The organism is Sphingomonas leidyi (assembly GCF_011761945.1).
GTDB classification, from domain to species: domain Bacteria; phylum Pseudomonadota; class Alphaproteobacteria; order Sphingomonadales; family Sphingomonadaceae; genus Sphingomonas; species Sphingomonas leidyi.
This window is the reverse complement of the sequence record NZ_JAASQV010000002.1, coordinates 776,794-887,625: the sequence shown is the minus strand read 5'-3', so window position 1 is coordinate 887,625 and position 110,832 is coordinate 776,794. Positions and strand designations below refer to the sequence as shown.

Below are 110,832 nucleotides of genomic sequence, written 5' to 3'. Positions count from 1 at the left end.
ACGTCGCCCTTCTGCGTGATGTTGGGCCAGGACTCCGAATAGCTGCGATTGAGCTCCAGCCACTTTTCGAGGCCGTTCTCGGTATCGGGGAGGATCGCCTCGGCCGGGCATTCGGGCTCGCAGACGCCGCAGTCGATGCACTCGTTCGGATTGATGACGAGCATGTTCTCGCCTTCATAGAAACAATCGACCGGACAGACCTCGACACAATCCATGTACTTGCACCGGATGCAGGCGTCGGTGACGACATAGGTCATGGAAACTGGCCCCTTGGATCGAAGACGTGGGGGTCCTGCTATGCCTGTGGATTCGCTGCGTCAATCAGTTGGCGCTTCCTGCGAGACGTTCGCAGTGACCACCAGGTCCTGATAACAGGCGCGCCCTTCCGCCGGCGGGCCACGCCGTGCGGGCAGCAGCTCAACCCGGATCACCCGCACCTTGCCATAGAGCGGAAAGGCCACGACGCACCCCACGCGCACCGTGGCCGAGCTGCGTTCGACTCGGCGGCCGTCGATGCGCAACAGGCCCTTCTCGGCGATCGCCTGTGCTGCCGAACGCGTCTTGGCGAGGCGCGACCACCAGAGGAACCGGTCGATCCGCATCGCCGCGCCGTCAGCCATGCTTCAGCGCCCCGAGCGCCGCAAAGGCATTGTCGCGCGGCGGCGCCTTGGGCGCGGCCGGCGCGACCAGCCCCTGCCAGATCCAGCGTTGCGGCTCGCCCGCGATGGAGCGCGCGGTGCGGAAGCCGAGCTGGGCCATCAGCCGGGCCAGCGTCTCGGCGGTGAGCCCCATCGAAGTGGCCAGGGCGGGATCGGGCGCGAAGGGCTTTCGGCCCTGGCGCGCGTCGTGCGCGGCGCGGGCAATGCGCTCGACCAGGTCGACGCGCACCGCCTGGGCGCCCAGCGGGCGATAGCCATGGACGAGATCGGCGCCCGCTGCGGCGCGCGGCAATACGGTGGCGCCGTCGCGGGGTGCGTCGGGCAGCCCCATCAGCTCGCGCCGCCAGCGCGCCGCGCCGGGCTTGAGCAGCGCCGGCGCGAAGATGTCGAGCGTCCCGATGGTGACGCCGATCCTGCGCAGCCGCTGACGCGCCTGCGGGTCGAGCGCTTCCACCAGCGTGGCGGCAGCACGGCGCGGAAGCAGCCCGCCGGCTTCGAGCAGCGCATTGGCGAGCGCGCGCAACGGCGCGCCGGCCGCCGGATCGCGCGTCGCGGCATCGAGCTTGCCGAGCACGGTCAGGCGCTTGCCGACCTGATCGGCGAACCAGCGTTCGAGCCGGGCCTGCACCGCGTTCCTGGCCGCCGGGTCGAGCACGTCGAGCGTGCGATCCAGCCGGATGCGCGGCCGGGCGATGTTAGGCCCGGGCTCCAGCGTCGCCACCGCCACGCCGTTCCAGGCGAGCACCGATCCCGCCAGCGCGATGGCCTCGTCCCCGGCCTCGGCCAGCGCGGCCCCGCGCTTGCGATACTCGCCACCCAGCCGCTTCTCCGCCGCCGCCAGCAGCATGCGCTTGTCCGCGGCGCGCGCCTCGGGCGCGACGGTGAAGCGAAAGCCGGTGAGCGTGCCCAGGGCATGTTCCTCGACGGTCACTTCGCCTTCGGGCCCGATCGTCACCGGCAGGCTCGAGGCGTCGGCACCGATCTGGCGGAGCAGCACGGTGGTGCGCTTGTCGACGAAGCGCTGGGTCAGGCTGGCGTGCAGCGCGTCGGAGAGCTTCTCCTCCACCGCGCGCGTGCGCTCGGCCCAGTGGACCGGGTCCTCGAGCCAGTCGGCCCGGTGCGCGATATAGGCCCAGCTGCGCGCCGCGGCGATGCGCCCGGCGAGCGTCTCGACATCGCCGCCCATATTGTCGAGCCGCTGGATCTCGTCGGCGAACCATTGGTGCGGCACATGGCCGAACCCTTCGGAAAGATGCCCGAAGAGCCGGCCGACGAAGCGGCTGTGCGGCTCGGGCCCGAGCTTGCGGAAATCGGGCAGGCCGCACGCCGCCCAGAGCCGCCTGACCATCGCCGGCGCGCGCACGCGCTGGCGCACCCAATCCTCTTCCGAAAGCCGCTTGAGCACCGCAAGGTCCACTGCCTCGGGCGCCGCGCGCAGCACGGCGTTCTGCGGCCTGGCCTCGAGGCTGGCGATCAGCGCATCGATGCTGGCGAAATCGGGCTCGCCTTCGCGCCAGTAGAGCTTCTCCAGCGGCGGCACCCGGTGCGCCTCGATCGCCAGCACTTCCTCCGGCGTGAAGGCATTGGGGCCTTCCTCGTGCAGCGCGCCGAAGGTCCCGTCCCGTTGATGCCGCCCCGCGCGCCCGGCGATCTGCGCCATCTCGGCCACGGTCAGCCGGCGCTGGCGGCGCCCGTCGAACTTGGAAAGCGAAGCGAAGGCGACATGGTGCACGTCCATATTCAGCCCCATGCCGATCGCATCGGTGGCGACGAGATAGTCGACCTCGCCCGCCTGGAACATCGCCACCTGGGCATTGCGGGTGCGGGGACTGAGCGCGCCCATCACCACCGCCGCGCCGCCGCGCAGGCGCCGCAGCGCCTCGGCGACGGCATAGACTTCCTCGGCGCTGAACGCCACGATCGCCGAACGGCGCGGCAAGCGGGACAGCTTCTTGGCCCCGGCATAGCTGAGCGTCGAGAAGCGCGGCCGGCCGATCACCTCGGCCTCGGGCACCAACGCCTTCAGCATGGGCTTCAGGCTGTCCGAGCCGAGGATCATCGTCTCCTCGCGGCCGCGGGCGCGCAGCAGGCGATCGGTGAAGACATGGCCGCGCTCGGGATCCGCGCCCAGCTGCGCCTCGTCCAGGCCGACGAATGCGACTTCGCGTTCCAGCGGCATCGACTCGGCGGTGCACAGGAACCAGCGCGCCTTGGGCGGCAGGATCTTCTCCTCGCCGGTGATCAGCGCGACTTCGGCGTCGCTGCCCTTCATCCTGACGACGCGATCATAGACCTCGCGCGCCAGCAGGCGCAGCGGGAAGCCGATCATGCCGCTGGCATGGCCGGCCATCCGCTCCACTGCGAGATGCGTCTTGCCGGTGTTGGTGGGGCCCAGCACGGCAGTGATCGGAGAACGCGCGAAACGACTCATTGCGACTCCCAAGATCGTTCCGAGTCGCCCCTTAAGCAACTCCCCCGGATTGGCGATCCGCCTTAACCATGTTGGAAATACTGGCGAATATGCCGAACGCTTCGCTTCATCCGCGAGGCGGCACAACTCGCCGCACGAGGCGGTCCCGAACAGGGTGCTTAATTTGACTTTAAGTCCTGCCTTCCACAGTGATCTTGTCGGTAGCCGGGGGTTTACGGCACGACATCGACGACCTTTTGGGGGGCGTTGCGCCTTGTATCTGCGTAGTGACCATGGAGAGGGGCTGACAGGCGGCGGCGCTTCGGCGCGGGCCACTGCCCCGGCGCGCGGTCTCGCCGCACGCCTGAACGAGCGCTTCGCCGACTTCGAATTCGCGCCGGACCTGGGCTCGCGCATCGGCTCGCTGACCTGGTATCGCGGCGCCGCCACCTGCGTCGCCCTGATCACCGCCACGCTGCTGCTCGCTCCTGGCTTCGAGAATCCGATCTACGGCACCGTCCCCGCGCCGCTTTCGGGCGCCGAGTTCGACGCGACCCAGGCCCAGGCGATCAAGCCGCTCGGCATGGGTTCGGGCACCGGCGCCCGCGTTGCCGCGACCGGGCTGGTCGCGCCGCTTTCGGACACGCCGGAGCGGCCGATGCTCGAAGGCACCACCAAGCTGGCCTCGGGCGGCGCGTTGTTCGCGACGCTGCTGCGCTCCGGCATCGGCAAGACCGATGCCACGACGGTCAGCAGCATGATCACCAAGGCCGTGGCCCTGGACGAGATCCAGTCCAACACCATGGCCGACTACACGCTGGGCCGCCGCGTCGACAAGTCGCAGCCACGCCCGCTCGAGAAGCTCGACATCCGCACCCGGTTCGACCAGCGCGTCGAGTTCGTCCGCGCCGGCAACGTGCTTTCGATGCGCGCGATCCCGATCGCGATCGACCGGACGCCGCTGCGCATCCAGGGCACCATCGGCAGGTCGCTCTATCGCTCGGCCCGCGCCGCAGGCGCCCCGGCCAAGGCAGTGGAGAGCTACATCAAGACGCTCGCCACCCGCACGCCGGTCTCGCGGCTCGGCTCGGACTGCAAGTTCGACATCATCGTGGGCCAGGCGCGTGCCGAGACCGGCGAGGTGCAGCTCGGCAGCCTGATGTATGCCGGCGTCAGCGGCTGCCCGAACAAGGTGCAGCTCGCGCCGTTCGAACAGGGCGGCAAGACCAGCTGGTTCGACGGTTCGGGCAAGGGCAACAGCACCGGCGCGATGGCGATGCCGGCGAACGGCCGCTTCTCCTCGGGCTTCGGCATGCGCCGCCACCCGATCCTGGGCTATACCCGCATGCACCGGGGCGTCGACATCGCCGCGCCCTGGGGCTCGCCGGTCTTCGCCGCGAGCGACGGCGTCGTCCAGTTCGCCGGCCGCAGCAGCGGCTATGGCAACTTCATCAAGGTGACCCATGGCGGCGGCTATGGCACCGGCTATGGCCATCTGAGCCGCATCTATGTGCGGGGCGGCGAGCATGTGCGCCGCGGGCAACGGATCGGCGCGGTGGGCAATACCGGCCTCTCGACCGGCCCGCACCTCCATTACGAACTGTATCGCAACGGCATGGCGGTGAACCCGCGTTCGGTTTCGTTCACCAGCACGCAACAGCTTACCGGCGGCGACCTCGGTGAGTTCAGGTCCCAGTTGAACCGCCTGCTCTCGGTGCCGATCGGGCACGGCGCGGTGAAGGACGCCGAGGACTAGGCTCCCGCGCAAGGCCCCGGCCTTCCCTTCCGGCAAAGGGAGCCACGGCTCGTCGCAACCCGTTCCACGAACGCCGGCCATTTGTGCTATGGGCACGGGATATCCGAGTCCGACTCCGGAGCGTATCATGCGTCTCGTCTTCACTGCCGCCCTGTTCTGCACCGTCGCGATGCCGGCGCTCGCCCAGCAGTCGCAGCCCGCATCCACCCGCGACAAGGCCGAGGCGCTCGCCCGCGCCCTGAACAACCCGATGGTGCAGGAAGGCGCGGCAGCCATGCTCGCCAACCTTGCCGGCATCGTGCTCGATACCCGGGTTGGCCCCATCGCGCGCTATGCCGATCCCCGGATCGGCGAGCAGGATACGCTGCGCGACATCCAGCGCCGCAACGACCCCGATTTCGAGAAGCACTTCCACCAGGACGCGCGCGCAGCCGTCGCCGTCGCGGGCAAGCTCACCGACGGCGCGCTGCAGATGCAGGATTCGCTCGACCAGACCGCCACCCGGCTCCGCGCGGCGCTCGCTCCCCTGCGCGCCGCGCTCAAGAACTGATCCGCCCGCGCAACGATCGTACCTCTTCCCGCGGGCGAAGGGGCGGCCGGCAACCATATGGCGCGCTGCAGCGCGTCTCGGACGCAAGCCGCGTCCGCAAGCGCTTTACGCAGGCGCGTCCCGAGTCCTAAAGCGAGCCGATGTGGCAGCTTTACCAATTCCCGCTCTGTCCCTTCTCGCGCAAGGTCCGGCTATTGCTGGGCGAAAAGGGCGTGGGCTACGAGCCGGTACGCGAATCGCCCTGGCTGCGGCGCGACGAGTTCCTCGACCTGAATCCCACCGGCCAGGTGCCGGTGATGGTCGATGACGAGCGCGGCGTCACGCTGATCGATTCGCAGGTGATCTGCGAGTTCTTCGAGGAGACGGTGAACAAGGCGCCGATGCTCAACGGCACCGCCACCGATCGCGCCGAGATCCGGCGCCTCGCGATCTGGTTCGACACCAATTTCTATGCCGAGATCACGGCGCCTCTCCTCCATGAGCGGATGCTGAAGCGCATCGTCTACAAGCAGTCGCCCGACGGCCAGGCCCTGCGCAATGCAATGAAGGCGGCGGTCAATCATCTCGACTATATCGATTATCTGCTCGATCACCGTACCTGGCTCGCCGGCCCGACGATGAGCCTCGCCGACCTTGCCGCCGCGGCGCAGATCTCGATCGCCGATTATCTGGGCGGGATCGACTGGAAGAGCCACGAACAGGCCAAGGGCTGGTACATCCGAATGAAGAGCCGCCCGAGCTTCCGCCCGCTGCTGAGCGAGCGGATGGAAGGGATCCCGCCGCCCGCCGACTACGAGAAGCTCGACCTCTAGCCCGTTCGACCTCCCCCTCGTCCTCCCGTCTGCACGGGAATGACGAAGCATGGGAGCCTCGCGCCTTCTCGTCGGTTCAAGGCGGACAGGAGAACGCGATGTTCGAACATCTTCCCCGCTGGCTCGGCAAGGCGCTGAGCCCGTTTCGCGCCGGAGCCGACAAGCTGGCGATCGTCCGGCCCGAACTGGCCGGCGAAGGCGTGATCCACCTCGCCAGCCCGGCCTTCGCGAACGGCGCGCGGCTGCCCGATCGCTTCACCGCCGACGGCGAGGGCAGCTCGCCGCCGCTTTTCTGGACCGGCGTGCCCGAAGGCACCGCGCGGCTGGTGCTGATCGTCGAGGATCCCGACGCGCCGACGCCGCAGCCGGTGGTGCACGCGATCGTCTGGGGCCTGCCGATCGATGGCGACCTCAAGCAAGGCGAGATCGCGCCCGATGGCGAGGGCAATCCGGCAGGAGAGGATGTCGGCCGCAACAGCCGCTTCGTCGAGGGCTGGCTGCCGCCCGATCCGCCCAACGGGCATGGCAAGCATAGCTATGCCTTCCAGCTCTTCGCGCTGAGCGAAGGGGAGGATCCCGGCGAGAATCCGGGCCGGGGCGCCATCCTGCGCGCGATGGAGGGCCGGGTGATCGCCGCCGGGCTGCTGACCGGCACCTATTCGCGCGGCGAGCAGGCCCCGATCGGGCCGGTGGGGGCCGGTGCCGCCGCCTGATCCGCGATCGGCAAGGCGAGATCGCCCGGCGAGAAGGATGGCCAGGCCATCGCCCCATGCATGGGGCGCGCGGCGCCGATGCGGCGGCCATTCGGGATTGGGCCTGGACTATAGCGCTCATGTCCGGAGCGCGTCACGGATCTCTCGGCGGTTTCGGACATCGCGGCATCCCGATGGAATGCCCGGCGAAGCCGATAGGGGCGGGCCGAGGTTCCGCCATGGGGGCCGCCGCCGGGCGGTCCGGCAGGGTTCAGCCGATGTGGCTGAAACCCTGCAGGCCGACCGTGGCGATCGTCATTGCGGTGATGGCGAAGGAAGCCAAACCGATCATCAGGCTACGCGTCATGCTTATCCTCTCCGTTCCGTCCGGTTCGCTGCGGGTCACGCGATCGGAACCACGGGCGAGGAGAAGAGCACGATGGCATAGGTGAGAACGACGGCGCCGATGACGGCAACGCTGTGCTGGAACGAGCTGATACGAACGGCCATGGTAGTTACTCCCTGTATTCTCGGCTGCCGGACCATCCGGCGTTGCCGATGCCAGATGAATTGCAGGGAGCGTGCCAGTTTTCTAAGTGATTGATTTCATTGAGTGTGCGTAAGAAAGTTACGCGTGGTTGGGAAATTTCACGCCAAGCTATGGTGCAATTTCCCAATCAAAGGCGGACAGCTCCTGTCCGATTCCGGTCAATCGACGCGGATGCAGTTCCGGCCGCCATTCTTGGCGGCGTAGCAGAGCTGGTCGGCGCGGTGGAACACGGTGCCGAACACTTCGCCCGGGGCCGCCGGGCTAAGACCGGCGGAGAAGGTGATCTCGCCCAGGGGAGCATCGGTCTCACGCAGGCGGTAGCGCTTGGCGGAAACGGCGATGCGGGCGCGATCGAGCACCGCGCGCGCGACCCTGAGGTCGAGGCCGGTGAACAGGACCACGAACTCCTCGCCGCCATAGCGCGCGACGAGGTGGCCCTTGCAGGTGTCGGACAGCGCTTCGCCGAGCGCCTTCAGCACCCGGTCGCCCACGACATGGCCGAACCGGTCGTTGACCGACTTGAAATGATCGACGTCGCACACGGCCACGCAGATCCGCGCGCCGGTCGAGGCCTGGACGGCATATGCTTCCTCGAAGGCCCGGCGATTGGGCAAGCCGGTCAGCGGGTCGCGACGGGCGTTGTCGCGCGCTTCCTCGAGCTTGGTGCGCAGCTCGCTGGCTTCGCGATTGGCGGTCTCGAGCCGCTCCTCGGCATTGCGGACCCGCTCGAGCATCGTCGCGGTGATGCGGGCGACCTCGATATCGTCGCCACCCGAGCTGCGCATCGCCTGCGCGCTGGCGGCGAGGTCGCGGCCGAAATCCTTGGTCTCGGCGCGCATCGCGGTGACCATGTCCTGGAAGCCCTCGACCTGCATCTGGGTCTGGGCGACCAGGCCCTGGGCCTTCTCGATCGTGGCGGTGGGCGTGCCGGCGACCGGGTGCACGTCGCAGCCCAGCGTCTCGATGTCGCGCCGGGTGAGGCGGACGCCGCCATCGGTCAGCGCGTGCACCGCCCGGGCGAGCGGGCCATCGGGATTGGCGAGGAGCTGATAGGCGAAGGCATAGTTGGCCGGATCGGGATCCAGCCGCTGGTCCACCAGAAACTCTCCGATGCGGTCGTACAGGCTACGTGCGGCCTGGGAACCGCTTGCCATCCGAACGGCCTTGGCCGCGACCATCTGCCTCAATTCCTCACCAGAAAATTGGTCCCGACGGTGCCGCCCCGCAACACCGCCACGCCGTGCAGATTAGGGCCCAACTGCTAATATCCGGTGAGCAAAGCTTGCGGACTCGTGAAAATATCGCCGCCGCAAATCAATGCTTGTGCGCTGCCCGGTATTTCTGGACCGCTTCGAGCGAGAGCCGGATATGCCCCGCCGGGCTCATGTCCGAATGGACGAAGAGCACCTTGCCATCCGGCGCGATCACATAGGAAGTGCGGCTGGTGATCTTGGTGGCGGTGCCGTCGGGCCGGGTCAGCGCCACATCGTAATTCTTGACGATTTCGGGGCTGGCCGCGGCGACGGCGAACTTGCCGGCACATTTCTCCGCCGAAAAGGCCTCGAGCTTGTCGATATTGCCCGCGGTCATCCCGATCACGCTGGCGCCGGCCTTCTGGAAATCGGGCAGCGCCTCGGCAAAGGCGTGCGCCTCGGCATTGCAGCCCTCGGTGAAGGCGGCAGGGAAGAAATAGAGGACGACCGGCCCCTTCTTCAGCGCCGCCTTGAGGTTCACCGTGAAAGGCTTGCCCGCCATCGCGCCGGGCGCAGTGAAATCGGGGGCGCGTTGCCCGGCCTTGAGCGCGGCGGCGGCCGGCACGGCGAGCGACAGGGCGGCGGCGGCGATCAGCAATTTGCGCATGGCGATCCTCCTGAAGGTGCTTGCCGGCGGCTAGCGCGTCAGCGCGATGCCGATCCGGGCATGGGTGTCGTTCCGGCGATAGTCGTCCAGTGCCTCGCCATAGCCGGTAAAGGCCTGGCCGAAGATATAGAAGCCGACCCCCTTGGCAATCCGCGCCAGGGGATAGGAGACGAACAATTCGGCCGCGCCCTTGCCCGTCTCGAAATTGCCGCGGCCGGTGAGCGAAAGCTTCAACCCGTCCTGCTGGCTGATCGCGGCGGTGAGGCTGGTATAGCCGAAATAATCCTTCACGTCCGGCGCAGTTCCGAGCCGGCCGACATAGAACCAGGCCTGGGGCGCGACATCGAGATGCCAGTCGCCGCCCAGGTCGAAGCGCTTCTCGGCGCGCAGGAACACCCGGTTGAGGTCGACCGAGTCGGTCACGCCGCGCCCGTTAGAATCATGGCGATAGCCGAGCGCCACCTTGGTGGTCTCGCCAAAGGGAATGTCGGCATAGACTTCGGGGCTGTAATTGGTCGAGCGGAACGGGCCCGAGGGCCGGTTCAGCGCCCAGAACATCGTCTGGGTATAGGCGAAGCGCAGATTGCCGAGCTTGAGCGGCGCCTTCTCGCCGAAGGGGCGGAAAGCGAAGCTCACTTGCAGCTTGCCGCCGGCATCCTTCAATCCGAACGCGCCATAGATCGGCTCGTGCGGCTCGAACCGGTCGACGAACGCCGCCGAGCTGCCGGTCGCGCTCTGCACCGCCGTCTCGCCCTCGGGTATCTCGGCGGCGGCATGCTGCTCGGTGGGCGGCACCGCACGGCCCGCCAGGCCCACCGGCACATAGCGCGCCTTCGCAAAGCCGTGCGGCGCCACCGTCGGCAACGGCCCCGGCGCACGCTCGAGGACGAGGCGGGTGCCGTCCACCGCGGTGATCTCGATCTGGCGCGGGCCGGCATCGGAGACGGGCAGATCGCCTTCGTTGATCAGGAACACTTCGACGCCGCGCAGCGCCTCGGCCTCCGAGGCGGGCTGGGCGGGCACGGCGCGCAGGCCCTGCGCCGCGGCGGGCGTGGCGGCGAGAAACGCGATCGGAATCAGCAGGCGGCGGCGCATCGGCGGGTTGAGTGGCAGGGCTTTGTGACCTTGGCGAGTCAAAATCTCGGGGCTAGGGCGTGTCGAATGCCCGTGACCGCAGCCGATATCGCCCTTGCCGAACGCCTTGCCGATGCGGCGGGCGCGGCGATCCTACCCTATTTCCGTGGCGCGCACGGCCTCGAGGCGAAGGACGACCAGTCTCCGGTCACGCTCGCCGACCGCGCCGCCGAGGAAGCGATGCGCAAGCTGATCATCGCGGAGCGCCCGATGGACGGCATCCAGGGCGAGGAGTTCGGCATGCGCGAAGGGACGAGCGGGCGCCTGTGGGTGCTCGACCCGATCGACGGCACGCGCGCCTTCATCGCCGGCCGCCCGATCTTCGGCACGCTGATCGCCCTGATCGAGGAGGGCTGGCCGCTGCTCGGCATCATCGACCAGCCGGTGACGAGGGAGCGCTGGCTGGGCGTCATGGGGCGGCCGACCCTGTTCAACGGCAAGCCGGCCGCCACGCGCCGCTGCCGCGACCTCGACCAGGCGATCCTCGCCACCACTTCGCCGGCGCTGTTCGGCGACGACCAGCTCCATGCGTTCGAGCATCTCGACGGCGCGGTGATGAGCACGGTGCTGGGCGGCGACTGCTATAATTATGGTTGCGTCGCGAGCGGCTGGATGGACATCGTCGTCGAGGCGGGGCTCAAGCTGCACGACTTCGCCGCGCTGGTGCCGATCGTCGAGGGCGCGGGCGGGCGGATGTGCGACTGGCAGGGCGACCCCCTGCATGCCGGGAGCGACGGCGAAGTGATCGCTGCCGGCGACCCGGCGCGGATCGACGACATCCTCGAGGCGCTGGCCTGCCGGGGGCATGATCACGGCCATTGATGGAAGGGCCGCGGCGGCTTGCTCGCCCCGGCCCCGGGGCGCCATCCTCGCCCCTTCGCCGATAGCCCTCCGACTCGGCTTGCGCCGGCCCGGGCTTTGCGCTAGGGGGCCCGCTTTCCGCGATCGTAGGGATGCGCCGGCTGTATGGGCTGCCGCGCGTGTCCGCAATCGTCGAACTCAAGGAGACGAAAATGCCCAAGCTCAAGACGAAGAGCGGCGTGAAGAAGCGCTTCAAGCTCACCGCCACCGGCAAGGTGAAGCACGGTGTGGCCGGCAAGCGCCACCGGCTGATCAGCCACAACGCCAAGTATATCCGCCAGAACCGCGGCACCTCCGTGCTCGCCGATGCCGATGTCGCGCACATCAAGGCATGGGCGCCCTACGGTCTGAAGTAAGGAGGGCCTGACAAATGGCACGAGTTAAGCGTGGTGTTACCACCAAGGCCAAGCACAAGAACATCCTGGAACAGGCGAAGGGCTATCGCGGCCGTCGCAAGAACACGATCCGCATCGCGCGCCAGGCCGTCGAGAAGGCCGGCCAGTACGCGTATCGCGACCGCAAGGTTAAGAAGCGGACCTTCCGCGGCCTGTGGATCCAGCGCATCAACGCCGGCGTCCGCGCCGAGGGCCTGACCTATTCGCAGTTCATGCACGGGCTGAAGCTCGCCGGCATCGAGCTGGACCGCAAGGTCCTGGCCGATATCGCGATGCATGAAGGCGAAGCCTTTACCGCCATCGTCGCGCAGGCGAAGGCGGCTCTGCCCCAGGCCGCCTGAGCGACCTGACGCGAGACGGGAAAATGGGGCGCCGGTGGCAACACCGGCGCCCTTTTTCTTTGGCCGCGCCCCCGCTAGAGGCTCCCTCGACCAAATGAGGATTTGATGACGACCGATCTGGACCAGCTCCGCACCGACCTGCTCGGCGCGATCGACGCCGCGGCGGGGCTCGAGCCGCTCGAAGCGGTGCGCGTGCACGCGCTCGGCAAGCAGGGCGCGATCACCGGCCTGCTCAAGACGCTGGGCGGGATGAGCCCCGAGGCCCGCCAGGAACAGGGCCCGCGCATCCATGGCCTGCGCGAAGCGGTGACCGAGGCGCTGGCGGCGCGGAAGGCGGCGCTGGAGAAGGCGGCGCTCGACGCGCGGCTCGCCAGCGAGACCCTCGACATGACGCTGCCGGTGGACGGCGTCGCCGCCGGGTCGGTGCACCCGGTGAGCCAGGTGATGGACGAGCTGGCCGAGATCTTCGCCGATCTGGGCTTCACGGTCGCCACCGGGCCGGAGATCGAGGACGACTGGCACAATTTCACCGCGCTCAACATTCCCGAGACGCATCCCGCGCGGGCGATGCACGATACCTTCTATTTCCCGCGCGAGGCGGACGGCAGCCAGAAATACCTGCTGCGCACCCATACTTCGCCGGTGCAGATCCGCACCATGATGGCCGACAAGCCGCCGATCCGGATCATCGCGCCGGGCCGCGTCTATCGCTCGGACAGCGACGCGACGCACACGCCGATGTTCCACCAGATCGAGGGCCTGGTCATCGACAAGGGGATCACGCTCGGCCACCTCAAATGGACGCTGGAGACCTTCCTCAAGGCATTCTTCGAGCGCGACGACATCGTGCTGCGGCTGCGCCCGTCCTATTTCCCGTTCACCGAGCCGAGCGCCGAAGTCGATGTCGGCTTCACCTGGCAGAACGGCAAGCGCGTGATCGGCGGCGATCCGCGCGCGAGCGAGAATGGCGGCTGGATGGAAGTGCTCGGCTCCGGAATGGTCCACCGCAAGGTGATCGAGGCCGCCGGGCTCGACCCGGAGGAATGGCAGGGCTTCGCCTTCGGCACCGGCGTCGATCGCCTCGCGATGCTCAAATATGGGATGGACGATTTGCGCGCCTTCTTCGACGGCGATCTGCGCTGGCTCAGGCATTACGGCTTCTCGGCGCTCGACGTGCCCACGCTGAGCGGAGGAGTGGGCGCATGAAGTTCACCCTGAGCTGGCTCAAGGAGCATCTGGATACCGACGCCTCGCTGACCGACATCGAGGAGGCGCTGACCCGCGTCGGCCTCGAAGTGGAGGGCGTGGAGAATCCGGGCGAGAAGCTGAACGGCTTCCGCGTCGCCAAGGTGCTCACCGCCGAGCGCCACCCCCAGGCGGACAAGCTGCAGGTGCTGACCGTCGACACCGGCGCGCAGGTGCTGCAGGTCGTCTGCGGCGCGCCCAATGCCCGAGCGGGGCTGGTCGGCGTGCTCGGCACGCCGGGCGCGGTCGTGCCGGCGAACGGCATGGCGCTCAAGATCGCCGCGGTGCGCGGCGTCGAATCGAACGGCATGATGTGCTCGACGCGCGAGCTGGAGCTGGGCGACGACCATGACGGCATCATCGAGCTGCCGGCCGATGCGCCGGTCGGCGCGGCGTTCGCCGACTATGCCGATCTGAACGACCCGGTTTTCGACATCTCGATCACGCCGAACCGCCAGGACTGCATGGGCGTGCGCGGCATTGCGCGCGATCTCGCCGCGGCGGGGCTCGGCACGCTCAAGCCGCTCGATGCCGAGCCGGTGGCAGGCGAGGGCGCGGGCCCCGAGGTGAAGATCGAGGCACCCGAAGGCTGCCCGGCCTATTATGGCCAGACCGTCAGCGGCGTGACCAACGGCGCATCGCCCGACTGGATGCAGCGCCGGCTGAAGGCGATCGGCCAGCGCCCGATCTCGGCGCTGGTCGACATCACCAACTATGTGATGATCGACCTGGGGCGCCCGCTGCACGTCTATGACAAGGCGAAGCTCTCGGGCGCGCTGACGGTGCGCAAGGCCAGGGCCGGCGAGCAGGTGCTGGCGCTCAACGAGAAGACCTACACGCTCGACGAGACCATCACCGTGATCGCCGACGCGAACGGCGTGCACGATATCGGCGGCATCATGGGCGGCGAGGACACCGGCGTGTCCGAGACCACCACCGACGTCGTGATCGAATGCGCGTTCTTCGACCCGGACCATATCGCTCGCGCCGGCCAGAAGCTGAACCTGACCAGCGATGCACGCTCGCGCTTCGAGCGCGGCGTCGATCCGGCGTTCCTCGAGGACGGCATCGCGATCGCGACGCGGCTGGTGCTCGCGCTGTGCGGCGGCACGGCGAGCGCGGTGACGCGCGCCGGCAAGCTCCCGCATGTGGGCATCACCACCGGTTACGATCCCAGGCTCGCCGAGACCCTGGGCGGCCTCGCGGTGCCGGCGGCGCGGCAGGTCGAGATCCTCGAGAGCCTGGGCTTCACCGTCCAGCCGCTCGACGGCAATGGCGACCCTGTCGACCTCGATCGCGGCTTCGACATGCTGCGCGTCACCGCGCCGAGCTGGCGCCGCGACGTGGACGGCCCGGCCGACCTTGTCGAGGAAGTGATCCGCATCGCGGGCATCGACAATGTCCCCTCGACGCCGCTTTCGCGCCTGCCGGGCGTGGCCCGGCCGACCGCGACCCCCGAGCAGAAGCTCGAGCGCAAGCTGCGGCGCACCGCGGCGGCGCGCGGACTCAACGAGGCAGTGACCTGGAGCTTCGTCTCCGAAGCCGAGGCGGCGCCGTTCGGCGACGGCGCCTGGACGCTGGCCAATCCGATCAGCGAAGACATGAAGGTGATGCGCCCGTCACTGCTGCCCGGCCTGCTCGGCGCGGTGGAACGCAATCTCAAGCGCGGCGCGCCTTCGGTGCGGTTGTTCGAGCTTGGCCGGCGCTATCTGGCAGAGGCCGAGCGCCCGACGCTCGGCGTCCTGCTCGCCGGCGCGAAGCGTCCGCGCGGCTGGCAGGGCGTCAAGGCGCAATCCTTCACCGCCTTCGACGCCAAGGCCGAGGCGCTGGCGCTGCTCGAGGCCGCCGGCGCGCCGGTGGCGAACCTGCAGGTGATGGGCGAGGCGGGCGATGTCTGGCATCCGGGCCAGTCGGCGACGCTGCGCCTGGGGCCGAAGACGGTGCTCGCGGCGTTCGGCATGGTCCATCCGAGCGTGCTCAAGGCCTTCGATCTCGACGGCGATGTCGCCGCGGTCGAGCTCTATCTCGATGCGCTGCCCGGCAAGCGCGGCGGCACGGGCTTCATGCGCACGGCCTACACGCCGCCCGCGCTCCAGGCCGTGACGCGCGACTTCGCCTTCCTGGTGCCGGACAGCCTGGCGGCGGGCGATCTCGTCCGCGCCGTGAAGGGCGCGGACAAGGCGGCGATCGTCGATGCCCGGCTGTTCGACGTCTTCACCGGCACCGGCGTGCCGGAGGGGCAGAAGAGCCTGGCCATCGAAATCACGCTCCAGCCGGGCGAGAAGAGCTTCACCGACGAGGCGTTGAAGGCGATCGCCGACAAGGTCGTCGCTGCCGCGGCGAAGCTGGGCGCGGCGCTGCGGGGCTGAGCCGCATCCTCCTCCTCCCCCGGATGGGAGAAGGAGGGGCCTCTCGGCGCGCGGCAATCCTGGCCCCGGGCGTGATCCGGGGTTCGGCACCCAGGGCGCCGCGGGGGATATCCTTCGTGGCGCGCAGGCGTCCGAAACGGCAAGCTCAGGGCGACGGATGGTTCGATCGCACGGCGTGGCGCCGCCGCCACGTCCAGACCATCAGCCCCAACCCGCCCAGCACTCCGCCTGCATAGCTCGTGCTGTGTGCCCACAGGTCGGCAAGGAAGGCGACGTGCTTCTCGGAGGGAACGACTTCGACGAGCCAACCGACGAGCCGGACCCAGCCCAGCGCGGCCCCGACCGCGCCGGCGATCCCGGCCAACAGCGCGAGCGCACCGCAGCCGAGCATCAGCAACAGGATCGGCCGGCGCAGCTGTGCGAGCGAGAGCCTGGGCGCACGCCCCGCCCGTGCCGCCACGGCGAGCCCGACGCCAAGCGGCAGCCCGATCCACCAGGTCGCGACCACGCCCCAGCCCAGCGCAAGCAGGAAGGGCGAACTGGTCGGGAAGATCGGCGGATGCCCGATCGTGAAATATTCGACACAGAGATGCGCGGTCACCTGATCGTGGAGCACGCCATAGGCAATCGCGGCGAATATCGCGAATCCGATGATTTTCAGCGCTTCCATGCCCGCCCCCTCCCGCACGGACAATTGCAGCCGTCGCACGGATTGACCATAGGCGCGGCAGGATATCGACAAGGAGCAGCCCAATGCCCACCGCACTCATCACCGGCGCCACCGCGGGGATCGGCGAGGCATGCGTCCATGCCTTTGCCGATGCGGGGTGGAACGTCGTCGCCACCGGGCGGCGCGAGGATCGGCTGGCGGCGCTCGCCCGCGACAATGTCCATGTCCTCGCCTTCGACATCCGCGACGAGGCGGCGCGCGATGCAGCGCTGGACGGGCTGCCCGAGGGCTTTCGCGACATCGACCTGCTGGTGAACAATGCCGGGCTGGCACTGGGCCTGGAGCCCGCGCAGCGGGCGTCGCTCGCCAGTTGGAAGACGATGATCGACACCAACATCGTCGCGCTCGTCTCGATCACGCACAAGCTGCTGCCCGGGCTGATCGCGCGCAAGGGAGCGATCATCAACCTTTCCTCGGTGGCGGCGACCTATCCCTATCCCGGCGGCAATGTCTATGCGGCAACCAAGGCGTTCGTCCGCCAGCTGAGCCTGGACCTGCGGGCGGACCTGCACGGCACCGGGGTGCGCGTCACTTCGATCGAACCGGGCATGGTCGAGACCGAGTTCACGCTGGTGCGCACCGGCAGCCAGGACGTGTCGGACAAGCTCTATGCCGGGGTGAACCCGATGACGGGCGAGGACATCGCCGACACGATCCTGTGGGTGGCGACGCTGCCGCCGCACCTCAACATCAACGCGCTCGAGCTGATGCCGGTCAACCAGAGCTGGCAGGGCTTCGCCGTGCACCGCGAGGCATGATCGAGATCGGCTCGGAGGCGCTCGCCGCCGTCATCAACCCGCTGGGCGCGGAGCTCTGGTCGCTGCGCGATGCCGGCGGCCGCGCGCTGATGACCGATGCCGACCCCGCCTTCTGGGCCGGGCGGGCGCCGCTGCTCTTCCCGATCGTCGGGCGGCTGATGGACGACAGATACCGGCTGGACGGCAAGGAATATGCGCTGCCCCAGCATGGCTTCGCGCGGCGCCAGAATTTCGCGCTGATCGACCAGGCGCCGGATCGGGCGGTGCTGCGGCTGATCGACAATGCGGAGACCCGGGCAGCCTATCCCTTCGCCTTCGCGCTCGACGCGGCCTTCTCGCTGAAGGGCGCGACGCTCGCGATGGACGTCACCGTCACCAATACCGGCGATGTCGACATGCCGGCGAGCTTCGGCTTCCACCCCGCCTTTGCCTGGCCGCTCCCCTATGGCGCGGCGAAGGCGGCACACCGGATCACCTTCGCCGATGAGGAGCGGGGCCAGCTGGCGGCGATCGTCAAGGGCGGCTGGATGGATGCCGGCGGCTGGGAAAGCCCGGTCGAGGGGCAAGTGCTCGCGCTGCACGACGCATTGTTCGAGCGCGATGCGCTGGTGTGGAATCCGGTACGCAGCCAGTCGCTCGCCTATGGCGCCGAGGGCGGGCTGCAGCTGGTCTGCGATTTCCCCGACACGCCGGCGCTGGGGCTGTGGATGAAGCCGGGCGCCCGCTATCTGTGCATCGAGCCCTGGCACGGCATCGCCGACCCGCACGGGTTCACCGGCGAGATCTGGGACAAGCCGCTGATGCAGCGCTATGCGCCGGGCGAAGCGAGGACCTTCACGATGAGAGTGACGCTGGCCGGTTGACCCGCTAAAGGGCCCGCCACCATGCCAGTTTCCGACCGCCGCACCTTCGCCATCATCTCGCACCCCGACGCGGGCAAGACCACGCTGACCGAAAAGCTGCTGCTGTTCGGCGGCGCGATCCACCTTGCCGGCGAAGTGAAGGCGCGCGGCGCCGCCCGGCGCGCGCGATCGGACTGGATGAAGATCGAGCAGCAGCGCGGCATCTCGGTCACCAGCTCGGTGATGACCTTCGAGCGGGGCGGCATCACCTTCAACCTGCTCGACACGCCGGGCCACGAGGATTTCTCGGAAGATACCTATCGCACGCTCACCGCAGTCGATTCGGCGGTGATGGTGATCGACGTCGCCAAGGGCATCGAGAGCCAGACCCGCAAGCTGTTCGAGGTCTGCCGCCTGCGCAACGTGCCGATCATCACCTTCGTCAACAAGGTGGACCGCGAAGGCCGCCATGTCTTCGAGACGCTCGACGAGATCGCCGACCTGCTCGCGCTCGACGTGTGCCCGATGACCTGGCCGGTGGGCATGGGCGGTACCTTCGAGGGGATCTTCGACCTCGCCACCAACCGCCTGTTGCTGCCCGAGGGCGACAGCCGCGAATTCCATGGCAAGGTGGTCCAGACCAGCGGCCTCGACGATCCGCAGCTCGACGCGATCCTCTCGGCCGAGAACCTCGCCAGGCTGCGCGAGGATGTCGAGCTGGCCCGGGCCGGCTATCCGGCATTCGATGCCGAGGCCTATCGGCATGGCGACCTGACTCCGGTCTATTTCGGCTCGGCGCTGAAGGAATTCGGCGTCGATTCGCTGATCGACGCGATCGCCACCCATGCGCCGCCGCCGCACGCGCTGCCGGCCGAGCCGGCGCCGGTCTCGCCCGATGCGGGACAGGTCACCGGCTTCGTGTTCAAGGTCCAGGCCAATATGGACCCCAATCACCGCGACCGCATCGCGTTCATGCGGCTGGTCTCGGGCACCTTCAAGCGCGGCATGAAGCTGACGCCGACCGGGCATGGCAAGGCGATCGCGATCCACTCGCCGATCCTGTTCTTCGCCCGCGAGCGCGAGCTGGCCGACGAGGCGTTCCCCGGCGACATCATCGGCATCCCCAATCACGGCGTGCTGCGCGTGGGCGACACGCTGAGCGAGAAGGCGGACGTCCGCTTCACCGGCCTGCCCAATTTCGCGCCGGAGATCCTGCGCCGGGTAGTGCTCAAGGATCCGACCAAGACCAAGCAGCTGCGCAAGGCGCTGGACGACATGGCCGAGGAAGGGGTGACTCAGGTCTTCTATCCCGAGATCGGCTCGAACTGGGTGATCGGCGTGGTGGGGCAGCTGCAGCTGGACGTGCTGATCAGCCGGCTCGAGGCCGAATACAAGGTGGCGGCCGGTCTGGAAGTCGCGCCGTTCGAGACCGCGCGCTGGATCTCGGCCGAGGATCCCAAGGACCTGGCCGACTTCGTCGCGCTCAACCGCGGCGCCATGGCCAAGGATCGCGACGACAACCCGGTGTTCATGGCCAAGTCGAACTGGGAAGTCGGCTATGTCGCCGATCGCTATTCCAGGGTGAAGTTCGCGGCGACGCGCGAGCGCTGATCGCCGGCGTCCCGGGTGGCCGGGCGGTCCCATCCCCGCCCGGCCGTCCCGGAAAGGCATCCTTTCGGAACGCCTTTGCAGAATCGTGCAAATTCGTAATTTGCGCGATTCCGGAATCCGCCGAGTCGGGAAACTACCTAGGCGGCGGCGCTTCTAGTCGACCCAGCCCTTGCGCACGTGCCGGGCCGCGAGCAGCGCGAGGATGCCGGCGAGCACATAGAATCCAAGGCAGAACACCGCGCCATAGCGCAGCGCATCGGCGCCATAGCTCGCCTTCAGCTCCTCGGACAGGAAGCCCATCAATAGCGGGCCAAGGCCCATGCCGATCAGGTTGTTGATCAGCAGGAAGCTGCCCGAGGCAGTGGCGCGCATGTGCTGCGGCACCATATGCTGCACGGCGGTGGTCACCGGGCCCAGCCACAGGATGTTGAGCCCGTTGGGGATGATCAGCAGCGGCCAGGCGATCCAGGGGTTGGACGTGAGGAAGCCGATCGCGAAGAGCGGCGCGGTGAGCAGCCAGGCGATGGCGGGCAGCCAGGCGTACCAGGCGCGGTCGCCCTTGCCGAGCCGGTCGGCGAACCAGCCGCCGGCGAACACGCCCGCGGTGCCGCCGATCAGCAGCAGCGAAGCCATGAACTGGCCGGTCGCCACCAGGTCGAAGCCGAAATTGCCCATCAGCACGAGCGGCGTCCACAGCGCCAGGCCATAGCCGCACAGCGAGCTGCACGAGGCGCCGAAGGCGAGCAGCCAGAAGGCGGGCTTGCCGGCCAGGATGCCGAACACGGCGCTCACCGGCGCGCCGGCGGTGCCCTCGCGGGCGGGTGGGCGCGGAACGTCGCGGACCACCCAGCGGAAGATCGGCGCGATCACCAGGCCGATCACGCCCATGGTGATGAACGCCGCGCGCCAGTTCACCAGCGCGGCGATATAGGCGCCGAGCAGCGTGCCGAGCGCCAGCCCGATCGGAATGCCGAGCGAATAGATGCCGAGCGCCCGGGCACGCCGCTCGGGCGGGAAATAGTCGGCGATCACCGCATAGGATGGCGCCACGCCCCCCGCTTCGCCGACGCCGACGCCCAGGCGGAACAGGAACAGCTGCCAATAGCCGGTGGCGATGCCGCACAGCCCGGTGAACGCGCTCCACACCGCCAGCGCCCCGGCGATCACGCCCGACCGGCTGGTCCGGTCGGCGAGATAGGCGAGCGGCACGCCGAGCACCGAGTAGAGGATCGCGAAGGCCAGCCCCCCGATCGCCCCGAACTCGGTCTTGGTGAGGTGCAGATCCTCCATGATCGGCTTGGCGAGGATGCCCAGTATCTGCCGATCGAGGAAATTGAAGGTGTAGACGAGCAGGAGCATCGCCAGCACGACGCCGCGATAGCCGGGGCGGCTCGCGGGGTTTGAAGCGGGAGCGTTCATGGCAGCATCTCGGCAAGAAAAGAGCCGGACGTCAATGGGACGTCCGGCTCATTGGGTTCACGGATCGTGCGCGGCTCAGAACTTGACGCTGAACGAGCCGAAGATCTGCCGCGGATTGCCGTAGAAAGCGGTCGCCACGCCTTCCTTGCCCAGCGTCGGCACATAGCCGGTGCCGTTGGTGATGACGTTGCCCGGTATGGTCGCGTCGAGCGGCTGCCCGGCGAGGTTGGCCTTGATATATTGATAGCCGGCGGTCTTGTAGCGCACGTCGGTCAGGTTCTTGCCGTGGATGCCGATCGAGTAGCGGCCCCCGCCGAAATTATAGACCAGGTGCGCGTCGAGCAGCGTGTAGCCCGGCTGGTCGAGGAACGGGCTGGCCGTCTCGAACTGATGGGTCAGGCTGCGATAGGACACGGTGGTGGTGGCGTTGAGGTCGCCGCCGCCGATCGGCAGCGCCGCGCCGAGCGTGCCCGCCAGCGTCCAGTCCGGCGTGTTCTGGAACACGCGGACATTGGCGACATCGGTGCCGGTCGGCCCGATGAAGCGCTTGTACTTGGCGTCGATATAGCCGAGCGCGCCATTGATGAAGACGCTCGAGCCCGGGCCGGCAAAGCCGCGCGCCAGCACGGCGTTGGTCTCGAGTTCCACGCCCTTGATGTCGGCCTTGGCGGCGTTGGTGGTGATGCCGCAGAAGCTCTGGACATTGTTGATCAGGCAGCCGACCGAGCCCGGGATCTGGACGTTCGAATAGTTCGAATAGAAGCCGGCGAGCGACCAGTTCAGGCGGCGATCGAACGCGGCGCCCTTCCAGCCGATCTCATAGCTCTTCACCGTCTCCGGATCGAAGGAGAGGTAATTGTAGATATCCTGATAGGTGCGGCCCGCCGACGGGTTGCTGATCGGCGCCGACGTGCCCGAACCGCGCGGATCGAAGCCGCCGCCCTTGAAGCCTTCCGAATAGGACGCATAGACCATGTGGTCGGCGCTCGGCTTGAAGCTCAAGGTGGCGCGCGGCGTGAAGCGCTTGAAATTGGCGGTGCCGCGGAAATCGGTGGACGGCGCGCCGACCGGGATCGGGGTGCCGCCAAAGTCCGGCGTCAGGCCGAAATAGCTCGCCTTGAAGACATAGCTCCGGCGCTGGTCCCAGGTGTAGCGGCCGCCGAGCGTCAGGCTGAGCTGCGGCGTGAAATCGAAGGTGAAGTCGCCATAGATCGAGCTGGTCTCGGTGCGCACGTCGCCGGCGGTATAGGCGTTGAACCCGGGCAGGGTGGTCGACAGCAGCACGCCGAAGCCGGTCGTCGCCTTGGCGCCCAGATAGTAGAAGCCCAGGATGCCGTTGATCTTGCCGCCATGGATCAGCGCCTGGAATTCCTGGCTGGTCTGGTTGTTCTTGTAATAGGCCGGCACGTCGACATCGACCGAGGGCGTCGAATCGAAGTCGATCGGCGTGTACGACGTGTCCTCGCGATAGGCGCTGATGCTGCGCAGCGTGATCAGGTCGCTGACCTCGGCATTGACCGTCATCGAGATGCCGCCCGCCTGGACGTCGTTCTTCGGGCTGTTGAGCCCGGCATTGGTGTCGAAGACATTGCTCAGCACCGGCGAGCCGGTGAGCAGGCCCGGGATCAGGCGGTGGCCGTTGCGGGGGTTCGACTTGTCATGGGTATAGTCGCCGGTGATCCGCACCGACATCTTCTCGTCGGGCGTCTCGAACTCCAGCGTGGCCCGGCCGGCCCAGACATTCTTGTTGTAATTGTCGATCCCGAGATAGCGGTTCCGGCCGAAGCCGTCGCGGGTGAGGCGGGCGCCCGAGATGCCGAGCTTGAACATCGATCCGATCGGCGTGGAGGCGCTGACGATCACATCGGCCTGGTTGTACGAGCCGTAATTGCCCTTGACCGTCATCGTCGGACGATCCGCGAGCTTCTTGGTGACGTATTTCACCGCGCCGCCGATCGTGTTGCGGCCATAGAGCGTACCCTGGGGGCCGCGCAGCACTTCGATTCGCTCGACGTCGTAGATGTCGAGCACCGCCGCCTGCGGGCGGTTCAGATAGACGTCGTCGAGATAGATGCCGATGCCCGCCTCGAAGCCCGGCACCGGATCCTGCTGGCCGACGCCGCGGATGAAGGCGGCAAGCGTCGAGTTGGTGCCGCGCGCATCCTTCAGCGTCGTGTTGGGCGAGGCGACCTGCAGGTCGGTAAGGTCGATCGCGCCGGCCTGTTCGAGCTGGGCCGAAGTGAGCGCGGTGACCGCGGTCGGCACGTCGAGCAGCTTCTCCTCGCGGCGGCGGGCAGTGACGACGATTTCGCCCGTGTTGTCGAGTGCGCTATCCTGCGCTTCGGGCGCGGCCGGCGCAGCGGCTTCCTGCGCGAATGCAGGCGTGGTGGCGATTGCCGCGAGGGCAGCGCCCGCGAACAGAATCGAACGGGCACTATTCAGGCGTGACATCCAGATTTCCTCCCCATCGGTCGAACCCGTTCTTGAACGCGGGTTGTAAGTGTTCGCTCGACGCTATACTGAAACCTGAACCGGGTTTCAACTTGGATAAACGGGAAGAGGGACCAGAATGGCAAGGGGGCGTGGCATGAGCGCCACAGCACCGGATCTGGGCGGCGGCGAGGCAAGTGCGGGCAAGGAGCCGCGCACGGCACGCGGGCGGCGAACGCTGCGCCTGATCCTGGACGCGGCGGCGGAGGAATTCGGCGCCAAGGGATTCCACGAAGGATCGATCAGCGGCATCACCCGCCGCGCCGGCGTCGCGCTGGGCAGCTTCTACACCTATTTCGATTCGAAGGACGACGTGTTCCGCGCGCTGGTACGCGACATGAGCGAGCAGGTGCGCGAGCATGTGGCCCCGGCGATCAAGGGCGCGACCGGCGGCCAGATCGCGGCCGAGCAGGCGGCGCTGCTCGCCTTCATCCGCTTCGCGCGCGCGCACAAGGAGATCTACCGGATCATCGACGAAGCCGAGTTCGTCGACCCCGAGAGCTTCCGCATGCATTATGCGACCACCGCCGAGCGCATCGCCAGGCGCCTTCAGGCGGCGGCGGCGCGCGGCGAGGTGCGCGAGGACGTGAACGAGATCCACGCCTGGGCGATCATGGGCATGAACGTGTTCCTGGGCCTGCGCTACAGCGTGTGGCAGGAGGACGTCGATCCCGAGGCGATCGCGCAGACCGTCGCGGCGATGCTGACGCGCGGAATCGGGACGGAGCGATAGCCCGCGCCATTGCGGCCCGCGCCGCGCTGCCGCATCTTGGGGCCATGGATTTCAGCGACTGGCATGTGGCGCGGGCAAGGGCGCTGTTCTCGGTGCTGGCCGAGCGGCACGGCCTGCGCATGCGCGGCGCCGATGCCGGCCCCGACTATCTCGAGCTCGAGCTGCCGGTGCAATATGGGCTGCGCATCGCGCTGAAGCTGGTCTGGGCGCGCGACATGCTGATGATCCGCAGCGACCTGTTCACCGCCCAGTTCCACCTCGATGCCGATCCCGAGGCGGAAACCAGCTTCATCGAGACGCTGGACGGGCTGGTGACCGGTGCCGTCCGCCTCCACCTCTTCTACTGGCCGCGCGCCGCCCGGCCGTACAAGACGCTGCTCCAGCGCGCCGAGGGCCAGGGCGAGGATGCCGCATGGCGAACCGTCTATACCTGGTTCCGCTGGCTGCCCTGGTCTCCTATCGCGCGCGAGGAAGTGTTCGTGAACAGCCGCGCACCGCACCTGCACGTGGTCGGGCACGCCTAGGGCCCTAGCCCTCCAGCCGCGCGAGCACGAAATCGGCGCGCGCCTCGACATCGATCTTCGGCAGCCGCTCGACCGCATAGCCGAAGCCGGGCCAGGCGGCCTCGAGCCGCGCATATTCCGCCAGCGCTTCGTCCATGCCGTGGCGGCGGGCATCGTCGACGACATGGATTTCGGGCCAGGGCGGGGCGAGGAAGACCCGGTCGTAGCGATTCGCGGGATCGACGGGAGCCGCCTCGCCCGTCGCATGTTCGAAGGCGACCACCGCGTCGATCAGCCCGCGATCGAAGAAGACCGGCCCGGGCAGCCGCGCGGCCGCGTCCAGATCGGCGAGCGCGAGTGCGATCGCACGGCGGGCGAAACCCGCCGGATCGTCCCACGGCATCGGGCCGCCCGCCGCGACGATCCGCCGCCCGGGCTCGGCCATGGTGGCGAAGCCGCGCCGGGCGAGCGCATCGAGCAGAGTCGACTTGCCGCCGCCCGAACAGCCCGAGATCGCGATGCGGGGGTCGGGCACCCTCAGCCCTTGCCGAGCTTGTCCCTGAGGCCGGCGAGCCCGCCGAACGGGCCGCTCTCCTCCGCGAGGCGCTTCGCCTCCTCCTCGCTGATCACGCCGGCATCGCGCAGCGCCGCTTCCGCGGCCGGGCTGCGCGGATAGGGATCGAGGGCCAGCGCCAGCGTCTCCGCGGCGGCCTCGCCCAGGTCGATGGCGCCTCCCGAATAGAAGACGATGTCGCACGCGTCCTCGCTCAACTCGATCTCCTCGTCGCCGCCCTCGCCTTCGGTCTCGGGCAGGAAGCGGATCGCGAAATCCTCCTCGATCGCCGCGGGCACCGGCTCGTCGGTGATCACACAGGCCTGGACGACGCGCGCGGAGAGATGGCCGGTGGCGACGATCCCCTGCGCATCGCGGCGGATATGATAGTCGGCGGCCAGGCTGTCGATCGCCTTGAGGCCGAAGCGCTCGGCCAGGGCGGCGCGCTCGCCCGGCTCGGCAGCGACATGGACCTGGCTCTCGCCGGCGCCGATCGTGTCGAGCCGCTGCGGCCGGTTGAATTCGTTCTGGATCATGCCAGCTCTCCTGCAAGCAGCGCAGCCACCGGTTCTCCGGCCAGCCTGGCATGGAAGGCCCGGAGCGCGGTCTCGACCTGGGCGAGCGCTTCCGGCGCCGGCGCCTCGCCGCGATAGAGGTTGCGCACCAGCGCCTCGCCGAGCGTGCCCGACGCCAGCGCATCGCGATAGGCGCCGAGCCGGCCGCCCAGCATCCCCATCATCTTGCCGACATGCTTGCCGACGACGATGTCGCCGATGCCGATCTGGCGCAGCTGCCCGTCCATATCGTCGATGAACACTTCGGTGAGCTGGGTGCTGAACGGAATCGCCTGCGGATCCTGCTCGAGCCGGAGCAGGACGAGGCTCATCACCGCGGCGATCATGTCGAAGCGGCCGTCGATCGTGTCGGGCACGCCCCCCGCTTCGTACCAATGGGCTTCGCGGCCGCGCGCGACGATCGCGGCGTAGAGAATCGGGGCGGCGCCGCGATCGGGAGCCTGGAAGAGCCGCTTGAGCAAGCGCATGTGCCGGTTCGGTTCCTGCAATATGGGGGCGCGACCTTGTTTGGCCGCATTTTGCCGCATATTGAGGCGAACGGCCCGCGATGCAATGCAACCGAATGCATCGGGACGCCGGTATGCGTTTGCCTGGAGACCATAATGCCGATTCCCGCCCGCGCGCTTGGCGCCGCCCTGCTGGCAGCCGCGCTTGGCACCACCGCCTGCGTGCCGGTCCGCACGCACCAGGGCTATATCATCGACAAGGAACTGGTCGATTCGGTGCAGCCCGGCATCGACACGCGCGAATCGGTGCTCCAGACGCTGGGCCGTCCCACCTTCACCAGCCAGTTCAACGAAGGCGAGTGGTATTACATCTCCCGCCAGAGCGCGAACCTCGGCTATCAGAGCCTCAAGGCCAAGGACCAGACGACGCTGCGCGTCAGCTTCGATGCGAAGGGCAATGTCGTCGCGGTCGACCGGATGGGCAAGGACCTGATCGCGTCGGTCGATCCCTATGGCAAGACGACGCCGACGCTGGGCCACAAGCGCGGCTTCTTCGAGGATCTGTTCGGCAATATCGGCACGGTCGGCGCACCGGGCACCGGCGGCCCGGGCAGCGGCGGCGGCGGCAACGGCCCCTAGTCGCGGCCCGGCTTCGGCCCGGCTGGGCTGAATCGCATCCAAACCATTGATCGGAAAGCGGCTTCGGCCGCGCCGCCTTTCGGGCCGCGCGGCCGGTGCCGGTGGGCACGGTCCCGAAAGGGGGAGGGACCGTGCGCTGAAACGCGCGAGATAGCGTTTCGCTCCCTCAACATTCAGCCATTTCCGCACTATCGGATGGTGAACAGCACCTGGTCGATGACCTTGCCGTCGAGATCGACAAGGGCGAGCCGATGCTTGCCCGGCGGGGCCAGGATCAGCGGGCGCGAATCGGCGGTGCCGAGGTCGCGCCGGTCAAGGATCAGCCGGTGGCCGAGCGCCTGGCCCGACACCGAGATGGCGAGGCGCTGATTGTCCCGCGGAATGTCCGGATCGAGCGCATAGACGCTGCCGGCAACCGGATTGACGATGCGCGGCCGGCGCGATTCGGCCGGCGCGAAGGCGACGCGATCGAAGCCGGTGCCCTTGAGGAAATATTCCCGCCGCGGCTGCTCCATGCCGGCGGCGAAGCGGACCTGGCGTTCCTCGATCCCGTCCGGGCGCGGCGGGGCCCTGCCGGGGCTGCCCTGGTGGAGCGCGAGCATCACGTCGCGCCACACCGGCGCCGCGCCGCTGGTGCCCGAGACCGCGCGCATCGGATCGCCTTCGAGATTGCCGACCCACACGCCCACGGTGAAGCGATCGGTGAAGCCGATGCACCAATTGTCGCGCATCGCCTTGGAGGTGCCGGTCTTCACCGCTGCCCAGAAGGGCAGGCGCAGCGCCGAATCGACGCCGAAGGTGCCGGCGCGGGCATTGGGATCGGCCAGCATGTCGGCGACGATCCAGGCGGCCTGGGGCGTGGTGGTGCGGCGCGGGGCGTCGGTCCCGGCGCCCATCCTCAGCCGCAGCGGCGACCAGCGACCCTCGAGCGCAAGGCTGCGATAGGCGGCGACCTGCTCCATCAGCGTCACTTCGGCCGAGCCGAGCGCGAGCGAATAGCCATAATATTGCCCGTCCTCGACCAGGCCGCGATAGCCGGTATCCCACAGGCGGTCCCGGAACGCATCGACGCCGGTGAGCAGCAGGGTGCGCACCGCCGGCACGTTGAGCGAACCGGCCAGCGCGATGCGGGCGGAGACGGGACCCTTGAACGCCTTGTCGTAATTCTGGGGAACGTAGAGCCCCGAGGCGGTATCGAGCTGGACGGGCGAATCGTCGAGGATCGAAGCGGCGGTGAGATAGCCCTTCTCGATGCCCATGGCGTAGAGGAAGGGCTTCAGCGTCGACCCCGCCTGGCGATAGGCCGAGGCGCCGTCCACCGCCGGTGCCGTGCTCTCGCCGCCGATCCCGCCGACATAGGCGAGCACGTCGCCCGAGGCATTGTCCACCACCACCACCGCGCCGTCACGGGCGCGGCTGCCGCCCAGCCCCTGAAGCTGGCGCCTGAGCGCAGTGATCGCGGCGCGCTGGATGCCCGCATCCAGCGTGGTGGTGATCTTCGCGCCCGGCCGGGTCAGCAGGGCGGCGGAAAGATGTGGCGCCAGGCCCGGATCGAGCGCCAGGCTGCGCGCGGGCCCCAGCATCGAGGCGGCGGCGCCGGGGAAACGGGTGCAGTCCTTTTCCCGGCTCAGCGCACAGGCGCGGCGCGCGACTTCGAAGGCATTGGCCCGGGGGCTGGGCAGCAGGGCGGCGAGCAGCAGCGCGTCGTCGCGGGTGAGCGTGGCCGGGGTCTTGCCGAACAGGCCCAGCGCCGCCGCACCGATGCCCTGGGCCTCGCCGCGAAAGCCGGCCAGGTTGAGATAGGCCTCGAGGATCTGGTCCTTGGACCAGCGCGCCTCCAGCGACCAGGCCGCGCGCATCTGGCGCAGCTTTTCGCGCATGCCCCGGCTGCCGGGCACGGAGAGATCGGGCGCGAGATAGGCGGCAACCTGCATCGACAGCGTCGAGGCGCCGCGCCCGCGCTTGCCCTCGATGCGGTCCCGTAGGGCGCCGGTCAGCGCCATCCAGTCGATACCGCCATGGTCGCGGAAGCGGCGATCCTCGGCGGCCACCAGTATCTCGCGCGCGGCCGGCGATACGTCCTCGAGCCTGGTCCAGGCGAGGCGCCGGGCCTGATAGTCGACGCGGCTCGAATCGATCAGCACGCCGTGCCGATCGTAGAGCCAGGCCTCGGACGGATGCCAGCCGGCACGGACCACGGCATAGTCGGGCAAGGCCGGCGGGCGCGTCGCCCACCAGAAGGCGGCCGAGAAGACGAAGAGGAGCGTCAGGACCGTGCCGACCATGCGCGGCGGCGTGACGACGCCGCGCCAGCCCCTTTCCCGCCATGCCGTCCGCTCGCGCCCGAGCCATGCATGCAGCGCCTCGGGCGCATCGTCGATGCGCTTCGTCCAGCGGCGGGCGAAGGCGAGGAAGTGGTCGAAAGCCTCCTTCGCCGTCACCGCTGCGCCACGGTCATCACGGCATTGGGCAGCTGCGCGCGGATCTCGGGCGCGTACATCGCCTCGACTCGCGTCGCGGGCAGGTTGAACTTGCCCGCCGCATCGAGCCGCATCACATACGACACCGTGAAGCTGCCGCGCGGCACCCAGCCGTAAAAGGCGCGCCAGCTGTCATTGCCGCGCTCGACATAGTTGGGCGAGACGCCCTCGCTGGTCCCGCTGTCCTTGGCGAGCAGTTCGGACTGGCCGCCGAGATTGCCGACGATCGTCGCGCCCGCGGGCACCGGATCGTTGACCACCACCCAGTTGCGCTCGGCCGACGCCTCGACGCTGATCGTCACCTTGACCACGTCGCCGCGCGACCAGCTGCCGGCGACGGCCTGCTTCACCGCCTCGACCTTCTTGGTCATCTTGTACCCGGCCATCAGCGGCTGGGTGAGCGGCACGGCCGCCTTCACCCGCACGAACGCCCAGGGGCCCGCGCCGCCCGACTGGCTCATCACCAGCGGCGTGGTCTGCGCCGGCAGCGGGAAGCCGAAGCTGCGCTGCGGCTCGGCGAGCGGCCAGTTGAGGCTCAGCGGGCTGTTGCCGCCGAAGCTGGCAGTGGTGACGCCCGCGATCGCCTCGGCCGGATAGAGGCCCATGAAGCGCCGCGCGAGGATCGTGCCCCAGGCATTGGCAGTCGTGGTGTCCCAATGGCCGCGCTGCTGGCGCGAGGCGATGCCGACCATCAACTTGGCCGCATCATTCTCCCAGCCCGGGCGGCCGAGCGTGGCGAGCAGCGCCTTGATCGCCGCCTCGTCGTCCGACGACATCAGCCACCAGGCCATGCGGCCCTTGTCCGACAGGTCGACGCGAGTGCCCTCATAGACGAGCCGGGTGCGCAACACCTTCTCGGCGTCGAGGCGCAGCTGCGCGCCATTGGCCAGCCCCTGCACCTTGCCGAGCGCCATCGCATAGTCGGAAAGCGTGGCCGTGGGCATCTCCGCCGGCGCCATGCCGATCTGGCCGAGCATCGCCGCCGTCGCCGCCCCCTGCCGCGCCAGCGCCGTGAAGGCGGCGACGCGCTGCAGGCGGACATCGCCATAATCCTCGTGGCGCAGGCGGCCGTCGAGCACCGCCTTCATCGCATCGAGCATCTTGGCCCTGGGGCCATCCGGCAGCGGCAGCCCGGCCTCGGCGCTGGCCGAGAGGATATAGGCGGTCAACGCTTCCGAACCGGGCCAGTCGCCCGGCCAGTAGCGCAGCAGCCCGTCGCCGTCCTGATAGGCGGGCATGTCGCTCGCGATCAGGTTCCACATGCCCGTGTCGCCCAGCGCGATCGCGCGCGACGTGCGCTGCTCGAGGCAATTATAGGGATAGGCGCGCATATAGTCGCGCACCCCCGAGAGCGGCGGCGCGAGGCTGTCGGTAAGGCTCACCTCGACTGCGCCGAAGCCGGGCAGTGCGCCCGCGGGCGGCGCGATGGCGAACTGGGTGCCGGGGCCGACCCGGCCGAGCGTCGCCGCCCAGGTCTCCACGGGCACCGCCGGCGCCACTGCCTGGGCGATCGTCACCCTGTCGCTCGACTTGCCGTCGGCGGTCTTGGCGGTGACCGTCCAGCTGAGCTTGCCGTCGCGCGGCGGCGCGGTGAGGTTCCACACCACCGGGGCGGCGCCGCCCGCCGGGATTTCCACGGTCAGCGGCTTGCCGGTGGCATAGGCCGGGTTGAGCGCCACCGTGGCGGTCACCTTCATCGGCTTGTTCGAGCCGTTGCGCAGCGTGAACATCGCCCCGAACTGGTCGCCCGTGCGCACCAGCTGCGGCAGGCCCGGATAGATGGTCAGGTCCTGCGAGGCGCGGATGCTCGCCATGCCCGTGCCGAAGAGCTGCGGACCGGCGGTCGCCACCGCGACGAGCTTGAACGAAGTCAGTGCGTCGTTGAGCGGCACCGCGACCCTGGCATGGCCATCGGCATCGAGCGCGACCTTGCCCTTCCAGAGCAGCACCGGCTGGAAATTCTCGCGGTTGAGGCCCGAGAGATCCCCGCCGCCGCCACCGCCGCCGGCTTCCACCGCCTTCTTGCCGTAATGCCGCTTGCCGACCACCTGGGTCTGCGCGGTCGACGTGAGCACCGAGATCGGGCGATCGCCCATCATCGCATCGAGCAGGTTCCAGCTGTCGTTCGGAGCCAGCTGGAGCAGCGCTTCGTCCACCGCGACGAAGGCCACGTCCGCCGAGGCGGCGGGCTTGCCGTCGGGGCTCTTCACCGTCACGTCGACATTGGCCGTGTCGCGCGCGGCATAGCTCGCCTTGTCGGCCTTCACCGCGACATCGAGCTTATGGCCTTCCCAGCCGACCTTCACCTTGGCGATGCCCAGGCGATAGGCGGGCTTGGCAAGGTCGACGGTCGCGGTCGCCTCGCCGCCGTCCTTCGACCAGGGCGCCCCCCAGTCGCGGGCCATGCTGGAGCGCCAGTTCTGCCAGCCGGACACGCGCCCGCGCACCGCCATGACCGAGACGAACACGTCCGGTGCATAGTCGCCCGGCATCGGCACCTCGATCACCGGATCCTTGCCGGCGAGGCCGACGACGAAGCTGGAGAGCACGCCTTCCCGCTCGACCGTGACCAGCGCGGTCGCGTCGCGGAAGGGCATCCGGACCTGGAACTTGGCCGTCTCGCCCGCCTTGTACTCCAGCTTCTCGGGGATGACGTCCATGCGGTCGCCATTGTCGCCGCCGAACCACCAGTCGTCGTCGCCGACCAGCCAGGCCGACTTGGTCGCGCGGGCGACATTGCCATTGGCGTCCTTGGTGGTCGCCACCGCATAGACTTCGCCCGATATGCCCGGGTTGAGCTGGCAGCTCGCCAGCCCCTGCGCATCGGTGGTCGCCGAGCAGGTGGCCGACAGCTTGGTCGTCTTCATCTGGTTGTCATAGGCATAGAAGCCGCCGATCAGCCGGCGCCGGGCCGTCAGGATCTGGCGGCTGTAGAGCTCGACCGAGACCGCCTGGTTGGCGAGCGGCTTGCCCGCAGTGTCGAGCGCGACGAAGCGCAGGCGCAGATCGTCCTGCTTCATCAGCCAGCCGTCGCTCTTGATGCCGAGCTGGACCGCGGAGGTGAAGATCGGGATGCGGCGCGACGAGGTCAGGATCTGGCCGTTGGCGTCCTGATAATCCATCTCGACCAGCATCGTGGTGTTCTGCTCGAGCGTCTGCGGCACTTCGGCATTGATCCGGGTGGTCCCGTCCGCGCCCAGCGTGGCGGGCAGCGTCTGGGTCGGCGGCAGCTGGACCTGCTCGTCCTCGCCCTCGCCGTTCATCGGCTTGGTGCCCTCGGCCATGGCGCGGCCGCCGAAGCTGTAGCCGTCATAGCCGTCCGGGGTCTTGAAGTCGGCGAAATAGCCGATGCGCGTCTCGACCGGCAGGTTCGCCGCACCGCCGCCCGAGAGATAGCCGACGAACAGGTCGAGCGGCAGCGTACCCGGCCGTACCGCGGCATCCTTGGGCCCGGCGACCGAGGCCTTCATCGTCGGCAGCTTGTATTCGTCGACCTTGAACGACTGGCCGGTCCAGAGCGTCTTCTCCTTGCCCTCCGCGTCCTTGACCAGGACGGTGAGGTCGTAATCGCCCATCTTGGCGCCCTGGGGGGCGGTCCATTGGGTCTCGCCGGCACCGTTCGCGTCGATGGCGAGCGGCAGGTCATATTGCGTGTCCGACCCGCGATGGCTGAGGCGCAGCGTGCCGCTGAACGCCGGCGACGGCGCGAAGCCCGTGGCGATCGGCTGGCGGACGATGTGCTTCATGTGGATCGTCTCGCCCTGGCGGACGAGCGCACGGTCGAACACGGTGTGGAACTTCTGCTCGGGCGCAGACCAGCCATAGTTCAGGTCGAAATCGAACGGGCGGATGCCGTCGCCCCACTGAGTGAGGGTGAAGCTGAAGTCGTCGGCCTTGCGCGCCGAAATCATCAGCACGTCGTTGCTGCCATGGTCGCAGCTCGTATAGGTCTGCGGCTCGGGCAGGCCGGCGGGAACGCCGAGGCGGCCCGAGGCATCGGTCTTGCCCTTGGCGAGCAGCTGGCCGGTGCAGGCGTCGGTGACGCGCACCTCGGCGTCGCCCACGCCCTGCCCGCTGTCGAGCGCCGTCACCCAGACCAGCGACTGGTCGCGGCCCCATTTGAAATGGACGCTCATATTGGTGACCAGCGCGCCGGCCGCGACGTAGCGCGGCGCCTTGCGGCCGAGCAGCGCCTCGCCGAGCCGCGGGCTGGCGAGTTCGACGATGTAGAAGCCGGGCTGGCCGAGCGGGATGCCGACCACTTCGAAATCCTTGCCCTTGCCCGGCAGGCCGATCTTGAGCGGCTTGCCGCTGGCCGAGGTGAGCAGCGGCTTGGCGCCGGTCTGGTTGATCCGCACGGTCTCGGTGCCGCGCTTCACTTCGTCGGACTTGTCCTCGGCCGCGTCGGCGAGCGCGCGGAACCATTTGGCGATCTCGCCGTCGCCGCCCTCGACCTTCAGGCTCTGGCCGGTCACGGTCATCTGGCTGCCCTGCAGCTCGGGCTCGACGTTGCGGACCGAGACCGGGAGGACGCCGCCCTCCTTCGCTTCGAGGATGCCGAAATTGCCGGCGAACTTCACCAGCGGCGGCGGCGCGTCGAACTTGACGTCGAGCGGGAAGCGCTCCGCATTGGCGAGCTTGCGGCCGCTCTCGTCCTTCACATCGGCGGGAAGGATCAGCTTGGCGGTGGTCTCGGCCGGGAGCGGCGCCTTGAACTTCAGGTCGGCGACCGCCGCCTTGTTCTTGTCGTCGTCGCCGAAGACCGGCGCCAGTTCCTCGCCGTCGGCCGTCCGGATGCGCACCGCCTCGGCCTGGGCCCTGGGGATCGGCGCGGAGAAGCGCACCCAGGCGTCCTGCACCGGGCTGCAGCCCGCCTGCGGGTTGACGCGCGAGCATTCGAAGCGGGCGCTGAATTCCTTGCGCACGGTGAAGTCGAAACGCTGGTCGGTGCCGGCGGCGCGGCCCGAGGCGCTCTTGATGTCCTTGCCCCAGACCAGCGCCATGTCGCGGCCGGCGGGCAGCGGCCGGCGGCACTTCACCGCGACGACGCTGGCGAGGGACTTGGCGCGATCCTCCGCCTTTTCGGGCAGCGCCTGGGGCAGGCCGGCCTCGGTCAGGAAGCTGCGCACTTCCCAGCGATCGGTGCCGAGATCGGCCAGCAGCTTGGGCGCGACATCGGCGGGAAGCACGTCGACCGGGATCTTCTCGCCCAGCCCGTCGACCGCGCAATAGGCGTTGGCGCCGACCGAGGCGGGATCGGGCGCCAGGTTCGCCGCGACGACGAAGACCTGGTCCTCCTCGATCTCGCTGCCATAGCGATTGGGCAGCACCGCGCGGGCGATCGGCCCGCCCGAATCGACGGTGAACTCCTTCTGGCCCTGCAGCGCATAGCCCGACAGGCTCTTGAGCCCGTCGCGCAGCGTGAACTTGCAGGTGACGCCGCCGGGGAGCGGCCCGGTGAATTCGTGGACGAAGGTCTGCTGGTCGACCCAGCGGCCCTGGCCGCCGACCGGGCAATCGACCTTGAACGGCGATTCGGCGCGCGGATCGCCCAGGGGCACCATCGCCACGTTGAAGCGGGCGGTGAAACGCTCGATCGCGCCGTCGCCGACGCCGGGCGTCGCCATCTCGACCTGCGGGCTGTTGTCGCCGAACGCAGTGACCGCCCCGATGGGCGCCAGGACCAGAGCCAATACGCCAAGCCGGGCAACGAGCTTCATCGACAACCTCCCCCTCGGGCAGCGATGGGCACGATAGCCGGGCACCACTGCGAGTCCAGCGACGAATTAACCGTCTCCGTTTCGGAGGGAAATGCACCAATCGGCTTGATCGTTCCGAGAGCGGCACGGTTTAGTTCCATCTCCGAATCGGGGGAATGGGGGCAGCGTTGGGGGAAGGAGCGATCCTCTGGGTCGACGCGATCGCGCGCGAGATGACTCTGTTCGCCGCCTTGTGGTTCGTCATCGGCGGTATCGACGATCTGTGCGTCGACCTGATCTACCTGGCGCGGCGCCTGCGCGGCCGGCAGCCGGCCCCGCTCGCGCTGGCGGGGCCGGCGCCGGCGGGGCGCATCGTGGTGTTCGTGCCCGCATGGGACGAGTCCGCGGTGATCGGCAGCATGCTGCGGGCCGCGCTCAAGCGCTTCGATCATCCGGATTACCGGATCTATGTCGGCACCTATCCCAACGATCCCGCGACGATCGCGGCCGTGGCGGACGTGGCGCTGGCGGACGCCCGGGTGCGGCTGGTGATCGGCGCGGCCCCCGGCCCTTCGACCAAGGCGGACTGCCTCAACACGCTGTGGCGCGCGCTGCTGCGCGACGAAGCGGCGGAAGGCTTCGTCGCCAGCGCCGTGGCGCTGCACGATGCCGAGGACGTGGTGCATCCGCTCGAGCTGCGCGTCTTTGCGCACGGCCTGATCGATCATGCCGCGGTCCAGCTGCCGGTGCTGCCGCTCGCGCACCGGCATTCGCGCTTCTTCGCCGGCCATTATCTCGACGAGTTCGCCGAAGCCCATGGCCGGGCGCTGGTGGTGCGCCAGACAGTGGGCGCGGGCCTGCCCTTTGCGGGGGTCGGCTGCGCGATCCGGCGGGAGGCGCTGGCGCGGCTGGCGGCGATGCGAGGCGGCGCGCCCTTCGATGCCGACAGCCTGGTCGAGGACTATGAGCTGGGCCTCACCCTGGCGACGATGGGCATGCCGGCGCGGCTGATGCGCATCGCCGAAGCGCCGGGCGGGCCGCCGGTGGCGGTGCGTGCCTATTTCCCGGACAGGATCGACGCCGCCGTGCGGCAGAAGGCGCGCTGGATGATCGGCATCGCGCTCGCCGGCTGGGACCGGACCGGCTGGGGCGGATGGCGGCGGATCGGGGACAATTGGATGCGGATGCGCGACCGGCGCGCGACGCTGGAGATCCCGGTGCTCGCCCTGGCCTATCTCTCGATCCTCGCCTGGGCACTCTCCCTCGGCGCACATCTGCTGGCGGGCACCGACCCGGCGATGCCGCCGGCGCTGATGCGCGGGCTGCTCCTGGCCACTTTCGGGCTGCTCGTCTGGCGGCTCGCGGTGCGTGCGGCGTTCGTCGGCCATGCCTATGGCTGGCGGGAGGCGCTGTGGTCCGTGCCTCGCATATTCTCGAGCAACGCCGTCGCGCTGCTGGCCGCGCGGCGCGCGCTGTTCGTCTATGTCGCCATGCTCCGGGGGATGCCCCCGCGCTGGGACAAGACCGCGCATCGTTTCCCCGATCTCCGGCCGGCCGGCGCCTGATGCGCGGGCGCGGCCGGCCGCTCCGTTTCCTCGCGATGGTGACTATCGCCTGGATCGGCGTGCGCGTGGCGCTGCTCTGGCCCCGGGCCGGATCGCTCCCCGCCGCGATCGAAGCGGCGCTGCCGCGCGCCCGCGCCGTGCCGCACCCCGTGCCATCGGCCGGCATGCCGCTACGAGCGCCGGTGCCGATACCGCGAAGACCCATGCCGCCGCAAAGGATGCGATCGCCGCCGCCCGCCTATCGGGTGCCGCTGGGCGAGGAGCATCCCAGCGTGCAGCTCGCGCTGATGGCGCTCGCCCAATATGGCGCGGTTTCCCTGCCGTCCCTCCTCCCGCAGCCGGCGCGGGAAGCGCCGGCGCTCGCGAGCGCGCCCGAACGGCTCGACCCCCTGCCCGATCGCTGGTCGCTGAGCATGTGGATGGTCGCCCGCGGCGAAGGGAATATGGGTGCCGCGCCCGGGGGGCAGATCGGCGGAGGACAGGCAGGCGCGCGCGCGGCATGGCTGGTCTCGCCGCGCAGCCGCATCGCCGCCTATGGCCGATTCACCGCGCCGCTCCGAGGCAGGGACCGCGAGGCGGCGCTGGGATTGGAATGGCAGCCGACCCGGGCACCCATCCGCCTGGTCGTCGAGCGCCGCTTCGGGCTCGACCGCAATCCCGGCGGCACCGGGCTGGGAACGATCGCGGGAATCGATGCGGAATGGCGCGGCTTCCGGCTCGAAGCCTATGGCCAGGCCGGCGCGGTGCTGCGCCGGCGCGCCGACCCCTATGCCGATGGCGCGGTGCGCGGCACCCGCATGATCGGTGCCAACGGGCCGGTGCGCTTCGCCCTCGGCGCAGGCGCCTGGGGCGCGGCGCAGCGCGACGCACAGCGGCTCGATATCGGTCCCTCGGCCACGCTTGCCGTGCGCAACCTGCGCCTCGCGCTCGACTGGCGCCAGCGCGTGGCGGGCGGGGCGCGGCCCGGCTCGGGCCCGGCGCTCACGCTGGGTGCCGATTTCTGACGGCTGCCCCGTGCGGGGCGCCGGTCACTTGCCCTGTGCGCGCCAGCGGCGGATCGTGCGCTCGAGGATCTGTTCCTCGCCGCCGGTGTCGCGCCACAGCTCGGAGAAGAGCGGATCGTCCGATGCCGGCCGCTTGGCATCCTCGAGCGAATCGAAGAGCAGGCGGATCGGCGTCGCCACGCCTTCGCCCACTGCAATGCACTCGCGGTTCCGCAGCGCGGGGATCGAATCGAGGAAGCCACGCGCGCCTTCGGGCATCGCCGCCCTGACAAAGGCCTGGTCGCGTTCGTTGTTGAGGCGCATCGAGAGGATCGTGCCGCATTGCGAGAGCACGCCTTCCGCCAGATCGGAGGGGCGCTGGGTGATCAGGCCCAGCGACACGCCATATTTGCGGCCTTCCTTGGCGATCCGGCTGAGGATCCGGCCGACCGAGGAGCCATCGGCATTGCGCTCGTTCGGGACGTAGCGATGCGCCTCCTCGCAGACGAGCAGGATCGGCCGCTTGCTCTCCCCGCGCGACCAGATCGCGAAGTCGAACACCATGCGGCTGAGCACCGCGACCACCACCGAAGTGATTTCCGAAGGCACGCCCGACACGTCGATGATCGAGATCGGCTTGCCGTCGCCCGGCAGGCGGAAGACCCGCGCGAGGAAGCTCGCCATCGTGTCCGCCACCAGCATGCCCGAGAACATGAAGGCGTAGCGCGGATCGCCCTTGATCTCGTCGATCTTGGAGCGGATGCGCAGATACGGCGCCGTGTCGGTCGCCTTGTCCATCTTGCCCATTTCGAGCTGCAGGATCTGGGTGAGATCCGACAGGAGATAGGGGATCGGCGCATCGACGGTGAGCTTGCCGATCTCCGCCGCCAGCCGGTTCTTCTGCTTGGCGGCGAGCACGCATTTGGCGAGGATGTCCGCATCCACCTGCCGGTCCGAGCCCGAGGTGGTGAGGAACACTTCGCAATGCTCCTCGAAATTCATCAGCCAGTACGGCATCTGCAGGTTGCCGACGTCGTACAGCGCGCCCGTGGTCTTGAAGGCGCTGGCATATTCGCCGTGCGGATCGATCATCACCACATGGCTTTGCGGCGCCATCTCGCAGATGCGATGCAGGATCAGCGCCGTCGCGGTCGACTTGCCGGTGCCGGTCGAGCCGAGCAGCGCGAAATGCTTGCCGAGCATCGAATCGACGTACAGGGCCGCGCGGATGTCGCGCGTCGGATAGACCGTGCCGATCTCGACATGGGCGCGATCCTCGGCGGCGTAGATCTGCTTCAGGTCCGCGGTCGACACCGGGAAGACCGGCGCGCCCGGTGTCGGATAGCGCGTCACGCCGCGGCGGAACTTGTAGAGCTTGCCCGTCAGCCGCTCCTCGTCGCCCTCGCCGAGAAAGTCGATATAGGCGGCGATATGCTCGCCCTGGAGCTTGAGCGAGCGGACATTGGCGATCAGCCAGGTCGCGCCGACGCGCACCTTCACCTGGCTGCCGACCTGGCCGGCATTGGCGATGGTGGGATCGGGATTGCCGCCGAGCGCGTGCAGCGCCTCCGGATCGAGCAGCACCTGGCTCGACGAGCCGGCAATCTCCAGCACCGCGCCGATCGGCTCGACCGGCGCGTGCGAGGGCAAGCCCCCGGAAGTCGGAACCGGCGCCGCGCCTTCGAACCCGCGCGCGCCAAATTGGCCGTCCATCGGCTACTCCCCGTTAACGTTCCCAAATATGCGCGCGGGGAAGTAAAGATTGGGTGAGTTTCGAAGCTTTCAGAAGCGTTTCCACACCGCGCCCGCGCCCCAGCCGAAGAGAATGGAGAGCGCGACCGCCACGATGCCGTAGAGTATCGAATAATGCTCCGCCGAATGCGCGACGAAACGTTCGAAGCCCGATTTGCGGATCTCGATGCCCCGAACGGCGGCAGCGAGGACGCGGCCATCGCGGATCAGGAAGGTCTCGGCAGTGAACTTGCCGACCGGCACGCGCGCCGGAATGGCCAGCCGGGCGCGATAGAGCACGCCGTCGGCGATCTCCACCGCGCCGGGCGCCTGATAATAGAGCCCGGCCCGCGTGCGCAGGTCCTCGAGCCCCTTGTCGAAACGACCCTGCACCTCGGGCGCCGCGCCGGATGCGGGCGAGAGCTGCAGGCTCTCGACGCCCAGTTCGTAGATGGCGCGGGTGCGCTCGTCGACGATCTTCTCGATCGGTTTGGACGAAGCGATGGCGTAGAAGCTGGGCGCCGAGCGATAGCGCATCCGCTGGGCGTTGATCCAGATGCCCGCCACCTGCTCCTTCTCGCGCACCTGCACCGATTGGGTGGGACCCTTCACCACCACCACGATGTCGGCGGGCTTCTCGCCCTGTTCGGGCGCGCGGCCGCCGGGATAGAGGATCGCGCCGAACAGCAGCAGCTCGGCGCCGGTGAAGGAATAGGCGATCTCGATGTCGCGCTGCGAAACGTCGGGGACGAGCACGGGCTTGGCCTGCCCCATCAGAAGCGGCGCCAGGAGCAGGAGCAGCGCCCTTCTCACAGCAGCTCCACCGAATAGATCTCGTCGGGCTGCCAGGCGAGGCCGAGCAGCATGCGCACCGCGACGAGCAGCACGATCACCGCCAGGATGAGGCGCAGATATTCGGGCTTGACCTGCATCGCGAAGCGCGCGCCCATCTGCGCGCCGATCACCGAGCCGAGCAGGAGCAGGGCGGCGAGGACGATGTCGACCGCCTTGGTGGTGGTGGCGTGGACCATGGTCGCGGCGGCGGTGACGAACAGGATCTGGAACAGCGAGGTGCCGACCACGACCTGCGTGCCCATGCCGAGCAGGTAGAGCATCGCCGGCACCAGGATGAAGCCGCCGCCGACGCCGAGCAGCACGGTGAGGATGCCGGTGAAGAAGCCGAGCAGCAACGGCGCGAGCGGGGAGATGTAGAGGCCGGACGCGTAGAAGCGCCAGCGCAAGGGCAGCATTGCGACGAGCGGATGGTGGCGGCGCTTGCGCGGGAGAGGCGGGCGGGCGCCGCGAGTCACGCGGATCGCCTGCACCGATTCGTGCAGCATCAGCCCGCCGATCGAGCCGAGCATCAGCACATAGAGCATGCCGATCACCACATCGATCTGGCCGCTCTTCTGCAGCAGCGTGAACAATGCCGCCCCGGCGATGCTGCCGATCACGCCGCCCACCACCAGCACCACGCCCATATGGACGTCCACGCCGCCGCGGCGGAAATGCGCGAGCACGCCCGAGACGCTGGCGCCGGTCACCTGGCTCGCCGCGGATGCGGCGGCAACGGTCGGCGGGATGCCGTAGAAGATCAGCAGCGGCGTGGTAAGGAACCCGCCGCCCACGCCGAACATGCCCGAGAGCAGGCCCACGCCGAACCCGAGCGCGACGATGACGAGCGCATTGACCGACAGGTTGGCGATCGGGAGGTAGAGGTCCATCTTGCCCGCAGCGATACCGCGTTTGCCCGGCAGTGCAAAAGCCTGTCTGGCCTCACCTTGCAGATACGACCCGATGCGCCGCCGCGCCGATCGGGGCGCCCGGCTCGATGCCGGCCAGATCGGCAAGCATCGTTGCGGGCGCCATCCTGCGCCATCGGATCGTCGAGCGCGCGGGCAGATGCCTCGTTCTTGCCGCGGAGCGGGCGATGACGCGCCATTGCCGCGGGGCCGGCAGGCAGTGCTCGCGCCCTTCCGGTCCGGGAGCGGCGATGCCCCCATCCGGTGCGTTCGTCATGCCCCGATGAGATGCAGCGTCGAGACCGCCATCGCGTTCCACACGCTATGTGCGCCCATCGTCACCGCGAACGCCTGACGGAAACCATGCGCCGGGCGGATCCGCATGTAGAGATGGGCCAATATGGCAAACGCCATTCCCGTGGCAATGGACGGGACGTTCGCGCCATGCGCGAGCCATCCGGCGGCAAAGGCAAGCATGAGCGCCAGCCAACGCCACGGGCCGCGCCATCTGCCCAACAGAGCCCATAGCAGAGAGAATAATATGGTCTCCAGGAAGGGAGACAGGAATATATCCACCAGCACCGATGCCGGAGTCATTTCCGCGGGCCGGTGCTCGACACCCCCAATCTCGCCGGAAAGCGCCGCCCACGCAAAGACGAAGGATGCGACGACAAGATAGATGCCGATGCCATAGGCGAGCGCGAGACGGGTCGCGCGCCCGAATTTCATTGGCGTCAATGCGATTTGGGGCGAACCTTCCTGCGAAGCGCCACGAATAGAAGACATGCACCAACCGACGCCATGAACGCAGGAAATCCGCGTATGCCGGCGAAGATATCCAGCACCGCGAAACATGCAACGGATATCAGAATGAAATAGAATATCTCATATTTGATCTTCATGCGATCCTCGATCGACAGGCTGGCGACACGAGGTCGCCAGCCGAGAAGATATCAGTGAAATCCGAGATTGGGTGGCGGCGGGCCGCCATTTTCCGCCACATGCTTTACCGCGTCATACACGGCCTTCCCGAGGAAGGATCCGATGAAAGCACGCGCGATCGTGCTCAGGCCTCCATTGACGAGGGCGATCTGATCGTCGTTCAGATCGATGATACCAACATCGCCGGAGAGTGAATGAGCGAAATTATCTGACACCATTTCGGCTCCATCTTTCAAACAGTACGACGGCACATTCCGAAGTTACTGAAATTTCATTTCATCATCAAATATAGATTCGGTCAATCGTTGACTCCGATCGGCATATTCGCCAGCATCATTACGAATCATGGCCGTATGGAGGAACTATGCAGTATTCTTATTTGAGTAATACTTCTGTCATGATCGAGTTGAACGCCGACGAGATCGATCAAGTCGATGGCGGCCTCTATCGCATCGCCGGGTCGGTGCTCGGCGGGCTGGTCTATGAGCTGGTGAAGCGCGTGGCGGAAAATGGTGGTCCGCCGCCACCCAATCTCGGCTTTCACTGATCGAAACACAGACCGCGGATGCGGGGCGGGCTTGCACGTCGGCGTCTGCGCGACACCCCTCTTCCCCGGGCCTCTTCCCCAGGCCGGATGGCGGGGAAGAGGGGCCCCCTCACGGCGGCACAGGCTGACCGGCCGTTCCCTTTGAGCAGAGGAAGGTGAAGCGGATTATTCCGCCGCCACCGCCTCCGCCGCATCGTCATTGAGCGGCTGGGGCAGGCGCGACAGCATTTCCCTGGGCACCACCTGCCAGAAGGCACCGATCGCGCGGTCCCAGTCCTCGAGCAGGCCGGCTGCCCATTTGCTGTCGGTCGCGGCGACATGCGCCTCGACCAGCGCGCGCAGCCGGGCTTCCCAATGCGCCGAGGCCAGACGCTGCCAGACGATGCTCTCCGGGTTGGCGCGCTGCGCGAAGCTGTCGTCCGCGTCATAGACGAAGGCCATGCCACCCGTCATGCCCGCGCCGAAATTCATGCCGACCTCGCCGAGCAGCACCGCGATGCCGCCGGTCATGTATTCGCAGCCATTCGCGCCGCAGCCTTCGACCACCACTTCGGCGCCCGAATTGCGCACCGCGAAGCGCTCGCCCGCCTGGCCGGCGGCGAACAGCCGGCCCGAAGTGGCGCCATAGAGCACGGTGTTGCCGAGGATCGTGTTCTTCCACGATTCGATCGGCGAGCTGACCAGCGGCCGCACCACGATCGTCCCGCCCGACAGGCCCTTGCCGACATAGTCGTTGCTGTCGCCGAACACTTCGAGCGTCACGCCCTTGCACAGGAACGCGCCGAGCGACTGGCCGGCCGAACCGCGCAGGCGGACATGGACATGCCCGTCGGCGAGCGCCGACATGCCGAAGCGGCGCGTGATCTCGGACGAGAGCCGCGTACCCACCGCGCGGTGCGTGTTCCGCACATTGTAGGTGAGCTGCATCTTCTCGCGCCGCGCGAAGACCGGGGCGGCATCCTTGATCATCTGCGCATCGAGGCTGTCGGGCACTTCGTTGCGGAAGGTCGACAGGCTGAAGCGGCGCTCGGCATCGTCGGCATCGACCTTGGCGAGTATCGGGTTCAGGTCGAGATCGTCGAGATGCTCGGCGCCGCGGCTGACCTGGCGGAGCAGCTCGGTGCGGCCGATCACTTCGTCCAGGCTCTTGAACCCCAGCCGCGCCAGGATCTCGCGGACCTCCTCGGCGATGAAGGTCATCAGGTTGATGACCTTTTCCGGCGTGCCGACGAATTTCTGGCGCAGCTTCTCGTCCTGGGTACAGACGCCGACCGGGCAGGTGTTCGAATGGCACTGGCGCACCATGATGCACCCCATGGCGACCAGCGACAGCGTGCCGATGCCGAACTCCTCGGCGCCAAGGATCGCGGCGATGACGATGTCGCGCCCGGTCTTGAGCCCGCCATCGGTACGCAGCTTCACCCGGCCGCGCAGGCCGTTGAGCGTGAGCGTCTGGTTCACTTCGGTCAGGCCCATTTCCCAGGGCGTGCCGGCATATTTCACCGAAGTCTGGGGCGAGGCGCCGGTGCCGCCGACATGGCCGGCGACGAGGATGACGTCGGCATGCGCCTTGGCCACGCCCGCCGCCACCGTGCCGATGCCCGCCGAGCTGACCAGCTTCACGCACACCCGGGCGCGCGGGTTGATCATCTTCAAGTCGTAGATGAGCTGCGCCAGGTCCTCGATCGAATAGATGTCATGGTGCGGCGGCGGCGAGATCAAAGTCACGCCCGGCGTCGCGTGGCGCAGCCTGGCGATGAACTCGGTGACCTTGAAACCGGGCAGCTGGCCGCCCTCGCCGGGCTTGGCGCCCTGGGCGACCTTGATCTCGATCTCGTCGCAGGCGTTCAGATATTCGGCGGTGACGCCGAAACGGCCCGAGGCGATCTGCTTGATCGTGGAATTGGCATTGTCGCCATTCTCGTACGGCGTGTAGCGGTTCTTGTCCTCGCCGCCTTCGCCCGACACCGCCTTGGCGCCGATGCGGTTCATCGCGATCGCCAGCGTCTCGTGCGCCTCCGGGCTGAGCGCGCCGAGCGACATGCCCGGCGTGACGAAGCGCTTGCGGATCTCGGTGATCGCCTCGACCTGGTCGATCTGGATGCCTTCGTTCGGGAAATTGAACTCGAGCAGGTCGCGCAGATAGACCGGCGGCAAGTCGCGCACGCCGCGCGAGAAGGCGAGATAGGACGAATAGCTGTCGGTCGAGACCGCCGTCTGCAGCAGGTGCATGAGCTGGGCCGAATAGGCATGCGTCTCGCCGCCATGGCGCTGGCGATAGAAGCCGCCGATCGGCAGTGTCGCGACGCCGCGATCATAGCCCGCCTGGTGACGAAGCATCGCCGAGAGATGGAGCGAGGCATAGCCCTCGCCCGAGATCTTGGCGGGCATGCCGGGGAACAGGTCGTTTACCAGCGCCCGGCTGAGGCCCACCGCCTCGAAATTATAGCCGCCGCGATAGGAGGAGATCACTGCGATCCCCATCTTCGACATGATCTTGAGCAGGCCCTCGTCGATCGCCTTGCGGTGGCGCTTGAGGCATTCCTCCAGCGCGATGTCGCCGAACAGGCCGCGCGCATGGCGATCGGCGATCGAGGCTTCGGTGAGATAGGCGTTCACCGTGGTCGCGCCGACGCCGATCAGCACCGCGTAATAATGGGTGTCGAGGCATTCCGAGCTGCGGACGTTGACCGAGGCGTAGGAACGCAGGCCCCGGCGGACCAGGTGCGTGTGCACCGCCGCCGCCGCCAGCACGCCGGCGATGGCGACGCGGCTCTCCGAAACATGCTCGTCCGTCAGGAACAGCTCGGTACAGCCGGCGCGGACCGCCTGCTCGGCCTCGTAGCGGATGCGGCGGATCGCCTCGCGCAGGTCGTCCGGATCGTCGCCGACCGGGAAGGTGCAGTCGATCTCGGCGCACTGGTCGCCGAAATGCTCGCGCAGCCGATCCCAATCGCCATTGGTGAGTACCGGGCTGTCGAGCACCAGCACCTTCGAGCCGCCGCCCTCGGTGTCGAGGATGTTGGCAAGGTTGCCGAAGCGCGTCTTGAGCGTCATCACCTGCCGTTCGCGCAGGGAGTCGATCGGCGGATTGGTGACCTGGCTGAAATTCTGGCGGAAGAACTGGCTGATCAGGCGCGGCTTGTCCGAGATGACGGCAAGCGGCGTGTCGTCGCCCATCGAGCCGATCGCTTCCTTGGCGGTCTCGACCATCGGGGCGAGGATCAGCTCCATGTCCTCGAGCGTCTGCCCGGCCGCGACCTGCCGACGGGTCAGCTCGGCCCGATCGAAGCGCAGCGGCGCGGCATCGGGCTCGGGCAGGTCGGCCACGGTGATGAACTCGCCGATCATGGCGGCATAGTCATGCTCGCCGGCGATCCTGTCCTTGATCTCGCGGTCGCAGAGCAGGACGCCCTGGTCGAGGTCGACCGCGATCATCTGGCCCGGGCCCATCCGGCCCTTGGCGATCACGGTCGATTCGGGGATCTGGACCATGCCGGTCTCGGAGCCGACGATCAGCAGGCCGTCCGAAGTCTGGGTGTAGCGCAGCGGGCGCAGCGCGTTGCGGTCGACGCCCGCCACCGCCCAGCGCCCGTCGGTCATCGCCAGCGCGGCGGGGCCGTCCCACGGCTCCATCACCGAGGCGAGATATTTGTACATCTCGAGATGCTTCCCGGGCGTATGCTCGTCCCATGCCTCGGGCACCAGCATCAGCTTGGCGGTGGGGGCGTCGCGGCCCGAGCGGCAGATCGCCTCGAACACCGCGTCGAGCGCGGCGGTGTCCGACGCGCCGGCCGGGATCACCGGCTTGATGTCCTCCGAACGCTCGCCAAAGGCGATGCTCGCCATCTTGATCTCGTGGCTGAGCATCCAGTTCTTGTTGCCGCGGATCGTGTTGATCTCGCCATTGTGCGCCAGGCAGCGAAAGGGCTGGGCCAGCCACCATTGCGGGAAGGTATTGGTGGAGTAACGCTGGTGGAAGATCGCCACGCGGCTGGTGAAACGCTCGTCGCGCAGATCCGGATAGAAGTCCGACAGGCTCTCGGCGAGGAACAGGCCCTTGTAGATGATCGAGCGCGTCGAGAGCGAGCAGATGTAGAAGCCGCTGATCTGCGCGGCGATCACCCGCTTCTCGATCCGGCGGCGGACGAGATAGAGTTCCTTCTCGAACTCGGCGGCGTCCATCGCGCCGGGGAGCGGCCCCGCGATCATGATCTGCTCGATCTCGGGGCGCGTCGCCTGCGCCTTCATGCCGATGACCGAGACGTCGACCGGCACCTGGCGCCAGCCATAGATGGTGTAGCCCGCCTCGATGATCTCGCTCTCGACGATCGTGCGGCAGGCCTCCTGCGCGCCCAGGTCGGTGCGCGGCAGGAAGACCATGCCCACCGCCAGCCGGTTCGGCAGCACGCGGTGGCCGCCCGCGGCGATCGCGTCGTCGAAGAAGCGGACGGGCAGGTCGACATGGATGCCGGCGCCGTCGCCGGTCTTGCCGTCGGCATCCACCGCGCCGCGGTGCCACACCGCCTTCAGCGCATCGATCGCCGACTGGACGACGCGGCGCGAGGGCTGGCCGTCGGTCGCGGCGACCAGGCCGACGCCACAGGCGTCTCCCTCGAACTCGGGACGGTACATGCCCTCGCGGGCGAGCCGTTCGCGTTCGTCCAGCTTCATCTCAACTACTCCGTGCCGGTCGACGAAGACGCATGGTCTTCGAGCGTTTCGGGATCGACGCCGAACAGTTCGGCGAGCTTCTTGCGTTCTGCGGGCGACAGGTCGCCCTTGGTGCGCACCGCCGGCAGGTCGGCAGTCGCAGCCTGCGCCTTCCGGACCAGGCCGGGCATCGCGTCCGTCAATTCGGGCATGATCGCGTTCATCGCCTCCATCATGTCCGGCCCCATGGCGATGAGGAGCGCGCGCGACGCATAATGGGCGCCCGCCGGCGTGGCGAAATAGCGATCGAGATCCTCGAGCTCGGCACCGCTGAACTCGCGGGCATAGGCCCTGGCCAATGCGACCCGCGCCTTCGGTTCGACCCTGGTCATGATGTCGCCCATGCCGGCGGTGATGACCTGCATCGTGCGGCGCTGGCGCTCCCGCCAGGCCGGATCGTAGATCTCCATGATCTCGCGCATCTTGACGGCACCCAGCGCCTGGGCCTGCGCCTCGGTGACTCCGCCCATCTGCGCCAGCTTGGCGACCGGCATCTCGCCCACCTGGCCGACGATCTTGTCCATCATCGCGTTGAAGCTCTTGTCGAACAGCTGCTTGTAGATGCCGGCCGGCAGCAGCTTGGCGACGAGACGATCGGCCACGGCCAGGCGAGCGGGATCGACCGGACCGAGCGCCGGCGCGGCTGGCGCGGGTTGCGGCACCGTCTGCGCCTGCACGGCGCCGCTGCCGGCGAACAGCAGGAAGGCGGCAAGGAAGGACGGGCGCATCACTTGCCGCCCTTCCTTGCGCGATAGTCCGCCGCCAGCTTGTCCTCCAGCGCCTTCAGCTTCGGGAGATTGGCCGCGATCAGCCTGTCCGCCCAGGCCTGGCTCGCCGCCGAGATCCTGGGATTGACCGTGCCCATCTTCTGCGACGCCGTGCTGCCGGCGAACGCCATCAGCGCGGGATAATCCTCCGCGGTCATCTTTGCCATCACCGCGGCGATCGCCGCCTGCTGCATCTCCTGCGGAGACTGGCCCGGCGCGCTGCCCATCCTCTCATAGGCTTCGGCGCGCACCTTCTGGCCGGTGGGGCTGCCGAAAAAGGCGAGCATGTCGGTCACCTCGGCGGGGGTCAGCGCGGTCCTGAGGATGCCCTCGATCTCCGCGCGCAGCGAGGGGAGCGCGGCGACCAGCGCCGACGCGAACTGCGCGCGCAGCTGGCCGCCCACCGCCTGGCGCATCGCGGGATCGGCGGCATAGGCTGCCTTGCGCTCGGGATTGGCGGCGATCTGCCGATCCATGCCGGTGTCGAAGGCCTTGCCGGCCAGCCGGGTGACCGCCTCGTCCGGCGCCAGCAATGCGACGAGCCTCTGGACATCGGTGTCGGCGACCGGCGCAGCAACCGGCGCGGCGGCGAACGCCGAAGCCGGGGTCGGTGCGGCGGCGCCCAGGGCAAGGGCCAGGAGGAAGGGCTTCATGGGCATCGACAACCTTATCAAGCAGCCCGTGCCGCATCGGCGCGGGCGCGCATCCAGGCATGCATGTGCGCCGCCACGTCGCGGCCGTCGCGAATCGCCCAGACGACCAGACTCGCGCCACGGACAATATCGCCGGCCGCGAAAACGCCGTCGAGGCTGGTCATCATCGTGCGCCCGTCCGTGCGCAGCGTGCCCCAGCGCGTGACGCCCAGCCCCTCGGCACCGAACAGGCGCGGCAGGTCCTCGGGCTCGAAGCCCAGCGCCTTGATCACCAGATCCGCCTGGAGCTGGAAGGCACCGCCCGGATCGAGTTCGGGCGCGCGACGGCCCGAGGCGTCGGGCGCACCCAGCCGCATGCGCGTGGCCCGCACGCCGCTGACCCGGTCGCCACCGTCAAAGGCTTCGGGAGCCGAGAGCCAGACGAACTCGACGCCCTCCTCCTCGGCATTGGCGGTCTCGCGCTGCGAGCCGGGCATGTTCGCCCGGTCGCGGCGATAAAGGCACTTCACCGAGGCCGCGCCCTGGCGAACGGCAGTGCGGACGCAGTCCATCGCGGTGTCGCCGCCGCCGATCACCACGACATGCTTGCCGTTCGCATCGAGGCTGCCGTCGTCAAAGGCCGGGACCGCATCGCCGAAGCCCTTGCGGTTTGAAGCCGTGAGATAGTCGAGCGCCTCGACGATTCCCGTCGCGCCGATGCCCGGCGCCTGGATGCCGCGCGCCTTGTAGACGCCGGTGGCGATCAGCAGCGCATCATGCCGCTTGCGCAGATCGTCGAGGCTCGCTTCCCGGCCGACCGCGAAGCCCAGGTGAAAGACGATCCCGCCCTGTTCGAGCCGCTCGATCCGGCGCATGACGATCTGCTTCTCGAGCTTGAAGCCCGGAATGCCGTAGGTGAGCAGTCCGCCGGCGCGATCGTGCCGGTCATAGACATGCACCTCATAGCCATATTCGCGCAGATACTCGGCCGCCGCCAGGCCCGCCGGCCCCGCGCCGACGATGCCGACCGACTGGCCGCGCGCCGGGCCCACCGCCACCGGCTCGACCCAGCCCTCTTCCCAGGCGGTGTCGGTGATGAACTTCTCGACCGAGCCGATGGTGACCGCACCATGGCCGGAGAATTCGATGACGCAATTGCCCTCGCACAGCCGGTCCTGGGGGCAGATGCGGCCGCAGATCTCCGGCATGGTCGAAGTGCTGTTCGACAGCGCATAGGCTTCGCGCAGGCGCCCCTCCGCCGTGAGGCGCAGCCAGTCCGGGATGTGATTGTGCAGCGGGCAATGCACCGAGCAATAGGGCACGCCGCATTGCGAGCAGCGGCTGGCCTGTTCCTCGGCCGTGGGCACCGCGTAGCGATCCGCGATCTCGCGGAAATCCTCCGCGCGCAGTTCCGCCCCGCGCTTGCTTGGATAAGCCTGCGCCGTTCCAACGAATTTGAGCATCGTTTCCGCCATGCGGCCGCGCTAACGCCGCAAGCGAGTCGATAAAAGTCAGCAAAGCTGACCTATATTAGGTTTTTCTGCGTCGCCGGCCTGAATTTGAAATATTCTTACGCCATTTTAGGGCCGGTACGGACCTTACCGCATCGAGAGCCAGACGATCGCCCCGATGCCGGCGATGATGCGGTACCAGGCAAAGGGCGCGAAACCATGTTTCGAGACGATGCCGACGAACCATTTGATGACGACGATCGCGACGACGAAGGCAGTGACGAAGCCGATGCCGATCTCGTCCCATCCCACGCGGGCCGAGGCGATCGCGTCGTGATTCTTGAGCAGCTCGAGCGTGGTGGCGCCCAGCATCGTGGGGATGGCGAGGAAGAAGCTGAACTCGGCGGCGGTGCGCCGCTCCACGCCCAGGCTGAGCGCGCCCATGATCGTCGCCCCCGAACGGCTTACGCCCGGGATCATCGCGATGCACTGGATGAAACCGATGCCGATCACCCGGACCAACGGGATCTCGGCGATGCCATGGATCGTCGCGGACTTCACCAGCCGCTCGATCACCAGGATCGCGATGCCGCCGATCACCAGTGCCCAGGCGACCACCATCGGCTCGCCGAGCAGCACCTCGATCTTCGAATGGAGCGCGAGGCCGATCACCGCGGCGGGGATGAAGGCGACGAGCAGGTTGCGGGTGAAGCGCCACGAGACCGGGTTCATCCGGAGGAGGCCGGAGGCCACCGCCCAGAAGGTCCGCCAGTAGAGCACCACTACCGCCAGGATGGCGCCGAGCTGGATGACGACATTGAACATCGCCCAGGTGGCGGCGTCATAGCCGAGCAGCTCGGACGCGAGGATCAGATGGCCGGTCGAGGAGACCGGCAGGAATTCGGTGATCCCCTCGACAATGCCGAGGAGGATCGCAACCAGGGTTTCGCTCATGCTTGGCTATGCTCCGATGCGCCGGCGGCGCGAGAAGATGTTCAGGCGGCCAGCCTGGCGAAGCGGCCGTTGCGGCGATAGCGGACGAGCCAAGTCGAGGCGACGCTGGCGAGCGGCGTCGGCACGATGCCGAGCGCCGCGAGCCCCGGCGCATCGCCCGCGACATTGTCCGCCTGGAGCATGCGCCACTGGTCGCGCGTGATCGGCGTGCCGGGCAACATGGCGATCAGCGCGCCGAGCGGATCGGGCAGTTCGGCAAAGGCCGGCTTGTGGCCGGTCGCGCCGGCGAGCCAGTGGAGGAGTTCGGCCATGGTCAGCGTGTCGGGCCCGCCCAGCGCATAGGCCTGGCCCGCGGACTGCTCCGGCGCGGCGAGCACCGCCGCCACCGCCCGGGCGACGTCGACGACATAGACCGGCTGGAAACGCACGCCGGCGCGCAGCACCGGCACCACCGGCCCCATGCCGAGCATCGCAGCGAACCGGTTGGTGAACTGGTCCTCGCGCCCGAAGACAAAGGAAGGACGCAGGATCACGGCTTCCGGAAAGGCCTGCCGCACCGCGGCCTCGCCCGCCGCCTTGGAACGGCCATAGGCGGAAGCCGAATCCCCCTCGGCGCCAAGCGCGGAGAAATGGACGAGCGATGCGACACCGGCCGCCCTGGCCGCAGTGGCGACGGTGCGCGCGCCGGCAGTGTTGACGCCGTCGAAATCGCCCTTGAGCACGCCCGCCAGGTTCACCACCGCATCGGCGCCGGCGACCGCGGCGGCGATCGTTTCGGGCCGAGTCACGTCGGCGGCGACGAACTGGGTCTGGCCCAGGCCGCCCAGCGGCTTGAGGAACCAGGCATCGCGCGGCCGGCGCTGGGCGATTCGCAGGCGCGCGCCCGCGGCGAGCAGTTCCTGCGCCACATAGCGGCCGACGAATCCGCCGCCGCCGATCAGCACTATGAGTTTGTCCTTCATGCCCTTGGTCCTGGAACTGAAACCTGCCTGCCGGCCGAGCCTCACCCCATGCCGCGCGGCGGACGGAGAGGCAAGCGCCGGATGGCACCGGGCAGGACGGACCGGATCAGCCGATCGTCATCAGGCTGGCATTGCCCCCCGCCGCGGTGGTGTTGATCGAGATCGATACTTCCTCGAGCAGCAGCTCGATCGGATAGCCGGATTCGCCCGTTGCCAGCAGCGGGACGATCGGTCCGTCCATCGCCGCCAGTTCCCGGGCCACCGCCACGACGTCCCCTTCGACCAGTGCCGCGGCGAGGGGCTCCGCCGCATCCGGCACGAAGGCCGCGGCGACCCGGGGCGGCAGGCCATGGGGCAACGCCATCCCGTCGAGCCTGCCCTTGTTGCCCGTCGCCAGCACCGCGGCCATCTGGTCATACAGGCCGGCCACCGTCACGGGGCGCATCAGGATGCGGCCGCGCGGATGGAGCGCATAGAGGTTGCGCTCGCCCACCGGCCCCGGCAGCTCGCGCTCGAAGCCGAGTGCCGAGGCCGCGCCATAGCGCCGCGCCGCATCGGCAGCCCGCACTTCGCCCTGGGCATCGAGCCAGGCGGCGAATTCGCCCAGCGGCGTCCCGGCCGATCCCATGGGCGCGATCGCAACCGGCGCCGCGCCCACCAGCCGGCCGAGATAGAGCGGCCCGCCCGCCTTGGGGCCGGTGCCCGAAAGCCCCCGCCCGCCAAAGGGCTGCACCCCGACGATCGCGCCGATCACGTTGCGGTTCACATAGAGATTGCCCGCCTTCACCCGCGCGGTCACTTCGGCGACCGTCTCGTCGAGCCGGGTGTGCAGGCCGAAGGTGAGGCCATAGCCGGTGGCGTTGATCGCATCGATCAGCGCCGGCAGGTCGTCGCGGCGATAGCGCAGCACGTGGAGCACCGGGCCGAACACCTCGCGCTCGACATCGGCGATCGCATCGATCTCGATGATGGTCGGCGGCACGAAGGTGCCGTGCCCGGTCGCGGCCGGCAGGTCCTGCTGCTCGATGCGGTGGCCCCGCGCGCGCATCGTCGCGACATGGCGCTCGATAGTGTCGCGCGCCTCGGCGGTGATCACCGGGCCGGTATCGACGTTGAGCGCGTCGGTGCGGCCGATGCGCAATTCCCTGAGCGCGCCCTTGAGCATCGTCAGCGTGCGATCGGCAACCTCTTCCTGCAGGCACAGGATCCGGAGCGCCGAACAGCGCTGGCCCGCGCTGTCGAACGCCGAGGCGATGACGTCGGCGACGACCTGCTCGGCTAGCGCGGAGGAATCGACGATCATTGCGTTCTGGCCGCCGGTCTCCGCCACCAGCGGAATCGGCCGGCCGGCCGGGGACAGGCGCGGGGCGAGCTGGCGCTGGATCAGGCGGGCCACTTCGGTCGAGCCGGTGAACATCACGCCGGCGGTCGCGGCCGCGCCGACCAGCGCCGCGCCGATCGCGCCGTCGCCGGGAACCAGCTGGAGCGCGTCGGCGGGGACGCCCGCCGCGTGGAGCAGCGCCACTGCCTGGGCGGCGATCAGGGGAGTCTCCTCGGCCGGCTTGGCGAGCACCGGATTGCCCGCCACCAGCGCCGCCGCCACCTGGCCGGTGAAGATCGCCAGCGGGAAATTCCACGGGCTGATGCAGACGACCGGACCCAGCGGCAGCTGGGCAGCGCCGAAGGTCGCACGTGCACGCGCCGCATAATAGCGCAGGAAATCAATCGCTTCGCGTACCTCCGCAATGGCATTGGGCAGCGATTTGCCTGCTTCGCGCACGATCAGGCCGAGCAGCACCGGCATTTGCGCCTGCATCGCATCGGCGGCGCGCTCGAGCATCGCAGCGCGTTCGGCGACCGGGGTGGCGCCCCAGCCAGAGGCCGCGGCACGCGCGACCGCGGCGGCCGCCGCCTCGGGCGAGATCTCGACCACGGCGCCGACCTCGTCACGATTATCCGCGGGATTCAATATCTTGCGCCCCACTCCCTGCCCATCGGCCGGGACCGCCCGCCATGCGATCGTCGCACTATGCTGGAGCGCCTGAGTCAGCTCCGTGAGCGCAGTCTCGTCACTCAGATCGATGCCGTCCGAGTTGCGGCGGTCCGGATAGAGCGTCGCGGGAAGCGCGATCCTGTCGTGATGCGCGCCCGGATCGGGCATCGCGCGCACCGTCTCGACAGGGTCCGCGACCAGCTCCGAAACGGGAATTTCGGGATCCGCGATACGATTCACGAAGGAGGAGTTGGCGCCATTCTCCAGCAAGCGGCGCACAAGATAGGCCAGAAGCGTCTCATGCGTGCCGACCGGCGCATAGATGCGGCAGGGGCGATCCAGCTTCGCCGCGCCCACCACCTGCTCGTACAGCGGCTCGCCCATGCCGTGCAGGCACTGGAACTCATATTGGCCCAGCGCGAAGTCCGGCCCGGCGAGCCGGTAGATCGTCGCCAGCGTCTGGGCATTGTGCGTGGCGAATTGCGGAAAGACCCGCGCACCCGCCGCGAGCAGCTTCCGCGCACAGGCGATGTACGCCACATCGGTATGCGGCTTGCGGGTATAGACCGGGAAATCGCGCAGCCCGTCGACCTGGGCGCGCTTGATCTCCGCGTCCCAATAGGCGCCCTTGACCAGCCGGACCATGATCCGCCGCCCGGCCCGCCCGGCAAGGTCGACGATCCAGTCGATCACGAAGGGGCAGCGCTTGCCATAGGCCTGGACGACGAAGCCGAGCCCGTCCCAGCCGGCCAGGTCGGGATCCAGCGCCAGGCTCTCCAGCAGGTCGAGCGAGATTTCGAGCCGGTCGGCTTCCTCGGCATCGATGTTGAGTCCGATATCATAGCGCCGCGCCAGCACCGCCAGCGTCTTCACCCGGGGGAGCAGCTCGCCCATCACCCGGTCCGCCTGGGCACGGCCATAGCGCGGGTGGAGCGCCGAGAGCTTGATCGAGATGCCCGGCCCCGCATAGACGCCGCGCCCGTTCGACGCCGTGCCGATCGCATGGATGGCGTTCTCGTAATCGCGATAATAGCGCTCGGCATCCGCCCCGGTGGTCGCCGCCTCGCCGAGCATGTCATAGCTGTAGCGAAAGCCCTTGGCCTCTTCGTGGCGCGCGCGCTTCAGCGCCTCGGCGATCGTCTCGCCGGTGACGAACTGCTCGCCCATCATCCGCATCGCCAGATCGATCGCGCGGCGGATCACCGGCTCGCCGGCGCGCGCGACGAGGCGCATCAGCGCGGCGCCCAGCCCGCGATCGTCGACGCTGTCGACCAGCTTGCCCGTCACCACCAGCGCCCAGGTCGCCGCATTGACGAACAGCGACTTGCCGCCGAGATGCGCGCGCCAGTCGCCATCGGCGATCTTGTCGCGGATCAGCGCGTCGCGCGTGGCATCGTCGGGGATGCGGAGCAGCGCCTCCGCCAGGCACATCAGCGCCACGCCCTCCTCGCTCGACAGGGCATATTCCTGCACCAGCGATTCTACCGCGCCGCCGCGGCGCCGGGCGCGCAGGCCGGTGACCAGCCGCGTCGCCGTCTCGCGGATCGCGGCGCGGGTGGCGGGATCGAGCGTCGCCGCTTCCAGCAGCGGCGCCACCGCCGCGCGCTCGTCGAGGCGATAGGCGGCGGTGATCGCCCGGCGGAGCGGAGTCGGTTCGCGGACGGGCGGAGCGAAGGCGGCGAAGGGCGCGGGCTGGGTCATCCCGCCATGATACGCCGCTTGTCCAGGTCGATCAGACTTTTGAAAGGCGAATCACAGGCGGAATCGCCATATTGACGGCCACCTGCTAGGCGGAATTCATGAAAAAGCCCCCCGCGACAGTCGAATTGGACGAGTTCGACCGCAAGATCGTTGCCGCGCTGGCCGCGGACGGCCGGATGACGGTGACCGAACTGGCCAGGCAGGTGGGGCTTTCCAAGACCCCGGCCCAGGTGCGGCTCAAGCGGCTGACCGATGCCGGAGTGATCCGCGGCTTCCGCGCGATCGTCGATCCCGCGCGGCTGGGCCTCGACCATATCGCCTTCACCGAGGTCAAGCTGGCCGACACGCGCGAAAAGGCGCTGCAGGAATTCAACGCGGCGGTTCGGCGCATCCCCGAGGTGGAGGAATGCCACATGCTCGCGAGCAACTTCGACTATCTGCTGAAGGTGCGCACCGCCGACATCCGCCGATATCGGATCGTGCTGGGCGAGAAGATATCGAGCCTGCCCCATGTCGCCAGCACCTCGACCTATGTCGCGATGGAGACGATCAAGGACTAGGTCGGGGATGACGGCTTCGCCGTTCGCCGCCGTGCCCTAGCCCTGCGGCCGCGCGCCCCGCGGGCCGAAATTGAGCCGGCGCGTGACATTGTAGTCGAGCACCGCCATCACGAAATAGGCTGCCGCCTGCTTGATCCGCGTCCAGGGGCCCGTGCGCGCCTTGTAGAGTTCGGGCGTGATCCGCTCCGAATGCGCCACCTCGCCATCGACGAATGCGCGGACATAGGCGGCGAAGGCGGGATCCTCGACGCGGAACATCAGTTCGAGATTGAGGAACATCGAGCGGATGTCGAAATTGGCCGAGCCGATATTCACCACGTCGTCGAGCAGGAACAGCTTCGCGTGGAGCTTGGTCGGCTGGTATTCGTAGATCTGCACGCGCTTCCTGAGCAGCCCGGCATAAGTGAAGCGCGCCGCCCAGATCGCGGCGCCATGATCGAGCCTGGACGGCAATATCAGCCGCACCCGCCCGCGCAGGCCGGCCCGGTCGAGCCGGCGGAGCATCGCCGGATTGGGTGCGAAATAGGCAGCCATGATGTCGATCGACTGCGCCCGCTCCATGTCGCGCTTCACTTCGCGCGCCCAGGGGGAGAGCCGGCGCATCGGGCCGCCGAGCAGCCAGCGCGTGGCGCCCTCGGGCTCGCTCCACGCCCGCAGCGTCTTCGCCAGCCTGCGCAGGCTGCCGCGCGGCCGCCGGGCCCAGTTCGACAGCGCATCATAATAGCCGACCAGGCGGCCCGCCGCCGGACCTTCGATCAGCAGCCCCAGATCCCGCCAGGCGGCCTGCTCGATCGTGCCGAAATAACTGTCCTCTATGTTGAATCCGCCGACGATCACCCGCGCCTCGTCGGCGAGCGCGAGCTTCTGATGGTTCCTGAGCAGATAGCGCCGGCCCCAGCGCGGCACGAAGCGGCAGACGTCGACGCCGGCCGCATGGAGCGGATCGAAGAAGCCATGGCTCTGGGCATGCTCGCTGCCCAGCCCGTCGACGATCAGGCTCACCTTCACGCCGCGCGCCGCCGCGTCCAGCAGCGCCTGGCGCACCGCGGCGCCGGCCGCATCGTCGACATAGATATAGTAGAGCACCCGGAGCGTCCGTTCGGCGCGGCGCATCAGGTCGAGCAGCGCCTCCAGCCGCTCGGGCCCGTCGGGCAGCAGCGTCAGCCGGTTGCCGTCGACGGTGTAGCTCGGCTGGGTGAAGCGCATCGCCGGGTGATGCGGGACCATGGGCACGGGGGCAAGGGGGGCGAGCGCTTCCAAGGGGACTCCGCGGGCATCGTTGCGATGGCGTTCCCAACGCGCCGCGCGCGATTCGGTTCGCCGCGCGGGCGCAAGGCCCATTTTCTTGACTTTTCCACAGCCGGACCCTAAGTCGCCGCCTTTCCCGGACACTCCGTTTTTCAAGGAAGCGTAGATGGCGCGCGTCACTGTCGAAGATTGCGTCGACAAGGTTCCCAACCGTTTCGATCTCGTGCTGTTCGCGGCGCAGCGCGCCCGCCAGATCTCGGGCGGCGCCGATCTGACTCTCGATCGCGACCGCGACAAGAACCCGGTCGTGGCGCTCCGCGAGATCGCGGAAGAGACGATTCGGCCGACTCACCTCGAAGAGGCCGTGGTCTCGAGCCTGCAGCGCGTGCAGATCGACGACGAAGAAGCGCCGGACGAAGTCGGCTCGATCGCGGCTTCGGCCGAGGCGCTGCGCCTCACTGCCGCTGCCCCGCCGCGCAACCAGAATCTGGGCGGCGACTACGACGGCTGAGCCGGCGATTCGCTGCACTTCGCAAGGGGCCGGGGGCAACTCCGGCCCTTTTGCTTTGGTGGTCGGATCAGGACCTTGATTGCATTCGCGCCTGTTGATCGGGGCCCGCCTGCGCGGGGATGACGGCGGAGAGTGCGCCCCCCACCCTAGCCCACGTGCCCGAAGCGCCGCCAGACCTTGAGCGGCACCGCGACGGCCACGAACACCATCATCAGCGACCATATCCACAGCCCGGCGCGGTGATGCTCGACCAGCGCCGCGGCGATCATGCAGGGCACGGCGCACACCGGGGCGATCTTGGTCGCCCACCACAGCCGGAGGCCCCGCCGATCGGCAAGGCGCGCCTCGGGCGGACGGCGCAGCAGGACGACCGTCGCCACCAGCTTCAGGCCGAGCAGCGCGATCGCCACGGTCCAGAGCAGAGTGGCAAGCGGATTCATTCCTCGGCCGCTTCCGCCTTGGCCCGCCCCTTGAAGCCCTGCGCCACCACGAACCATTCCACCGAGCCCTTGCGGCTCGACGGCGGCTTGGCGTGCTTCACCGTGGCGAAGTTGCGCTTCATCTCCGCCACCAGCGTCGAATCGGCGCCGCCGGCAAACACCTTGGCGACGAAATCGCCGCCCGGCTCGAGCACCTGGATCGCGAAATCGAGCGCAGTCTCGACCAGGCCCATGGTGCGAAGTGCATCGGTCTGCGGATGGCCGACGGTGTTGGCCGCCATGTCCGACACGATCAGATCGGGCGCGCCGCCCAACTCCTCGATCAGGCGGTCGGGGGCGGCATCGTCCATGAAGTCCATCTGCAGGATCACGGCGCCGTCGATCGGATCGACGGGCAGCAGGTCGATGCCGACAACCGGCGCCTTGGGCAGCCGGCGGCGTACCACCTGGGTCCAGCCGCCCGGCGCGATGCCGAGGTCGACCACGCGCTTCTTGCCCTTCAGGAAGCCGAACTTCTCGTCGAGCTCGATCAGCTTATAGGCCGCGCGGCTGCGATAGCCCTCGGCCTTGGCGCGCTTGACGTACGGATCGTTGAGCTGGCGCTCGAGCCAGCGCGTCGACTGGGCCGTGCGCTTTCGCGCCGTCAGCACGCGGGTATGGCCGCGTCCGCCGCCTCTGCTCATATCTTCGTTCCTGCTGGGCCGGGCTGGCCGAGCGTGCCGGCCCCGTCAACGGACAACGTCACAAGATTCTCCCGTTGATCAGGCGGCGCAATATGCCCTCGCGGATGCCGCGATCGGCGATGCCCAGCCGTTCGGCCGGCCATAGATCGAGAATCGTCTCGAGGATAGCGCAGCCGGCGACGACGAGATCGGCCCGCTCCGAGCCGATGCACGGCACCTGGCTGCGTTCGGCCATGCTCATCCCCGCGATCCGCTGGCTCACTTCGCGCATCGCGGGGGCGGGGACGATCAGCCCGTCGACCACCGACCGGTCATAGGCGGCCAGGCCCAGATGCACGCTGGCGAGCGTGGTGACCGTGCCCGACGTGCCGAGCAGCCGGCGCGTGCCGCGCGGGGTGCGCAGGCGCTTGGCGAAGGGGGCGAAGCTCTCGGCCACGCGGGCGCGCATGTTCGCATAGAGCGCGGCGCGTTCCTCGACCGTCGCGGCGACGCCCGACGCCTCGGTGAGCGAGACCACGCCCCAGCGCGCGCTGTGCCAGTCGAGGATGCGGGGCACTTCGCCGCGCGAATCGACCAGCACCAGCTCGGTCGAGCCGCCGCCGATGTCGAACACCAGTGCCGGGCCGTCGCCGGGCTCGAGCAGCGCGTGGCAGCCCAGCACGGCAAGCCGCGCCTCTTCCTCGGCGGTGATGATGTCGAGCGCGATGCCCGTTTCGCGATAGACCCGCTCGATGAACTCGGCGCCGTTCGAGGCTTGGCGGCACGCCTCGGTCGCCACCGAGCGGGCGAGGATCACATGGCGGCGCTTCAGCTTCTCGGCGCAGATCCGCAGCGCCGCGATGGTGCGCTCGATCGCCGCGTCGGAGAGCTGGCCGCTGGTGGCCAGGCCCTCGCCGAGGCGGACGATGCGCGAGAACGCGTCGACCACCGCAAAGCCCGAACCCTGTGGGCGCGCGATCAGCAGGCGGCAATTATTGGTGCCGAGGTCCAGTGCCGCATAGTGGCGCGCGTCGCCCGGCCGGCCGCGCATCGGCCGCTCCATGGGCGGCGGAGCTCTCCGGATTTTTCCGGAACCACGGCCGCGGGGCATATTGGCGGTGCCATCCCCCATCGTATCACTCGCTTATGTTCTGTTCCGTCACGGCTTTTCGCCGCCGGTGCTTGAAAGCGAGGCTAGCGGAGACCGGGGTCGGGGGCAAGGCGGGGCCCGTTGACAGCGCCGCGCGGCCGCCCTATTGCGCCCCGCCTGCCGGCCGTAATGCCGCGTGATGCCCCGTCGTCTAAAGGTAAGACCACGGACTCTGACTCCGTTAATTGAGGTTCGAATCCTCACGGGGCATCCACTTCTCCCCCCATCGGCAACCCCGCCGCCGGCACGCGCGTCGGCGCACCCGGTCCTGGTTTCCAGGAAAGGCGGGAAGGACGCGATCCGGGTTCGGACCGCGTCCTCCGCGATCAATAGAAGGCGCCGTAGATCACGTCGACCACACGGCGGGTCCGCACGTTCACCAGCAGCAGGTCCGGCCCGTAGCGCACCCAGCGATAGCCCGGAGGCGGCGCGCCCAGGCCCATATCGTACCAGCCGTCATAATAATAATTGTTCGACAGGAAGATCAGCGGCAGCAGCCCGCCGATCGACCAGCGCTGATAGCGATAGCCGCGCGGATAGCTGAAGGGCGGGCGATGGATCGGCCGGAAATTGGGCGGGCGGCCGATACCGGGGCGGTGCGGCGGGCGCGCGATCGGGGGCCGCGGCGCGGGCGGACGCGCCACCGGTGGCCGGGGAGCGGGCGGACGCGTCCCGGGGCGGCCGGGCTGCGACGGGCCGGGCCCGGGCGGCCGGACGCCCGGCTGGCCGGGATTGGGGCGGCCGGGCCCGCCGGGGCCGCCCGAGGGCGGGCGCTGACCCGGTTGGCCCGGGCGATCCGGGCGCCCCGGACGATCGGGACGATCCTGGCGATCGCCACGGTCGCCGGGGCGCTGCTGCTGCGCTTCGGCGAGCGGCGGTGCGAGGAGAATCGCCAGTGCGGCGAGGGAAGTCAGCTTCTTCATGCTTTCTCTCCGGCTTTGAGGGAGGTCGAGATCCCCGTTGGCCCGACACCGAAACGACCGAGCATCGGAAAGGCTGCACGTTCCGGCTCAGCGCCCGGCGCGGCTCCTCATCAGCGGCTGGATGCGCGTGCCGAAATTCTCGACGCCCTCCAGGAAATCGTCGAAGGTGAGCAGCACGCCGCCCGTGTTCGGCACCGCTGCCATCTCGTCGAGCATGCGCGCGACGCTCGCATAGCTGCCCACCAGCGTACCCATGTTGATGTTGACCGCCCCCTCCGGCGCGGCGAGCTGGCGGACATTGGTGGTGGGATTGTTCTTGTCGGCCGCGCCCTGGTCCATCAGCCACCGGATCGCGTCGATGTCGACGCCGTCATTATACGACTTCCACTTGGCCATGGCCGCCTCGTCGGTCTCGTCGGCGATCACCATGACGAGCACGAACACCTTCACGTCGCGCCCGGTCTTCGCAGTGGCGGCGGCGAGCCGCTCGTTGTTGAAGGCAAAGGCGGTGGGCGTGTTGACACCCTTGCCGAGGCAGAAGGCATAGTCCGCCCATCGGGCCGAGAAGGCGAGGCCCTCGTCCGACGAGCCGGCGCAGATGATCTTCATCTCGCCCTGGGGCGTGGGGCGGACGAGACAATCGTCCATCTGGTAATATTCGCCCTTCAGGTCGCTGCGGCCGGTTTCCCACAGCTCGCGCAGGATATGGGCATATTCGCCGAGCATCTGGTAGCGGTTGCGGAAATGCTCGTCGCCCGGCCACAGTCCCATCTGGCTGTATTCGGGGCGCTGCCAGCCGGTGATCAGGTTGAGCCCGAAGCGGCCACGGCTGATCGAATCGATCGTGTTGCACATGCGCGCGGCAAAGGCCGGCGGGATGACGAGCGTGGGGCAGGTGGCATAGATCTTGATCTTCTCGGTGACGGCGGCGAGGCCGGCCATCAGCGTGAAGCTCTCCAGCCCATATTCCCAGAACTCGGTCTTGCCGCCGAAGCCGCGCAGCTTGATCATCGAGAGCAGGAAATCCAGGCCGTGCTTCTCGGCCCGCAGCGCGATCTCCTTGTTGAGATCGAAGCTCGGCATGTACTGCGGCGCGTTCTCGCTGATCAGCCAGCCATTGTTGTTGATGGGAACGAAGACGCCGACTTCCATGATTCAGCTCCTGAGAAAATCGAGGACGATGCGGTTGAAACTCTCGGGATCGGTGACGTTGCAGGCATGGCCGCCCCATTTCATTTCGGCATATTGGACGGTGCCGTCGTCGCACATCGACGCGGCGAGCTTTCGGCTCGCCTCGACCGGCACCAGCATGTCGTCAGCGGTGCCGATGATCAGCAACTTGTTCCAGGTCCCGATGTCGATCCAGAGCTGCCATGCGCGCAACGCGGCAATCCGGCGTTCGATCACCTCCAGCGACGGAAAATGCGCCAGTTGATGCTCGGCTTCCACCGCCAATTCCGCGGTGTGAAGCGATATCCAGCCGGCTGGATAGAGGAACAGCGGCTGGGCTTTCAGATACGCTGCCGGCCCCACATGGCGCAGCAGGTCCAGCCGCACATCGAAACAACGCGCAGTATGTGGGTCGAGTCCATCCATCCCGTCCCACGCGTTGATCACGACCACTCGATCCACACGCGAACGCGTGAGCGCGAGGTCCAGCGCGATCAACCCGCCGAGTGCATGACCGATGATCGACGCTCGTCCGATATCGAGGGCATCCATCAACGCGAGGAGTTCCTCGCTCATGTCGGCAATCGTCAGATTTTCGGGAAGCGATCCGGGGCTCCGGCCGGTGCCACGGTGATCATATACGAGAACGCGATACCGTTCGGTCAGTGCCGGCAGATTGGGCGCCCAATAGGAAGCCGAACCGCCCAGGCCGGAGGACAGGATCAGTGGCGGCGCATCTTCCGGCCCATGCCACTCATAGTAGAGGCCCGCCGCGTCCATCAGCCGATATGCGCCACCGAGGCGATCTCGACCAGGCAATCGGGCTTTACCAGATCGGCCCGGATGCAGTAGCGCGCCGGCTTGGCCCCGGGGAAATATTCGGCATAGATCTGGTTGAAGACGGGATAGTCGGCGAAGTCCTTCAGGAAGATGTGGTTCATCGCCACGTCCTCCAGCCTTGCCCCCGCTGCCTCCAGCGTGGTCCGGATCACGTCCAGCACGTGCCGCGTCTGGCCCGCCACGTCGCCGACATGGAGCACCACGCCGCCCTCGCCCAGCGCCAGCACGCCCGAGACATAGACGGTGTTCCCGGCCTTCGCCCCGGCCGAATAGGGCGCGATCGGCGTGGGAAATTGCGGCGGATTGATCGGCTCGAACGACATAGGCTCACTCCCTGGGCAATTGGCCGAAGCTGCCGCAGAAGTCGGCGGTGGTCGAGACCCAGCCGAAGAACTTCTCGACATTGTAGACCGTCGCTTCCTGCATCATCGGCGGCCCCAGATGATGCGTGGCATCTTCGAGCATCACGCCGAAATATTCGAGATGGAAGCCGTCGCGCAGCGTGCTCTCGACGCAGACATTGGTGGCGATGCCGACGAAGACGATGTTGCGGATGCCGCGCGCCCGCAGCGTCGAATCGAGCTGCGAGTTGAAGAAGGCGCTGTAGCGCGTCTTGTGGAGGCGGATGTCGCCCGGCTTCGGGGCAAGCGCATCGACCAGCTCGTAATCCCAGCTGCCGCGCGCGAGCAGCTTGCCCTGGAGCTCGGGCCGCGCGCGCATCGTCTTCAGCGCGTTGGACTTGTGCCAGTTGGGCGAGCCCGGACCGCCGGCCTCGACATAATCGGCGTCCCAGCCATTCTGCAGATAGATCACCGGCATGCCGGCGGCCCGCGCCGTATCGAGCACCGCGGCGATCTTGCCGATCGTCCCGGCCGAGCCCGCAATGTCGAACCCCGCCTGGTCGACATAGCCGCCGGGCGAGGCATAGGCGTTCTGCATGTCGATCACGACGATCGCGGTCTCGTCGGCGCTGACCCGGATCGGCTCGGGCCGGGCGGGAAGCGTGACGATGCGCGGGCCGGAAAGGTCGCGGCCGACCGAGACTTCGCCGGTCATGACGCCTCGGCCAGCAGCGCGGCCGCCTTCGCGCCGGCCCAGTCCATGTCGCCCGAGACCCGCCAGACTTCCCTGCCAGCCGAATCATAGAGGATGGTGGTCGGCAGGTTGGCGTTCATGCCGAGGCTGAAGGCCATGTCCGGATCGGTCCAGGGCTTGAGGTTCTTGAACCCGGACTTGGTGAAATAGGGCAGGACCTGCCCGACGCTTTCCTTCCCGTCCTGGCTCAGCGTGATCACCGTCAGCGCATCGCCCCTTTGCCCGGCCAGCGCATCGAGCGTCGGCATCTCGGCGCGGCAGGGCACGCACCAGGTCGCCCAGAGGTTGAGCAGCGCCGGCTTGCCCCTGAACGCGGCGAGCGTGGTCTTCTTGCCCTCCGGGTCGAGAAAGGCGAAGTCCGGTGCCGCCTCCCCCTTGTGCGAGCGATCGACCGCGCGCGCCGGCACCGCGGCAGCGCCATTGGCCGTCGGCATAGTTTCGTTTGCTTGGCTTCCGGAGCCGGAGCGCTTATCGCACCCCGCGATCGCCAGCGTGGCCAGAAGGAGAAGTGAGATAGCCGAGCGCAAGGACAGCTCCAATGCCATGTGGGGCGGGCGCTTCGCCGAAGGCCCGTCCGCGGTGATGCGCGAGATTAACGCATCCATCCCCTTCGACAAGCGGATGTGGCGCCAGGACCTGCGCGGCAGCCAGGCGCATGTGGCGATGCTGGGCGCACAGGGCATCGTCGCGGCGGAGGACGCCGCGGCGATCCATGCCGGCCTGGGCGAAGTCGCCGCCGATTTCGAGGCCGAGGGCGTGCCCGAGGACCTGGCGCTCGAAGACATCCACATGCTCGCCGAATCGCGGCTGGCGGCGAAGATCGGCCCGGCCGCGGGGCGCCTCCACACCGCCCGCTCGCGCAACGACCAGGTGGCGACCGATTTCCGCCTCTGGGTGCGCGACGCGGTCGACCAGGCCGAGGCGGCGCTGGGCGCCCTCCAGGACGCGCTGCTCGCCCGCGCCGAGGAGCATGCCGACAGCGTGATGCCCGGCTTCACCCATCTCCAGGTCGCCCAGCCGGTGACGCTCGGCCATCACCTGATGGCCTATTTCGAGATGTTCGCGCGCGACCGCAGCCGCCTGAAGGATGCCCGCGCGCGCCTGAACCTCTGCCCGCTCGGCTCGGCGGCACTGGCCGGCACCGGCTTCAACCTCGACCGCGAGGCGACGGCGAAGGCGCTGGGCTTCGACGGGCCGACGCGCAACTCGCTCGATTCGGTATCGGACCGCGACTTCGCGATCGAATATCTCACCGCCGCCGCGCAGACCGCGCTCCACCTCAGCCGCCTGGCCGAGGAATTCGTGATCTGGGCGAGCCAGCCCTTCGGCTTCGTCTCGCTGAGCGACCAATGGTCGACCGGCAGCTCGATCATGCCGCAGAAGCGCAACCCCGACGCCGCCGAGCTGGTGCGCGGGCATTCGGGCCGGATCACCGGCGCGCTCGTGTCCCTCATGATCACGATGAAGGGCCTGCCGCTCGCCTATTCGAAGGACATGCAGGACGACAAGCCGCCGGTGTTCGAAGCGCACGACCTGCTCGGCCTGAGCATCGCGGCGATGACCGGCATGGTGGAGAGCGCGGCCTTCCGGCTCGACCGGATGCGCGCCGCCGCCGAGGCCGGCTTCTCCACCGCCACCGACCTGGCCGACTGGCTGGTGCGCGAGGGCGGCATCCCGTTCCGCGAGGCGCACCACATCACCGGGCGCGCCGTGGCGAAGGCGGAAGGCGAGGGCATACGTCTCGATCAGCTATCGATCACCCAACTCAAGGAAATCGACACGCGCATCGATGAACGCGTATATGGCGTTCTCAGCGTCGACGCTTCGGTGTCGAGCCGGACGAGCTTTGGCGGCACTTCGCCCAGGCGCGTGCGGGAAGCGATCGCGGCGGCGAGGAAGCGCCGCCAGGAGGAAGAGCGATGAAGCGACTGGTGGTGCTGACGATCGCGTGCACGGGCGGGCTCGCCCTGGCGAGCTGTGGCGCGCGGGAAGCGCTCAAACCCGTGGCGGCGGCCTCGCTCCCTCCCGCGCCCTATGGCGCGCGAGCGACGCCGTCGCCGGGCGATCTCCTCAATCCGCCGACGCAGACGCGCCCCGCGCGCAGCGACGATCTCATCCAAAGCTCGGACCAGCGGCGCAGCGACACCTTCGATCTGCCGCCGCGCTAAGCCCACAGAAAGTCTTTCAGTGTCTCATTTCGAAGTGATCGGCGGTGCGCTGCACGCCGAGAATGTTCCGCTCGCGCGCATCGCCGAGCAGGTCGGCACCCCCGTCTATGTCTATTCGACCGAGGCGTTCCGCGAAGCTGCACGCGCCTTCCGCAAGGGGCTGGAGCCGGTCGGCCGGCATCATGTCGCCTTCGCGGTGAAGGCCAACCCGAACCTCGCGGTGCTCCGCCTGCTCGCCAATGAGGGCTTCGGTGCCGACGTCGTCTCGGGCGGCGAGCTGTCGCGCGCGCTGGCCGCCGGCATCCCGGCGCATGACGTGGTGTTCTCCGGCGTCGGCAAGACGCGCAAGGAACTGCATCAGGCGCTCGATGCCGGAATCGGCCAGTTCAACCTCGAGCTGGAGGAAGAAGGCGTCGTCCTTGCCGAGATCGCGCGCTCCAGGGGGATGACCGCCCCGGCGGCCCTGCGCGTCAATCCGGACGTGGATGCCGGCACGCACGAGAAGATCTCCACCGGCAAGGCGGAGAACAAGTTCGGCCTGCCGATCGACCAGGCCCCGGCGATCTTCGACCGGCTGGCGAAGCTGGAGGGCATCAACCTGCGCGGCGTGGCGGTGCACATCGGCAGCCAGCTGCTGAGCCTCGATCCGCTCGAGGCCGCGTTCGAGCGAGTCGGTCGCCTCGTCGCCGAGCTGCGCGCCGCGGGGCATGCGATCACCCATGTCGACCTGGGCGGCGGGCTGGGCGTCGCCTACAAGCCCGGCGACGTGCCGCCGACTTCGGCCGCATTCGGCGAGATGGTCGCGCGCGTGACCCGGGACTGGGACGTCGAGCTGATGTTCGAGCCGGGCCGCCACATCTCGGCCGATGCCGGCGTGCTGCTCACCGAAGTGCTGTGGGTGAAGCCGGGCGTGACCAATCCCTGGGTGGTGGTCGACGCTGCGATGAACGACCTGGCCCGCGTCGCGCTCTACGATGCCTGGCACGGCTTCGCCTCGGTCACGCCCGATGGCGGGACGATGGTGGCGAACGTCGCCGGCCCGGTCTGCGAGAGCAGCGACGTCTTCCTCAAGAATCGCGAGATCGACCGGGTGAAGAGCGGCGACCTGGCGGTGCTGCAGAGCGCCGGCGCCTATGGCGCGACCATGGCCAGCACCTATAACAGCCGGGCACTGGTGCCCGAAGTGCTCGTCTCGGGCGATCGCTTCGAGGTGGTCGCGGGCCGGATCACGGCCGAGACGATCATGGGCGCGGAACAGATCCCGGACTGGCTGGAACCATGACGCTGACCGCCCTGCCGATCTTCGTGAAGCTGGCGGGGCGGCCGGTCATGCTGATCGGCACGGGCGAGGCGGCGGAGGCCAAGCGCAGGCTGCTGGAACGCGCCGGCGCGGCGATCGTCGACGAGGATGCCACGGCTTCGCTCGCCATCGTCGCCGCGGACGATCCCGAACCCGTCGTCGCGCGCCTCCGCGCGCGCGGCGTGCTCGTGAATGCCGTCGATCGGCCGGATCTGTGCGACTTCACCCTGCCCGCGATCGTGGAACGCGATCCGGTGCTGGTGGCGGTGGGCACGGGCGGCGTGTCGGCCGGGCTGGCGGCGGCGCTGCGCCAGAAGCTGGAGGCCGAGCTGCCCGCCGATCTGGGCGATACCGCGCGCGCGCTCCACGCGGCCCGGCCCGAATTGCGGGCGCGCTTCCCCGACATGGCCGATCGCCGCCGCGCCATCGCCGCCGCGCTGGCGGAGGGGCTTGACCGCGACGTGGTGGAACGGCTGCGCGCGCCGGCGGCGGCGCGGCTGCTGCGCTTCACCCTGCACAGCGCCGATCCGGACGATCTGACGCTCCGCCAGGCGCGCGCGCTTGCGCAGGCCGAGCGTGTGTACCACCTTCCCGCCGTGCCGACCGCCATTCTCGACCGCGCCCGCGCCGATGCCCCGCGCATCGCCCTCACGGCCCCTCCCGAAGCGCCGGGCCCCGGCCTGTCGATATGGCTGGAGATCGCCGGATGAGCGGCTTCGCCTATATCGTCCGCGACGGGAACGTCGCGCAGCCGATCCTGAAGGAAGCGCTCGGGCAGGATGCCAGCCTCAGCTGGATCCACCTCAACACCAATGACGAGCGCGCCCAGCTCTGGCTGGGCGGCGAGGCCAAGCTGGCCCAGCCGGTGATCGATGCGCTCACCGCGATGGAGACCCGTCCGCGCTGCGACCTGTTCGGCCCGGCGGCACTGGTCAACCTGCGCGGCATGTCGTCCGAGGCGCTGGGAGATTCCGATCCGCTCGCCTCGATCCGCATCTACGCGCATGGCGGCTGCGTCTTCTCGGTCTCGCGCAAGCAGCTCAACGCGATCCAGCCGGTGCGCAAGCAGGTGGAGGACGGCAGGATCCTCGATCCCGGCGACCTGATCGCCGCGATCGCCCAGGCGATCACCGAGGAGCTCGATCCCATGGTCGCCGAGCTGGGCGATTCGCTGGACGATTGCGAGGAGCATATCTCGCAGCACCGCGCCTTCGACCTGCGCCGGCTCGTCAACGAGACGCGGGTGAAGGCGATCGGGCTGCGCCGTTTCCTCTATCCGCAGCGCGCGGCGCTGGAGAAGCTCGCCGGGCTGCCGGTCGAATGGCTGGCCGATGACGACCGGCTCCACCTCGCCGCCGCCGCCGATCGCGCCGCCCGCATGGCCGAGGAGCTGGAGAGCATCCGCGAGCGCGCCGCGCTCACCCACGAGACGCTCACCGACCTGCGCGCCGAGCTGATCGACCAGCGCTCGCTGGTGATCGCGGTGGCGGCGATGGTGTTCCTGCCACTGACCTTCATCACTGGGCTCTATGGCATGAACGTCGAGGGACTGTGGTTCGCGAAGGAGCCCTGGGCGTTCGACGCGATCGCGATCCTCTGCCTGGCGACCGCCTTCGTGATCACCGCCTATTTCGTCGGGCGGCACTGGTTCGAGCGCTGAGCCGCGCTCAGGCGCGCTGGCGGCGCTCGAGCTCGACCCGGGCCATGGCGAGCTCGCCGCGCACTTCGCCCAGCTCGATCGCCCGCGCGGCGATGCGCGCGTCGAGCGCGAGGTTGGAGCGCTTCAGCTCCTCCATCCGGTCGGACCGCGACAAGGTGCGCTCGATCCGCGCGGCCAGCTCCTCGAAGGGATAGGGCGCCGCCAGATAGTCGTCGGCGCCGGCCTGCAGCGCCTCCACGGCGGCGCCCGGCTCGTCATGGCTGGTGACCATGATCACCGGCAGGTCGGCCGTGTCGCGCGTGCCGCGGATCTCGTGCAGCACATGGAGCCCGGGCACTTCCGGCATCACCCGGTCGAGCAGCACCAGATCGAAGCCGCGCGCCGAGATCAGCTCGAGCGCCTGCGATCCGCGATCGGCGAGCACGACGAGATAGCCGAGCTGGCCCAGGCGATGCGCGAGGACATGGAGATTGGTCCGGCTGTCGTCGACCGCCAGGATGGTGCGCGTGGCGCGTCGGCGATTGCCGATGCCATCCTGTGCCGAAGCCTCGTCCATGCTTCCATTCTAGGAAGCAAGCCTCACGAAAGCGTTAAATGCCGGGCAACCCTAGCCGGAACGGCGTTCCAGAAAGGTGAAGATCTGGCCCACCATCACGTCCATCGGGCCGTTGCACTTGTCCACCGCGTCGCCCGGCTCGGCGGTGTTGATCGCCAGGCCCATCGGCGTCGGCCAGCCGCGCAGCGCATGGGTGATGGTACGCAGCGCCTGCAGCGTCGAGACCGCCGCCTGCCAGCCCGCGGCAGTGGCGATGAGACCCACCGGCAGGCCGTCGAGATAGGGGCGCTCGTCCTTGCTCAGCGCCTCGACATAGTCGAGCGCGGTCTTGACCAGCCCGGAGAGCGTGCCGTGATAGCCGGGCGAGCCGACGATCACCGCATCGGCGGTGCGCAACGCCTCCAGATAGCGGCCGACCGCGTCGTTCCCCTCGACATTGCCGGGCTCGTAATGCGGGAAGGCGATCGCCTCGCCGGTGAGCAAGGTGGTGCGGGCGCCGCGCGCCGCGGCCATTTCGAGCGTTGCCGCGAGCAGCCGCCCGGTGGCGGATTCGGGCCGCAGGGTGCCGCCCAGCGCGACGATGTGAGGTGCCGACATGGCTTTCCCGCTAACCTAAAGCCGGGACGAGCGCCAGTGCGTGGACCTGAGGCGCAGGCAAAGGCTATGGATCGGCGGAATCACCTGTGGGGGACATGATGGTTGCAGCTACGCACGGGCCCCTGGCGGGCGTGCGCATCGTCGAGCTCGACATGCCCGGCGCCGTGCTGTTCGCGGGCATGCTGCTCGCCGACCTGGGCTGCGACGTGGTGCGGATCCGCCGGCCGGGAAGCGAAGCCAGCACGGTGGCGGCGAACCTCTATCGCGGCCGCTCGCAAGTCTCGCTCGACCTGAGCCAGGCGGCGGGGCGCGAACAGGCGCTGGCGCTGATCGCCCAGGCGGACGGCGTGATCGAAGGCTATCGCCCCGGCGTCGCCGAGCAGGTGGGGCTCGATCCGGCCCGCTGCCTCGCGCTCAATCCGCGCCTCGTCTATGCCCGCGCCAGCGGCTGGGGGCGCGAAGGGCCGCTCGCCGGCACGCCGGGCAACGACATCAACCATCTCGCACTCTCGGGCGCACTGCACGCCATCGGCCCCGCCGCCGCGCCGGTGCCCCCGCTCAACCTGATCGGCGAATATGCCGGCGGCTCGCTGTTCCTCGCGCTCGGCCTGGTCTCGGCCATCCTCGCCGCCCAGGCGACCGGCCGCGGCCAGGTGATCGAGGCGGCGCAGACCGACGGCGCCGCCGCGATGATGTCGCTCTATTATGCGCTCCACGCCTCGGGCCGCTGGGCCGATGCCCGGGCGGCGAACATGATCGACGGGGGCGCGCCCTATTACCGTTGCTATGCCTGTGCCGATGGGCGGCACGTGGCGGTCGGCGCGCTCGAACCGCATGCCTTTCGCGCGCTTTGCGAGGGGCTCGGCATCGCGCCGGACGGGTTCGACCAATATGACCGTGCCCGCTGGCCGGCGCTCACCGAAGCGTTCGCCGCCGCCTTCGCCTCGCGCGGGCGCGACGAATGGGCAGCGCTGTTCGAAGCGGGCGACGGCTGCGTGACGCCCGTGCTCTCGCTCACCGAGGCGCCGCTCCATCCGCACAACCGCACGCGCGGGACCTTCGCCGTGCAGGGCGGGGCGATGCAGCCGATGCCGGCGCCGCGCTTCTCCGCCACGCCGACCGAGGCGACGCCACCGGTGGACGAGGCCGTGGCCGACATCCTCGCGCGCTGGTCCTAGCGCGGCTTGCGATGCGGGATCCTGGGGCGGGGGAGGCGGGATCGGCGATCCGGTCTAGCCCGCCTTCAGGCTGCTCCAGGCGCGGGCGATCTCGTCCAGGCTGTTCGCTGCCTCGCGAAAGGGTGCCGGATCGGTGCCGGTGGCGGCCTGCAGGACCTCGCCGCGCAGCCCGTGATAGAAGGTGGCGAGCGTGCGGGCGACTTCGCCGCCGCGCTCGAAATCCAGCCCGGCTTCCAGCGCGAAGAGGATTGCGGTGGCCCGCGCCACGCGCTCGCCGCGCACCGAATAGTTGCTGCGCTCCACCGCCCAGGCCGCCGTGCGCAACGCGGCAATGCCCTCTTCGTAGAGCAGCCCGACCAGCGCATGCGGATCGCCGCCGGCGGTGCGGCCGACGATATCGATCTGGCGATAGGTATCGGCAGGGTTGGCGGCGAGCGCCGAGGCGTACCGCATCAGCTCTTCGCGTTCCAGGAATCGATCTGCTGCTTGAGGAAGGTCTGGGTCGACTTGTAGGCCGCCACCTTCGCATCCATCGCCGCGAACTGCTGCGTCATGCGGTCGCGCATCTTCTGGGTATCCGCCGCGATCTTGGTCTTCTCGTCCGCGAGATCGTCCTGCGCCTTGGCGTATTTGTCGGCACTCGCGCCCAGGCCGGTCTTGGAGTTCGTGGCGATCGCCGCGACGTCGGAAAGCGCCTTGGTGAGGCCGGCATTCTCCGTGAACATCTTCTCGACATCGCTCGGATAGGTGGTCAGCACCTTGGAGAGGCGCGCGGTATCGAGGCTGAGCGTGCCGTCGCGGTTGGTCTTCACGCCGATATCGGCGAGCGCGGACGGCGCGTTCTTGCTCGCGCCGGGGACGAGCGCGCTGAGCGTCAGCCGCTTGAGCTGCTGGAGCAGCTGCTTCGCCGCAGGATCGGACTTGAGCGGGCCGTTGATCGGATCGGTCGCCTCCTGCACCGCCTTGAACACCTGGTTGTAGGTTTCGACGAAGTTGGCCACCGCCTGGCTGATCGCGCTCGTCGGCGCGCTGGCGCCGATCATCACCTTGGTGCCGACCGAGGCGGAGACCAGATCGATCCGCGCGCCGGGAATCATCGTGGTAATGCTGTTGGTCGGATATTTCGCCTCGACACCGTCGAGCGCGACCCGGGCATCCTGCGCGGCCGCGTTGATCGTCGATCCGCCGGCACCGGGGCCGACCGCGAGCTGGGCAAGGCCGTCGGTGCCGCTCAGCGTGAAGGCCTGGGACGAGCCGGTTCCGCTCTTGAGCACAAGCCGGGCGCCGTTCGAATCGCTCAGGATCGTCGCGGTGACGCCGGCCTTCTTCGCGTTGATCGCGGCGGCGACATCCGAAAGCGTCGCGTTGGGCGAATCGATGGTGATGTCGATCGGCGTGGCCGTGCCGGCGGTGAAGCCGGTCATCGCGCCATCGGCCACCGTCGCGGTACCGAAGGTGAGGGTGAGCTTGCCCGGGCCGACGACCGAGCCGCTGCCGCCGCCGAAGGACGGCGAGCTGGAGACCTGGCCCTGGGCGAGCTGGCGCACCTCCATCGTCGCGCTCAGCCCGGTGAGATCGGCGCCCGACAGGCGTGTGATGCCGAGGATGCCGGTGTTCGAGCTGGTCGGCTGGGTGGCGAGCGAGCCCGAGCTGGTGAGCGACGCAAGCGCCGAGGCGAAGTCGCTGATGTTGCTCTTGATCGTCCCCACGGTGGAAATCTGCGTGGTGAGCGCGGTGCCCTTGTTGGTGAGCGCCTGGTTCTTGTTGGCGAAGCTGTTGTCGACGAGCGACTGGACCAGCGCGGTGATGTCGATCCCCGATCCGGTGCCCAGCGTCTTTGCGATCGATTCGACGGCCATCTCGTCCCCCTGCTCTTCCGGTAAACGGCCGCTGCGGCCATGCCTTTAGTGCGTGCGCGCCTGTTTCAGGCCGTTCTCGTCGAAAAGTGCCGTCTCGGGCACCGTGATCGCCGGCTGGACCGCGCCGGCGCGGCTGCTCACCTGGAAGACGAAGGCGAGCACCGTCGCCACCGCCATGTAGAGATCGTCGCGGATCTCCTGATTTTCCTTGCTGGTGTAATAGACCGCGCGGGCGAGCTGCGGATATTCGAGGATCGGCACGTCGAGCTCGCCGGCGAGCTCGCGGATCGCCAGCGCAGTGGCGCCGCGCCCCTTGGCCACCACCACCGGCACCTGGTCCCTGCCCTGCTCGTAGCGCAGCGCCACGGCGAAGTGCGTCGGGTTGGTGATCACCACATGCGCGGTCTCCACCGCCTTGCGGAAGCCGCCCTTCAGGATCTGGCGCTGACGCTGGCGCTGCGCGGCCTTGGCTTCGGGCGAGCCTTCGCTTTCCTTGTGCTCGTCCTTCACTTCCTGCTTGGTCATGCGCAGCCGGTTCATGTGCCGGAGGATCTGGATCGGCAGGTCGATGCCCGCGATCAGCATCAGCCCGCCGGCCATGACGAAGAGCAGCATCAGGAACTCGCCGCCCATCGCGCCGATCGCGCCGTGCAGATCGGCCTCGACCAGCCCCAGCGAGCGGCGGGTGAGCGACCAGAGCAGCCAGGTGCCGATGCTGCCGAGCAGCACGACCTTGAGCAGCGCCTTGCCCATCTCGATCCAGCCGGTGGGGCCGAAGATGCGCTTCAGGCCCGAGCCCGGATTGATGCGCGAGGCCTTGGGCGCGAACAGCTTGGCGTTCCAGCGCAGCCCGGCGAGCCCGGCATGGCTGAGCACCGCGCCCGCCACCGCGACCAGCAGCAGCCCGCCGATCGGCAGCGCGAGTTTCCACCCCGCCTCGGCGATCGGGCGCCAGGGCTCGAAATCCTCGATATCGGCGCGGCCGAAGCTGAAGCTGCCGACCATCACTTCCTTGCAGGCGCGGATCAGCGCCGGACCCAGCATCGCCATCCAGGCGCAGCCGAGCAGGACGATCAGCGCGGTGCCGAAGTCCTTCGAACTGAGGATCTGGCCTTCGTCCGCTGCCTTGCGCTTGCGCTTGGGTGTCGGGGCTTCCGTCTTTTCGCCGCCGGACTCCGACATCAGCCGAGCACCAGCTGCGGCATCATCGCGAGCGCTTCGCGGATGATGACGACGAGATAATCCCCCATGGCGGGCAACGCGAGCAGCAGCGCGACCACGCCGAAGAGCAGGCTGGCGGGCAGGCCCACGGCGAACAGGTTGAGCGCGGGCGCGGCGCGGCTCAGCATGCCGACGATCAGGTTGAGGCAGAGCAGCAGAAAGCCGATCGGCAGCGAGAGCAGGAGGCCGGCGAGGAAGGTATAGCCGCCGAACATCGCGATGCCGAGCAGCCGCTCGGGCGCGATCCAGGCGCCGGGCGGCATCACCTGATAGCTGCGCACGACCAGGTCGACCAGGACGAGATGCCCGTCGAGCGAGAGGAAGATCAGGGTCAGCATCAGCGACAGGAAGGTGCCGATCGCCGGCGTCGCATGGCCGCTCGCCGGGTCGACGGCATTGGCGAAGCCCAGGCCCATCGACATCGAGATCACTTCGCTCGCCACCATCGGCGCGGCGAAGGCGAGCTGGAGCACGAAGCCCATGGCGAGGCCGATCAGCGCTTCCGCCGCGATGGCGAGGAAGGTCGTGAGCGAGAAGATCTCGGCGGGCGGCGCGACGTGCGCGACGTTCATCACGAGTACGCCGATCGCGCCGGTGAGCGCGATGCGTGCGGGCAGCGGAATCGCCACTGCGCTGAACACCGGCGCCGCGACGAAGGCCGCGCCGATCCGCACCATGGCGAACAGCAGCGCCCAGAGCTGCGGCTCGATCGAGAGGCCGAAGCCCATCATCGCGGGATTACTTCACCAGGTCCGGGATGCGCTCGAAGATGCTCGTGGTGAAATCGCCGAGCAGCCCCATGATCATCGAACCGAAGATGATCAGGCTGAGCGCGACCACGATCAGCTTGGGCACGAAGGTGAGCGTCTGCTCCTGGATCGACGTGGCCGCCTGGACCATGCCGAGCACCAGGCCCGCGAGCAGGGCCGGCACCAGGATCGGCGTGGCGGCGAGTGCGAGCACCCACATCGCCTCGCGACCGACGGTGAGGAAATAATCGGCGTCCATGGCGCTAACTCACGAAGCTGGAGGCAAGCGAGCCCATCGTCAGCGCCCATCCGTCGACCAGGACGAAGAGCAGCAGCTTGAAGGGCAGCGAAATGATCGTGGGCGACATCATCATCATGCCCAGCGCCATCAGCACGGTGGCGACGACGAGATCGATGACGATGAAGGGGAGGAAGATGAGGAAGCCGATCTGGAAGGCGGTCTTGAGCTCGCTCGTCACGAAGGCGGGCAGCAGCACCGAGAACGGCACGTCCTGCGGCTTGGCATAGGGGCCGCTCTTCGCGAGCCCGGCGAACAGGGTGACGTCCTTGGTGCGGGTCTGCTTGATCATGAAGCCGTGCAGCGCCTCGCCCGACTTGGCGATCATCTCGGTCGCGCCGATCTTGCCCGCCGAATAGGGCTGGATCGCGTTGACGTTCATGGTGGTGAGCGTCGGCGCCATCACGAAGAAGCTCAGGAACATCGCCAGGCCGATCAGCACCTGGTTGGGCGGGGTCTGCTGGAGCCCGAGCGCCTGGCGCAGCAGCGCCAGCACGATGATGATCCGCGTGAAGCTGGTCATCATCAGCAGGATGCCCGGCAGCACCGTGAGCAGGCCCATGATGATGAGGACCTGGAGCGACAGGCTGAGCGGCGCGTTGCCGCCGCCCAGGTCGCCGAGCGCGCGATCGACCGCGTCGCCCACGCCCGGCGTGGCGACCGGGGCGGGCGCGACCGGCGCCGCGCCCTGGGCGAAGGCCGGGAAGGCGAAGAGCACCAGGAAGGCGAGCAGCCCGATGAACAGCGCCGCGCGCCCGCCGACCGTGCGCGGCGCCGGGATGAGCGCCCGCGTCATTGCTGCTTGTCCACCAGCGTCACGCCGCTGCGGCTCACCGAGACGAGCAGCTTCTGCCCCTCGAACTCGATGACGGCGAGGCGCAGCCCGGGGGAGAGCAGCATCGTCTCCTTGAGCTGCACCATGCGCGTCGTCTGGTTCCTGGGCAGGCGGCTTTCGAGCTTGCGCCAGGCATAGAGGCAGCCGACCAGCAGGCCGCAGACGAGCGGCAGCAGCACGATCAGCTTGATGATGTACCAGGTCATGGGATCAGCGGCCCGCGCGCTTGTCCGGGCTGACCAGCTCGGTCATCCGCACGCCGAACTTCTCGCCGACCGTGACCACTTCGCCGCGGCCGATCAGCGTGCCGTTGACGAACACGTCGAGCAGCTCGTTGGCCTCGCGATCGAGCTCGATCACGCTGCTCTCGCCGAGCGCCAGCAGTTCGCGCAGCGTCAGCCGGGTCGAACCGATCTCGACGGTCAGCTTGACGTCGACGTCCTGCAACAGCCGGAAATTGGCGGCGACGGCAGTGTCGACCTGGAATGCGGCCGTCATGTCGTTCATTGGAAGTCCTCTGCGTTGATCGGTTCGAGCGAAGTGAGACGGACGGCCGCGCGGCCGTTGGCGGTGCCGACAAGGCCGGTGCCCAGGCGGCGCTTCGCCACCATCACCGGAACCTCGGGGCCGAAATCGATCGGGATGACATCGCCTTCCTTGAGCTCGAGCAGGCGGCCGAGCGGCATGGTCGGTTCGGCGAGCACCGAGCGGACGGGCAGCGTGACCGCCATCACCGCGCGGGTGAGGCCCGAGCGCCATTCGGGCTCCACCTCGTCCTTGTTGCCATGGACCTTGACCATCAGCGCGGCACCGTGCGGCTTGAGCGCGGCGACGGGATAGAGGATGTCGAAGAAATGCGGCCGGCCCTCGCCCTCGGCCAGGCCGAAACGCGTGACGACGACCGGCTCGTCCGCGCCGAAATCCGGCGCGGCGGCGAGATTGGGCGCGGCCTCGGCGCGGAAGACGATGCGCGAGAGCGGCTCCCAGGCCCTGTCGAGCAGCGGGGTGGCCGACTGGGCAAGCCGGCCGACCAGGGCCTCTGCGGACGGCGTGAACTCGCCCGGCAGCGGATGCGGCGCCTCGCCGTCTCCGCCGAAAAAGGCGTCCAGCATCTCGAAGACAAGCCCCGCCTCGAGCACGAACTGCGCGCGGACGCGGGCGTTGCCCATCGCCATCGGCTGCCAGGCCGAAAGCGCGCTGCCGCGCTCCGCCTTGTAGTCGGCAAAGCGCTGGACCGAGAGCGGCTCGGCCCAGGCGCGCAGATCCTTGCGCAGCAGCCCCTCGAAGGCACCCTTCAACGACTTGGCCAGCCGCGCGCTCAGATGCTGCAGCGTGACGAGGTCGCCGAACGGATTCAGGTTGGCCGTCCCCAGCGCCGGCGCGTGCTCCGCGCTGGCTCGGGGGCGTTCCCGCCGTTCGGCCGTGCCGTCTGATGAAGGGCTGTTAACCATGCCCGTTCACTGAACAATGAAATTGGTAAAGTAGACGTTACTAACCCCGCCAAAGCCTTCCTTTTCCTTCAAAACGCCGTTGATCGCCTTGGCGAGGCGATCCTGGATGTGGCGCTTGCCCTCGGCGGTGAACACTTCGTCCTCGGTCGTCTCGCCGAGCGCCATCAGCACCGCCGAGCGAATCGCGATCTCGTGCGTCTTGATGTTCTCGAGGACGCGCTCGTCATAGGGAGTCGACACCGCGATGCCGACCTGGACGAAATGGACGCTGTCCTGGAGGTTGGAGGTGAACTCCTTCTCCATCGGATAATAGCTGGAGGCATATTTGTCGCCGCCCTCGCCCTTGGGCGTGGGCTTGCCGCCATGGCCGGGGGCCTCCCCGCCTTCGCCGCCATGGCCGCCCTCGCCGCCTTCCTTCGCCGAGGCGCGCTTCTCCTCGCTCTTGGGCACCAGGCGGGGCTCGTCATTCTCCTCGGCATGCGCAGTCGCGCTGAACCAGCCGGCCTGCATGCCGTAAAAGGCCGCTCCCCCGCCGCCGCCGAGCAGCAGCACCGGCAGGCCGACGAGCAGCAGCAGGTTCCTCTTCTTCTTCGGCGCGGCGGCGCTTTCGGTCTTGGCGTCGGACATCATCTATCTCCGGGGGTCTCAGGCGACCCGTTCGTCGTCATTGGTGGAAGCCTGTGCCTCGCGGCGGGCGGCGGGCGCCGCCAAAGGCTGGTGGCGGTTGGGAGCCGCGTCGTTGCGCTGGCCCTGCCCCGTCTGCGGATTGCCGGTGCCGGCTCCAGTGCCGGTCGCGCTCGATTCGACGCTGGTCGAGCCGAGGCGGATGCCGCGCTGCTCGGCGATCTCCGCCAGCCTGGGCTGGGCGTCGGCGATCAGCTGGCGCGCGGCCTGGCTCTCGGTATGGAACTGGACGTGGATGCCGGCATCGTCCTGGCGGATCGCGATGTCGACCTTGCCCAGCGCCTCGGGCATCAGGCTGAGGCGGGTCTCGCGGGCCGGCGCGGCATCGCGCAGCGTCTCGATCCGGTCCATCATCTTCGCCGTCCATTGCTGGTGACGCATGTCGAGCGCGGCGTCCTGGCTCGCGCCGGCGGCGGAAGCCGCCGCCGCGGTCTGCGCACCGGTGGCCGGCGCGGCGAGCGTCGAGAGATCGGGCTGCGAATCGCCCGGCATCCGGGCCGGGGTGCCCGGCCGGGCCGGTTCGAGCGCGGCGGCCGACGATGGCGGTGCGGCGGCCTGTGGCGGAGCGACGGTCGCCTCGCGCCCCTGGGCCACATCGGCGATCGACACCTTCTGGGGCGATGCCGGCCGATCGAGCGCGATGCGCACCACCGGCGCCTCGGCGGCAGCCCGGCGGAGTTCGCGCGGTGCCGGCGCGAGCACGGGCTGCGACGGCATGGATCCGGGCGTATCGGCAGCCTTTGCCGGCTCTGCCTGCGGAACGGCGACAGCGGCCATATCGGCCGTGGTCGGATCGATGGCCGGATCGCCGCGTGCGGCGCCTGGCGCCGGCACCGTGCGCGACGGAGCGGACGCGATGGGCGGGGCGATCTCGGCATTGCGCCGGCGCGGCGCCGGGGCTTGCACCGCCGCTTCGGGTTGCGACTTGGCTTCCGGCGCGATCGGTGCGGCCGGTTCGGCGGCGGCGCGGGCACCGGCACGATCGGTCTTCGCCTTGCCGTCCGGCGCCACGCCGGCCTCGGGGAGCGCGATCTCGCGATGCGCCGGGGCCTTGCCGCCCGCGTCTCCCCCCTCGATCGGCAGGGGAGCATCCGCTTCGGGGGCCGGCTCGGGTGCGGGTGTCGGCACCGGCGCGGCGGCGAACCAGGCGAAGGGCGGCGGCGGCGCATCCTCTGCAGTCGCCGCGTCCTCCCGTTCGGCGTCCGAACCGGCGCGCTCCCCGCCATTGCCGTCCAGGCCAGGCACGGCATCCGGCAATTCCTTGCCGCCCTCGGCAGATTCCTGCCCCATCGGCAACGGGATCGCCACCTCGCCCGGTTTCCCCCGGGCAACGATGGCGGGTGCCGCGATCTCCGGCATCAACGCATCCAGCGCCAGCGCGAAGCCGCCCGCATCCGCGGAAATCGCGGCGTTCGGCTTGACGGGCCCCACGGTGATGGCGGGAAGCGCGGTAGCGAGCTGGATCAAGTTCAGGTCCCCGTGACACTAGGTTCACGAGGCACTCAGCAAATATCGTGCCGATTTTTGCCCATGGGCGGAAGCTGTTCCAGCTCGCGCAGCGCCTTGAGCGCGGCATCGGCTTCTGCGCGGGTGATCAGCTTCTCGATCGCATTCTGGTCGCGGCGCGCCTCGCGCGTGGCGGCGCGTGCCATCTCCAGGCTCTGCTCGGCCACTTCGACGCGCTTCTCGGCGGCGAAGGCGGACTGGTGGAGCCGTTCGCGGAAATGCGCGGCCGCGGCCAGGCTCGACGCCGATTCGGAAACGCTGGGCGCAGGTGCCACGTTCGCCGCCAGATTGGCGATGCGATCGCGCAGCCGGGCTTCCTGATCGACCTTGGCGAGCGCCCGCACTTCGTCCGCACGGACCAGGTCGAGCTGGAGCGTGCGGACGCGGAGCAGGCGGCCGAGCTTCTTCGCCGACCTAGGCATCCTGGATTCCCGGCACCGCCATCGAATCAGCCATGGCCGAACACGCCGACCAGCTCGGCCACCGCGTCGGGCAGGGTCACGATCTCGTCGGCGCCCTGGCGGATATATTCCATCACCGCCGGGTGGCAGGCGATCGCCGCGTCGATCTCCGGATCGGCACCGGCGCGATAGGCACCCATCAGCACCAGGTCGCGATTCTCCTCATAGGTGGCGAGGTGCCGGCGCAGCACGCGTGCGGCGGCGACATGGTCCCTGGGCGCGATGTCGGTCATCACGCGGCTGACCGAGGGGCCAAGATCGATCGCCGGGTAGACGCCGCGCTCGGCGAGCGCGCGGCTCAGCACGATATGGCCGTCGAGGATCGAGCGGGCACTGTCCACCACCGGGTCGTTGCCGTCGTCGCCATCGGCGAGCACGGTGTAGATCGCAGTGATCGAGCCGCCGCTGTGCACGTCGGTGCCGGCGCGCTCGATCAGGCTGGGCAGCATCGCGATCGCCGAGGGCGGATAGCCGCGCGCCGAAGCCGGCTCGCCCAGCGCCAGGCCGATCTCGCGGCCGGCATGGGCGACGCGGGTGAGCGAATCCATGATCAGCAGCACCTTCTTGCCCTCGGCGCGGAACGCCTCGGCAATGGCGGTGGCGCGCAGCGCGCCGCGGATGCGGAGCACCGGGGAATGATTGGCCGGAACGGCGACAACGACCGAGCGCGCCCGGGCGTCGCCCGCCACCTTGGTCTCCAGGAAGTCGGCGACTTCGCGGCTGCGCTCGCCGATCAGGCCGATGACGATCACGTCCGCCTGGGCCGCGCGGACCATCATGCCGAGCAGCACCGACTTGCCCACGCCCGACCCCGCCATGATGCCGACGCGCTGGCCCTGGCCGATGGTGAGCAGCCCGTTGATGGCACGCACGCCGACATCGAGCGGCTCGAGCACCCGGCCGCGATCGAGCGGCGACTGGAGCTTGCCGGCGAGCGGCCATTTCCCGGCGCCGCGGATCGGGCCGAGGCCGTCGATCGGCTTGCCCGAACCGTCGACCACCCGGCCGAGCATCGCCGCGCCCACTTCGGCCTCGCCCGGCGCGCCGATCGGGCGGACGGGGGCGTTGGGCAGCAGCGCGGCGGGGCCGCCGAGATTCATCAGCAGCGTCTTGCCCGAACGGAAGCCGATCACTTCGGCCTCGACCCGGCTGGCGCCGTCGCCGATCGCGCAGACCGTGCCTACGGGCAGCTGCAGGCCCACGGCCTCCATCAGCAGCCCGTCATAGGAGGCGAGGCGGCCGGAGACCCGCGGCCGGGCGACGAAGTCGCTGCGGCCTAGGCCTTCCAGATAGTCTTCGGTGAAGAGGTTCAGCATGCGGGCGGGATCGGCACGCGGTCGATCGCCTGGGCGAGCTGCTCGAGCCACAGATCGGGGCCGTCCTCGACGATGGTCGAGGCGCTCTCGACCACGAAGCCGCCGCGCTGGACGTGCGGATCGCCGACGGGGAAGACCGTGGCGGGCAGCTTGCCCTGGACGAAGGGGACGTCGTCGGGATGGAGGCGCAGCAGCGCGGATTCGGCACTGTCGGCCAGCATGTCGACCGCGGCATGGATCCGCTGGGCGAGCACATCCGGCGCGACGCCGACTTCGCCGACCAGCCTGGTGACGAGGTGGAGCACGGTCTGGCGCAATTGCCCGGCCATGCGCTCGCGATCGAAATGGGCGCCGCTGGCGAGCGCGGCCGAGATCTGGTCGAGCAGCGCGGTCTCGCGCGCCTTGGCAGCCTCCGCCTCGACGAGCGCGGCCGCATGCCCCTCGGCGAAACCCGCTTCGTGCGCGGCCGCGATGGGATCGATGAACGCACCATGCTCGGCGGGGTGCTGGGCATCGGCAGTGAACGGATCCCAGCCCTCGGTGGGATTGGCTTCCGGATTGGCCGGCGCGAAATGGCGCGGCTGGGCCGGTACCTCCTCGAACACGCGGCGGCCGATGCGGTCGACATCCGACGGCGCGAAGCCGGCACCGTCGCCAAAGGCGCGGGCCAGCACATGCCCGGCCGCGCTGATCCGTCCGGCAAAGCCCGGCGAGAAATCAGACATAGTCGTCGTCCCCGCCCTTTGACGGCATCTGGATCGTGCCGTCCTTCACCAGGCCGCGCGCGATCGCGATCATCGCCTTCTGCGCATCGAGCACATCGGCCATCTTCATCGGCCCCAGCGATTCGATCTCGTCGCGGATGCCGTCGGCCGCGCGGCTCGACATGCAGCCGAGGAACCGGCCGCGGACCTCCTCCTCGACGCCCTTGAGCGACTTGACCAGGATCGTGGTGTCGATGTTGCGGATGAGCGTCGACAGGTTCTTGTCGTCGAGCTCGAGCAGATTGTCGAAGACGAACATCGCCTCCTCGATCGCGCGGGCGACCTCGCGATCGATCTTGGCGAGCTTGGGCATGACGCGCTGCTCGGTGATCTTGCGCGCGCCGGAGAGGATCTTCGCAGCCTCGCGCGTGCCGCCGAGCTGGAGCCCGCCGCTCGACTTGCGCCCGCCCATGCCGGCGCGGCCCTGGAGCATCGTCTTCAGCGTCTCGATCGCCTCGGGCGGGATCGGCCCCAGCTTGGCGATGCGGCGCAGGATCTGCGGCTGCGCCGCTTCGGGCAGATGCTCGAACACCTTGGCGGCGATATCGGGGTCGAGATTGGCGAGCAGCACCGCCGCGATCTGCGGATGCTCCGCCTCGATCATCCCGGCGATCTCCTCGGGCTCGAACCAGTCGAGCCATTCGATCGCGGCGACCTGGCTGGCCGGCATCACCCGGGCCAGCACGCCGGAGGCGCGCTCGGGGCCCAGCGCCCTGGTCATGATGCTTTCGATCTTCGGCGCCGGATCGAAGGTGACGCCGGTGCGCTCGCGCGCCTTGAACACGAAATCGTCTAGGACGATCTCGACCTCGGCCTCGCTGACGTCCGCCACGTTGAACATCGCCTTGCCGAGCTGGCGCACTTCCTCCGGATCGAGCTTCTGGAGGATCGCCGCGGCTTCCTCCTCGCCCACCAGCATCATCAGGACCGCGGCGCGCTCGACGCCGTTGAAGCTGCGGATTGCGTTCATTGCGCGTCCGCCTTGATCATGTCGCGGACCGCCAGGGCGGCGCGCGCGGGATTGTCGCGAGTGAAGCCGCGGACCAGGCCGACCCGCTCGTCATAGCTGTTGTGAGCGCCCTCGAGCATGTCGATCGAGACGGGCGGCGCGCCGTGGCCGCCTTCCTCGCCAGCGGCACCGCCCATCGACAATGCCGGGCGATTGCCTGCGGCCGGCTCCTCGCGCTTCTTGAGCAGCGCCTTGGTGAGCGGACGGACGCCAAGGAAGAGGACGAGCAACGCAATCACCAGCGCCGTCGCATTGCGCGCGGCGAGCGGCACCCAATTGGCCTCGTACCAGGCCGGGCCCTTGTCGGCCGCATCGGCGGCGGTGGTGAACTTGCGGCTGATCACCGTCACCTGATCGGCGCGGCCCGGATTATAGCCCATCGCCGCCTGGACCAGCTGGGTGATCTGCTGGATCTCCACCGTCGAGCGCGGCTTGCCCGGTTCCTCGCGCAGCAGCACCGCGACCGACAGGCGCTTGATGCCGCCCGGCGCCTGGCGCGTCACGGAAACCTGCTTGCCGGTCTGATAGGCGCGGGAGAAGCTGTCGCTCTGCTTCTGCGGCGTGGCCTGGCTCGCGCCGGCAGCGGTGCCGGCAGCGGGCGCCGCGCCGGGCGTAGGCTGCGCATTGGGCGCGGCGACGGTGCTGGCGGGCGGCGGCGTGTTGGAGAGCGCGCCGGGAATGCCGCCGGGCGCGTTGCCGTCCTTGCTGCCGGTCCAGGCGCCCTGTTCGGCCGCGAGCACCGCGCCTTCCTTGTCATAGCTTTCGCGCGTCGCCTGGTTCTCGTCCAGGTCGACATCGGCCTGCACTTCGGCAGTGAAGTTGCCGGCGCCGACCAGCGGCGTCAGCAGCTGGACGAGCTGTTCGCGATACTTGTCCTCGATGCGGCGCTGATAGTCGATGCGGGCGTCGCCGGCCGAATTGGCCTCGTTGCCCTTCTTCGAGAGCAGGGCGCCCATCTGGTCGACGATGGTGACGCTTTCCGGCGTCATGCCGGGAACCGACGAGGCGACGAGGTTGACGATCGCGCGGGTCTGCGCGTCGCCCAGTGCGCGGCCGGGCTGGAGCTTGAGGATCACCGAGGCGGTGGGCACCGCCTTGTCGCGGACGAAGACGCTGGCCTCGGGCGTGGCGAGATGCACGCGCGCCTCGGCGACCGCATCGATCTCCTCGATCGAGCGGGCGAGCTCGGTCTCGCGCGCCTGGCGCAGCCGCTCGCCCTCGACGGCGCGGGACACGCCCATCGGCAGCTGGTCGAGGATCTGGTAGCCGCCCGGTGCCGCCTTGGGCAGATTCTGGCTGGCGAGCAGCATCCGCGCCTTGTGATAATCGTCCTCGGCGACAGTGATCGAGCCCGAACCATCGATGCTCGACCGGATGCTCGCGCCCTGGAGCGCCGAGCTGATCGCCGCCTTGTCGGCATCGCTCACATTGGCGAACAGGATCCGCTGCGGCGACGTCGAGACCAGCGACCAGGCGAGGAAGCCGGCGGCGACCAGGCCGACCAGGAAGAGGAGCGGCATCGCCCGCCTGACCGCGGGCTGCGCCAGCAGTCCGCGCATCTGGGCGAGCGGGGCGCCGAGCCGGCCGGCGGCGGGCGGGACGGGCGCATCGGTGGAGGTGAGGGCGTTGCTCATGGATTACACCGGCATGCTCATGATGTCCTTGTAGGCGGACAGGAGTTTGTTGCGGACCTGCAGCGTCGCCTCGAAGCCGACCGAGGCCTGCTGGCGGGCCAGCATCACCTTGGCGATGTCGACCGTCTCGCCGCGCTCATAGGCCTCGGAGAGCGCGCCGGCCTGGCTCTGGGCCTGGTTGACCTGCTTGAAGGCGTCTTCCATCGACGCGGCGAAGGTTGCGGACTTGCCGCCCGACGTGCCCGTCACTGCGCCCGCGGGCGTCTCGTTGGCCTTGGCGAGCGCGGCGTTGCGCTCGAGGATCTGGGCGCGGAGCGCCAGGACCCGGTCGACGCTCATCGCGCCGCCGCCGATACCGTCGATACCGCTCATGCCGAAGCCCTCGCCTTACCCGCGTCGATGCTCTCGCCCTGCTCGCGCGCCTTGGCGAGGCGGTAGCGCAGCGTGCGCTCCGAGATGCCGAGCCGCTTCGCCGTCTCGATCCGGCTGCCGCCGCATTCGGCGAGCATCTCGCGGATCGCGGCGAATTCGTGGATCTGGACGATGTTGGAGAGCGTGCCTGCCGCCTCGACGTCCACGCGGCGCGCAGCCGGCCTGTCGAAGATCAGGTGCTCGGGATCGATGGTGCGGCCGCCGCAGAGCAGCAGCGCGCGCTGGATGACGTTCTCGAGCTCGCGGACATTGCCCGGCCAGTCATGGCTGGCGAGCGCGTCGAGCGCCTCGTTCGAGATCCACGGCATCGCGCCGCGGCCGCCGGCATGGCGGACGACCATCGCGGCCGAAAGCGCGGCGATGTCGCCGGGGCGCTCGGCCAGCGCCTTGGTCGTGAGCGGGAAGACCGAGAGGCGATAGTACAAGTCGGCGCGGAAGCGGCCGGCAGTGACTTCGCCCTGCAGGTCGCGATTGGCGCAGGCGATGACGCGGACGTCCACCTTTTCCGGCATGGTGCCGCCGATCGGCACGACTTCGCGCTCCTGCAGCACGCGCAGCAGCTTGGCCTGGAGGTTGAGCGGCATCTCGGCGATCTCGTCGAGCAGCAGCGTGCCGCCATGCGCGGCGCGGAAGAAGCCCTGGCCGCCCGACGAGGCACCGGTAAAGGCACCCTTCTGGTGGCCGAACAGCATTGCCTCGAGCATCGTCTCGGGCAGCGCGGCGCAGTTGAGGGCGACGAACGGGCCCTCGCGGCGAGTGGAGCCGTTGTGGATGGCGCGGGCAAGGACTTCCTTGCCGGTGCCGGTGGGGCCGTTGATCAGCACGGTGATGTCCGACGCGGCGACGCGCTCGGCCAGCGCCAGCAGCGCCAGGCTTTCCGGATCGGCGGCGACCGGCTCGTGCGGGCCGCGCAGCAGCGCCGTGGCGAAGCCCGCGCCGACCGCGGCATCGTCCGCCGTGTAGGACAGCCGGGCCGGGTTGCCGTCGCCGAACGCGATCGCCTGGCGGCCTTCGTCGCCCAGGATCAGCGTGCGCGCAGCGGCCGGGGGCACTTCGCCCTCGGCGACCAGGAACAGGTCCTGCGCGGCGGGGCGACCGTCCTCGCAGGTGCCGATCGCGAAACCCTGGGCGCGCAGCGACGAGACGAGAGCATATTTCTGGCGCAACACTGCGGCGGACGGGACGATGGATCGCATTGGTTACCCCCTGAGACACCATCCTTTTGCCGTCGACTTGGTTAACGCCGCGTAAAATTGCGTGTCCCGCAGCAACCTTGGTCCGGGCGCGTCTACGCGTGCGTGCGTAGAGGGAAAATTTTTCGCTTAAGCCCCGCTGCGGGCGGCCGTTCCTTGGCTTGGCGGCTCCGGGCTCCCGTTCAGGGGGGACAGCGGGAAGCCGACGAGCATGGAGTAACGAACATGACTGTTATCTCGACCAACACCGCGGCGCTGCGCGCCGCCAATGCTTCGACCGGCGCCAACAAGGCGCTGAGCACGGCCATGGAGCGCCTGTCGACCGGCAAGCGCATCAACAGCGCGAAGGACGACGCCGCCGGCCTGGCGATCGCCTCGACCATGACCGCCTCGATCCGCGGCATGACCCAGGCGGTCCGCAACGCCAATGACGGCATCTCGCTGGCGCAGACCGCGGAAGGCGCGCTCAACGAAGTCACCAACATGCTGCAGCGCATCCGCGAGCTGGCGGTCCAGTCGTCGAGCGGCACCTATTCGGACGACGACCGCAAGAACCTGCAGGCCGAAGTCACGCAGCTGACCTCGCAGATCAAGGACGTGCTGACCAACACCAAGTTCAACGGCAATGCGCTGTTCCAGATCGGCAAGCCGCCGGCGGATCCGGCCGCTCCGGCAGCCGGCGAAGTCGCGGCCAAGAAGTTCTCGATCCAGACCGGCGCGGAATCGACCGACAAGATCACGATCAGCATCGACGCGCTCGACGTGGGCGCCATCGTGGGCGACGCGGCGGCCAACCCGGTCGTCCCGGCGCTTTCCGTCGGAACCGCCGGCAGCGCCGACACCGCCCAGGGCACCGTTGACGGCGCCCTGAAGTCGGTCGCCACGCTCCGCGCTTCGCTCGGCGCCGCGCAGAGCCGCCTGGACTCGGTGGTCAACAACCTGACGACCAACGTCGCGAACCTGAGCGACGCCCGCAGCCGCATCGAGGACACCGATTATTCGGCGGAGACGACGGCGCTGGCCAAGGCCCAGATCCTGTCGCAGGCTTCGACGGCGATGCTCGCCCAGGCGAACCAGAGCCAGCAGTCGGTGCTCAAGCTGCTTCAGTAAGCGCGTGCCGGTCGGGGTGTCACCCCCCTGACAGGCACCAAGGCCGGTCACCCCTTCTTGCCGGAGGGGGCGCATGGGGAACCCCGGTGGTATCGACCGCCGGGGTTTTTCCTTGTCCGCCGCAGGCCGCGCCTATGCCCCCTATTTCCCCTCGGGCTTGCCGCCGGGCTTCCATTGCGGCCGGGCATCGCTGTTGGCCAGCGCGCGGAGCGGCTCGACCAGCGACTGGATCGCCCGCGTCATGAACGCGATGTCGAGATTGGCCAGCGTGTCGTCGGGCGTGTGATAGGTCGGCGTGACCGCCCATCCCGAAATGGTGTGCGCCACCACCCCGCGCACCGCGAGCGAATAATTGTCCGAACGCTCGAAGAAGCGCTGCTCCGGATAGGGATCGGCGGTGACGAGCGCGCCATGCGCCTTCAATGTCTCGCCCAGCGTCGAGCGCTCGAAGCCGGTCATCATCATCGTGCCGGCGGGCAGCTTGGGATCCTGCGCGCCGATCATCTCGATCTCGATATTGGCGACGATCTGGTCGAGCGGCACCGGCGGGTGATCGCCGAACCAGCTGGAGCCATAGCCGCCGATCTCCTCGCTGCCATAGGCGACGAACAACAGCCCGCGCCGGGCCTGTTTCGCCGCCGCCATCGCCCGCGCCAGCTCCAGCACCGCCGTGGTGCCCGAGGCATCGTCGTTCGCGCCGTGCATGATCGTGCCGTCGGGCTTGCGGCCGAGATGATCGAGATGCGCGGTGACCAGGATCACGCCCGCCTTGGGATCGCTGCCGGGCAGCCAGCCGATCGCATTGGTGGTGATCGCCTCCTCGCGCACCACCGGCAGGGCGAGCGCGACCGGGGCGCCGGCCTGGGCCGCCGCCTTGTCGAAATCGGCCGAGGGCAATGTCGCAAAGGCGGCGTAGCTCGGCGGCGCCTTGCCCTCGAGCCCGGCCGGCATGCGCGGCTTGCCGCCCAGCGCCTTGGCCAGCGCGCGCGTCGCATCGTCTTCACGCACGATCACCAGCTTCGCCCCTGCCGCGCTGGCGGCGCGGACCAGCGCCATGGGCGAGGCCTTGCCGCCGGTCACGAACAGCACCTGGGCATGCGGGATTTTCGCGAGATCGGCGCCGTCGAACACCGCCGAGGTGCCGGAAATGCTCTCGGCCGCGCCGACCAGCACCGTGGGCGCCGCCGCCGGCCTGCCCGCGACCGTCAGCGCCGCCGGGCCGTCCAGCGCATAGCGGATCACCTTGGCGGACTGGAGATAGCCGGCCATGCCCGGCGCCGGCCGGAGCCCATAGCCTTCGAACTGCGAGCCGACATAGGTGGCGGCGATCGCCTCGTCGCGGGTCGCGCTGCCGCGCCCCTGCAGCGCCTCGCTGGCGAGAAAGGATTCGTGCGCGCGCACCCATTCGGAGCGGACGGTCCATGCGTCCTGGGCGAAGGCCGGAGACGCCAGCAGGCCGAAGGTCATCGCGCCGGCCAGGAACAAATGCTTGGTCATGAAATCCCCCGAATGGTCCGAAGCGGGGATTTCTGCGGCAAGCGTCGAGGCGGCGCAAGCGCGCGCAGGGCAGGAGCCGCACGAGATCCCGGCTTCCGCCGGGGATCGCGGTTTCGGGCTGGCTAGCCGAGCCGGCGCGCCAGCCCCTTCTTCAGCCGCGCATGCGCCGATGCCTTGATCTGGCAGATGCGCGCGGCGCCCACGCCCAGGACCTGGCCGATCTCCTCGAGGTTCAGTTCCTCGACATAATAGAGCTGGATCACCTGCTGCTCGCGCTCCGGAAGCTCGGCGATCGCGGCGATCAGCGCCTCGCGCTGGTCGCTCTCCGCCAGCTGGTCGAAGGCGCTGGGCGCGTCGGACATGAACCAGGGGCTCTCGTCCGAATAGGTATCGTCGATCGAATCGAAGCGCACCGCCTCGGCATTGGCATAGTCGGCGCGCAGCTTCTCCGGTGTCACGCCCAGCCGGGCGGCGACCTGTTCGTCGTCGGGCGCGCGGCCCAGTTCGTTGGTCAGCACCGATATCGCTTCCTGATAGGCCTTGCGCCGGCGCATCGCCCCGCGCGTAGTGGTCGCCTGGCGGCGCAGCTCGTCGATCATCGCCCCGCGCAGCCGAGTGGCGAGATATTGCTCGAAGGTCACCTGCCCCCGGTCCTCGAACCCTGCCGCCGCTTCGATCAGCGCGACCAGCCCGACCTGGATCAGGTCCTCCACTTCGACGAGCGAGCTCATCGAGCCATGGATGTGCCAGGCGATGCGCCGGACCAGCGGCAAGTGCTTGCGCACCAGCGCCTCGGGATCGCGCCGCGGCGGGGTGGGCGTGTAGGTCAGGGGCGAAAGGGCCAGCGAAGCCATGGCGTCGAGTTTCCCCGGAGTGAAGGCGTTCATGCGGGCAGCGCCTCCGGCGCGCCGATCACCGCGACCACTTCGACGGCCTTGTCCTCGGGCACCTCGAAGAAGCTCATCACCGGCGTGTCGGGCAGGACCGTCCTGATCAGCTTGCGGATCGCGACCCGGATCGAGGGCTGGACGACGAGCGCGAAGGGCTTGGCCTCGGCGATCAGCGGCTGGGCGGCGCGTTGCAGCGCCTCGGCGATGCGGCGGCCCAGATCGGGCTCGATCGTATGACGCTTCGACGGATCCGAGCGGACCGCCTGGCCGAGCAGCGCCTCCAGCTGGCCTTCGAGCGTCATCACGCGCAACGGCTCACGCACGCCGCACAGGCGCTGGATGATGAGCGGGCCGAGCTCGGGACGGATCAGCTCCATCAGCTCCTCGGCATCCAGGGTCCGCTGGGCGGCGACCGCGATGGCGGCGGCGATGCGGCGGAACTCCTTGAGCGAAATGCTCTCGGCAAGCAGGCCGCGCAGCACCTGGGTAAGCGTGGTGAGCGGCACCGGCGCCGGGCAGAGCGCGGCGACGAGTTGCGCCGAGCGCTCCTTGAGCCCGTCGAGCAGCGCCTGGACCTCGTCCGGGCCGAGCAGGTCCGACGCGTTCTGGATCAGGCACTGGTTGAGATGGGTGGCGACCACCGTGCCCGGATCGACGACGAGATAGCCGAGGCCGGTGGCGGCATCGGAATCGCCCTGGGCGATCCACAGCGCGTCGAGCCCGAAGGTCGGATCCTTGACCGGCTTGCCGTCGAGGCGGCCCGAGGCCTGGCCGGTATCGATCGCCAGCACTTCGTCGGGCGAGACATTGTCCTCGGCGACGACGACGCCGCCGATGACGATGCGATAGGTGAAGGGCGCCAGGTTGATGTCGTCGCGCACCCGCACCTGGGGTACGACGAAGCCGAGCTCCTTGGACAGCTGGCGGCGCACGCCGGTGATGCGGCCCATCAGCGGCCCGCCGCGGCGCTCGTCGACCAGCGGCACCAGGCCATAGCCGATGTCGAGCATCACCTGCATGTTGTCGGTCACTTCGTCCCAGCCGATCCTGGAGAGATCGGCCGGCTCGGCCGGCGGCGCGGCGACGGGCTTCGGCCGGTTGGCGGCCCTGCGCAGGCGCCAGGCCGCGAAGCCGGCGGCGGCGGCGGCGGGCAGCATCAGGAAATGCGGCATGCCCGGGAAGACGCCGAGCAGGCCCAGGATGACGGCAACCGGCATCCAGGTCTTGTGGCTGGCGAACTGGGTGCCGATCTGGCCGGCCAGGTCGTGGCTCGAGGCGACGCGGGTGACGATCGCCGCGGCGGCGATCGAAAGCAGCAGCGCCGGCACCTGCGCCACCAGCGCGTCGCCGATCGCGAGCAGCACATAGGTGGAGGCCGCCTCGCCCACTGCCATATGATGGCTGGCGACGCCCAGGATCAGGCCGCCGATCACGTTGATCGCGAGGATCAGCAGGCCCGCGATGGCATCGCCCTTCACGAATTTGGACGAGCCGTCCATCGCGCCGTAGAAATCGGCTTCGGTCGACACTTCCTCGCGGCGCTTCTTGGCGTCGTCGGGCGTGATCAGGCCGGCATTGAGATCGGCGTCGATCGCCATCTGCTTGCCGGGCAGCGCATCGAGGGTGAAGCGCGCGCTGACTTCGGAGACGCGGCCGGCGCCCTTGGTAACCACGATCATGTTGATGATCACGATGACAGCGAACACCACCAGGCCGACGACATAGTCGCCGCCGATCATGAAGGTGCCGAACGCCTCGATCACATGGCCGGCGGCGCTCTCGCCCTCATGGCCGTGCACCAGCACGACGCGCGTCGAGGCGACGTTGAGGCCGAGGCGGAACAGCGTGGCGAACAGCAGCACGGTGGGGAAGGCGGAGAAGTCGAGCGGCTTCTGCGCGTTCAGCGCCACCATCAGCACCGCGAGGCTGATCATGATGTTGAGGATGAAGAAGGCGTCGAGCAGGAAGGCCGGGATCGGCACCACCATCAGCGCGACGAGCAGCAGGATCGCGCCGGGCAGCGCGAAGCTCTTCAGGGCAGGGCCGGTCCCTGCGGGAAGCGAGATTGCGGACATGGGGGGTTACGCTCCCAGATTCGCGAGCATGAGATAGGCGAGCCTGGCATTCTCCGGCGTCGGCCGGAGCGGATCGATGCGGCGGCCGAGCGGGTCGCCGGGCGAACCCTGCGAGACGTTGAGCTGGGCGAGCGTGTTCTGCACCCAGTGGCGATCGCTATCGACCGCGCCGTTGCCGAGCACGACTTCGTTGTCGCCGTCGCTCCAGGCACGGGCAGCGGCGTTGAAGCCGTCGTCCAGGCCGGCCGAGGCGAGCCCGGCGGCCCCGCCGGCGGCGGCGCCCTGGTCGAGCTTGCCGGCGAAGCGGCTGTAGATCTCCGAAAGCGTGCGCGGCTGGCCGTTCGACGCGTAGAACACGCTGCGATTGGCGCGCGCGGCGGCGGGGAACAGCGAGGCGCCGGTGCGGCCGGGGCTGTCGGCCATCGCGCTCAGGAACTTGCCGGCGCCGCCCAGGCCCAGGAAATGGGCCATATAGAGATCGGTGCCGGTGGCCGGCCGGCCCAGGCTGTCCTCGAGCGACGCCTTGTTGTCCGCGGCATGCTCGGCGGCCATCAGCGAGGCGGTCTGCGGATCGCTGCGCAGGCCCAGGATCGCGCTGCGTGCGGCGGGATCGCTGACGACATAGCGACCGGTGCCGGTCTGCCTGATGCTGTCGGCGGCCCAGCCCAGCCCATGCTCGGCGCCGTGCTGCTTCACCACGCCCAGCCAGCTCTGCTCGATGAACTGATAGAGGCCGGTGGCCGAGGACGTGCCGGCACGCGCATCGGCGCGCAGCCCGCTTTCCACCTGGGCCTGGCCGAGCAGATAGTTGAAGTCGATGCCGGTCTTGCGGCTCGCCGCGGCGATCGCCGTCTGGACGCTTGCCCTGGTGTTGACCGAAGTAACGCTCATCGATCCTGGAATCCGAATAGCCTAATCCGGGGCTATCCAGAGCAAGGAGCGTGCCAGTTACGGTTAACGGATGCAGAAAACGCCCGCTCAGCCGAGGGCGTAGCCGCCCGCCTTGTAGGCCGGCGCCTGCTGGCCGGAAAGGATTTGCAGGCGGCGGCGAACATTTGCCGCCATCAGGTTCACATAGATGCGGCAGGTCTCGTTGAGCTTGTGCGCCTCGGCGGCGAGCTCGCGGATCTCGGGGCCGGGGGCCTCGCCGTCATGCAGCGCGACCGTGTCGATCGCGGCGAGCTTGGTGCGGGTGGCCGCCTCCAGCGCGGCGACGTCGTTCGCCTTGAGCGCCGCGATCTCGGCGTGAAGGCATTCGATCACCTGGATGAGCGCGTCACGACGGTTCACGGGACTTCCAATCGAGCTTGAAGGCGAGCAGCCGGTCGGCGATCGTCGAGGGAGAAAGCGGGAATTTATTGTCGTGGATCGCCTTGCGGATGCGCGAGACCCGCTCGGCATCGACCGGCGGCCGCGCCGCCTGCTCCGCCGCGATCTCCGCAGCGGCGCTCCGCACCGCCGGCGCATCGCTCGCGACCGGGCGCACCGCCGCCACGCGGCTGGCAGGATCAACGGGCACGGTGCGACGGTCGGTGACCGCGCCTGCCTTCGTGCCGATTGAGTCCACCATTGCCTGCAATCCTCGCTGTGCCTGCAGCCCTTCAAACGGCCAGGGCAGGCGAAGCTTTACCGAAAAATTTCAGCTGCCCTCGGCGAAGCCGGGCAGGCGGGCGCGACCAGGCTCGATCGCGATCGCCTGGACCGGCGGCTGCCTGTCGTCCACCTTGATGCCGATCCGGCCGCCCGGAGGCGCGTCGTTCATCGCGATGCCCTGGCGCGAGATCGAGAAACCCTCGGCCCCCGCCTCGACCGTGACCGCATCGCCGCGCTTGATCACCGGCTCGGCCTTTACCGGAACCGCGGGGCGGACGAGGGTGGTGGCGGGCATCGGCGCGGGCGGCGCGGCCCGGGGCCTGGGCACGGCGGCGACGGGCACGAAGATCTTCCAGGCCGGCGCCATGCAGCGCACCACCACCGCGTCGCGATTCTCGCCGCGCCATTCGAGCTGGGGCGCGATGCAGGCCGCCAGCTTCAGCCGCCGGTCGATCGGCGCGATCGCCCCGCCCTGCTCGCCCATCGGCTTGCCGGCGAACTGGGCGACGATCGCATCGAGCGCCTGGGTCGATTGGAAGTCCTGCGCGCCGGCGGGGGCGGCAGTGACGAGTGCAATGGCGAGGAACATGGTCTTCTCCATGGAAAAAGGGGAGGCAATTGCCGGGTGGCGGATCATTGCCGGCCTCCCTCGAAGCCGAGGGCGAGGACGGCGCGGCGCTGGCCCCGGCCGGTGGAAATCGCGATGCGCGCGGGATCGACGGCACGCTGGGCGACGAGCAGCGCGGCGACCGCACGGGCGCGATCGGCGGCAAGGATCGGACCGCTGCCGGTCGCCGGATCGACGTCCGCCGCCGATCCGTCGACTTCGCCGGTGATCCGCAAGAGGGTGCGCGGGTCCCGCGCGGCGCCACGCGCCCATTCCAGCGCCGAGCCGGTATCGACGGGCGCGGCGGAGCCCGGCGCGAAGCCGGTGGCCGTGGCGATGTCGACCGGCATGGCGGCGGGCGCCGTCTCGCGTACACCGAAGCCGGCGCGGATACCCGCGGCGAGCTTGGCGGGATCGACCTGACTCGCCTGGAGGAAGACGAAGAAGCCGACCAGCAGCAGCGACAGATCGGCCAGGGTGACCAGCCAGGGCGCGCGCGCGGGTTCGTCCTCGTCGAACACGGTCACGCCGCGATCTCCTTTATCCGGCCGGTGCCCGGCTCGATCCCGGCCAGGGCGGCGAGCGCCGGCTGGAGGCGAAGCCGCTCCTGCGCCTCGTGCCGGGCGCGACGCTTCAGGCGGACGGCGACCGGCAGCAGCACGAGATTGGCGAGCAGCGCACCATAGAGCGTGGCGAGCAGGGCGACGGCCATGGCGCCTCCGATCGCCTGCGGATCCTTCATCGCGGCAAACATGCCGACCAGGCCGAGCAGCGTGCCGACCATCCCCATCGCCGGCGCCAGCTCCGCCGCGCCGGACCATATCTCCCACGCGCCCCGCTGGCGCTCGAAACGCGCGCAGCGGCGCTGCTCGAGCAGGGACTCGACGTCCCGCGGCCCTGCGCCGTCGACGATCGCGGCAACGGCCGCGGCGATGTCCGGATCCTCGATCTTCGAGCGATCGAGCGCGATCACGCCGTGGCGCCGCGCGATCCGGCCGAGCGCCGAGACCTGGGCCAGCAGGGGCTCCACATCGAAGCGGCGGCGCGGCAGCACGCCGAGCGCCGCGACGCCCCGGGCCAGGTCGCCCCAGGCATTGCGCAGCACGGTGCCGGCCAGCGTCCCCCCGCCGACAATGGCGAGCGCGAGCGGATCGAGGAAGGTCCCCAGGGCCGGAAGTACATTCATGTCCATGCCTGCGTGGGTGCAAGACACGGGCCAACTGCCCGGCGCGGCCTGGAACGCCTGCCGGGCCGCACGGAGCGGCAACCGCCTGCCGCCACACCGGCAAAACCTTGCCGCTGCCTGCCGCCCCCCAGGGGAAACCGGGTTTTTTCGTGCCCCAAGGCAAATTGGCACGACGGTTGCAGAGAACCCGGCGAACTTTTGTGCGGGAGACGTGCAATGCCCGATGACAAGCTTTTCGGCGTACACGGTGCGGCGCTTGCCGTGCGCTCGCAGCGCATGGGCATGCTGGCGTCGAACATCGCCAACGCCGCCACCCCCGGCTACAAGGCCCGGGACGTGGATTTCCGCGCCGCGCTGAACAGCGCCACCACGCCGGGCGGCTCGCTCGATGCCGCGATCGACGCCAACACGCTCTATCGCGTGCCGCTCCAGCCCTCGGCCGACGGCAACACCGTCGAGCTGACCACCGAGCAGACCGCCTTCGCCGAGAATGCCGTCGCGTATCAGACGACGCTGTCGTTCCTCAACGGCCGCATCAACCAGATCACGCGCGCGCTGAAGGGAGAATGAGCATGGGCGACCAGCCGCTTTCGATCTTCCAGGTATCCGGCCGCGCGATGAGCGCGCAGCTGGTGCGGATGAACACCACGGCGTCGAACCTGGCCAATGTCGGCACGGTCGCGTCGAGCGCCGACGCCGCCTATCGCACGATCAAGCCGGTGTTCCGCACCGCCTTCGACGAGGCGAGCGGCATGTCGACCGTCGATGTCGAGCAGGTCGTCACCGCGGGCTCCGACCCCACCAAGCGCTACGATCCCGGCAACCCGATGGCCGACAAGGACGGCAATGTCTGGGAAGCCGCCGTGGACGAGACCCGGGAGCTGGTCGACATGATGGAGACCGCCCGGAACTACCAGAACAACGTCGAAGTGATGCAGACTGCCAAGCAGCTCATCGTCGACACCCTCAAGCTGGGCCGCTGATCATGAGTGATTTCGACAACACCCTCGCCGGGCTGGGCATCTCCCGGTACAACAAGACCAGCACGACGAGCGGCACGACGCTCGACACGAAGGACACGTCGCGGCTCGGCAAGACCGACATGAACGTCTCCGACTTCCTGGCGCTGATGACCGCCCAGCTGAAGAACCAGGACCCGTTCCAGCCGGTCGACAACACCCAGATGGTCGCCCAGATGGCGCAGTTCTCGTCGCTCTCGGGCATCACCGAGATGAGCACGACGCTGAAGTCGATCGCCGGCAAGCTGGGCGCCACCTCGCTCAACGACGCCATCGGCTATGTCGGCAAGAACGTGCTGGTCCAGGGCTCGACCGCCTATCCGCGCACCTCCGGCGGTCTCGCCGGGGCCGTAGCGCTGGACAAGGACGCGACCAACGTCACGGTGACCATCAAGGACACCAACGGCAACACGCTCAAGACGATCGAGATGGGCAAGGAAGCCAAGGGCGCCGTCGCCTGGGACTGGGACGGCAAGACCGATACCGGCGAGGATGCCGGCAAGGGCCCGTTCAACGTCAGCGTCACCGCCACCGACGGCAAGGGCAGCGTCAAGGCCTATCCGCTGGTCTGGGCACCGGTCACCGCCGTCTCGATGGGATCCGACGGCAAGCCCGTCCTCACTCTTCCGGGCATCGGCAACGTGTCCACCGACGCCGTCTGGCAGGTCGGCTGAATCCTCTTTTCCACGGAGTAACGGAAAATGTCCTTCTTCACTTCGCTCTCGGGCCTGCAGGCAGCGCAGACCGACATGTCGACGATCTCGCACAATCTCGCGAACGTGCAGACCAACGGCTTCAAGAAGAGCTCCACGCAGTTCGCCGACGTCATCGCGTCGACCGCCAACATGAACCCGACCCAGATGGTCGGCTCGGGCGTGGTCGTGAAGGCGGTGCGCCAGCAATTCGGCCAGGGTGGCTTCACCCAGTCGTCGTCTTCGCTCGACGTGGCGATCTCGGGCGATGGCTTCTTCATCGTCAAGGGCGACGAGAAGAGCGGCAATGGCGTGGCCTATACCCGCAACGGCAGCTTCCAGGTCGATGCCGACCGCTATGTGGTCGACGCGCAGGGCAACAAGCTGCAGGTCTATCCGGTCGACGGCTCGGGCGCGGTGGTCGCGACCGGCCTGTCCTCGACGGTGAGCCTGCGCCTGCCCCAGACCAGCGGCACGCCCCAGGCGACCGAGAACGTCAAGCTCGGCCTCAACCTCAATGCCGGCTCGGCGATCCCCTCGACGAACCCCAAGTTCGAGAGCGCCGGCTACAAGTTCGACCGTTTCGACCCGACCACCTACAACCAGTCGGTGCAGACGACGGTCTATGACGCGAACGGCAACGCGCTGACGCTGACCAACTATTTCGTCCGCGAGACCAAGCCGACCGACAGCGACGCGACCAGCACCTGGAAAGTCTATTCCTTCGTCGGCGACCAGCAGCTCAATGCCGGCGACGACCCCGCCACGATGAAGCAGTTCGAGCTGAAGTTCGACAGCACCGGCAAGCTTTCCGAGCCGACCACGCCGATCACGTTCATGGGCTTCCTGGCGCCGGGCGCGACTTCGGAACAGGTGCTCAAGCTCGACCTGACCCAGGGCACCACCCAGGTGAGCTCGCCGTTCAGCCTCAACTCGACCAAGCAGGACGGCTCGCCCGTCGGCCAGATCGAAGGCGTGACGATCGCCGACGACGGCACGGTGACCGCGAGCTTCTCGAACGGCGACACCCAGGCGCTGGGCAAGGTCGTGCTGGCCAGCTTCACCAACAATGCGGGCCTGCGCCAGCTGGGCAACTCGACCTGGGCCGCCACCGGCTTCTCGGGCGATGCGCGCCTGGGCGAGCCGGGCACCAACGGGTTCGGCGGCCTGATGTCGGGCGCGATCGAGCGCTCGAACGTCGACATCACCGAGGAACTGGTCAATCTGATCGCGGCACAGCGCAACTTCCAGGCGAATGCCAAGGCGCTCGATACCGCCAGCCAGATGTCCCAGACCATCTTCAACATCCGCAGCTGATCCGATCGGCTGAGGAGGAGTAAGCAATGGACCGGCTTGTCTATACCGCGATGTCCGGGCTCAGGAGCCAGATGCAGTCGCAGGCGACGATCGCGAACAACATCGCGAACGCCTCGACCATCGGCTTCCGCGCCGAGCGCGTCAGCTTCGACCGGCTGGTCCTGCAGGGCACCGGAATGGACTCGCGCCAGCTCGCCGCGGAGGAAGTCAACGACTTCGACCGCTCGAAGGGCACGATGGTCCAGACCGGCAACCCGCTCGACGTCGCGGTGAACGGCGAGGCCTGGATCGCGGTCCAGGCCACCGATGGCACCGAAGCCTATACGAGGCGCGGCGATCTCCGGATCGCGCCCTCGGGCGTGCTGGAAACCGGCGACGGTTTCCCGGTGATGGGGTCGGGGGGCCCCATCACCGTGCCGCCCGCCGACAAGATCAGCATCGCCGAGGACGGCACGATCTCGATCGTGCCGCGCGGCGGCGACCCGACCCAGCCCCAGGAAGTCGGCAAGATCAAGCTGGCGAGCACCGGCGGCAGCCAGACCGCCAAGGGGCTGGACAATCTTCTCCATGTGAAGGGCGGCGGCGTGCTGCCCGAGGACATGGATGCCAAGGTGACCTCCGGTTCGCTCGAGCAATCGAACGTGAACCTGACGCAGGCGCTGGTCGACATGATCGAGAACCAGCGCGCCTACGAAGTGCAGGCGGGCCTGCTCAAGGAAGCCAAGAACATGGACGAGAGCACCGCATCGCTGATGCGGATGCCGTCCTGATTGAGGAGTTAGAACATGGGATCGGCAGCACTGCATATCGCGCGCACGGGCCTCGACGCCCAGGATACGCGCATGCGGGTCATCTCGAACAACCTGGCGAACGTGAACACCACCGCGTTCAAGAAGGACCGCGCCAGCTTCGAGACGCTCGCCTATCAGGTCGTCACCGCGCCCGGCGCCGCCTCGACCGCGGAGACCAAATACGCGACCGGCCTGAACCTGGGCACCGGCGTGCGCATCCAGGGCACGCAGCGGCTCGAGACGCAGGGCTCGCTCCAGACCACCGGCAACGGCCTCGACATGGCGATCGACGGCAATGGCTATTTCCAGATCCAGCTGCCCGGCGGCGGCCTGGGCTATACCCGCGCGGGCAATTTCTCCCGATCGGCCGAGGGCCAGCTGGTCACTGCCGAGGGCTATCAGGTGATGCCCGGCGTCACCATTCCCGAAGGCGCGATCTCGGTCACCGTCGGCAGCGACGGCACTGTCTCGGCGCAGATGCCGAACCAGACCGACCTCACCCAGATCGGCCAGATCCAGGTGGCGAGCTTCCCCAATCCGGCGGGGCTCCAGGCGGTCGGCGACAATTATCTGATCGAGACGCCGGCGAGCGGCACGGTCGCGCTCGGCAATGCCGGCATCGACGGCCGCGGCACGATCCGCCAGGGCATGCTCGAGGGCTCGAACGTCAATGTCGTCGAGGAGCTGGTCGACATGATCGAGACCCAGCGCGCCTATGAGGTGAATTCGAAGATGATCTCGGCGACCGACGAGATGCTCAAATATGTCAACCAGAACATCTGAGGGCGGATCATGAAGCATCTCCACGCCCTCGCCACCGCCACGCTTCTCGCCGCCGGGCTCGCCTTCGCCGCGACGCCGGCCCAGGCGCAGTTCCTGGGCATCGGCAAGAAGAAGCAGACGGAGGACTTCTCCGCGACGCTTCCCGCGCCGGTCACCGCCCAGCCGCCCGCCAATGGCGGCATCTTCCAGGCAGGCGACGGCTATGCCGCGCTCTACGAGGGCATGCGCGCGCGGCGCGTGGGCGATCCGCTGACCATCCTGCTGGTCGAGAAGACCGCCGCGTCCAAGTCGGCGGGCAGCAAGCTCGACAGCGGCGGCGGCTTCGGCCTGACGCCGCCCACCACCGGCGCGCTCTCGCTGTTCAAGGAAAGCGACGCCAGCGTGAGCGGCAAGCGCAATTTCAACGGCACCGGCACGGCCGACCAGGCCAATGCGCTTTCGGGCGAGATCAGCGTCACCGTCGCCGCCGTCTATCCCAACGGCACGATGCTGGTGCAGGGCCAGAAGCGCGTGACGCTCAACCGGGGCGACGAGTTCGTCCAGATCAAGGGGCTGGTGCGCACCGCCGATATCGACGCGAACAACCGCGTGCTGTCGACTCGCGTCGCCGATGCCCGCATCGCCTATACCGGCAAGGGCGACGTCGCCCGCGCCAGCCGCCAGGGCTGGCTGAGCCGGTTCTTCTCCGTGATCAGTCCCTTCTAAGAGCCGGAGCCAGTCAGATGATCCGCCGCTTCATCGCCCTCGCCGCCCTCGCGCTTGCCGCCGCCGCTCCCGCGGCCCATGCCCAGCGCGTGAAGGATCTGGGCGGGTTCCAGGGCATCCGTACCAACCAGCTCACAGGCTATGGCATCGTCGTCGGCCTGCCGGGCACGGGCGACGACAATCTGGAATATACCGTCCAGTCGATGAAGGGCGTCGCCTCGCGCTTCGGGCTGCAGCTGCCCCAGGGCGTGGCGCCGGGCCTGAAGAACGCCGCGGTGGTGATGATCACCGCCGAGCTGCCTCCCTTCGCCAAACCGGGCCAGAAGCTCGACATCACCGTATCGTCGATGGGCAAGGCCAAGTCGCTGCGCGGCGGCACGCTGATCCTCACGCCGCTCCAGGGCGCCGACGGCCAGATCTATGCGATGGCGCAGGGCAACCTCGCGGTCGGCGGCCTGGGCGCCGAAGGTGCCGACGGCTCGAAGATCGTCGTCAACACGCCGTCGTCGGGCCGCATCCCGGAAGGGGCCACGGTCGAGCGCGCCGTCGATACCGGCTTCGACAGGTCGCCCTTCCTGACCTTCAACCTCGCCCGTGCCGACTTCACCACGGCGCAGCGCGTGCAGGACGCGATCAACCTGCGCTTCGGCACCGGCCGCGCCCGCGCCATCGACGGCGTCTCGATCGCCATCCAGGCCCCCGAGGGCCGCGACGTGCGCGCCGAGCTGATGAGCGAAGTCGAGAACCTCACCGTCGAGGCGGCGGAAGCGCCTGCCAAGGTGATCGTCAACGCGCGCACCGGCACGGTGGTTATCAACTCGGCGGTCCGCGTCAGCCCGGCGGCGGTAACGCATGGTAAACTGACCGTTCGTATTGATGAGAACCAGCGCGTCAGCCAGCCCGCACCGTTCAGCAAGGGCGAGACCCGCACCGAGCAGCACAGCACGTTGGGCGTGGAAGAGGAGAAGCGACCGATGTTCCTGATGGCACCGGGCCCCAAGCTTTCGGACGTCGTCAAGGCGGTGAACGCGATCGGCGCGTCGCCGGCGGACCTCGTGGCCATTCTCGAGGCGCTCAAGGAAGCCGGCGCCCTCAAGGCGGAGCTGATCGTCCTGTGAGCAAGCTGCTCGGCCCCATCGGCAGCCCGTCGGGCGGCGTGTCGACCGACACGTCGCGCCTGGCGTCGAAAGAGAATCTCGAAGCCGCGGGCCAGCGCTTCGAGGCGGTCTTCACCGGCATGATGCTGAAATCGATGCGCCAGGCCAAGCTGGGCGACGGGCTGTTCGACAGCAAGGGCGAGGACCAGTTCCGCGACATGCAGGACCAGCAGCTCGCCCAGAGCATGGCCGTGCACGCGCCGATCGGCATCGGCAAGGCGATGACCGCCTTCCTGGCCAGGAGCATGAAGACCGAGACAGCGGCGGAACCCGGCGCCGCATCGGCAGCCGCGCAAGGAGGAGGCACCGTCAAATGACCGACCTGCTTTCGATCGGCGCCAGTGGCGCCCGCGCCTATCAGTCGGCGCTCGCCACCACGTCGGACAATATCGCCAATGCCGCGACCGCGGGCTATTCGCGCCGCGTCGCCACGGTCCGCGAAGTCGTCGCGACCGGCGGCAACACCAGCGCGATCAATTCGGGCCTGGGCGCCAATGTCGGCGGCGTCACCCGTGCGGCCGATGCCTTCAAGGCGACCGAAGTGCGCAGCGCGAGCTCCGACCTTGCCCGCACGCTCGCCGGCGCCACCTGGCTGGGGCGGATCGACAGCAGCCTGACCCAGAACAAGCTGGGCGACCAGCTGACCGCCTTCTTCACGTCGGCCAAGGCCGTGGCGGCGGACCCGACCGCGCTGCCCGCGCGCGCGACGATGCTGGAGAATGCCGCCGGCGTCGCCGCCGCCTTCGGCGCGACCGGCAAGGCGCTCGACGGCGCGATGACCGATCTCAAGGCCTCGGCGGAAACCGCGGTCACGCAGCTCAACAACCTTTCGGCCAGCCTCGCCAAGGTCAATGCCGGCCTGGCCCGCGCCAATGAAGGCACCGCCGGCCAGGCGGCGCTGCTCGACCAGCGCGACCAGATGCTCGAGCAGATGAGCGCGCTGACCGACGTGACGGTAAGCTTCGACAATTACGGCCGGGCCACGGTGCATGCCGGCGGCAATACCGGCCCGCTGCTGGTCGAGGGCGCGCAGGCGGCCCAGGTCTCGCAGGTCAGCAACGACGAGGGCGCCTTCTCCTTCGCCGTCCGGCAGAGCAGCGGCCAGGTCCAGCCGATGTCGCCGAGCGGCGGCGCGCTCGCCGGCATCGCCGAGAGCGGCGGACGCATCGCGGCGGCCCGCGACCAGATCAGCCAGATGGCCAGGGACTTCGCCGAGGGCGTCAATGCCGTCCAGGCGGCGGGCAGCGACCTGCAGGGCAATGCCGGCCAGCCGATCTTCACGGTGGGCGATCCCGCCTATCAGCTCGGCACGGTCATGACCGATCCGCGCGGGATCGCCGCCGCGGCGGCGGGCGCGGGCCAGCGCGACAATTCGAACCTCGCCGGTTTCGAAACGCTGCGCACCAGCGGCAAGTTCGAGCAGGGCGTGACCGACCTCACCGCGGCCAATGGCGCGGCGCTTTCGGGCCGCAACAGCGTGGCCGACGCGCAGAGCGCGATCCGCGACGCCGCCGTTTCGGCGCGCGATTCGGTGAGCGGCGTGAATATCGACGAGGAGGCGGTCGACCTGATGCGCTTCCAGCAGGCCTATCAGGCGTCGACCCGCGTGATCCAGATCGCGCGCGAGACGCTGCAATCCATCCTCGATATCAGGTAGACGATCATGCGCATCTCCACTTCGCAGATGTATGGCAGGCCGGTGTCGCTGATGACCCAGCTCACCGCAGAGGCAGACAAGACCCAGACCCAGATCGCCACGACCAAGCTGGGCGTGACCGCGGTCTCGGACGCGGCGGCCTATATCAAGCTGCAGCAGATCAAGCGCGCCACCACCGCGGACGCGACCTACAAGGCCAACATCACCGTCGCCCAGGGCGTGGTCTCGCAGACCGACCAGACGCTCGAGGGCGTCGAGACGCAGCTCCAGCGCGCCCTCGAACTCGCGACCCGGGCCAAGAACGACACGCTTTCGGCTTCGGATCGCGCGTCGATCGGCGAGGAGCTGAGCTCGATCCGCGACACGCTGTTCGCCCTCGCCAACACCAAGGACGACATTCGCGGCCAGCCGTTGTTCGGCGGGGCGACCGGCGATGCCGCCTATGTGAAGAACGCCGACGGCTCGATCAGCTTCGCCGGAACCGGCGAGCCCTCGGCCATCCCGATCGGCGACGGCGAGAACATCCAGCCGACGATCAGCGGCCAGCGAGTGTTCAGCCCCGCCGGGGCCGATATCTTCGCGACCCTGGGCAACCTTGCCGATGCGCTCAAGGCAGGCGGCAACGTGCAGGCGGCCGGCGCCACGGCGCTGGACGGGATCAATGCCTCGCTCGACACGGTGGCGCTGGCGCGCGCCTCGGTCGGCGCCCGCGGCGCGCGCCTCGATCTCCAGGCGGACCGGCTGACCGACGTGGCGGAAACCCGCGAGGCCACCCGCTCGGGCATTGAGGACACCGACATCCCCACCGCGGTGGCGAACCTGCAGAAGACGCTGACCGTGCTGCAGGCGACCCAGGCCAGCTTCTCCAAGCTGACCAGCGTCTCGCTGTTCGACTATATCAAGTAGGCGCCTGCGCGCTACCGATGCAGGATTTCGCCTGCCGCCGCCGCGCGGCCAGGCGATCCCTTCGGAAAACCCAAGCGAAACGGCGAAATAATTCGCCCCGGTAACGAATTAACCACGTTTTTCCGCTGAAGATAACGGCGAAACGGTCGTTAACCGAGACGTCAAAACAGGGGTTCTTCGCGCACATGTTTCCGGCAATCGGCCTCGTCATCCTGCTCGCGATGGTCTTCGGTGGTTTCGCGATCACCGGCGGCGCGCTCGGCCCCGTGCTCGAGGCCATTCCGCACGAGATGCTGATCATCGGCGGCGCCGCCATGGGCGCGCTCGTCATCGGCAATTCGATGAAGGAGCTGAAGGCGCTGGGCGGCGGCCTGGTCAAGGTGCTGAAGGGCCCCAAATACAAGAAGCAGGACTATCTCGACACGATCTTCCTGGTCTCCAAGCTGATGAAGATGCTGCGGACCGAAGGGCCGATCGCGCTCGAGCCCCATGTCGAGGATCCCAAGTCGAGCGCGATCTTCGCCGAATATCCGCGCCTGCTCGCCGACCACACGCTGATCAACCTGATCACCGACACGCTCCGCCTCGTCGTCGTCTCGTCGGGCACGCTCGACGTGCACGCGGTCGAGGAGGTGATGGACAATTCGATCAAGACCCACCACCACGAGGTGCAGGGCCCGCAGACCACGCTCCAGTCGCTGGGCGACGCGCTGCCGGCGCTCGGCATCGTCGCCGCCGTGCTCGGCGTGGTGAAGACGATGGGCTCGATCGACAAGCCGCCGAGCATCCTGGGCGCGATGATCGGCTCGGCGCTGGTCGGCACCTTCATGGGCGTGCTGCTGGCCTATGGCATCGTCGCGCCGCTGGCGGGCCGCCTGCAGCAGGTGATCGACGCCGATTCGGCGATCTATCACGTGGTGAAGCAGATCATCATCGCCTCGCTCCACGGCCATCCGCAGCCGCTGGTGATCGAGGCCGCCCGCTCCAGCATCGCGCACGCCAACCAGCCGGGCTTCGGCGAGGTGTTCGACGGGCTGCGGGGGCGTTGATCGTGCTGTCCGGCACCGACCCCGCGGCAGGAGCCGCATAGATGGCGACCGCGCGCGCTCCCCATGGCATAAACGCGCCACCCAAGATCATCGTCAAGAAGATCTATGTCGAGGGGCATGGCGGCCATCACGGCGGCGCCTGGAAAGTGGCCTATGCCGACTTCGTGACCGCGATGATGGCGTTCTTCCTGCTGCTCTGGATCCTGGGCGCCACCACCGAGAAGCAGCGCAAGGCGCTGGCCGATTATTTCGCGCCGACGCTCGTCGAGCTGAAGCAGAACAGCGCCGGCTCGAACGGCCTGTTCGGCGGCGAGGCGATCAACCAGCGCGACAATTATCCGGGCAAGGCCTCGCAGACCGGCACCCGGGCGCTCACCGTGCCGGTGGGCGGCAGCGGCGGCAACAATGTCGGCACCGGCGCCAAGGGCACGCTGAAGGACCAGCGCGCGCTGACCCAGCAGGACCAGAAGAATTTCGACGAGACCGCCAAGCGCATCCGCGAGCGGATGCGGACGACGCCGGCGCTATCGAAGCTCGCCAATCACGTCCGCTTCGTGCCGACGCGCGACGGGATGCGGATAGACCTGCTCGACGATGCCAATTATTCGATGTTCAACCTGGGCACCACGGCGCTCGTGCCCGAGGCCAGCGCGCTGATCGGCACGATCGCGGATTCGATCAAGGGCATGGAGAACCCGATCATGATCCGCGGCCATACCGACAGCCTGGGCTATGGCGACCCGCTGGCGATGAACAACTGGATGTTGTCGAGCGGCCGCGCCGAAGCCACGCGCAGGCGGCTTCTCTCCGGCGGCGTGACCGAGATGCGCTTCGAGCGGATCGAGGGCGTGGCCGACCGCGAGCCGCTGATCGTCGACAACCCCGCCGATCCGCGCAACCGCCGCGTCTCGATCACCCTGCTCTATCGCCGGATCATGGACCAGGACCAGCAGGGCCGCTTCCGGCCCGGCCTGCGCGCCAGCCGCGAGGCCGGGACGCCATTGCCGCACTGATCGCCGGTCAGAAGAACTGCTTGCGGAAGGTGAGCTTGATCGTGCGGCCGATGGGATCGCGCAGATTGGGCGCATAGGCCGCGGGCGTCATTCCGTTCTGATCGGTCACCCGCTGCCGGGCATCGAACAGATTGTCGATCCGGAACTGCACCCGCGAGCCGCGGAACCAGGGGTGCTTGAGCAGGAAGTCGATGTCCTGCCCCGGATTGAACTCGGCCAGCAGGTTCAGCTTGGCCAGGCTGCCGAAGTTCAGCTCGGTGGCGCTGCCCGGAATCGCCGCGGTGCCGCTGGTGGTGCGGGTGCCGCTCTGCCAGTTGCCGTTGAGCTGGAGCAGCAGCGCGTCGCGCTTGATGCCGGCGGTGAAATCCACCCGGTGCGCGGCGATCGACTGCGAGCCCTCGCCGTCCAGCCGGTCGATCACGGGCAGGCCCGGCCGGATCTGGATCTCGTCCTTGAGCACCCAGGTGTGATAGGCGCTGAGCAGGATGCGGTTGCCGCCGCCCCCGCCGCCAAAGCCGCCGCGACCGCCGCCGCCCCCGCCACCGGGGCCGCCGAAACGGCGCGGGCCATCGCCGCCCGGGCCGCCGCCAGGGCCCTGGCCCGGCCCGTCGGTCTGTACGCGTCCCTGACCCTGGTCCTGGCCCGGCTGCGGTCCCTGGCCCTGCTGCCCCTCGGGGCGCGGGCCGCGGAACTGCTGGCCCAGCGTGCCGCCGAACAGGCTCGATTGCTGGCCGAGGCGCCGGAACTGGTCGAACATCGCCGTCATCTCGGCCGGCATCGGCTGGCCGGTGCGGCGCGATTCCTCACGGGCCTTCATGAACGCCTCGCGGCGCTCGCGCATGCGCTTCTGCTGGGGCGAGGCGATGGGAATGAACAGGTTGAAGCCCCAGCGCAGTTCGGAATGCGCGGTCCGGTCATAGTTCACCGGGCGCGTGTCGAGGCTGAGCAGCCGCCCGCTGCCGTCGCGCACGAAGCGATCGGGGAAGGCGGCCTCGAGTTCCTGCGAAGCGCCGGGGAAGTTCTGGATCGCGTTGCGGAAGCGCACATTGGTGTAGTTCACCACGATGCCGAGATTGGTCTCGGTGAACGGCCGGATGTTGAGCCCGAGGCGGAATACGTGCCGGCTGTCGGCGCCGAGCAGCGGGTTGCCGCCGGTGATCTGGGTGATGTTGACGCTCTCGCCGCGCACGAAATCATAGATGGGCACGTTGGGCGTGGTGACCACGGGATTGCCGAGCTGGCCCGGCGTCGGCGCGTTGCTGTCGTTGATGAAGCTGACGATCGCCTGGACCTGCGTGATCGGCGACCAGTTGAAGCCATAGCCGGTGGTGGTCAGCCGGCCGAAGTCCGAGAGCTGCTCGATCTCGAAATTGGCATTGACCGAGAAGTCGCCGATCGCATCGAGCACCGCCCGCCGGCGACTGGTGATCGGGATGGTGATGTTGCCGCGCACCGCGCCGGTGTCGCGCGAGATGTCGCTGGCGCTGTATTGGCCCGCGCGGAAGGACTTGCCCGAAAGGTCGTTGGTGCGGCCCGCCACGCGGATGCTGGTGGTCACGTCGCCCGCGGGCAGCTTGAACAGCGGGCCGTTGGTGAGGAATTCGACATTGCCGACCTTGGTGGTCGATTCCGTCCAGTCGTCCGGCCGGCTGCCGACCAGGCCATAGGGGATCGGCGCGAACGGGTTGAAGCTGGCGTCGTTGGCATTCAGCAGCGCCTGCATCGCGACGGGATCGACGCCGCGCGTCGTCGTCGTGTCGCTGCCGGTCTGCTGATAATTGGCGTTGACCGACCAGCGCCAGCTGTTGATCCAGGGCGAACTGTCGCCGTTGATCGTCACTTCGCCGCGCAGCGACTGGCTGCCGCTCGAGCGGGTGAGCGGATTGAGATTGTCATAATAGCGCCGCAGCTCGACATTCTGGCCGAAGGGCGAGAACGGGTTGCCGGCGGGCAGGAGCAAGGTCGCGCTCGGCAGGCCGAGCCAGGATTCGCTCTCGTTGACGTCCAGATTGACGGTGGCGGTGGCGCTCACCTTGGGCGAGAGCGCGCGGTTGTAGATGCCGCTGATCGTCAGGTTCTTCGCCGGTCCCACCAGCGTGCGATAGGGCGTGAGATCGGTGACGTTGGGATCATTGGCATTGGCGGCATAGGCGGCGAGCGATTGCGGGCTGCCCGCCGCTCCCGCCGGCACGCCGGCGATCGTCACCGGCATGCCGGCGAGCGCGCTCAGCGCGGGATCGATCTCCGCACCGCCGATGCCGGTGATGTTGCCGCGCGTATCGAACAGCGCGTTTCCGACGCGGCTGACGCCGCGCTCGCTCTCGAGGATCGCGGAATTCTGATTATATTTGACGTCGAGCGTCACGCGCCCGTCGCGGTTGAGCTTCAGGATATTGAGGTTCGCGCTTTCGGTCGCATTGCCGCCGGCAGTGGGCATCTGCCCTTCCAGCACGGTGGTGAGCGCGCGGAAACGGTTGCGCAGCACGAAGTTGATCACCTTCTGCGTGGCGCCATAGCCATATTGCAGCGCGACTTCCTCGGGCAGGATGTCGATCCGCTCGATTGCCTCGGTCGGCAGGTCGCGGACTTCGTTCATGCTCGAGCGGCGGCCGCTGATCAGGATCACCGGCTGTTCGTCGCCGCGGCCCGAACTGCTGCCAAGCTGCGCCTGCAGCGCCGTGATCAGTTCCGAGACGTTCGAGGCGCCATAGGCGCGAATATCGGCCGGATTGAGCTGGACCTCGGGCTTGACGTCGGTCTTGACCGCGCCGGGCAGGACGCCGTTGACGACGATCGTGCCCTCGTCGCCCAGCTCGTCCGAGCCTTGCTCCTGCGCGGCGGCCGGCTGCGAAGGGTGCTGCCGCGCGGGACGATCCTGGGTCGGCGAAGGCGCGGGCTGCTGCTGCGCCTGGGCCAATGCCCCACCGGGCATCGCACCGACGAGCAGACCGGCAACCGCGCAACCCAGCTTCAACGTCGAACGCATCAATCCCCCACCCTCGTCGAAAACCCCGCGGCGCACCTGACACCGCTTGCATGAATGGGGCGTGGCTAATCGCCACTTGTCGCAGAAGTTTGCCCGGTTCTGGAAAAAATCGCGGTACCGCGGGGAGGGCTGCGCCCGGCTCCGCCGGGCGCTGCATCTTTCACTGGTGCGGTCGAGAAGACTCGAACTTCCACGGCCTTTCGGCCACAACGACCTCAACGTTGCGCGTCTACCAGTTCCGCCACGACCGCACGTGAAACTCCGTCGAATGAATACCGACGGCTGGTAAGGCAGCGGCCCCTAGCAACGCGTTCCGGACAATGCAAGCCATTGCCGTATGCTTTTCCAAACGGCGCGAAATCCGCTAAGCGCGCCCTCCCATGCGCCTCTCCCCCGATCTTTCCGCCGAGATGCGCCGAATCCTGTCGCTCGCCTGGCCGGTGGCGCTGACCAGCCTGAACTGGACGATCCTGCACGTCACCGACGTGATCGTCGTCGGCTTCACCGGCACCGAGGAAGTGGCCGCGCTGGGGG

Annotated in this window: 107 protein-coding genes and 2 tRNA genes (2 of these 109 cut by a window edge); 42 read left to right on the top strand and 67 right to left on the bottom strand. The window is 68.7% G+C overall.

Annotated features, from left to right (window positions below; translation table 11 throughout):
- The 3 genes in view from fdxA to FHR20_RS14090 are tightly spaced (at most 60 nt apart) and all read right to left on the bottom strand, a layout consistent with a single transcriptional unit that may run on beyond the window.
- Positions 1-257 carry the 5' portion of a ferredoxin FdxA gene (gene fdxA, locus FHR20_RS14100; RefSeq protein WP_167300208.1) on the bottom strand. Its footprint begins 82 nt before the window's first position, so only the first 257 of its 339 coding nucleotides appear in the window; it begins with the start codon at positions 255-257; the stop codon falls past the left edge of the window.
- A 60-nt stretch (positions 258-317) separates the two neighbouring features.
- Entirely contained in the window at positions 318-620 is a 303-nt protein-coding gene (locus FHR20_RS14095; protein ID WP_167300207.1) for an RNA-binding S4 domain-containing protein, read from the bottom strand.
- Entirely contained in the window at positions 613-3,090 is a 2,478-nt protein-coding gene (locus tag FHR20_RS14090; RefSeq protein WP_167300206.1) for a helicase-related protein, read from the bottom strand. The genes FHR20_RS14095 and FHR20_RS14090 overlap by 8 nt, the downstream gene beginning before the upstream one ends.
- A gap of 253 nt (positions 3,091-3,343) precedes the next feature.
- Here FHR20_RS14090 and FHR20_RS14085 point away from each other — a divergent pair, with 253 nt between their 5' ends.
- From FHR20_RS14085 to FHR20_RS14070, 4 genes are all read left to right on the top strand, one after another.
- Positions 3,344-4,825 carry a M23 family metallopeptidase gene (locus tag FHR20_RS14085; protein ID WP_167300205.1) on the top strand — a complete coding sequence of 494 codons (1,482 nt, stop codon included), beginning with the start codon at positions 3,344-3,346 and terminating at the stop codon, positions 4,823-4,825.
- A gap of 127 nt (positions 4,826-4,952) precedes the next feature.
- A complete protein-coding gene (locus FHR20_RS14080; protein ID WP_167300204.1) occupies positions 4,953-5,375 on the top strand; it encodes a hypothetical protein in 423 nt (140 codons plus the stop codon).
- Positions 5,376-5,515: 140 nt separating this feature from the next.
- Complete coding sequence (locus FHR20_RS14075; RefSeq protein WP_086127617.1) at positions 5,516-6,187, top strand: glutathione S-transferase family protein; 672 nt, start codon at positions 5,516-5,518, stop codon at positions 6,185-6,187.
- A 98-nt stretch (positions 6,188-6,285) separates the two neighbouring features.
- The gene (locus tag FHR20_RS14070; protein ID WP_167300203.1) at positions 6,286-6,900 is read left to right on the top strand and encodes a YbhB/YbcL family Raf kinase inhibitor-like protein; all 615 of its coding nucleotides are present in this window, start codon (positions 6,286-6,288) and stop codon (positions 6,898-6,900) included.
- Between the two features lie 687 nt (positions 6,901-7,587).
- On the opposite strand, the gene FHR20_RS14065 is transcribed toward FHR20_RS14070, so the two are convergent.
- The 3 genes from FHR20_RS14065 to FHR20_RS14055 all read right to left on the bottom strand — a co-directional run bounded on the left by FHR20_RS14065 (position 7,588) and on the right by FHR20_RS14055 (position 10,384).
- Positions 7,588-8,583, bottom strand: a complete 996-nt coding sequence (locus FHR20_RS14065) for a GGDEF domain-containing protein (protein ID WP_243857318.1) — start codon at positions 8,581-8,583, stop codon at positions 7,588-7,590.
- Between the two features lie 160 nt (positions 8,584-8,743).
- A complete protein-coding gene (locus FHR20_RS14060) occupies positions 8,744-9,289 on the bottom strand; it encodes a peroxiredoxin (protein ID WP_167300201.1) in 546 nt (181 codons plus the stop codon).
- A gap of 30 nt (positions 9,290-9,319) precedes the next feature.
- Positions 9,320-10,384 (bottom strand): phospholipase A, encoded by a 1,065-nt coding sequence (locus FHR20_RS14055; RefSeq protein ID WP_167300200.1) that lies wholly within the window; start codon positions 10,382-10,384, stop codon positions 9,320-9,322.
- 66 nt (positions 10,385-10,450) lie between these two features.
- Here FHR20_RS14055 and hisN point away from each other — a divergent pair, with 66 nt between their 5' ends.
- From hisN to pheT, 5 genes are all read left to right on the top strand, one after another.
- Positions 10,451-11,245, top strand: coding sequence for a histidinol-phosphatase (gene hisN / locus FHR20_RS14050; protein WP_167300199.1), 795 nt, complete (start codon positions 10,451-10,453; stop codon positions 11,243-11,245).
- Between the two features lie 191 nt (positions 11,246-11,436).
- On the top strand, positions 11,437-11,640 hold the full coding sequence (rpmI, locus tag FHR20_RS14045; RefSeq protein WP_078103280.1) for a 50S ribosomal protein L35: 204 nt from the start codon (positions 11,437-11,439) through the stop codon (positions 11,638-11,640).
- Positions 11,641-11,654: 14 nt separating this feature from the next.
- The gene (gene rplT, locus FHR20_RS14040) at positions 11,655-12,020 is read left to right on the top strand and encodes a 50S ribosomal protein L20 (RefSeq protein ID WP_086127624.1); all 366 of its coding nucleotides are present in this window, start codon (positions 11,655-11,657) and stop codon (positions 12,018-12,020) included.
- 105 nt (positions 12,021-12,125) lie between these two features.
- Positions 12,126-13,226 carry a phenylalanine--tRNA ligase subunit alpha gene (pheS, locus tag FHR20_RS14035; protein ID WP_167300198.1) on the top strand — a complete coding sequence of 367 codons (1,101 nt, stop codon included), beginning with the start codon at positions 12,126-12,128 and terminating at the stop codon, positions 13,224-13,226.
- Positions 13,223-15,634 (top strand): phenylalanine--tRNA ligase subunit beta, encoded by a 2,412-nt coding sequence (pheT, locus tag FHR20_RS14030; protein WP_167300197.1) that lies wholly within the window; start codon positions 13,223-13,225, stop codon positions 15,632-15,634. The genes pheS and pheT overlap by 4 nt, the downstream gene beginning before the upstream one ends.
- Positions 15,635-15,779: 145 nt before the next feature.
- Here pheT and FHR20_RS14025 read toward each other — a convergent pair whose 3' ends face one another.
- Entirely contained in the window at positions 15,780-16,304 is a 525-nt protein-coding gene (locus FHR20_RS14025) for a hypothetical protein (protein ID WP_167300196.1), read from the bottom strand.
- Positions 16,305-16,387: 83 nt separating this feature from the next.
- Here FHR20_RS14025 and FHR20_RS14020 point away from each other — a divergent pair, with 83 nt between their 5' ends.
- From FHR20_RS14020 to FHR20_RS14010, 3 genes are read left to right on the top strand one after another with little or no spacing between them, the layout of a single operon-like run.
- A complete protein-coding gene (locus FHR20_RS14020; protein ID WP_167300195.1) occupies positions 16,388-17,122 on the top strand; it encodes an SDR family NAD(P)-dependent oxidoreductase in 735 nt (244 codons plus the stop codon).
- Positions 17,119-17,985 carry an aldose 1-epimerase family protein gene (locus tag FHR20_RS14015; protein ID WP_167300194.1) on the top strand — a complete coding sequence of 289 codons (867 nt, stop codon included), beginning with the start codon at positions 17,119-17,121 and terminating at the stop codon, positions 17,983-17,985. The genes FHR20_RS14020 and FHR20_RS14015 overlap by 4 nt, the downstream gene beginning before the upstream one ends.
- Before the next feature lie 21 nt (positions 17,986-18,006).
- Positions 18,007-19,575 carry a peptide chain release factor 3 gene (locus tag FHR20_RS14010; RefSeq protein ID WP_167300193.1) on the top strand — a complete coding sequence of 523 codons (1,569 nt, stop codon included), beginning with the start codon at positions 18,007-18,009 and terminating at the stop codon, positions 19,573-19,575.
- A 153-nt stretch (positions 19,576-19,728) separates the two neighbouring features.
- Here FHR20_RS14010 and FHR20_RS14005 read toward each other — a convergent pair whose 3' ends face one another.
- Positions 19,729-20,994, bottom strand: a complete 1,266-nt coding sequence (locus FHR20_RS14005) for a spinster family MFS transporter (RefSeq protein WP_167300192.1) — start codon at positions 20,992-20,994, stop codon at positions 19,729-19,731.
- A gap of 75 nt (positions 20,995-21,069) precedes the next feature.
- Complete coding sequence (locus FHR20_RS14000; protein ID WP_167300191.1) at positions 21,070-23,445, bottom strand: TonB-dependent receptor; 2,376 nt, start codon at positions 23,443-23,445, stop codon at positions 21,070-21,072.
- Positions 23,446-23,581: 136 nt separating this feature from the next.
- Here FHR20_RS14000 and FHR20_RS13995 point away from each other — a divergent pair, with 136 nt between their 5' ends.
- On the top strand, positions 23,582-24,217 hold the full coding sequence (locus tag FHR20_RS13995) for a TetR/AcrR family transcriptional regulator (protein WP_243857317.1): 636 nt from the start codon (positions 23,582-23,584) through the stop codon (positions 24,215-24,217).
- A gap of 44 nt (positions 24,218-24,261) precedes the next feature.
- Complete coding sequence (locus FHR20_RS13990) at positions 24,262-24,741, top strand: hypothetical protein (RefSeq protein ID WP_167300189.1); 480 nt, start codon at positions 24,262-24,264, stop codon at positions 24,739-24,741.
- 4 nt (positions 24,742-24,745) lie between these two features.
- Here the strand turns inward: FHR20_RS13990 and FHR20_RS13985 are convergent, their stop codons facing one another.
- From FHR20_RS13985 to FHR20_RS13975, 3 genes are read right to left on the bottom strand one after another with little or no spacing between them, the layout of a single operon-like run.
- A complete protein-coding gene (locus tag FHR20_RS13985; RefSeq protein WP_341786447.1) occupies positions 24,746-25,255 on the bottom strand; it encodes an AAA family ATPase in 510 nt (169 codons plus the stop codon).
- Between the two features lie 2 nt (positions 25,256-25,257).
- Positions 25,258-25,809 carry a YceD family protein gene (locus FHR20_RS13980; RefSeq protein ID WP_167300188.1) on the bottom strand — a complete coding sequence of 184 codons (552 nt, stop codon included), beginning with the start codon at positions 25,807-25,809 and terminating at the stop codon, positions 25,258-25,260.
- Positions 25,806-26,315: a ubiquinol-cytochrome C chaperone family protein gene (locus FHR20_RS13975; protein ID WP_167300187.1), complete on the bottom strand. Its 510-nt coding sequence runs from the start codon at positions 26,313-26,315 to the stop codon at positions 25,806-25,808. Before FHR20_RS13975 ends, FHR20_RS13980 begins: the two co-directional genes overlap by 4 nt.
- Before the next feature lie 135 nt (positions 26,316-26,450).
- On the opposite strand from FHR20_RS13975, the gene FHR20_RS13970 reads away from it, so the two are divergent.
- Positions 26,451-26,933, top strand: a complete 483-nt coding sequence (locus FHR20_RS13970; RefSeq protein ID WP_167300186.1) for an outer membrane protein assembly factor BamE — start codon at positions 26,451-26,453, stop codon at positions 26,931-26,933.
- Between the two features lie 188 nt (positions 26,934-27,121).
- On the opposite strand, the gene pbpC is transcribed toward FHR20_RS13970, so the two are convergent.
- Both pbpC and FHR20_RS13960 read right to left on the bottom strand, forming a co-directional pair.
- The gene (gene pbpC / locus FHR20_RS13965) at positions 27,122-29,218 is read right to left on the bottom strand and encodes a penicillin-binding protein 1C (RefSeq protein WP_167300535.1); all 2,097 of its coding nucleotides are present in this window, start codon (positions 29,216-29,218) and stop codon (positions 27,122-27,124) included.
- A 152-nt stretch (positions 29,219-29,370) separates the two neighbouring features.
- Positions 29,371-35,133 carry an alpha-2-macroglobulin family protein gene (locus FHR20_RS13960; protein WP_167300185.1) on the bottom strand — a complete coding sequence of 1,921 codons (5,763 nt, stop codon included), beginning with the start codon at positions 35,131-35,133 and terminating at the stop codon, positions 29,371-29,373.
- Positions 35,134-35,300: 167 nt separating this feature from the next.
- Here FHR20_RS13960 and FHR20_RS13955 point away from each other — a divergent pair, with 167 nt between their 5' ends.
- Together FHR20_RS13955 and FHR20_RS13950 are read left to right on the top strand one after the other, a co-directional pair.
- Positions 35,301-36,677, top strand: coding sequence for a glycosyl transferase family protein (locus tag FHR20_RS13955; RefSeq protein ID WP_425057384.1), 1,377 nt, complete (start codon positions 35,301-35,303; stop codon positions 36,675-36,677).
- Entirely contained in the window at positions 36,677-37,681 is a 1,005-nt protein-coding gene (locus tag FHR20_RS13950) for a hypothetical protein (protein ID WP_243857316.1), read from the top strand. The genes FHR20_RS13955 and FHR20_RS13950 overlap by 1 nt, the downstream gene beginning before the upstream one ends.
- A gap of 24 nt (positions 37,682-37,705) precedes the next feature.
- On the opposite strand, the gene FHR20_RS13945 is transcribed toward FHR20_RS13950, so the two are convergent.
- The 5 genes from FHR20_RS13945 to FHR20_RS13925 form a co-directional block, all read right to left on the bottom strand.
- Positions 37,706-39,373 carry an ATP-binding protein gene (locus tag FHR20_RS13945; RefSeq protein WP_167300183.1) on the bottom strand — a complete coding sequence of 556 codons (1,668 nt, stop codon included), beginning with the start codon at positions 39,371-39,373 and terminating at the stop codon, positions 37,706-37,708.
- A gap of 69 nt (positions 39,374-39,442) precedes the next feature.
- Positions 39,443-40,165 carry a TIGR02186 family protein gene (locus FHR20_RS13940; protein ID WP_167300533.1) on the bottom strand — a complete coding sequence of 241 codons (723 nt, stop codon included), beginning with the start codon at positions 40,163-40,165 and terminating at the stop codon, positions 39,443-39,445.
- Positions 40,166-40,200: 35 nt separating this feature from the next.
- Positions 40,201-41,115 carry a sulfite exporter TauE/SafE family protein gene (locus tag FHR20_RS13935; RefSeq protein WP_167300182.1) on the bottom strand — a complete coding sequence of 305 codons (915 nt, stop codon included), beginning with the start codon at positions 41,113-41,115 and terminating at the stop codon, positions 40,201-40,203.
- A 291-nt stretch (positions 41,116-41,406) separates the two neighbouring features.
- Positions 41,407-41,919, bottom strand: a complete 513-nt coding sequence (locus FHR20_RS13930) for a hypothetical protein (protein WP_167300181.1) — start codon at positions 41,917-41,919, stop codon at positions 41,407-41,409.
- Between the two features lie 167 nt (positions 41,920-42,086).
- The gene (locus FHR20_RS13925; RefSeq protein ID WP_208413585.1) at positions 42,087-42,293 is read right to left on the bottom strand and encodes a hypothetical protein; all 207 of its coding nucleotides are present in this window, start codon (positions 42,291-42,293) and stop codon (positions 42,087-42,089) included.
- Positions 42,294-42,472: 179 nt separating this feature from the next.
- On the opposite strand from FHR20_RS13925, the gene FHR20_RS13920 reads away from it, so the two are divergent.
- The gene (locus FHR20_RS13920; RefSeq protein WP_167300179.1) at positions 42,473-42,622 is read left to right on the top strand and encodes a hypothetical protein; all 150 of its coding nucleotides are present in this window, start codon (positions 42,473-42,475) and stop codon (positions 42,620-42,622) included.
- Between the two features lie 165 nt (positions 42,623-42,787).
- Here FHR20_RS13920 and gltB read toward each other — a convergent pair whose 3' ends face one another.
- The 7 genes from gltB to putA form a co-directional block, all read right to left on the bottom strand.
- Positions 42,788-47,296 carry a glutamate synthase large subunit gene (gene gltB / locus FHR20_RS13915; RefSeq protein ID WP_167300178.1) on the bottom strand — a complete coding sequence of 1,503 codons (4,509 nt, stop codon included), beginning with the start codon at positions 47,294-47,296 and terminating at the stop codon, positions 42,788-42,790.
- A 5-nt stretch (positions 47,297-47,301) separates the two neighbouring features.
- Positions 47,302-48,063, bottom strand: a complete 762-nt coding sequence (locus FHR20_RS13910; protein WP_167300177.1) for a DUF2059 domain-containing protein — start codon at positions 48,061-48,063, stop codon at positions 47,302-47,304.
- Complete coding sequence (locus tag FHR20_RS13905) at positions 48,063-48,755, bottom strand: DUF2059 domain-containing protein (protein ID WP_167300176.1); 693 nt, start codon at positions 48,753-48,755, stop codon at positions 48,063-48,065. The genes FHR20_RS13910 and FHR20_RS13905 overlap by 1 nt, the downstream gene beginning before the upstream one ends.
- Positions 48,756-48,772: 17 nt before the next feature.
- Positions 48,773-50,209 (bottom strand): NAD(P)-dependent oxidoreductase, encoded by a 1,437-nt coding sequence (locus FHR20_RS13900; RefSeq protein WP_167300175.1) that lies wholly within the window; start codon positions 50,207-50,209, stop codon positions 48,773-48,775.
- A gap of 123 nt (positions 50,210-50,332) precedes the next feature.
- A complete protein-coding gene (locus tag FHR20_RS13895; protein ID WP_167300174.1) occupies positions 50,333-51,139 on the bottom strand; it encodes an undecaprenyl-diphosphate phosphatase in 807 nt (268 codons plus the stop codon).
- Between the two features lie 41 nt (positions 51,140-51,180).
- A complete protein-coding gene (locus FHR20_RS13890) occupies positions 51,181-52,101 on the bottom strand; it encodes an NAD-dependent epimerase/dehydratase family protein (RefSeq protein WP_167300173.1) in 921 nt (306 codons plus the stop codon).
- 106 nt (positions 52,102-52,207) lie between these two features.
- Positions 52,208-55,795 carry a trifunctional transcriptional regulator/proline dehydrogenase/L-glutamate gamma-semialdehyde dehydrogenase gene (putA, locus tag FHR20_RS13885; protein WP_167300172.1) on the bottom strand — a complete coding sequence of 1,196 codons (3,588 nt, stop codon included), beginning with the start codon at positions 55,793-55,795 and terminating at the stop codon, positions 52,208-52,210.
- A 98-nt stretch (positions 55,796-55,893) separates the two neighbouring features.
- Between putA and FHR20_RS13880 the strand changes: the two genes are divergently transcribed.
- Positions 55,894-56,355, top strand: a complete 462-nt coding sequence (locus FHR20_RS13880; RefSeq protein WP_167300171.1) for an Lrp/AsnC family transcriptional regulator — start codon at positions 55,894-55,896, stop codon at positions 56,353-56,355.
- Between the two features lie 36 nt (positions 56,356-56,391).
- Here FHR20_RS13880 and FHR20_RS13875 read toward each other — a convergent pair whose 3' ends face one another.
- The gene (locus tag FHR20_RS13875; protein ID WP_167300532.1) at positions 56,392-57,561 is read right to left on the bottom strand and encodes a phospholipase D-like domain-containing protein; all 1,170 of its coding nucleotides are present in this window, start codon (positions 57,559-57,561) and stop codon (positions 56,392-56,394) included.
- Between the two features lie 208 nt (positions 57,562-57,769).
- Here FHR20_RS13875 and rpoZ point away from each other — a divergent pair, with 208 nt between their 5' ends.
- Positions 57,770-58,114 carry a DNA-directed RNA polymerase subunit omega gene (rpoZ, locus tag FHR20_RS13870; protein ID WP_086127653.1) on the top strand — a complete coding sequence of 115 codons (345 nt, stop codon included), beginning with the start codon at positions 57,770-57,772 and terminating at the stop codon, positions 58,112-58,114.
- Positions 58,115-58,260: 146 nt separating this feature from the next.
- Here the strand turns inward: rpoZ and FHR20_RS13865 are convergent, their stop codons facing one another.
- From FHR20_RS13865 to FHR20_RS13855, 3 genes are read right to left on the bottom strand one after another with little or no spacing between them, the layout of a single operon-like run.
- Positions 58,261-58,554, bottom strand: a complete 294-nt coding sequence (locus FHR20_RS13865; RefSeq protein WP_167300170.1) for a hypothetical protein — start codon at positions 58,552-58,554, stop codon at positions 58,261-58,263.
- Complete coding sequence (locus FHR20_RS13860) at positions 58,551-59,237, bottom strand: RlmE family RNA methyltransferase (protein WP_167300169.1); 687 nt, start codon at positions 59,235-59,237, stop codon at positions 58,551-58,553. The genes FHR20_RS13865 and FHR20_RS13860 overlap by 4 nt, the downstream gene beginning before the upstream one ends.
- Before the next feature lie 58 nt (positions 59,238-59,295).
- Positions 59,296-60,327, bottom strand: coding sequence for a Ppx/GppA phosphatase family protein (locus FHR20_RS13855; RefSeq protein ID WP_425057383.1), 1,032 nt, complete (start codon positions 60,325-60,327; stop codon positions 59,296-59,298).
- Positions 60,328-60,506: 179 nt separating this feature from the next.
- Here FHR20_RS13855 and FHR20_RS13850 point away from each other — a divergent pair.
- Positions 60,507-60,580, top strand: a tRNA-Gln gene (locus tag FHR20_RS13850).
- Between the two features lie 112 nt (positions 60,581-60,692).
- Here FHR20_RS13850 and FHR20_RS23045 read toward each other — a convergent pair.
- The 6 genes from FHR20_RS23045 to FHR20_RS13820 form a co-directional block, all read right to left on the bottom strand.
- The gene (locus FHR20_RS23045) at positions 60,693-61,289 is read right to left on the bottom strand and encodes an RcnB family protein (protein ID WP_167300167.1); all 597 of its coding nucleotides are present in this window, start codon (positions 61,287-61,289) and stop codon (positions 60,693-60,695) included.
- Between the two features lie 87 nt (positions 61,290-61,376).
- Complete coding sequence (gene rutA / locus FHR20_RS13840) at positions 61,377-62,441, bottom strand: pyrimidine utilization protein A (RefSeq protein WP_167300166.1); 1,065 nt, start codon at positions 62,439-62,441, stop codon at positions 61,377-61,379.
- Positions 62,442-62,444: 3 nt separating this feature from the next.
- Entirely contained in the window at positions 62,445-63,239 is a 795-nt protein-coding gene (rutD, locus tag FHR20_RS13835) for a pyrimidine utilization protein D (protein WP_341786445.1), read from the bottom strand.
- Positions 63,239-63,622: a Rid family hydrolase gene (locus FHR20_RS13830; RefSeq protein WP_167300165.1), complete on the bottom strand. Its 384-nt coding sequence runs from the start codon at positions 63,620-63,622 to the stop codon at positions 63,239-63,241. The genes rutD and FHR20_RS13830 overlap by 1 nt, the downstream gene beginning before the upstream one ends.
- 4 nt (positions 63,623-63,626) lie before the next feature.
- Positions 63,627-64,355, bottom strand: a complete 729-nt coding sequence (gene rutB, locus FHR20_RS13825) for a pyrimidine utilization protein B (RefSeq protein WP_167300164.1) — start codon at positions 64,353-64,355, stop codon at positions 63,627-63,629.
- On the bottom strand, positions 64,352-64,828 hold the full coding sequence (locus tag FHR20_RS13820) for a TlpA family protein disulfide reductase (RefSeq protein ID WP_341786444.1): 477 nt from the start codon (positions 64,826-64,828) through the stop codon (positions 64,352-64,354). The genes rutB and FHR20_RS13820 overlap by 4 nt, the downstream gene beginning before the upstream one ends.
- 109 nt (positions 64,829-64,937) lie before the next feature.
- Between FHR20_RS13820 and argH the strand changes: the two genes are divergently transcribed.
- Genes argH through FHR20_RS13795 form a run of 5 tightly spaced genes read left to right on the top strand, consistent with a single transcriptional unit; the run spans position 64,938 to position 69,522 of the window.
- The gene (argH, locus tag FHR20_RS13815; protein ID WP_167300162.1) at positions 64,938-66,317 is read left to right on the top strand and encodes an argininosuccinate lyase; all 1,380 of its coding nucleotides are present in this window, start codon (positions 64,938-64,940) and stop codon (positions 66,315-66,317) included.
- Positions 66,314-66,562, top strand: a complete 249-nt coding sequence (locus FHR20_RS13810; protein ID WP_086127664.1) for a hypothetical protein — start codon at positions 66,314-66,316, stop codon at positions 66,560-66,562. The genes argH and FHR20_RS13810 overlap by 4 nt, the downstream gene beginning before the upstream one ends.
- A 19-nt stretch (positions 66,563-66,581) precedes the next feature.
- Complete coding sequence (lysA, locus tag FHR20_RS13805; protein ID WP_167300161.1) at positions 66,582-67,844, top strand: diaminopimelate decarboxylase; 1,263 nt, start codon at positions 66,582-66,584, stop codon at positions 67,842-67,844.
- The gene (locus FHR20_RS13800; protein WP_208413584.1) at positions 67,841-68,572 is read left to right on the top strand and encodes a precorrin-2 dehydrogenase/sirohydrochlorin ferrochelatase family protein; all 732 of its coding nucleotides are present in this window, start codon (positions 67,841-67,843) and stop codon (positions 68,570-68,572) included. Before lysA ends, FHR20_RS13800 begins: the two co-directional genes overlap by 4 nt.
- Positions 68,569-69,522: a CorA family divalent cation transporter gene (locus FHR20_RS13795; RefSeq protein ID WP_167300160.1), complete on the top strand. Its 954-nt coding sequence runs from the start codon at positions 68,569-68,571 to the stop codon at positions 69,520-69,522. Before FHR20_RS13800 ends, FHR20_RS13795 begins: the two co-directional genes overlap by 4 nt.
- 7 nt (positions 69,523-69,529) lie before the next feature.
- Here the strand turns inward: FHR20_RS13795 and FHR20_RS13790 are convergent, their stop codons facing one another.
- Both FHR20_RS13790 and FHR20_RS13785 read right to left on the bottom strand, forming a co-directional pair.
- A complete protein-coding gene (locus FHR20_RS13790; protein ID WP_167300159.1) occupies positions 69,530-70,078 on the bottom strand; it encodes a response regulator in 549 nt (182 codons plus the stop codon).
- A 51-nt stretch (positions 70,079-70,129) separates the two neighbouring features.
- Positions 70,130-70,675: an NADPH-dependent FMN reductase gene (locus tag FHR20_RS13785; RefSeq protein WP_167300158.1), complete on the bottom strand. Its 546-nt coding sequence runs from the start codon at positions 70,673-70,675 to the stop codon at positions 70,130-70,132.
- 98 nt (positions 70,676-70,773) lie between these two features.
- Between FHR20_RS13785 and FHR20_RS13780 the strand changes: the two genes are divergently transcribed.
- A complete protein-coding gene (locus FHR20_RS13780) occupies positions 70,774-71,853 on the top strand; it encodes a CaiB/BaiF CoA transferase family protein (RefSeq protein WP_167300157.1) in 1,080 nt (359 codons plus the stop codon).
- A 54-nt stretch (positions 71,854-71,907) separates the two neighbouring features.
- Here the strand turns inward: FHR20_RS13780 and FHR20_RS13775 are convergent, their stop codons facing one another.
- The 18 genes from FHR20_RS13775 to FHR20_RS13690 are packed head-to-tail and all read right to left on the bottom strand — an operon-like array spanning position 71,908 to position 87,268.
- Positions 71,908-72,306, bottom strand: coding sequence for a flagellar export chaperone FliS (locus FHR20_RS13775; protein ID WP_167300156.1), 399 nt, complete (start codon positions 72,304-72,306; stop codon positions 71,908-71,910).
- Complete coding sequence (fliD, locus tag FHR20_RS13770) at positions 72,306-73,712, bottom strand: flagellar filament capping protein FliD (protein ID WP_167300155.1); 1,407 nt, start codon at positions 73,710-73,712, stop codon at positions 72,306-72,308. The genes FHR20_RS13775 and fliD overlap by 1 nt, the downstream gene beginning before the upstream one ends.
- A gap of 45 nt (positions 73,713-73,757) precedes the next feature.
- On the bottom strand, positions 73,758-74,894 hold the full coding sequence (locus FHR20_RS13765; protein ID WP_167300154.1) for an EscU/YscU/HrcU family type III secretion system export apparatus switch protein: 1,137 nt from the start codon (positions 74,892-74,894) through the stop codon (positions 73,758-73,760).
- Positions 74,894-75,664, bottom strand: a complete 771-nt coding sequence (fliR, locus tag FHR20_RS13760; protein ID WP_167300153.1) for a flagellar biosynthetic protein FliR — start codon at positions 75,662-75,664, stop codon at positions 74,894-74,896. Before fliR ends, FHR20_RS13765 begins: the two co-directional genes overlap by 1 nt.
- Before the next feature lie 7 nt (positions 75,665-75,671).
- Positions 75,672-75,941 (bottom strand): flagellar biosynthesis protein FliQ, encoded by a 270-nt coding sequence (gene fliQ / locus FHR20_RS13755; RefSeq protein WP_086127675.1) that lies wholly within the window; start codon positions 75,939-75,941, stop codon positions 75,672-75,674.
- Positions 75,942-75,945: 4 nt separating this feature from the next.
- The gene (gene fliP, locus FHR20_RS13750; protein WP_167300152.1) at positions 75,946-76,776 is read right to left on the bottom strand and encodes a flagellar type III secretion system pore protein FliP; all 831 of its coding nucleotides are present in this window, start codon (positions 76,774-76,776) and stop codon (positions 75,946-75,948) included.
- The gene (locus FHR20_RS13745) at positions 76,773-77,021 is read right to left on the bottom strand and encodes a flagellar biosynthetic protein FliO (protein WP_167300151.1); all 249 of its coding nucleotides are present in this window, start codon (positions 77,019-77,021) and stop codon (positions 76,773-76,775) included. The genes fliP and FHR20_RS13745 overlap by 4 nt, the downstream gene beginning before the upstream one ends.
- A 4-nt stretch (positions 77,022-77,025) precedes the next feature.
- Positions 77,026-77,322 carry a flagellar motor switch protein FliN gene (fliN, locus tag FHR20_RS13740; protein ID WP_086127678.1) on the bottom strand — a complete coding sequence of 99 codons (297 nt, stop codon included), beginning with the start codon at positions 77,320-77,322 and terminating at the stop codon, positions 77,026-77,028.
- Positions 77,319-78,266: a flagellar motor switch protein FliM gene (locus FHR20_RS13735; RefSeq protein WP_167300150.1), complete on the bottom strand. Its 948-nt coding sequence runs from the start codon at positions 78,264-78,266 to the stop codon at positions 77,319-77,321. Before FHR20_RS13735 ends, fliN begins: the two co-directional genes overlap by 4 nt.
- Before the next feature lie 6 nt (positions 78,267-78,272).
- Positions 78,273-78,893, bottom strand: a complete 621-nt coding sequence (locus FHR20_RS13730; protein ID WP_167300149.1) for a flagellar basal body-associated FliL family protein — start codon at positions 78,891-78,893, stop codon at positions 78,273-78,275.
- An 18-nt stretch (positions 78,894-78,911) separates the two neighbouring features.
- Positions 78,912-80,417: a flagellar hook-length control protein FliK gene (locus tag FHR20_RS13725; protein WP_167300148.1), complete on the bottom strand. Its 1,506-nt coding sequence runs from the start codon at positions 80,415-80,417 to the stop codon at positions 78,912-78,914.
- Between the two features lie 35 nt (positions 80,418-80,452).
- Positions 80,453-80,878, bottom strand: coding sequence for a hypothetical protein (locus FHR20_RS13720; RefSeq protein WP_167300147.1), 426 nt, complete (start codon positions 80,876-80,878; stop codon positions 80,453-80,455).
- Positions 80,879-80,904: 26 nt separating this feature from the next.
- On the bottom strand, positions 80,905-82,233 hold the full coding sequence (locus FHR20_RS13715; protein WP_167300146.1) for a FliI/YscN family ATPase: 1,329 nt from the start codon (positions 82,231-82,233) through the stop codon (positions 80,905-80,907).
- Entirely contained in the window at positions 82,227-82,958 is a 732-nt protein-coding gene (locus FHR20_RS13710; RefSeq protein ID WP_167300145.1) for a FliH/SctL family protein, read from the bottom strand. Before FHR20_RS13710 ends, FHR20_RS13715 begins: the two co-directional genes overlap by 7 nt.
- On the bottom strand, positions 82,951-83,967 hold the full coding sequence (gene fliG, locus FHR20_RS13705; RefSeq protein ID WP_167300144.1) for a flagellar motor switch protein FliG: 1,017 nt from the start codon (positions 83,965-83,967) through the stop codon (positions 82,951-82,953). Before fliG ends, FHR20_RS13710 begins: the two co-directional genes overlap by 8 nt.
- Positions 83,964-85,640: a flagellar basal-body MS-ring/collar protein FliF gene (gene fliF / locus FHR20_RS13700; protein ID WP_167300143.1), complete on the bottom strand. Its 1,677-nt coding sequence runs from the start codon at positions 85,638-85,640 to the stop codon at positions 83,964-83,966. Before fliF ends, fliG begins: the two co-directional genes overlap by 4 nt.
- Positions 85,641-85,643: 3 nt before the next feature.
- Positions 85,644-86,012, bottom strand: coding sequence for a flagellar hook-basal body complex protein FliE (fliE, locus tag FHR20_RS13695; protein WP_167300142.1), 369 nt, complete (start codon positions 86,010-86,012; stop codon positions 85,644-85,646).
- A complete protein-coding gene (locus tag FHR20_RS13690) occupies positions 86,009-87,268 on the bottom strand; it encodes a sigma-54 interaction domain-containing protein (protein WP_167300141.1) in 1,260 nt (419 codons plus the stop codon). Before FHR20_RS13690 ends, fliE begins: the two co-directional genes overlap by 4 nt.
- Before the next feature lie 222 nt (positions 87,269-87,490).
- Between FHR20_RS13690 and FHR20_RS13685 the strand changes: the two genes are divergently transcribed.
- Positions 87,491-88,375 (top strand): flagellin N-terminal helical domain-containing protein, encoded by an 885-nt coding sequence (locus tag FHR20_RS13685; RefSeq protein WP_167300140.1) that lies wholly within the window; start codon positions 87,491-87,493, stop codon positions 88,373-88,375.
- Between the two features lie 141 nt (positions 88,376-88,516).
- Here FHR20_RS13685 and FHR20_RS13680 read toward each other — a convergent pair whose 3' ends face one another.
- From FHR20_RS13680 to FHR20_RS13640, 9 genes are all read right to left on the bottom strand, one after another.
- Positions 88,517-89,872 (bottom strand): M28 family metallopeptidase, encoded by a 1,356-nt coding sequence (locus tag FHR20_RS13680; RefSeq protein ID WP_243857314.1) that lies wholly within the window; start codon positions 89,870-89,872, stop codon positions 88,517-88,519.
- Positions 89,873-89,994: 122 nt separating this feature from the next.
- Positions 89,995-90,759, bottom strand: coding sequence for a sigma-70 family RNA polymerase sigma factor (locus tag FHR20_RS13675; RefSeq protein WP_243857313.1), 765 nt, complete (start codon positions 90,757-90,759; stop codon positions 89,995-89,997).
- Positions 90,756-92,837, bottom strand: coding sequence for a flagellar biosynthesis protein FlhA (flhA, locus tag FHR20_RS13670; RefSeq protein WP_167300139.1), 2,082 nt, complete (start codon positions 92,835-92,837; stop codon positions 90,756-90,758). Before flhA ends, FHR20_RS13675 begins: the two co-directional genes overlap by 4 nt.
- A 6-nt stretch (positions 92,838-92,843) precedes the next feature.
- Entirely contained in the window at positions 92,844-93,728 is an 885-nt protein-coding gene (locus FHR20_RS13665; RefSeq protein ID WP_167300138.1) for a lytic transglycosylase domain-containing protein, read from the bottom strand.
- A gap of 87 nt (positions 93,729-93,815) precedes the next feature.
- Entirely contained in the window at positions 93,816-94,127 is a 312-nt protein-coding gene (locus tag FHR20_RS13660) for a flagellar protein FlgN (RefSeq protein WP_167300137.1), read from the bottom strand.
- Positions 94,114-94,407 (bottom strand): flagellar biosynthesis anti-sigma factor FlgM, encoded by a 294-nt coding sequence (locus tag FHR20_RS13655; RefSeq protein WP_167300136.1) that lies wholly within the window; start codon positions 94,405-94,407, stop codon positions 94,114-94,116. Before FHR20_RS13655 ends, FHR20_RS13660 begins: the two co-directional genes overlap by 14 nt.
- A gap of 69 nt (positions 94,408-94,476) precedes the next feature.
- Complete coding sequence (locus FHR20_RS13650) at positions 94,477-95,019, bottom strand: flagella basal body P-ring formation protein FlgA (RefSeq protein ID WP_167300135.1); 543 nt, start codon at positions 95,017-95,019, stop codon at positions 94,477-94,479.
- A gap of 44 nt (positions 95,020-95,063) precedes the next feature.
- Positions 95,064-95,564, bottom strand: a complete 501-nt coding sequence (locus FHR20_RS13645) for a flagellar motor protein MotB (protein ID WP_286712301.1) — start codon at positions 95,562-95,564, stop codon at positions 95,064-95,066.
- Positions 95,561-96,223, bottom strand: coding sequence for a motility protein A (locus FHR20_RS13640; RefSeq protein ID WP_167300134.1), 663 nt, complete (start codon positions 96,221-96,223; stop codon positions 95,561-95,563). Before FHR20_RS13640 ends, FHR20_RS13645 begins: the two co-directional genes overlap by 4 nt.
- Positions 96,224-96,439: 216 nt before the next feature.
- Between FHR20_RS13640 and FHR20_RS13635 the strand changes: the two genes are divergently transcribed.
- The 13 genes from FHR20_RS13635 (at position 96,440) to FHR20_RS13575 (ending at position 107,312) form a co-directional block, all read left to right on the top strand.
- Entirely contained in the window at positions 96,440-96,793 is a 354-nt protein-coding gene (locus FHR20_RS13635; protein ID WP_167300133.1) for a flagellar basal body rod protein FlgB, read from the top strand.
- A gap of 2 nt (positions 96,794-96,795) precedes the next feature.
- Complete coding sequence (gene flgC, locus FHR20_RS13630; RefSeq protein ID WP_086127697.1) at positions 96,796-97,206, top strand: flagellar basal body rod protein FlgC; 411 nt, start codon at positions 96,796-96,798, stop codon at positions 97,204-97,206.
- A 2-nt stretch (positions 97,207-97,208) separates the two neighbouring features.
- The gene (locus FHR20_RS13625; protein ID WP_208413583.1) at positions 97,209-97,916 is read left to right on the top strand and encodes a flagellar hook assembly protein FlgD; all 708 of its coding nucleotides are present in this window, start codon (positions 97,209-97,211) and stop codon (positions 97,914-97,916) included.
- Between the two features lie 27 nt (positions 97,917-97,943).
- The gene (locus FHR20_RS13620; RefSeq protein WP_086127699.1) at positions 97,944-99,251 is read left to right on the top strand and encodes a flagellar hook protein FlgE; all 1,308 of its coding nucleotides are present in this window, start codon (positions 97,944-97,946) and stop codon (positions 99,249-99,251) included.
- Positions 99,252-99,277: 26 nt separating this feature from the next.
- Positions 99,278-100,021 carry a flagellar basal-body rod protein FlgF gene (flgF, locus tag FHR20_RS13615; protein ID WP_167300132.1) on the top strand — a complete coding sequence of 248 codons (744 nt, stop codon included), beginning with the start codon at positions 99,278-99,280 and terminating at the stop codon, positions 100,019-100,021.
- A gap of 15 nt (positions 100,022-100,036) precedes the next feature.
- A complete protein-coding gene (gene flgG, locus FHR20_RS13610; RefSeq protein ID WP_167300131.1) occupies positions 100,037-100,825 on the top strand; it encodes a flagellar basal-body rod protein FlgG in 789 nt (262 codons plus the stop codon).
- 9 nt (positions 100,826-100,834) lie between these two features.
- Positions 100,835-101,530, top strand: a complete 696-nt coding sequence (locus FHR20_RS13605) for a flagellar basal body L-ring protein FlgH (RefSeq protein WP_167300130.1) — start codon at positions 100,835-100,837, stop codon at positions 101,528-101,530.
- A 17-nt stretch (positions 101,531-101,547) separates the two neighbouring features.
- Positions 101,548-102,648 (top strand): flagellar basal body P-ring protein FlgI, encoded by a 1,101-nt coding sequence (locus FHR20_RS13600; RefSeq protein ID WP_167300129.1) that lies wholly within the window; start codon positions 101,548-101,550, stop codon positions 102,646-102,648.
- On the top strand, positions 102,645-103,004 hold the full coding sequence (locus FHR20_RS13595) for a rod-binding protein (RefSeq protein ID WP_167300128.1): 360 nt from the start codon (positions 102,645-102,647) through the stop codon (positions 103,002-103,004). Before FHR20_RS13600 ends, FHR20_RS13595 begins: the two co-directional genes overlap by 4 nt.
- Complete coding sequence (gene flgK / locus FHR20_RS13590; RefSeq protein WP_167300127.1) at positions 103,001-104,344, top strand: flagellar hook-associated protein FlgK; 1,344 nt, start codon at positions 103,001-103,003, stop codon at positions 104,342-104,344. Before FHR20_RS13595 ends, flgK begins: the two co-directional genes overlap by 4 nt.
- A gap of 6 nt (positions 104,345-104,350) precedes the next feature.
- Positions 104,351-105,250, top strand: coding sequence for a flagellin N-terminal helical domain-containing protein (locus FHR20_RS13585; RefSeq protein ID WP_167300126.1), 900 nt, complete (start codon positions 104,351-104,353; stop codon positions 105,248-105,250).
- Between the two features lie 185 nt (positions 105,251-105,435).
- Positions 105,436-106,299, top strand: a complete 864-nt coding sequence (gene motA / locus FHR20_RS13580; protein WP_137863640.1) for a flagellar motor stator protein MotA — start codon at positions 105,436-105,438, stop codon at positions 106,297-106,299.
- Between the two features lie 41 nt (positions 106,300-106,340).
- Positions 106,341-107,312 carry a flagellar motor protein MotB gene (locus FHR20_RS13575; protein ID WP_167300125.1) on the top strand — a complete coding sequence of 324 codons (972 nt, stop codon included), beginning with the start codon at positions 106,341-106,343 and terminating at the stop codon, positions 107,310-107,312.
- Positions 107,313-107,319: 7 nt separating this feature from the next.
- On the opposite strand, the gene FHR20_RS13570 is transcribed toward FHR20_RS13575, so the two are convergent.
- The gene (locus tag FHR20_RS13570) at positions 107,320-110,298 is read right to left on the bottom strand and encodes a TonB-dependent receptor (RefSeq protein WP_167300124.1); all 2,979 of its coding nucleotides are present in this window, start codon (positions 110,296-110,298) and stop codon (positions 107,320-107,322) included.
- A gap of 164 nt (positions 110,299-110,462) precedes the next feature.
- Positions 110,463-110,549, bottom strand: a tRNA-Leu gene (locus tag FHR20_RS13565).
- A gap of 129 nt (positions 110,550-110,678) precedes the next feature.
- Between FHR20_RS13565 and FHR20_RS13560 the strand changes: the two genes are divergently transcribed.
- Positions 110,679-110,832: the beginning of an MATE family efflux transporter gene (locus FHR20_RS13560; protein WP_167300123.1), read on the top strand. 1,199 nt of this gene lie beyond the right edge of the window; only the first 154 of its 1,353 coding nucleotides appear in the window; its start codon is at positions 110,679-110,681; its stop codon lies off the right edge, out of view.

Excerpts from the sequence above, each read along its gene's own strand:
- FHR20_RS13605 (WP_167300130.1), top strand. The coding sequence starts at position 100,835 with ATGAAGCATCTCCACGCCCTCGCCACCGCCACGCTTCTCGCCGCCGGG.
- FHR20_RS13575 (WP_167300125.1), top strand. The coding sequence starts at position 106,341 with ATGGCGACCGCGCGCGCTCCCCATGGCATAAACGCGCCACCCAAGATC.
- FHR20_RS13925 (WP_208413585.1), bottom strand. The coding sequence starts at position 42,293 with ATGGTGTCAGATAATTTCGCTCATTCACTCTCCGGCGATGTTGGTATC.
- fliN (WP_086127678.1), bottom strand. The coding sequence starts at position 77,322 with ATGAACGACATGACGGCCGCATTCCAGGTCGACACTGCCGTCGCCGCC.
- flgG (WP_167300131.1), top strand. The coding sequence starts at position 100,037 with ATGGGATCGGCAGCACTGCATATCGCGCGCACGGGCCTCGACGCCCAG.
- FHR20_RS13895 (WP_167300174.1), bottom strand. The coding sequence starts at position 51,139 with ATGAGCGAAACCCTGGTTGCGATCCTCCTCGGCATTGTCGAGGGGATC.
- FHR20_RS13620 (WP_086127699.1), top strand. The coding sequence starts at position 97,944 with ATGTCCTTCTTCACTTCGCTCTCGGGCCTGCAGGCAGCGCAGACCGAC.
- FHR20_RS14095 (WP_167300207.1), bottom strand. The coding sequence starts at position 620 with ATGGCTGACGGCGCGGCGATGCGGATCGACCGGTTCCTCTGGTGGTCG.
- rplT (WP_086127624.1), top strand. The coding sequence starts at position 11,655 with ATGGCACGAGTTAAGCGTGGTGTTACCACCAAGGCCAAGCACAAGAAC.
- FHR20_RS13735 (WP_167300150.1), bottom strand. The coding sequence starts at position 78,266 with ATGGTTAACAGCCCTTCATCAGACGGCACGGCCGAACGGCGGGAACGC.
- FHR20_RS13790 (WP_167300159.1), bottom strand. The coding sequence starts at position 70,078 with ATGGACGAGGCTTCGGCACAGGATGGCATCGGCAATCGCCGACGCGCC.
- FHR20_RS13975 (WP_167300187.1), bottom strand. The coding sequence starts at position 26,315 with ATGCGCTTGCTCAAGCGGCTCTTCCAGGCTCCCGATCGCGGCGCCGCC.
- FHR20_RS13780 (WP_167300157.1), top strand. The coding sequence starts at position 70,774 with ATGGTTGCAGCTACGCACGGGCCCCTGGCGGGCGTGCGCATCGTCGAG.
- FHR20_RS13715 (WP_167300146.1), bottom strand. The coding sequence starts at position 82,233 with ATGCTGAACCTCTTCACCGAAGACTATCTGGAAGGCCTAGGCCGCAGC.
- rpoZ (WP_086127653.1), top strand. The coding sequence starts at position 57,770 with ATGGCGCGCGTCACTGTCGAAGATTGCGTCGACAAGGTTCCCAACCGT.
- FHR20_RS13635 (WP_167300133.1), top strand. The coding sequence starts at position 96,440 with ATGCCCGATGACAAGCTTTTCGGCGTACACGGTGCGGCGCTTGCCGTG.
- FHR20_RS14075 (WP_086127617.1), top strand. The coding sequence starts at position 5,516 with ATGTGGCAGCTTTACCAATTCCCGCTCTGTCCCTTCTCGCGCAAGGTC.
- FHR20_RS13940 (WP_167300533.1), bottom strand. The coding sequence starts at position 40,165 with ATGGGGCAGGCCAAGCCCGTGCTCGTCCCCGACGTTTCGCAGCGCGAC.
- FHR20_RS13680 (WP_243857314.1), bottom strand. The coding sequence starts at position 89,872 with ATGACCAAGCATTTGTTCCTGGCCGGCGCGATGACCTTCGGCCTGCTG.
- pheT (WP_167300197.1), top strand. The coding sequence starts at position 13,223 with ATGAAGTTCACCCTGAGCTGGCTCAAGGAGCATCTGGATACCGACGCC.
- pheS (WP_167300198.1), top strand. The coding sequence starts at position 12,126 with ATGACGACCGATCTGGACCAGCTCCGCACCGACCTGCTCGGCGCGATC.
- FHR20_RS13950 (WP_243857316.1), top strand. The coding sequence starts at position 36,677 with ATGCGCGGGCGCGGCCGGCCGCTCCGTTTCCTCGCGATGGTGACTATC.
- fliP (WP_167300152.1), bottom strand. The coding sequence starts at position 76,776 with ATGACGCGGGCGCTCATCCCGGCGCCGCGCACGGTCGGCGGGCGCGCG.
- FHR20_RS13585 (WP_167300126.1), top strand. The coding sequence starts at position 104,351 with ATGCGCATCTCCACTTCGCAGATGTATGGCAGGCCGGTGTCGCTGATG.
- FHR20_RS14020 (WP_167300195.1), top strand. The coding sequence starts at position 16,388 with ATGCCCACCGCACTCATCACCGGCGCCACCGCGGGGATCGGCGAGGCA.
- FHR20_RS13685 (WP_167300140.1), top strand. The coding sequence starts at position 87,491 with ATGACTGTTATCTCGACCAACACCGCGGCGCTGCGCGCCGCCAATGCT.
- FHR20_RS14025 (WP_167300196.1), bottom strand. The coding sequence starts at position 16,304 with ATGGAAGCGCTGAAAATCATCGGATTCGCGATATTCGCCGCGATTGCC.
- FHR20_RS13995 (WP_243857317.1), top strand. The coding sequence starts at position 23,582 with ATGAGCGCCACAGCACCGGATCTGGGCGGCGGCGAGGCAAGTGCGGGC.
- FHR20_RS13855 (WP_425057383.1), bottom strand. The coding sequence starts at position 60,327 with ATGCCCCGCGGCCGTGGTTCCGGAAAAATCCGGAGAGCTCCGCCGCCC.
- FHR20_RS13960 (WP_167300185.1), bottom strand. The coding sequence starts at position 35,133 with ATGAAGCTCGTTGCCCGGCTTGGCGTATTGGCTCTGGTCCTGGCGCCC.
- FHR20_RS14065 (WP_243857318.1), bottom strand. The coding sequence starts at position 8,583 with ATGGCAAGCGGTTCCCAGGCCGCACGTAGCCTGTACGACCGCATCGGA.
- argH (WP_167300162.1), top strand. The coding sequence starts at position 64,938 with ATGTGGGGCGGGCGCTTCGCCGAAGGCCCGTCCGCGGTGATGCGCGAG.
- rutB (WP_167300164.1), bottom strand. The coding sequence starts at position 64,355 with ATGACCGGCGAAGTCTCGGTCGGCCGCGACCTTTCCGGCCCGCGCATC.
- FHR20_RS13880 (WP_167300171.1), top strand. The coding sequence starts at position 55,894 with ATGAAAAAGCCCCCCGCGACAGTCGAATTGGACGAGTTCGACCGCAAG.
- FHR20_RS13720 (WP_167300147.1), bottom strand. The coding sequence starts at position 80,878 with ATGCCTAGGTCGGCGAAGAAGCTCGGCCGCCTGCTCCGCGTCCGCACG.
- FHR20_RS13745 (WP_167300151.1), bottom strand. The coding sequence starts at position 77,021 with ATGACCTGGTACATCATCAAGCTGATCGTGCTGCTGCCGCTCGTCTGC.
- FHR20_RS13675 (WP_243857313.1), bottom strand. The coding sequence starts at position 90,759 with ATGAACGCCTTCACTCCGGGGAAACTCGACGCCATGGCTTCGCTGGCC.
- FHR20_RS13800 (WP_208413584.1), top strand. The coding sequence starts at position 67,841 with ATGACGCTGACCGCCCTGCCGATCTTCGTGAAGCTGGCGGGGCGGCCG.
- FHR20_RS13795 (WP_167300160.1), top strand. The coding sequence starts at position 68,569 with ATGAGCGGCTTCGCCTATATCGTCCGCGACGGGAACGTCGCGCAGCCG.
- FHR20_RS14090 (WP_167300206.1), bottom strand. The coding sequence starts at position 3,090 with ATGAGTCGTTTCGCGCGTTCTCCGATCACTGCCGTGCTGGGCCCCACC.
- FHR20_RS13690 (WP_167300141.1), bottom strand. The coding sequence starts at position 87,268 with ATGCGATCCATCGTCCCGTCCGCCGCAGTGTTGCGCCAGAAATATGCT.
- motA (WP_137863640.1), top strand. The coding sequence starts at position 105,436 with ATGTTTCCGGCAATCGGCCTCGTCATCCTGCTCGCGATGGTCTTCGGT.
- FHR20_RS13650 (WP_167300135.1), bottom strand. The coding sequence starts at position 95,019 with ATGTTCCTCGCCATTGCACTCGTCACTGCCGCCCCCGCCGGCGCGCAG.
- FHR20_RS13765 (WP_167300154.1), bottom strand. The coding sequence starts at position 74,894 with ATGTCGGAGTCCGGCGGCGAAAAGACGGAAGCCCCGACACCCAAGCGC.
- FHR20_RS13655 (WP_167300136.1), bottom strand. The coding sequence starts at position 94,407 with ATGGTGGACTCAATCGGCACGAAGGCAGGCGCGGTCACCGACCGTCGC.
- putA (WP_167300172.1), bottom strand. The coding sequence starts at position 55,795 with ATGACCCAGCCCGCGCCCTTCGCCGCCTTCGCTCCGCCCGTCCGCGAA.
- FHR20_RS13905 (WP_167300176.1), bottom strand. The coding sequence starts at position 48,755 with ATGAAGCCCTTCCTCCTGGCCCTTGCCCTGGGCGCCGCCGCACCGACC.
- flgF (WP_167300132.1), top strand. The coding sequence starts at position 99,278 with ATGGACCGGCTTGTCTATACCGCGATGTCCGGGCTCAGGAGCCAGATG.
- FHR20_RS13910 (WP_167300177.1), bottom strand. The coding sequence starts at position 48,063 with ATGCGCCCGTCCTTCCTTGCCGCCTTCCTGCTGTTCGCCGGCAGCGGC.
- rpmI (WP_078103280.1), top strand. The coding sequence starts at position 11,437 with ATGCCCAAGCTCAAGACGAAGAGCGGCGTGAAGAAGCGCTTCAAGCTC.
- FHR20_RS13875 (WP_167300532.1), bottom strand. The coding sequence starts at position 57,561 with ATGCGCTTCACCCAGCCGAGCTACACCGTCGACGGCAACCGGCTGACG.
- FHR20_RS23045 (WP_167300167.1), bottom strand. The coding sequence starts at position 61,289 with ATGAAGAAGCTGACTTCCCTCGCCGCACTGGCGATTCTCCTCGCACCG.
- fliG (WP_167300144.1), bottom strand. The coding sequence starts at position 83,967 with ATGAACGCAATCCGCAGCTTCAACGGCGTCGAGCGCGCCGCGGTCCTG.
- flhA (WP_167300139.1), bottom strand. The coding sequence starts at position 92,837 with ATGTCCGCAATCTCGCTTCCCGCAGGGACCGGCCCTGCCCTGAAGAGC.
- FHR20_RS13945 (WP_167300183.1), bottom strand. The coding sequence starts at position 39,373 with ATGGACGGCCAATTTGGCGCGCGCGGGTTCGAAGGCGCGGCGCCGGTT.
- FHR20_RS13710 (WP_167300145.1), bottom strand. The coding sequence starts at position 82,958 with ATGTCTGATTTCTCGCCGGGCTTTGCCGGACGGATCAGCGCGGCCGGG.
- FHR20_RS13930 (WP_167300181.1), bottom strand. The coding sequence starts at position 41,919 with ATGTCTTCTATTCGTGGCGCTTCGCAGGAAGGTTCGCCCCAAATCGCA.
- FHR20_RS14070 (WP_167300203.1), top strand. The coding sequence starts at position 6,286 with ATGTTCGAACATCTTCCCCGCTGGCTCGGCAAGGCGCTGAGCCCGTTT.
- FHR20_RS13820 (WP_341786444.1), bottom strand. The coding sequence starts at position 64,828 with ATGCCGACGGCCAATGGCGCTGCCGCGGTGCCGGCGCGCGCGGTCGAT.
- FHR20_RS14015 (WP_167300194.1), top strand. The coding sequence starts at position 17,119 with ATGATCGAGATCGGCTCGGAGGCGCTCGCCGCCGTCATCAACCCGCTG.
- flgK (WP_167300127.1), top strand. The coding sequence starts at position 103,001 with ATGACCGACCTGCTTTCGATCGGCGCCAGTGGCGCCCGCGCCTATCAG.
- FHR20_RS13990 (WP_167300189.1), top strand. The coding sequence starts at position 24,262 with ATGGATTTCAGCGACTGGCATGTGGCGCGGGCAAGGGCGCTGTTCTCG.
- rutA (WP_167300166.1), bottom strand. The coding sequence starts at position 62,441 with ATGGAAGTCGGCGTCTTCGTTCCCATCAACAACAATGGCTGGCTGATC.
- FHR20_RS13920 (WP_167300179.1), top strand. The coding sequence starts at position 42,473 with ATGATCGAGTTGAACGCCGACGAGATCGATCAAGTCGATGGCGGCCTC.
- FHR20_RS13970 (WP_167300186.1), top strand. The coding sequence starts at position 26,451 with ATGCCGATTCCCGCCCGCGCGCTTGGCGCCGCCCTGCTGGCAGCCGCG.
- FHR20_RS13865 (WP_167300170.1), bottom strand. The coding sequence starts at position 58,554 with ATGAATCCGCTTGCCACTCTGCTCTGGACCGTGGCGATCGCGCTGCTC.
- FHR20_RS13730 (WP_167300149.1), bottom strand. The coding sequence starts at position 78,893 with ATGTCCGACGCCAAGACCGAAAGCGCCGCCGCGCCGAAGAAGAAGAGG.
- FHR20_RS13570 (WP_167300124.1), bottom strand. The coding sequence starts at position 110,298 with ATGCGTTCGACGTTGAAGCTGGGTTGCGCGGTTGCCGGTCTGCTCGTC.
- flgC (WP_086127697.1), top strand. The coding sequence starts at position 96,796 with ATGGGCGACCAGCCGCTTTCGATCTTCCAGGTATCCGGCCGCGCGATG.
- FHR20_RS14000 (WP_167300191.1), bottom strand. The coding sequence starts at position 23,445 with ATGTCACGCCTGAATAGTGCCCGTTCGATTCTGTTCGCGGGCGCTGCC.
- FHR20_RS13890 (WP_167300173.1), bottom strand. The coding sequence starts at position 52,101 with ATGAAGGACAAACTCATAGTGCTGATCGGCGGCGGCGGATTCGTCGGC.
- pbpC (WP_167300535.1), bottom strand. The coding sequence starts at position 29,218 with ATGGTCGGCACGGTCCTGACGCTCCTCTTCGTCTTCTCGGCCGCCTTC.
- FHR20_RS13625 (WP_208413583.1), top strand. The coding sequence starts at position 97,209 with ATGAGTGATTTCGACAACACCCTCGCCGGGCTGGGCATCTCCCGGTAC.
- FHR20_RS13640 (WP_167300134.1), bottom strand. The coding sequence starts at position 96,223 with ATGAATGTACTTCCGGCCCTGGGGACCTTCCTCGATCCGCTCGCGCTC.
- FHR20_RS13900 (WP_167300175.1), bottom strand. The coding sequence starts at position 50,209 with ATGGCGGAAACGATGCTCAAATTCGTTGGAACGGCGCAGGCTTATCCA.
- FHR20_RS14010 (WP_167300193.1), top strand. The coding sequence starts at position 18,007 with ATGCCAGTTTCCGACCGCCGCACCTTCGCCATCATCTCGCACCCCGAC.
- FHR20_RS13785 (WP_167300158.1), bottom strand. The coding sequence starts at position 70,675 with ATGTCGGCACCTCACATCGTCGCGCTGGGCGGCACCCTGCGGCCCGAA.
- rutD (WP_341786445.1), bottom strand. The coding sequence starts at position 63,239 with ATGGACGCGGCGGGCCTCTACTATGAGTGGCATGGGCCGGAAGATGCG.
- FHR20_RS13665 (WP_167300138.1), bottom strand. The coding sequence starts at position 93,728 with ATGAGCGTTACTTCGGTCAACACCAGGGCAAGCGTCCAGACGGCGATC.
- FHR20_RS13810 (WP_086127664.1), top strand. The coding sequence starts at position 66,314 with ATGAAGCGACTGGTGGTGCTGACGATCGCGTGCACGGGCGGGCTCGCC.
- FHR20_RS13860 (WP_167300169.1), bottom strand. The coding sequence starts at position 59,237 with ATGAGCAGAGGCGGCGGACGCGGCCATACCCGCGTGCTGACGGCGCGA.
- FHR20_RS14055 (WP_167300200.1), bottom strand. The coding sequence starts at position 10,384 with ATGCGCCGCCGCCTGCTGATTCCGATCGCGTTTCTCGCCGCCACGCCC.
- fliD (WP_167300155.1), bottom strand. The coding sequence starts at position 73,712 with ATGGCCGTCGAATCGATCGCAAAGACGCTGGGCACCGGATCGGGGATC.
- fliE (WP_167300142.1), bottom strand. The coding sequence starts at position 86,012 with ATGAGCGGTATCGACGGTATCGGCGGCGGCGCGATGAGCGTCGACCGG.
- FHR20_RS14060 (WP_167300201.1), bottom strand. The coding sequence starts at position 9,289 with ATGCGCAAATTGCTGATCGCCGCCGCCGCCCTGTCGCTCGCCGTGCCG.
- FHR20_RS13830 (WP_167300165.1), bottom strand. The coding sequence starts at position 63,622 with ATGTCGTTCGAGCCGATCAATCCGCCGCAATTTCCCACGCCGATCGCG.
- fliR (WP_167300153.1), bottom strand. The coding sequence starts at position 75,664 with ATGATGGGCTTCGGCCTCTCGATCGAGCCGCAGCTCTGGGCGCTGCTG.
- FHR20_RS13935 (WP_167300182.1), bottom strand. The coding sequence starts at position 41,115 with ATGGACCTCTACCTCCCGATCGCCAACCTGTCGGTCAATGCGCTCGTC.
- FHR20_RS13600 (WP_167300129.1), top strand. The coding sequence starts at position 101,548 with ATGATCCGCCGCTTCATCGCCCTCGCCGCCCTCGCGCTTGCCGCCGCC.
- gltB (WP_167300178.1), bottom strand. The coding sequence starts at position 47,296 with ATGAAGCTGGACGAACGCGAACGGCTCGCCCGCGAGGGCATGTACCGT.
- FHR20_RS13980 (WP_167300188.1), bottom strand. The coding sequence starts at position 25,809 with ATGATCCAGAACGAATTCAACCGGCCGCAGCGGCTCGACACGATCGGC.
- FHR20_RS14005 (WP_167300192.1), bottom strand. The coding sequence starts at position 20,994 with ATGAACGCTCCCGCTTCAAACCCCGCGAGCCGCCCCGGCTATCGCGGC.
- hisN (WP_167300199.1), top strand. The coding sequence starts at position 10,451 with ATGCCCGTGACCGCAGCCGATATCGCCCTTGCCGAACGCCTTGCCGAT.
- fliQ (WP_086127675.1), bottom strand. The coding sequence starts at position 75,941 with ATGGACGCCGATTATTTCCTCACCGTCGGTCGCGAGGCGATGTGGGTG.
- fliF (WP_167300143.1), bottom strand. The coding sequence starts at position 85,640 with ATGAGCAACGCCCTCACCTCCACCGATGCGCCCGTCCCGCCCGCCGCC.
- FHR20_RS13775 (WP_167300156.1), bottom strand. The coding sequence starts at position 72,306 with ATGCGGTACGCCTCGGCGCTCGCCGCCAACCCTGCCGATACCTATCGC.
- FHR20_RS14080 (WP_167300204.1), top strand. The coding sequence starts at position 4,953 with ATGCGTCTCGTCTTCACTGCCGCCCTGTTCTGCACCGTCGCGATGCCG.